At 63.6% G+C, this 113836-nt stretch carries 111 protein-coding genes (1 of these 111 cut by a window edge); 45 read left to right on the forward strand and 66 right to left on the reverse strand.

Annotated features, from left to right (window positions below):
• Positions 1–50 precede the first annotated feature (50 nt).
• Positions 51–620 carry an outer membrane protein assembly factor BamE gene (locus MSKU9_RS06740; RefSeq protein WP_141260548.1) on the forward strand — a complete coding sequence of 190 codons (570 nt, stop codon included), beginning with the start codon at positions 51–53 and terminating at the stop codon, positions 618–620.
• A 21-nt stretch (positions 621–641) separates the two neighbouring features.
• Here MSKU9_RS06740 and MSKU9_RS06745 read toward each other — a convergent pair whose 3' ends face one another.
• A complete protein-coding gene (locus tag MSKU9_RS06745) occupies positions 642–2036 on the reverse strand; it encodes a sensor histidine kinase (protein ID WP_141260549.1) in 1395 nt (464 codons plus the stop codon).
• Between the two features lie 91 nt (positions 2037–2127).
• On the reverse strand, positions 2128–2331 hold the full coding sequence (rpsU, locus tag MSKU9_RS06750; protein ID WP_010506446.1) for a 30S ribosomal protein S21: 204 nt from the start codon (positions 2329–2331) through the stop codon (positions 2128–2130).
• 238 nt (positions 2332–2569) lie between these two features.
• Here rpsU and def point away from each other — a divergent pair, with 238 nt between their 5' ends.
• From def to MSKU9_RS06770, 4 genes are read left to right on the forward strand one after another with little or no spacing between them, the layout of a single operon-like run.
• Positions 2570–3100: a peptide deformylase gene (gene def / locus MSKU9_RS06755; RefSeq protein ID WP_141260550.1), complete on the forward strand. Its 531-nt coding sequence runs from the start codon at positions 2570–2572 to the stop codon at positions 3098–3100.
• Entirely contained in the window at positions 3097–3720 is a 624-nt protein-coding gene (locus MSKU9_RS06760; protein ID WP_141260551.1) for a COQ9 family protein, read from the forward strand. The genes def and MSKU9_RS06760 overlap by 4 nt, the downstream gene beginning before the upstream one ends.
• Positions 3721–3734: 14 nt before the next feature.
• Positions 3735–4280 (forward strand): MarR family winged helix-turn-helix transcriptional regulator, encoded by a 546-nt coding sequence (locus MSKU9_RS06765; RefSeq protein WP_227002399.1) that lies wholly within the window; start codon positions 3735–3737, stop codon positions 4278–4280.
• Positions 4277–5014 carry a response regulator gene (locus MSKU9_RS06770; RefSeq protein ID WP_141260552.1) on the forward strand — a complete coding sequence of 246 codons (738 nt, stop codon included), beginning with the start codon at positions 4277–4279 and terminating at the stop codon, positions 5012–5014. Before MSKU9_RS06765 ends, MSKU9_RS06770 begins: the two co-directional genes overlap by 4 nt.
• Positions 5015–5195: 181 nt before the next feature.
• Here the strand turns inward: MSKU9_RS06770 and leuB are convergent, their stop codons facing one another.
• From leuB to ispH, 18 genes are all read right to left on the reverse strand, one after another.
• On the reverse strand, positions 5196–6314 hold the full coding sequence (gene leuB, locus MSKU9_RS06775) for a 3-isopropylmalate dehydrogenase (RefSeq protein WP_141260553.1): 1119 nt from the start codon (positions 6312–6314) through the stop codon (positions 5196–5198).
• Between the two features lie 59 nt (positions 6315–6373).
• Positions 6374–6997 carry a 3-isopropylmalate dehydratase small subunit gene (leuD, locus tag MSKU9_RS06780; RefSeq protein WP_141260554.1) on the reverse strand — a complete coding sequence of 208 codons (624 nt, stop codon included), beginning with the start codon at positions 6995–6997 and terminating at the stop codon, positions 6374–6376.
• A gap of 2 nt (positions 6998–6999) precedes the next feature.
• A complete protein-coding gene (leuC, locus tag MSKU9_RS06785) occupies positions 7000–8403 on the reverse strand; it encodes a 3-isopropylmalate dehydratase large subunit (RefSeq protein WP_141260555.1) in 1404 nt (467 codons plus the stop codon).
• Positions 8404–8542: 139 nt separating this feature from the next.
• Positions 8543–8938 (reverse strand): 50S ribosomal protein L19, encoded by a 396-nt coding sequence (gene rplS / locus MSKU9_RS06790; RefSeq protein ID WP_048855707.1) that lies wholly within the window; start codon positions 8936–8938, stop codon positions 8543–8545.
• A gap of 31 nt (positions 8939–8969) precedes the next feature.
• Entirely contained in the window at positions 8970–9716 is a 747-nt protein-coding gene (gene trmD / locus MSKU9_RS06795) for a tRNA (guanosine(37)-N1)-methyltransferase TrmD (protein WP_141260556.1), read from the reverse strand.
• Positions 9713–10264: a ribosome maturation factor RimM gene (rimM, locus tag MSKU9_RS06800; protein ID WP_141260557.1), complete on the reverse strand. Its 552-nt coding sequence runs from the start codon at positions 10262–10264 to the stop codon at positions 9713–9715. The genes trmD and rimM overlap by 4 nt, the downstream gene beginning before the upstream one ends.
• Before the next feature lie 45 nt (positions 10265–10309).
• On the reverse strand, positions 10310–10654 hold the full coding sequence (rpsP, locus tag MSKU9_RS06805; RefSeq protein ID WP_010506467.1) for a 30S ribosomal protein S16: 345 nt from the start codon (positions 10652–10654) through the stop codon (positions 10310–10312).
• A gap of 58 nt (positions 10655–10712) precedes the next feature.
• A complete protein-coding gene (gene ffh / locus MSKU9_RS06810) occupies positions 10713–12107 on the reverse strand; it encodes a signal recognition particle protein (RefSeq protein WP_141260558.1) in 1395 nt (464 codons plus the stop codon).
• 189 nt (positions 12108–12296) lie between these two features.
• Entirely contained in the window at positions 12297–12812 is a 516-nt protein-coding gene (locus tag MSKU9_RS06815; protein ID WP_141260559.1) for a Spy/CpxP family protein refolding chaperone, read from the reverse strand.
• A 143-nt stretch (positions 12813–12955) separates the two neighbouring features.
• Positions 12956–13741: a phosphate ABC transporter ATP-binding protein PstB gene (pstB, locus tag MSKU9_RS06820; RefSeq protein WP_141260560.1), complete on the reverse strand. Its 786-nt coding sequence runs from the start codon at positions 13739–13741 to the stop codon at positions 12956–12958.
• Positions 13738–14655 (reverse strand): phosphate ABC transporter permease PstA, encoded by a 918-nt coding sequence (gene pstA, locus MSKU9_RS06825; protein WP_141260561.1) that lies wholly within the window; start codon positions 14653–14655, stop codon positions 13738–13740. The genes pstB and pstA overlap by 4 nt, the downstream gene beginning before the upstream one ends.
• A complete protein-coding gene (pstC, locus tag MSKU9_RS06830) occupies positions 14656–15618 on the reverse strand; it encodes a phosphate ABC transporter permease subunit PstC (RefSeq protein WP_141260562.1) in 963 nt (320 codons plus the stop codon).
• A gap of 179 nt (positions 15619–15797) precedes the next feature.
• Positions 15798–16697: a nucleoside hydrolase gene (locus MSKU9_RS06835; protein WP_141260563.1), complete on the reverse strand. Its 900-nt coding sequence runs from the start codon at positions 16695–16697 to the stop codon at positions 15798–15800.
• A gap of 59 nt (positions 16698–16756) precedes the next feature.
• A complete protein-coding gene (locus MSKU9_RS06840; protein WP_370685913.1) occupies positions 16757–17536 on the reverse strand; it encodes an ABC transporter permease in 780 nt (259 codons plus the stop codon).
• Positions 17533–18258 carry an ABC transporter ATP-binding protein gene (locus MSKU9_RS06845; protein WP_141260564.1) on the reverse strand — a complete coding sequence of 242 codons (726 nt, stop codon included), beginning with the start codon at positions 18256–18258 and terminating at the stop codon, positions 17533–17535. The genes MSKU9_RS06840 and MSKU9_RS06845 overlap by 4 nt, the downstream gene beginning before the upstream one ends.
• Entirely contained in the window at positions 18255–18755 is a 501-nt protein-coding gene (gene rnhA / locus MSKU9_RS06850) for a ribonuclease HI (protein WP_141260565.1), read from the reverse strand. The genes MSKU9_RS06845 and rnhA overlap by 4 nt, the downstream gene beginning before the upstream one ends.
• The gene (locus MSKU9_RS06855; protein ID WP_141260566.1) at positions 18755–19723 is read right to left on the reverse strand and encodes a homoserine kinase; all 969 of its coding nucleotides are present in this window, start codon (positions 19721–19723) and stop codon (positions 18755–18757) included. The genes rnhA and MSKU9_RS06855 overlap by 1 nt, the downstream gene beginning before the upstream one ends.
• A 13-nt stretch (positions 19724–19736) precedes the next feature.
• Positions 19737–20726: a 4-hydroxy-3-methylbut-2-enyl diphosphate reductase gene (gene ispH, locus MSKU9_RS06860; RefSeq protein WP_227000882.1), complete on the reverse strand. Its 990-nt coding sequence runs from the start codon at positions 20724–20726 to the stop codon at positions 19737–19739.
• Positions 20727–20989: 263 nt separating this feature from the next.
• Between ispH and MSKU9_RS06865 the strand changes: the two genes are divergently transcribed.
• From MSKU9_RS06865 to MSKU9_RS06880, 4 genes are all read left to right on the forward strand, one after another.
• Positions 20990–21568, forward strand: coding sequence for a hypothetical protein (locus tag MSKU9_RS06865; RefSeq protein ID WP_141260568.1), 579 nt, complete (start codon positions 20990–20992; stop codon positions 21566–21568).
• Between the two features lie 9 nt (positions 21569–21577).
• A complete protein-coding gene (locus tag MSKU9_RS06870; protein WP_141260569.1) occupies positions 21578–23515 on the forward strand; it encodes an OPT family oligopeptide transporter in 1938 nt (645 codons plus the stop codon).
• Positions 23516–23578: 63 nt separating this feature from the next.
• The gene (locus MSKU9_RS06875) at positions 23579–25252 is read left to right on the forward strand and encodes a M3 family oligoendopeptidase (protein WP_141260570.1); all 1674 of its coding nucleotides are present in this window, start codon (positions 23579–23581) and stop codon (positions 25250–25252) included.
• A gap of 37 nt (positions 25253–25289) precedes the next feature.
• Positions 25290–25592, forward strand: a complete 303-nt coding sequence (locus MSKU9_RS06880) for a hypothetical protein (protein WP_141260571.1) — start codon at positions 25290–25292, stop codon at positions 25590–25592.
• Here MSKU9_RS06880 and MSKU9_RS06885 read toward each other — a convergent pair.
• Entirely contained in the window at positions 25587–26537 is a 951-nt protein-coding gene (locus MSKU9_RS06885; protein WP_141260572.1) for an SAM-dependent methyltransferase, read from the reverse strand. The genes MSKU9_RS06880 and MSKU9_RS06885 overlap by 6 nt on opposite strands.
• Positions 26534–26911 (reverse strand): DUF423 domain-containing protein, encoded by a 378-nt coding sequence (locus tag MSKU9_RS06890; RefSeq protein ID WP_141260573.1) that lies wholly within the window; start codon positions 26909–26911, stop codon positions 26534–26536. The genes MSKU9_RS06885 and MSKU9_RS06890 overlap by 4 nt, the downstream gene beginning before the upstream one ends.
• A 560-nt stretch (positions 26912–27471) precedes the next feature.
• Here MSKU9_RS06890 and MSKU9_RS06895 point away from each other — a divergent pair.
• Together MSKU9_RS06895 and MSKU9_RS06900 are read left to right on the forward strand one after the other, a co-directional pair.
• On the forward strand, positions 27472–28038 hold the full coding sequence (locus tag MSKU9_RS06895) for a DUF4142 domain-containing protein (protein ID WP_141260574.1): 567 nt from the start codon (positions 27472–27474) through the stop codon (positions 28036–28038).
• Between the two features lie 46 nt (positions 28039–28084).
• Positions 28085–28657: a cob(I)yrinic acid a,c-diamide adenosyltransferase gene (locus tag MSKU9_RS06900; RefSeq protein ID WP_141260575.1), complete on the forward strand. Its 573-nt coding sequence runs from the start codon at positions 28085–28087 to the stop codon at positions 28655–28657.
• 18 nt (positions 28658–28675) lie between these two features.
• On the opposite strand, the gene MSKU9_RS06905 is transcribed toward MSKU9_RS06900, so the two are convergent.
• Positions 28676–29251, reverse strand: a complete 576-nt coding sequence (locus tag MSKU9_RS06905; RefSeq protein ID WP_141260576.1) for a gluconokinase — start codon at positions 29249–29251, stop codon at positions 28676–28678.
• Between the two features lie 416 nt (positions 29252–29667).
• On the opposite strand from MSKU9_RS06905, the gene MSKU9_RS06910 reads away from it, so the two are divergent.
• Together MSKU9_RS06910 and MSKU9_RS06915 are read left to right on the forward strand one after the other, a co-directional pair.
• Positions 29668–30327, forward strand: coding sequence for a hypothetical protein (locus MSKU9_RS06910; protein WP_141260577.1), 660 nt, complete (start codon positions 29668–29670; stop codon positions 30325–30327).
• Positions 30328–30345: 18 nt separating this feature from the next.
• Entirely contained in the window at positions 30346–30825 is a 480-nt protein-coding gene (locus MSKU9_RS06915; protein WP_141260578.1) for a hypothetical protein, read from the forward strand.
• 16 nt (positions 30826–30841) lie between these two features.
• On the opposite strand, the gene MSKU9_RS06920 is transcribed toward MSKU9_RS06915, so the two are convergent.
• The 3 genes from MSKU9_RS06920 to gluQRS form a co-directional block, all read right to left on the reverse strand.
• Positions 30842–32068, reverse strand: coding sequence for a pyridoxal phosphate-dependent aminotransferase (locus MSKU9_RS06920; RefSeq protein WP_141260763.1), 1227 nt, complete (start codon positions 32066–32068; stop codon positions 30842–30844).
• A 5-nt stretch (positions 32069–32073) separates the two neighbouring features.
• Positions 32074–33276, reverse strand: a complete 1203-nt coding sequence (locus tag MSKU9_RS06925; protein WP_162851927.1) for a pyridoxal phosphate-dependent aminotransferase — start codon at positions 33274–33276, stop codon at positions 32074–32076.
• Positions 33277–33343: 67 nt separating this feature from the next.
• Positions 33344–34222, reverse strand: a complete 879-nt coding sequence (gluQRS, locus tag MSKU9_RS06930) for a tRNA glutamyl-Q(34) synthetase GluQRS (RefSeq protein ID WP_141260580.1) — start codon at positions 34220–34222, stop codon at positions 33344–33346.
• Positions 34223–34443: 221 nt separating this feature from the next.
• Between gluQRS and MSKU9_RS06935 the strand changes: the two genes are divergently transcribed.
• Positions 34444–35004, forward strand: coding sequence for an HNH endonuclease (locus MSKU9_RS06935; protein WP_141260581.1), 561 nt, complete (start codon positions 34444–34446; stop codon positions 35002–35004).
• Between the two features lie 27 nt (positions 35005–35031).
• On the opposite strand, the gene MSKU9_RS06940 is transcribed toward MSKU9_RS06935, so the two are convergent.
• Positions 35032–35346 carry a hypothetical protein gene (locus MSKU9_RS06940; protein ID WP_141260582.1) on the reverse strand — a complete coding sequence of 105 codons (315 nt, stop codon included), beginning with the start codon at positions 35344–35346 and terminating at the stop codon, positions 35032–35034.
• A 386-nt stretch (positions 35347–35732) separates the two neighbouring features.
• On the opposite strand from MSKU9_RS06940, the gene hpnR reads away from it, so the two are divergent.
• The 3 genes from hpnR (at position 35733) to MSKU9_RS06955 (ending at position 38163) form a co-directional block, all read left to right on the forward strand.
• Positions 35733–37277, forward strand: a complete 1545-nt coding sequence (hpnR, locus tag MSKU9_RS06945) for a hopanoid C-3 methylase HpnR (protein WP_141260583.1) — start codon at positions 35733–35735, stop codon at positions 37275–37277.
• Positions 37278–37490: 213 nt separating this feature from the next.
• Positions 37491–37850: a hypothetical protein gene (locus MSKU9_RS06950; RefSeq protein ID WP_141260584.1), complete on the forward strand. Its 360-nt coding sequence runs from the start codon at positions 37491–37493 to the stop codon at positions 37848–37850.
• A 103-nt stretch (positions 37851–37953) separates the two neighbouring features.
• Positions 37954–38163, forward strand: coding sequence for a heavy-metal-associated domain-containing protein (locus tag MSKU9_RS06955; protein ID WP_141260585.1), 210 nt, complete (start codon positions 37954–37956; stop codon positions 38161–38163).
• Positions 38164–38310: 147 nt separating this feature from the next.
• Here MSKU9_RS06955 and MSKU9_RS06960 read toward each other — a convergent pair whose 3' ends face one another.
• The 11 genes from MSKU9_RS06960 to MSKU9_RS07010 all read right to left on the reverse strand — a co-directional run bounded on the left by MSKU9_RS06960 (position 38311) and on the right by MSKU9_RS07010 (position 52130).
• Positions 38311–38754 (reverse strand): SufE family protein, encoded by a 444-nt coding sequence (locus MSKU9_RS06960; protein ID WP_193557650.1) that lies wholly within the window; start codon positions 38752–38754, stop codon positions 38311–38313.
• 104 nt (positions 38755–38858) lie between these two features.
• Positions 38859–40172 carry an ATP-dependent protease ATPase subunit HslU gene (gene hslU, locus MSKU9_RS06965; RefSeq protein ID WP_141260587.1) on the reverse strand — a complete coding sequence of 438 codons (1314 nt, stop codon included), beginning with the start codon at positions 40170–40172 and terminating at the stop codon, positions 38859–38861.
• Positions 40172–40765: an ATP-dependent protease subunit HslV gene (gene hslV, locus MSKU9_RS06970; RefSeq protein WP_141260588.1), complete on the reverse strand. Its 594-nt coding sequence runs from the start codon at positions 40763–40765 to the stop codon at positions 40172–40174. Before hslV ends, hslU begins: the two co-directional genes overlap by 1 nt.
• A gap of 66 nt (positions 40766–40831) precedes the next feature.
• Positions 40832–42799, reverse strand: a complete 1968-nt coding sequence (locus MSKU9_RS06975) for a response regulator (protein WP_141260589.1) — start codon at positions 42797–42799, stop codon at positions 40832–40834.
• Positions 42800–42834: 35 nt separating this feature from the next.
• Positions 42835–44700 (reverse strand): response regulator, encoded by a 1866-nt coding sequence (locus tag MSKU9_RS06980; protein ID WP_141260764.1) that lies wholly within the window; start codon positions 44698–44700, stop codon positions 42835–42837.
• Positions 44701–44710: 10 nt separating this feature from the next.
• Positions 44711–45802: a chemotaxis-specific protein-glutamate methyltransferase CheB gene (cheB, locus tag MSKU9_RS06985; RefSeq protein WP_141260590.1), complete on the reverse strand. Its 1092-nt coding sequence runs from the start codon at positions 45800–45802 to the stop codon at positions 44711–44713.
• Complete coding sequence (locus tag MSKU9_RS06990; protein ID WP_141260591.1) at positions 45799–47925, reverse strand: hybrid sensor histidine kinase/response regulator; 2127 nt, start codon at positions 47923–47925, stop codon at positions 45799–45801. Before MSKU9_RS06990 ends, cheB begins: the two co-directional genes overlap by 4 nt.
• Positions 47926–47935: 10 nt before the next feature.
• Complete coding sequence (locus MSKU9_RS06995) at positions 47936–49618, reverse strand: methyl-accepting chemotaxis protein (protein WP_141260592.1); 1683 nt, start codon at positions 49616–49618, stop codon at positions 47936–47938.
• A gap of 6 nt (positions 49619–49624) precedes the next feature.
• A complete protein-coding gene (locus tag MSKU9_RS07000) occupies positions 49625–50161 on the reverse strand; it encodes a chemotaxis protein CheW (RefSeq protein WP_141260765.1) in 537 nt (178 codons plus the stop codon).
• The gene (locus MSKU9_RS07005; protein ID WP_141260593.1) at positions 50161–51528 is read right to left on the reverse strand and encodes a CheR family methyltransferase; all 1368 of its coding nucleotides are present in this window, start codon (positions 51526–51528) and stop codon (positions 50161–50163) included. The genes MSKU9_RS07000 and MSKU9_RS07005 overlap by 1 nt, the downstream gene beginning before the upstream one ends.
• Entirely contained in the window at positions 51525–52130 is a 606-nt protein-coding gene (locus MSKU9_RS07010; protein WP_227002400.1) for a chemotaxis protein CheW, read from the reverse strand. The genes MSKU9_RS07005 and MSKU9_RS07010 overlap by 4 nt, the downstream gene beginning before the upstream one ends.
• Before the next feature lie 148 nt (positions 52131–52278).
• On the opposite strand from MSKU9_RS07010, the gene MSKU9_RS07015 reads away from it, so the two are divergent.
• From MSKU9_RS07015 to MSKU9_RS07035, 5 genes are all read left to right on the forward strand, one after another.
• Complete coding sequence (locus MSKU9_RS07015; RefSeq protein WP_141260594.1) at positions 52279–52686, forward strand: hypothetical protein; 408 nt, start codon at positions 52279–52281, stop codon at positions 52684–52686.
• Positions 52687–52706: 20 nt separating this feature from the next.
• Positions 52707–53378, forward strand: a complete 672-nt coding sequence (locus MSKU9_RS07020; RefSeq protein ID WP_141260767.1) for a cell division ATP-binding protein FtsE — start codon at positions 52707–52709, stop codon at positions 53376–53378.
• The gene (locus MSKU9_RS07025) at positions 53378–54304 is read left to right on the forward strand and encodes a cell division protein FtsX (protein ID WP_141260595.1); all 927 of its coding nucleotides are present in this window, start codon (positions 53378–53380) and stop codon (positions 54302–54304) included. Before MSKU9_RS07020 ends, MSKU9_RS07025 begins: the two co-directional genes overlap by 1 nt.
• A complete protein-coding gene (locus tag MSKU9_RS07030; protein ID WP_141260596.1) occupies positions 54283–54972 on the forward strand; it encodes a YdcF family protein in 690 nt (229 codons plus the stop codon). Before MSKU9_RS07025 ends, MSKU9_RS07030 begins: the two co-directional genes overlap by 22 nt.
• A gap of 77 nt (positions 54973–55049) precedes the next feature.
• Positions 55050–55790 (forward strand): lysophospholipid acyltransferase family protein, encoded by a 741-nt coding sequence (locus MSKU9_RS07035; protein WP_370685917.1) that lies wholly within the window; start codon positions 55050–55052, stop codon positions 55788–55790.
• A gap of 178 nt (positions 55791–55968) precedes the next feature.
• Here the strand turns inward: MSKU9_RS07035 and phaR are convergent, their stop codons facing one another.
• Positions 55969–56592, reverse strand: a complete 624-nt coding sequence (gene phaR, locus MSKU9_RS07040; protein ID WP_141260598.1) for a polyhydroxyalkanoate synthesis repressor PhaR — start codon at positions 56590–56592, stop codon at positions 55969–55971.
• 367 nt (positions 56593–56959) lie between these two features.
• Positions 56960–57691, reverse strand: a complete 732-nt coding sequence (gene gloB, locus MSKU9_RS07050; protein ID WP_141260599.1) for a hydroxyacylglutathione hydrolase — start codon at positions 57689–57691, stop codon at positions 56960–56962.
• Positions 57692–57778: 87 nt separating this feature from the next.
• On the opposite strand from gloB, the gene MSKU9_RS07055 reads away from it, so the two are divergent.
• Genes MSKU9_RS07055 through MSKU9_RS07065 form a run of 3 tightly spaced genes read left to right on the forward strand, consistent with a single transcriptional unit; the run spans position 57779 to position 60127 of the window.
• On the forward strand, positions 57779–58543 hold the full coding sequence (locus tag MSKU9_RS07055; protein WP_227000852.1) for a methyltransferase domain-containing protein: 765 nt from the start codon (positions 57779–57781) through the stop codon (positions 58541–58543).
• A 33-nt stretch (positions 58544–58576) separates the two neighbouring features.
• Positions 58577–59254: a phosphatidylserine decarboxylase gene (locus tag MSKU9_RS07060; protein WP_141260600.1), complete on the forward strand. Its 678-nt coding sequence runs from the start codon at positions 58577–58579 to the stop codon at positions 59252–59254.
• Positions 59255–59260: 6 nt separating this feature from the next.
• Positions 59261–60127, forward strand: a complete 867-nt coding sequence (locus tag MSKU9_RS07065; protein WP_193557651.1) for a CDP-alcohol phosphatidyltransferase family protein — start codon at positions 59261–59263, stop codon at positions 60125–60127.
• Positions 60128–60192: 65 nt separating this feature from the next.
• Here the strand turns inward: MSKU9_RS07065 and MSKU9_RS07070 are convergent, their stop codons facing one another.
• The 9 genes from MSKU9_RS07070 to MSKU9_RS07110 all read right to left on the reverse strand — a co-directional run bounded on the left by MSKU9_RS07070 (position 60193) and on the right by MSKU9_RS07110 (position 69409).
• The gene (locus tag MSKU9_RS07070) at positions 60193–60648 is read right to left on the reverse strand and encodes an NADH-quinone oxidoreductase subunit B family protein (RefSeq protein ID WP_141260601.1); all 456 of its coding nucleotides are present in this window, start codon (positions 60646–60648) and stop codon (positions 60193–60195) included.
• Positions 60649–60654: 6 nt separating this feature from the next.
• Entirely contained in the window at positions 60655–62139 is a 1485-nt protein-coding gene (locus MSKU9_RS07075; RefSeq protein WP_227002401.1) for an NADH-quinone oxidoreductase subunit D-related protein, read from the reverse strand.
• On the reverse strand, positions 62133–63212 hold the full coding sequence (locus MSKU9_RS07080; RefSeq protein ID WP_141260602.1) for a hypothetical protein: 1080 nt from the start codon (positions 63210–63212) through the stop codon (positions 62133–62135). Before MSKU9_RS07080 ends, MSKU9_RS07075 begins: the two co-directional genes overlap by 7 nt.
• Entirely contained in the window at positions 63209–63754 is a 546-nt protein-coding gene (locus tag MSKU9_RS07085) for a hypothetical protein (protein WP_141260603.1), read from the reverse strand. The genes MSKU9_RS07080 and MSKU9_RS07085 overlap by 4 nt, the downstream gene beginning before the upstream one ends.
• A gap of 2 nt (positions 63755–63756) precedes the next feature.
• Positions 63757–64725: a hypothetical protein gene (locus MSKU9_RS07090; RefSeq protein WP_141260604.1), complete on the reverse strand. Its 969-nt coding sequence runs from the start codon at positions 64723–64725 to the stop codon at positions 63757–63759.
• A gap of 6 nt (positions 64726–64731) precedes the next feature.
• Positions 64732–66384 (reverse strand): hypothetical protein, encoded by a 1653-nt coding sequence (locus MSKU9_RS07095; RefSeq protein WP_227002402.1) that lies wholly within the window; start codon positions 66382–66384, stop codon positions 64732–64734.
• A gap of 167 nt (positions 66385–66551) precedes the next feature.
• Entirely contained in the window at positions 66552–67403 is an 852-nt protein-coding gene (locus tag MSKU9_RS07100) for an aldo/keto reductase (protein ID WP_141260605.1), read from the reverse strand.
• 50 nt (positions 67404–67453) lie between these two features.
• Positions 67454–67900 carry a DNA polymerase III subunit chi gene (locus MSKU9_RS07105; protein WP_141260606.1) on the reverse strand — a complete coding sequence of 149 codons (447 nt, stop codon included), beginning with the start codon at positions 67898–67900 and terminating at the stop codon, positions 67454–67456.
• Positions 67901–67942: 42 nt separating this feature from the next.
• Entirely contained in the window at positions 67943–69409 is a 1467-nt protein-coding gene (locus MSKU9_RS07110) for a leucyl aminopeptidase (RefSeq protein ID WP_193557657.1), read from the reverse strand.
• Positions 69410–69561: 152 nt separating this feature from the next.
• Between MSKU9_RS07110 and cysQ the strand changes: the two genes are divergently transcribed.
• From cysQ to rsmA, 9 genes are all read left to right on the forward strand, one after another.
• A complete protein-coding gene (gene cysQ / locus MSKU9_RS07115; protein ID WP_141260608.1) occupies positions 69562–70347 on the forward strand; it encodes a 3'(2'),5'-bisphosphate nucleotidase CysQ in 786 nt (261 codons plus the stop codon).
• Positions 70348–70356: 9 nt separating this feature from the next.
• Positions 70357–71331 carry an L-threonylcarbamoyladenylate synthase gene (locus tag MSKU9_RS07120; RefSeq protein ID WP_141260609.1) on the forward strand — a complete coding sequence of 325 codons (975 nt, stop codon included), beginning with the start codon at positions 70357–70359 and terminating at the stop codon, positions 71329–71331.
• 38 nt (positions 71332–71369) lie between these two features.
• Positions 71370–71993, forward strand: coding sequence for a hypothetical protein (locus MSKU9_RS07125; RefSeq protein ID WP_141260610.1), 624 nt, complete (start codon positions 71370–71372; stop codon positions 71991–71993).
• Positions 71990–73447 carry an FAD-binding oxidoreductase gene (locus MSKU9_RS07130; RefSeq protein ID WP_141260611.1) on the forward strand — a complete coding sequence of 486 codons (1458 nt, stop codon included), beginning with the start codon at positions 71990–71992 and terminating at the stop codon, positions 73445–73447. Before MSKU9_RS07125 ends, MSKU9_RS07130 begins: the two co-directional genes overlap by 4 nt.
• A 100-nt stretch (positions 73448–73547) precedes the next feature.
• Positions 73548–74714 carry an LPS export ABC transporter permease LptF gene (gene lptF / locus MSKU9_RS07135; RefSeq protein ID WP_141260612.1) on the forward strand — a complete coding sequence of 389 codons (1167 nt, stop codon included), beginning with the start codon at positions 73548–73550 and terminating at the stop codon, positions 74712–74714.
• Positions 74711–75826 (forward strand): LPS export ABC transporter permease LptG, encoded by a 1116-nt coding sequence (gene lptG, locus MSKU9_RS07140; protein WP_141260613.1) that lies wholly within the window; start codon positions 74711–74713, stop codon positions 75824–75826. The genes lptF and lptG overlap by 4 nt, the downstream gene beginning before the upstream one ends.
• Entirely contained in the window at positions 75826–78225 is a 2400-nt protein-coding gene (locus MSKU9_RS07145) for an LPS-assembly protein LptD (RefSeq protein WP_141260614.1), read from the forward strand. The genes lptG and MSKU9_RS07145 overlap by 1 nt, the downstream gene beginning before the upstream one ends.
• Positions 78218–79627: a peptidylprolyl isomerase gene (locus tag MSKU9_RS07150; protein ID WP_141260615.1), complete on the forward strand. Its 1410-nt coding sequence runs from the start codon at positions 78218–78220 to the stop codon at positions 79625–79627. The genes MSKU9_RS07145 and MSKU9_RS07150 overlap by 8 nt, the downstream gene beginning before the upstream one ends.
• A gap of 7 nt (positions 79628–79634) precedes the next feature.
• Positions 79635–80486 (forward strand): 16S rRNA (adenine(1518)-N(6)/adenine(1519)-N(6))-dimethyltransferase RsmA, encoded by an 852-nt coding sequence (gene rsmA, locus MSKU9_RS07155; protein ID WP_141260616.1) that lies wholly within the window; start codon positions 79635–79637, stop codon positions 80484–80486.
• Here rsmA and MSKU9_RS07160 read toward each other — a convergent pair.
• The 9 genes from MSKU9_RS07160 to MSKU9_RS07200 all read right to left on the reverse strand — a co-directional run bounded on the left by MSKU9_RS07160 (position 80456) and on the right by MSKU9_RS07200 (position 89092).
• Positions 80456–81703, reverse strand: coding sequence for an SAM-dependent methyltransferase (locus MSKU9_RS07160; protein ID WP_141260617.1), 1248 nt, complete (start codon positions 81701–81703; stop codon positions 80456–80458). The genes rsmA and MSKU9_RS07160 overlap by 31 nt on opposite strands.
• Positions 81704–81844: 141 nt before the next feature.
• On the reverse strand, positions 81845–82435 hold the full coding sequence (gene rplI, locus MSKU9_RS07165; RefSeq protein WP_141260618.1) for a 50S ribosomal protein L9: 591 nt from the start codon (positions 82433–82435) through the stop codon (positions 81845–81847).
• 13 nt (positions 82436–82448) lie between these two features.
• The gene (rpsR, locus tag MSKU9_RS07170) at positions 82449–82724 is read right to left on the reverse strand and encodes a 30S ribosomal protein S18 (protein ID WP_007399693.1); all 276 of its coding nucleotides are present in this window, start codon (positions 82722–82724) and stop codon (positions 82449–82451) included.
• Between the two features lie 6 nt (positions 82725–82730).
• Positions 82731–83216, reverse strand: a complete 486-nt coding sequence (gene rpsF / locus MSKU9_RS07175) for a 30S ribosomal protein S6 (protein WP_141260619.1) — start codon at positions 83214–83216, stop codon at positions 82731–82733.
• 153 nt (positions 83217–83369) lie between these two features.
• Entirely contained in the window at positions 83370–83924 is a 555-nt protein-coding gene (locus MSKU9_RS07180; RefSeq protein ID WP_141260620.1) for a hypothetical protein, read from the reverse strand.
• A 99-nt stretch (positions 83925–84023) separates the two neighbouring features.
• Positions 84024–84626 carry a GNAT family N-acetyltransferase gene (locus tag MSKU9_RS07185; protein ID WP_141260621.1) on the reverse strand — a complete coding sequence of 201 codons (603 nt, stop codon included), beginning with the start codon at positions 84624–84626 and terminating at the stop codon, positions 84024–84026.
• Positions 84616–86595 (reverse strand): RNA polymerase sigma factor RpoD, encoded by a 1980-nt coding sequence (rpoD, locus tag MSKU9_RS07190; protein ID WP_141260622.1) that lies wholly within the window; start codon positions 86593–86595, stop codon positions 84616–84618. The genes MSKU9_RS07185 and rpoD overlap by 11 nt, the downstream gene beginning before the upstream one ends.
• Before the next feature lie 218 nt (positions 86596–86813).
• Entirely contained in the window at positions 86814–88613 is a 1800-nt protein-coding gene (gene dnaG / locus MSKU9_RS07195; RefSeq protein WP_141260623.1) for a DNA primase, read from the reverse strand.
• Between the two features lie 20 nt (positions 88614–88633).
• Positions 88634–89092 carry a GatB/YqeY domain-containing protein gene (locus MSKU9_RS07200; protein WP_141260624.1) on the reverse strand — a complete coding sequence of 153 codons (459 nt, stop codon included), beginning with the start codon at positions 89090–89092 and terminating at the stop codon, positions 88634–88636.
• A 153-nt stretch (positions 89093–89245) separates the two neighbouring features.
• Here MSKU9_RS07200 and carA point away from each other — a divergent pair, with 153 nt between their 5' ends.
• From carA to MSKU9_RS07220, 4 genes are all read left to right on the forward strand, one after another.
• The gene (carA, locus tag MSKU9_RS07205; protein ID WP_141260625.1) at positions 89246–90643 is read left to right on the forward strand and encodes a glutamine-hydrolyzing carbamoyl-phosphate synthase small subunit; all 1398 of its coding nucleotides are present in this window, start codon (positions 89246–89248) and stop codon (positions 90641–90643) included.
• Positions 90644–90653: 10 nt separating this feature from the next.
• Positions 90654–93908, forward strand: coding sequence for a carbamoyl-phosphate synthase large subunit (gene carB / locus MSKU9_RS07210; protein ID WP_141260626.1), 3255 nt, complete (start codon positions 90654–90656; stop codon positions 93906–93908).
• A gap of 131 nt (positions 93909–94039) precedes the next feature.
• The gene (gene greA, locus MSKU9_RS07215) at positions 94040–94513 is read left to right on the forward strand and encodes a transcription elongation factor GreA (protein WP_019084525.1); all 474 of its coding nucleotides are present in this window, start codon (positions 94040–94042) and stop codon (positions 94511–94513) included.
• An 11-nt stretch (positions 94514–94524) separates the two neighbouring features.
• The gene (locus tag MSKU9_RS07220; RefSeq protein WP_141260627.1) at positions 94525–95721 is read left to right on the forward strand and encodes a threonine ammonia-lyase; all 1197 of its coding nucleotides are present in this window, start codon (positions 94525–94527) and stop codon (positions 95719–95721) included.
• A gap of 163 nt (positions 95722–95884) precedes the next feature.
• Here MSKU9_RS07220 and upp read toward each other — a convergent pair whose 3' ends face one another.
• Entirely contained in the window at positions 95885–96544 is a 660-nt protein-coding gene (gene upp, locus MSKU9_RS07225; protein ID WP_141260628.1) for a uracil phosphoribosyltransferase, read from the reverse strand.
• Between the two features lie 23 nt (positions 96545–96567).
• Positions 96568–96969, reverse strand: coding sequence for a peptide-methionine (R)-S-oxide reductase MsrB (msrB, locus tag MSKU9_RS07230; protein WP_141260629.1), 402 nt, complete (start codon positions 96967–96969; stop codon positions 96568–96570).
• 90 nt (positions 96970–97059) lie between these two features.
• Here msrB and gpmI point away from each other — a divergent pair, with 90 nt between their 5' ends.
• From gpmI to MSKU9_RS07250, 4 genes are all read left to right on the forward strand, one after another.
• Positions 97060–98613, forward strand: coding sequence for a 2,3-bisphosphoglycerate-independent phosphoglycerate mutase (gene gpmI, locus MSKU9_RS07235; RefSeq protein ID WP_141260630.1), 1554 nt, complete (start codon positions 97060–97062; stop codon positions 98611–98613).
• A gap of 38 nt (positions 98614–98651) precedes the next feature.
• On the forward strand, positions 98652–99965 hold the full coding sequence (locus MSKU9_RS07240) for a murein hydrolase activator EnvC family protein (protein ID WP_141260631.1): 1314 nt from the start codon (positions 98652–98654) through the stop codon (positions 99963–99965).
• A 148-nt stretch (positions 99966–100113) separates the two neighbouring features.
• Positions 100114–101709, forward strand: a complete 1596-nt coding sequence (locus MSKU9_RS07245) for a S41 family peptidase (RefSeq protein ID WP_141260632.1) — start codon at positions 100114–100116, stop codon at positions 101707–101709.
• Positions 101710–101729: 20 nt separating this feature from the next.
• A complete protein-coding gene (locus MSKU9_RS07250; RefSeq protein WP_141260633.1) occupies positions 101730–102224 on the forward strand; it encodes an RNA pyrophosphohydrolase in 495 nt (164 codons plus the stop codon).
• On the opposite strand, the gene MSKU9_RS07255 is transcribed toward MSKU9_RS07250, so the two are convergent.
• The 6 genes from MSKU9_RS07255 to MSKU9_RS07280 form a co-directional block, all read right to left on the reverse strand.
• Positions 102206–102625 (reverse strand): NUDIX hydrolase, encoded by a 420-nt coding sequence (locus tag MSKU9_RS07255; RefSeq protein WP_141260634.1) that lies wholly within the window; start codon positions 102623–102625, stop codon positions 102206–102208. The genes MSKU9_RS07250 and MSKU9_RS07255 overlap by 19 nt on opposite strands.
• A gap of 116 nt (positions 102626–102741) precedes the next feature.
• Positions 102742–104316: a DHA2 family efflux MFS transporter permease subunit gene (locus MSKU9_RS07260; RefSeq protein ID WP_141260635.1), complete on the reverse strand. Its 1575-nt coding sequence runs from the start codon at positions 104314–104316 to the stop codon at positions 102742–102744.
• Positions 104313–105440, reverse strand: coding sequence for an HlyD family secretion protein (locus MSKU9_RS07265; RefSeq protein ID WP_141260636.1), 1128 nt, complete (start codon positions 105438–105440; stop codon positions 104313–104315). The genes MSKU9_RS07260 and MSKU9_RS07265 overlap by 4 nt, the downstream gene beginning before the upstream one ends.
• A 139-nt stretch (positions 105441–105579) precedes the next feature.
• On the reverse strand, positions 105580–107343 hold the full coding sequence (locus MSKU9_RS07270) for an ABC transporter ATP-binding protein (RefSeq protein ID WP_141260772.1): 1764 nt from the start codon (positions 107341–107343) through the stop codon (positions 105580–105582).
• Between the two features lie 80 nt (positions 107344–107423).
• The gene (locus MSKU9_RS07275) at positions 107424–108650 is read right to left on the reverse strand and encodes a CCA tRNA nucleotidyltransferase (protein ID WP_141260637.1); all 1227 of its coding nucleotides are present in this window, start codon (positions 108648–108650) and stop codon (positions 107424–107426) included.
• A 2-nt stretch (positions 108651–108652) separates the two neighbouring features.
• Positions 108653–109222 carry a DUF1285 domain-containing protein gene (locus MSKU9_RS07280; RefSeq protein WP_141260638.1) on the reverse strand — a complete coding sequence of 190 codons (570 nt, stop codon included), beginning with the start codon at positions 109220–109222 and terminating at the stop codon, positions 108653–108655.
• Positions 109223–109316: 94 nt separating this feature from the next.
• Between MSKU9_RS07280 and MSKU9_RS07285 the strand changes: the two genes are divergently transcribed.
• The 3 genes in view from MSKU9_RS07285 to MSKU9_RS07295 are tightly spaced (at most 2 nt apart) and all read left to right on the forward strand, a layout consistent with a single transcriptional unit that may run on beyond the window.
• Positions 109317–110369, forward strand: a complete 1053-nt coding sequence (locus MSKU9_RS07285) for an AAA family ATPase (protein ID WP_141260639.1) — start codon at positions 109317–109319, stop codon at positions 110367–110369.
• A 2-nt stretch (positions 110370–110371) separates the two neighbouring features.
• Positions 110372–111379: a DUF58 domain-containing protein gene (locus MSKU9_RS07290; RefSeq protein WP_141260640.1), complete on the forward strand. Its 1008-nt coding sequence runs from the start codon at positions 110372–110374 to the stop codon at positions 111377–111379.
• On the forward strand, positions 111376–113836 hold the 5' portion of the coding sequence (locus MSKU9_RS07295; RefSeq protein WP_141260641.1) for a DUF4159 domain-containing protein. It continues 278 nt past the right edge of the window; the window shows 2461 of its 2739 coding nt (coding positions 1–2461); it begins with the start codon at positions 111376–111378; its stop codon lies off the right edge, out of view. The genes MSKU9_RS07290 and MSKU9_RS07295 overlap by 4 nt, the downstream gene beginning before the upstream one ends.

Genomic DNA, 113836 nt, shown 5'->3' on the forward strand with positions numbered 1-113836 from the left:
ACGAACCGCGTTTTCGCGCCATGCCCTTATTTCAGGATATTTTCCGGACCATGAGGTCACCACAGGACACCCCGCCCCGTTCCCGTTCATTACGCCTGTTTTCATGCGCTGTCATCGGGGCAGGGATCGCGCTGTCGGGATGTTCGGTGTTCAAGCCCAGCACCATCCAGCGTGGTTCCCTGGTCGAAGAGGATGATTACAAGAAACTGAAGATCGGCGAGACTACGCGCTCGGACGTGATGGACGCGCTGGGCTCCCCCACGGGGCGCGCTACGTTCGATGACAATACATGGCTGTACATGTCCATGAAGCAGGTCATCGTTCCCATAAGCTTCCCCCGCGTGCGCAAGCAGGACATGGTGGTGCTGACATTTGACCAGGACGGCATCCTGCGCAACATGCGCACGCTGCACAAGGACGACGCGCGCTACGTCTCCATGGCACCCGGCAAGACCCCCACGCCAGGCACCAAGATAAACATCATGCAGCAGATCCTGGGCAATGTGGGCCGCTACAACCCGCTCAGCCAGATGAGCAGCACCTACGGCGGCAGCACCGGCCCGATGAACAGCATGAACGGCGGTCCCGGCCATGGCGGGTCGGGCAACTCCCTGCCCTGATGTCCTGACCTGCCGGACCTGTCATTTCGGCAGTACGATCCTGACCCGCGCACCACCCAGCGGCCCGGCTTCCAGTCCGATATGGCCGCCATGGGCGTGAATGATGTCACGCGCGATCGCAAGGCCCAGGCCGGTTCCGCCCTCCTTGCCACTTTCGAACGGGCGGAACACGCTTTCACGCCGCGCTTCATCCACACCGCACCCATTATCATCAATATACAGGATGACTTCCCTGCGCCCGCGTTCGGCTGACAGTTCGATGCGGGTGGCATGCCTGCGGGCATTTTCCACCACATTATTCAGGACGCGACGCAGGGCATTGCCCCGCCCGGTCACGCTCAGCCCTGCGGGCGTAATGGAACCGATACTGGCCTGCGCGCCCATGCGACGCAGAGCGACGACGATTTCCTCGAACAGGTCTTCCACGCGGATGACAACGGGTTTTTCCGCCCCCTCGCCCCGCGCAAACGACAGGTAGCCTTCGATCATATGCTCCATTTCCACGATATCGCCGATCATGTCGGCAATATCGGGCTGCAGTTCCGCTGCGTTGACCGTGCCCGTACGCGGAAGCATGGCCAGCGACAGCCGCAGCCGCGTCAATGGCGTGCGCAGGTCATGCGATACACCGGCCAGGACGGTCGTGCGCTGCTCCACAAAGCGGTTGATGCGGTCACGCATGCGGTTGAAGGCAATGGCCGCCTTGCGGATCTCCTGCGCGCCCTCGGGCATGATGGGCACGGTGTCACGCCCCAGCCCGAACAGTTGCGCCGCGCGCGCCAGCCTGCGTATGGCGCGGACCTGGTTGCGCATGAACAGTGCCGCGATCAGGAACAGCACCAGCGCGCTGCCCGACGCCCATGCCACGAACAGCCATACCGGCGCCACGTCCAGCCGTTTGCGCAGGGTCACGACCTGCAGCACCCCGCTGGGCGTCTGCACACGGATCACCACACGATGATGCGCCTGTTTCCAGTCCACGAAGCTGGGCCAGCGCACATTCGCCCGCAGGTCGCGAACCAGATCGTCGTCAATCGGGCCAAGCACATGGTTGGAACCGCGCCGGTCCAGGCTTTCCCCTTCATGCAATGTCATGGCCAGGCCGGCGCGCCGCCCGGCATCATCCAGTATCCACTGCCTGTCGGCGGGTGATGGATAGCGTTCCAGAAGGTCCAGCGTCATGGCGATGGTGGTAGCCATGTCGCCTGACAGGCGGCGGGAGACGATCTGCAGGTAATTTCCGTAAAACAGTTCCAGCGAGATGGCCTGCGTGGCCAGCAGCGGAATGAACCCAATCAGCAGCATACGCCCCAGCAGCGACCGTGGCAGGACCCGCCGGATCAGGCGTTCACGCACCCTGCGCCAGCCCTGTACGGGGGGCATGCGTTCGGTGCCGGGATGCGACTCCATATCCATGGCTTTACCTTGACTGCGGACACAAAAAAACCGGCTCCCTTCTGGGGCCGGTTTTTTTGTGGGTCAGACCCATATTCCGATAACGGTCGGCTTAGAAGCCTTCACGCTCCAGACGCTTGCGCTCCATCTTGCGGGCGCGGCGCACGGCTTCGGCAGCCTCGCGTGCCTTGCGCTCGGACGGCTTTTCATAATGACGACGCAGCTTCATTTCACGGAAGATGCCTTCGCGCTGCATTTTCTTCTTGAGGGCCTTGAGGGCCTGATCAACATTGTTGTCACGAACGAGAACCTGCACTGGGTCGTCAACTCCTGATCTGCCATCCGGTATGGATGATCCATGAAACTGAAACTTGGGGAACGTCCGCCCGAGGCCATTCCCTTCGTGCGATTCCCAAACGGGCCGCACCTATATCACACTCGCGCACGGCAACACAAATCATTCCCGCATCCAGGACAGATGATTTTCGTGCTCCGCTTTGCGCGCCAACGCTGTCATATACATGTTCCCCGAAACAGGAAGGGTCTTTGTGTCCATGACGCTGCTCAAGATCGCCCGCATGGGCCATCCGGTGCTGCTGCAGCCAGCGCAACCGGTCACCGACCCGCAGGCCCCCGCAATCCGCACGCTGGTGGCCGACATGATCGAAACCATGCTGGATGCGGGCGGCGTGGGACTGGCCGCACCCCAGATACACCAGGGCCTGCGGCTGTTCGTCTATCGCGTGCCCGAAACCCGCAGCACGGGCGAGGACGATCCCCCCCGCCTGCCCGCCGCCCTGATAAACCCGGTGCTGGAACCGGTTGATGACGACATGGTGGACCGGATGGAGGGCTGCCTGTCCATTCCCGGCCTGCGGGGCTGGGTGCCGCGTTACCGCCGCATCGCCTGGCGTGGCCTGAATGCGGACGGGCAGGAAACCCACGGCATTGCATCAGGCTTTTTAGCCAATGTATTCCAGCATGAATACGATCACCTGAACGGAATCCTCTATCCCATGCGCATGACCGACCTTGGCCGGATGGGATTTGATACCGAAATGGCACGTTACGGAGAGCGCCCATGACCCCTTCCGCCCTGGCTGCCGCCGCGACATCCGCACTGGAACCGCCCGCGCTCCAGAATTCACCGCAAAGTGACGCGCTGCTGCGCCGTTTCCTGGCCGACCCGCGCGCGGGCAGCCAGCCGTGGACGACGGCCCTGCTGCGACAATGCGTGGGAGAGGACGCGGATCTGCTGTTCCCTGACGGCATGGCGCAGGTGGCCGAGTCGTGTTTCGACCTCATGGACCGCGACATGCTGGCCGCCACCAACAGCTTCCGCAGCCGCAAGATCAGCCGCCGTATCCGCGCTGCCGTTCTGTTCAGGCTGGATCATGCCGCCCCGCACCGTGCCGCCATCCGGCAGGCGCTGGCCGTGCTGATGGTACCGACCCATGCCCGCGCCCTTGCCCGCGCGCTGGGGCGTAGCGTGAACGCGATATGGCAGGCGGCAGGGGATACCTCCACCGGCTTCACCTATGTGACCAAGCGCATCACGCTCAGTGGTGTCTATGTCTCCACCCTTCTGTTCTGGCTGACACGTGGGGGCAACCCCGCCTCGGTGGAGGAATTCCTTGATCGCCGCCTGTCGGAAGTCGGCCGCATCACCCGCCTGCGCAACCGCCTGACCGGCCGCATCGCCTGACCGGTTTCCTGGACGTGACAGCCCCTGCCCGCCCGCCATCCACCCGCCATGCACCCGCTGGCGCGGGGGTGGAACTGCTTTTCCTGCGCGATGAGGACATGCGACAGGCGCAGGACCTGCTCATGCTCGCCTGCCGGTCGTTTACGGCCATCATAGACGACGCCCTGCATGCCTACGGTCTGGGCCATGCCCATTACCGCATCATGCAGGCTGTGGCCCTGCAGCCCGGCATGGCGGTGGGTGCCCTGCTGGACACGCTGGGCATTACCAAGCAGAGCATGAGCCGTGCGCTGGGCGAACTGCTGTCCATGGACCTTGTGCGGCAGGAAACGGCGGCAGAAGACAGACGGCGGCGGGAACTGCACCTGACCACACGTGGGAGCGAGATTGAAAACCATCTGTTTTCCCTGCAACGTGAGGTCCTGCTGCGTGTGTACCGCAACGCGGGCGGCAAGGCAGTTGATGGCTTTCGCCGCGTCATGCACGGGCTGATAGACGAATCGGATGCGTCCGGCGTATCCACCGGTGCCCCCCACCCTCCCGACCGGAGTTCCCCATGATCCAGACGGCCTGCGACTCCTCCCTGCCCCGCGACAGCATGATCGTGGATGCACATGTGGTCGTGGTGGATGATGACCCCCGCCTGCGCCGCCTGCTGCAACGCTACCTGAGCGAGCAGGGATTCCGTGTCAGTGCCGCGTCATCCGCGCATGAAGCCCGTCAGGTGCTGGGCTTCATGCAGCCGGACGCACTGGTACTGGACATCACCATGCCGGGGGAAAACGGGCTGGAACTGACACGCGAACTGCGGCGGGAAAAGCTGGATTTCCCCATTTTGCTGCTGACCGCGCGTGGTGAGCCGGAAGACCGGATCATCGGGCTGGAAGCCGGGGCCGATGACTATCTGGCCAAACCGTTTGAACCGCGCGAGCTTCTGCTGCGGCTCAAGGCGCACCTGCGCCGCTTTGTTCCCCCCGCACCCAGCAGCAACCTGCGGATCGTACGGCTGGGGGATCTGGAATTCGACCCCGTGCGCGGCCTGCTGTCCAATACACAGGGAATCGTGCACCTGACGGGCGGCGAATCGGCGTTGCTATCGGTTCTTGCACGCCATCCCAACGAAATCCTGTCGCGCACAGACATCGCCACCACGCTGGATATGGAAGAAATCGGGGAACGCGCGGTGGATGTGCAGGTTACGCGCCTGCGCCGCCGGATCGAACCCGACCCGCGTGAGCCACGCTTCCTGCAGACAGTGCGCGGCAAGGGCTATGTGCTGAAGCCGGGTCTGTAAAAAATAAAGTTTTTTGGGTGCTGCCTTTTCCAAAGAAACTTTCTGAAAATTCACCAAAAAATTTCTTATGATCCGCAGCGTATTGCGGAAGGGACTTTTACAACGCTCCCCAGAACAAAAAACGGGCCAGCATGGATATCATGCCGGCCCGTTTCACATTGAAGCCATAAACCCGGACGGGTCAGGATGTCCTGTTCAGCCGATCCAGTTCGGCCACCACGGCCTCACCCATTCCTGCAGTGTTCACTTCCGTCCTGCCCGCACTCATGATGTCCGGCGTGCGCAGGCCACGGTCCAGCACGTTGGAAACCGCCTGTTCAATCATCGCGGCGTCTTCCTTCATATCGAAGGAATACCGCAGCAGCATGGCAAACGAAAGGATCTGCGCCAGCGGGTTCGCCTTGCCCTGCCCTGCAATGTCGGGCGCGCTGCCATGGATCGGTTCATACAGCGCAGGCATGCGACCATCTTCGCCCTTTGCCCCCAGGGTTGCCGAAGGCAGCATGCCAAGGCTGCCGGTCAGCATGGAAGCAAGGTCGGACAGCAGGTCACCAAACAGGTTACCCGTCACGATCACATCAAACTGACGCGGGTTACGCACCATCTGCATGGCACAGTTATCAGCCAGCATGTGGCTCAGTTCCACATCCCTGTATTCGCGGTCATGCAGTGCGGTCACGACCTCTTTCCACAGCAGGCCACTTTCCATCACGTTGCACTTTTCGACCGAGCACACGCGGTTGTCGCGCTTGCGCGCCAGATCGAAGGCGACACGGGCCACGCGCTCGATTTCCGCCGTGGTGTAAACCTCGGTGTTGATGCCACGACGCGACCCGTCGGGCAGGGTCTCGATCCCGCGTGGGGTGCCGAAATAGATGCCGCCCACCGTTTCACGCACGATCATGATATCCAGGCCGCGGATGACATCAGGCTTGAGCGTGCTGGCGTCCACCAGCGAATCGAACACCTTGGCCGGGCGCAGGTTGGCAAACAGCCCCAGTTCCTGACGCAGCTTGAGGATCGCGATTTCAGGCCGACGCTCAAACCCCGCCGATGCCCATTTCGGGTCCCCCACAGAACCAAACAGCACCGCATCCGCCGCCCGCGCCGCGTCGATCACCTGCTGCGTGATCGGCTGGCCATGCACTGCAAGCGACGCGCCACCCACCAGATCCTCGCTGATATCAAAACGGATGCCGCGCGCCTGCGCCATCCAGTCCATGATGCGCTGTGCTTCCCGCATGATTTCGGGACCGATGCCATCGCCAGGCAGGATCAGAAGCTTCTTGGGTGCGGACATGACGTCTCCCATCCGGATAATCTGTTTATGAATGATTGGCTGGTGTACGGCGCACGCCCTCAGTCAAGGACGATGTGCGGAATCCACGGCTGTGCCTGTGCGCGACGCTGCTCGAATGTCGTGATCGCCTTTTCATGCTGCAGCGTCTGGCCAATATCATCCAGCCCTTCCAGCAGCAGCTGCTTGCGCAGCGGATCAACATCAAACGGCACTTCCTGACCATCCGGGCGGATAATCACCTGCCGCGCCAGATCAACCGTAAGGCGGGAATTCGCACCCTGACGGGCATCATCCATCAGTTGGGTGCACACTTCACGCGGCAGCGCGATGGGCAGGATGCCGTTCTTGAAGCAGTTATTATTGAAAATATCGGCAAATGACGGCGCGATCACACAGCGGATGCCAAAATCCAGCAGTGCCCACGGCGCATGTTCACGCGACGAACCGCAGCCAAGGTTGTCATACGTAATCAGGATTTCGGCCTTGCGGTACGGTTCCTGATTCAGCACGAAATCAGGGTTTTCCGTGCCATCGGGCCGGTAGCGCATGCTGTCGAACGCATGCACGCCAAGGCCGGACCGCTTGGTGGTCTTGAGGAACCGCGCCGGAATGATCTTGTCGGTATCAATGTTTTCTTCCGGCAGGGGGGCGGCGACGGCCGTGAGAACGGTGAATTTATCCATTGTCAGATCAGCTCCCGCACATCAGTCAGGGTTCCGGTCACGGCGGCGGCGGCAGCCATGGCGGGGGACAGCAGGTGCGTACGGCCACCCGGCCCCTGCCTGCCCTCGAAATTACGGTTGGAGGTGGAGGCACAGCGCTGGCCCGGCGTCAGCCGGTCAGGGTTCATGCCCAGACACATGGAACACCCGGCCTCACGCCACTCGAACCCGGCTTCCAGGAAGACCTTGTCCAGTCCTTCCTCTTCCGCCTGCGCCTTTACGATGCCTGACCCGGGTACGATCATCGCCCGCACGCCGGGGGCAACTTTCCGCCCTGCCGCAATGCTGGCTGCCGCCCGCAGATCCTCGATCCGGCTGTTGGTGCAAGAGCCTATGAACACGACATCAACCGGCGTACCCGCGATCTTCTGTCCTGCTTCCAGTCCCATGTAGTCCAGCATGCGCTGCATCTGCCTGCGCCGCGCCGGATCGGCCTCGGCTGCCGGGTCGGGCACGTTGCCGGTCACGGGAATGACGGTTTCGGGGCTGGTGCCCCATGTCAGCACGGGCGTGATGTCTTCCGCACGCAGTTCCACCACGCGGTCGTAATGCGCACCCTCGTCGGACGCCAGCGTCTTCCAGTAGGCGACAGCTTCGTCAAACGCCTCCCCTTTTGGGGCGAAGGGGCGACCGCGCACGTATTCGAATGTGGTCTCGTCCGGGGCCACCAGACCCGCGCGGGCGCCCGCTTCGATCGACATGTTACACAGCGTCATGCGGCCCGCCATGTCGAGTTCACGGATGGCGGAACCCGCGAATTCGATCACATGCCCCGTGCCACCCGCCGTGCCGATATGCCCGATGATCGCCAGCATGATGTCCTTGGCGGTCACACCGGGGCCAACCTGCCCCTCGACCACGACCTTCATGTTCTTCGCGGGCTTCTGCAGGATGGTCTGGGTCGCCATCACATGCTCGACTTCGGACGTGCCGATACCGAATGCCAGCGCACCCATCGCACCGTGGGTGGAGGTATGGCTGTCACCGCACACGATGGTCATGCCCGGCAGGGAAATCCCCTGCTCCGGTCCCACCACATGCACGATGCCCTGTCGCGCGGACAGCAGCGGGAAATACGGCACGCCGAATTCCTTCACGTTGCGTTCCAGCGTCTCGATCTGGTTGCGACTGTCCGCTTCCTCGATCGGCAGGGTGCGATCGGATGTGGGCACGTTATGGTCCACCACCGCGATCGTCGCATCGGGGTGGCGCAGACGGCGGCCGCTCAGGCGCAGCCCCTCGAACGCCTGCGGGCTTGTGACCTCGTGCACGAGGTGACGGTCGATATAGAGGATGGCCGTACTGTCCGGGAGGGTTTCGACCACATGGCTGTCCCATATCTTGTCGAACAATGTGCGCGGGGCCATCTTGCTATTCCTCTCCCGGACGGAAACAGGCCGCCATCACGCGCAGGATACGCACGCAACAGGCAGCCACAAAATCTTGCATAAAAACGGTTCGCCCGTTTCCACCTGTCACGGTGGAAAACGGGCGAAGGGTCGCATGTTACTCGGCTGCGGCAGTAGCTGCGGGTGCCGCAACTTCACGCTTGCGCTCGGCAATACGGGCGGACTTGCCGCGACGGCCACGCAGGTAATACAGCTTCGCGCGACGGACCACACCGCGACGGACAACGGTGATGTCCGCAATGGTGGGGGAATACAGCGGGAACACACGTTCCACGCCTTCACCGTTGGAAATCTTGCGCACGGTGAAGTTGCTGTTCAGGCCCTTGTTGGAGCGGGCGATCACAACGCCTTCGTAGTTCTGCACGCGCTTGCGGGTGCCTTCGACCACTTCCACGCCAACGCGCACGGTGTCACCCGGTGCAAATTCCGGCACGGCGCGGATGGCGGTCAGGCGGGCGATCTCTTCCGCCTCGTACTTCTGGATGATGTTCATGATCCGGTCCTCGTTCGATAGGATTTCATGTTCAGTTCAGCCGGTCCGCGTCGGCACGGGTGCCTGCGGTCCGGGAAATGTCTTGACCTGCATCCGCCCGGTAGGCGGCCCACAGGTCCGGCCGACGCGCCTGCGTCACCGTCTCGGATGCCGCGCGCCGCCATTTGGCGATTGCGGCATGATGACCGGACAGCAGGACTTCAGGCACGTCACGCCCGTCCCATTGTGCCGGCTTGGTATAAAGCGGATATTCAAGCAGACCGTCGGAAAAGCTTTCCTCGACCGCACTTTCGCCCGATCCCATTACGCCCGGCAGCAGCCGCACGCAGGCATCCAGCAGCACCGTCGCCGCCACTTCCCCGCCCGACAGGATATAATCCCCTATCGAGACCTGTTCAGCACCCGAGGCTTCGAGCACGCGCTCATCCACCCCTTCGTACCGCCCACACAGCACCACGACACCCGGACCCGCCGCATACCGGCGGATATCCGCCTGCATCAGCCGCCGTCCGCGCGGCGTGGGATAGACCAGCGGTCGTCCCGCCAGGTCAATATCGGCAATGGCGCTCGCTACGACATCGGGACGCATGACCATGCCTGCCCCGCCGCCAAACGGCGTATCATCCACCACACGGTGCCGCCCCAGCCCGTATTCACGCATGTCGCGCGCATCCACTGACCAGATGCCGCGTTCCAGCGCACGCCCGGCCAGCGAATGCCCCAGCGTGCCGGGAAACATGTCGGGAAACAGCGTCAACACCGTTGCCTGCCACGTCATGGTGCGTCCCTCTGCCCCGCCGTGCCGGGAAAGCATTCGACGGGGACCTCGATCTCATCGGGCTGGCAGATGGCAATCCATCCCGCGCCGACATTCACCACCGGCACGCAGGCTTCGGTGAATGGCAGCAGGATGTTGCCACCCGCGCCGTCAATTTCAAGGCTGGTGCCTGCACCATAGTCATGGACTGCCGCCACACGCCCAATCACACGCTCCGTGCCGTGTTCGCGCGCTTCCAGCCCGACCAGATCGGCGAAATAGAATTCGTCCGCATCGGGTTCGGGCAGGCTGCCGCGGGGCACGTACAGCTTGCGGTTGACCATCTGCTGAGCGGCCTCACGGCTGTCAATCGCATTGCCTGCCGCGTCATGCAGCCGGGCCACACCATTGCCATGCCATGACAGCCGCCATGGACGACCAAGGTCATCGACCAGTCCGGCATAGGTGGCCAGGTCTTCCGCCACGGCGGTGTAGCTGTGCACGTGCACAAGCCCCCGCACGCCATGCGGACGACCCACCACACCCATCAGGACATGATCGCGGTTCATGGGATGACTGCCTGCCTTTCCTGCCTGTCTATCGCGTCAGCAGACTTACGCTGCCGCGGCTTCAGCTGCGGCAGCGGCACGTTCCTGCGCACGCTTCTTGGGTGCGGACTTCTTCGGCTGCTCGTTCCAGGTCGGCTTCGGCGCCAGGCCGGCGTTGCCAAGGAAACGGGCTACGCGGTCGGTCGGCAGCGCGCCGTTGGACAGCCAGTGAGTGATGCGTTCGGCAACCAGACGCACGCGGTCGGCGTGGTCGGACGGCAGCATCGGGTTATAGGAACCAACGCGCTCGATGAAGCGGCCATCACGCGGGGAGCGGCTGTCAGCCACGACGATGTGGTAGTAAGGACGCTTCTTCGCACCAGCGCGGGCGAGACGGATCTTGAGGCTCATTTAAGACTTCTCCAGACAGAAAAAAGACAAAAGAGAAAACGGAAACGACGTTATGGGATCAGCCGAAAGGCGGACGCCCGCCGCCACCGGGGGGGCGCCCCCCATTGGGCATGAGGGCGGACAGGCCCTGACGCATCAGGCCCTTCACCCCCAATTTGCTGAACCGTTTCATCATGGAGGCCATCGCGTCGTACTGCTTGAGCAGACGGTTGATCTCCTGCACGGTCGTGCCGGACCCCGCGGCGATGCGCTTCTTGCGCGACGCCTTGATGATGGAGGGCGTGCGCCGCTCCTTGCGGGTCATGGATGAAATGATAGCCTGATGGCGCTTGAGGACGGAGGTATCAAGCTCCTTGTCCCCCAGCGCATCCTTCAGCTTGCCCATGCCGGGCAGCATGCCAAGGATGCCGGAAATGGAACCCATCTTGTTGATCTGGCGGATCTGCGCCGCGTAATCATCAAGATCGAACTTGCCCTGCATCATCTTGAGGGCAAGCTTCTCGCTTTCCTCATGATCCAGGGTATCGGCGGCCTTTTCCACAAGCCCTGCGATATCGCCCAGGCCAAGGATACGACCCGCGACACGCTCGGGGTGGAATTCCTCCAGCGCGTCCAGCTTTTCGCCCGAGCCGGTCAGCTTGATCGGCGCACCTGTAATGGCACGCATGGACAGGGCGGCGCCGCCACGGGCGTCACCATCCATACGGGTCATGACGACGCCGGTCACACCTACGGCCTCGTTGAACGCCTTGGCGGTATTGACCGCGTCCTGCCCGGTCATGGCATCGACCACCAGCAGGGTTTCCGCCGGATCGGTTTCGGCCCGGATGGCCCGGACCTCCTCCATCAGCGCCTCGTCGATCGACAGGCGGCCGGCGGTATCGAGGATGACGATGTCATACCCCTCACGCCGTCCCGTATCCATCGCACGCTGCGCGATCTGGACCGGGGTCTGCCCAGCGATGATCGGAAGGGACGCGACACCCGCGCGTTCAGCCAGCTGCGCCAGCTGCAGCTGTGCGGCCGGGCGCTGGGTATCAAGGCTGGCAAGCAGCACCTTCTTGCGCTCACGCTGCGCCAGGCGGCGCGCGATCTTGCCCGATGTGGTGGTCTTGCCCGACCCCTGCAGGCCGACCATCAGGATCGGCACGGGCGGGGCCGCGTTCAGATTGAGGGGAACCGCGCCCGCGCCACCCAGCGCGTCGATCAGCGCGTCATTGACGATCTTGGCGACGGCCTGACCGGGCGAGATGCTGTCCAGCACCTCATGCCCTACGGCGCGTTCACGGACCTTGTTGACGAAATCCTTGACGACAGGCAGCGCCACGTCGGCGTCCAGCATGGCCAGACGCACTTCGCGCATGGCTTCCGTAACATCGGCTTCCGACAATGCCCCGCGCTTGGCGAGACCATCGAACACACCGGAAAGCTTGCCTGACAGCGTCTCGAACAACGTATTTCCCCAAAAGAGGACGCGCCACTGCGCGAACCCTCGCGAAGTGACGTGCCTGATTGTTGGCCGGATTTATCCCCTGCCCCCTGCAATGTCAAGCATTACGGGGCCGTACACAAAAAAACGGCTGCCCGACCATGCCGGGCAGCCGCCTTGACCTTCAGCCTGCAACAGGGCAGGCGGACGATCTTACTTCTTCGCATCTTCCGGTGCCGGGGGCGCCGTCAGCGCGCGCAGCTGCTCGTGCAGGCTGGCGACCTTGTCCTGCGTTTCACGGATCTGGTTCAGCTGGTCCGTGGTCAGGATGTCATGGATGCGGATGGCGGTCTGCAGGCGGGCTGCTTCATGCTGCTGGTGCATCGCGGTGATCTGCTGCTGCAGGCCAACGATCTGGGATTCGTCAACCTTGCCCGGCGTGGCCAGCAGGTCCTGGATCTGCTTGTGGAGCTGGTGCTCCTTGTCCATGTCCGCACGGAAATCGGGATGGCTGTCCTGCAGGATGGCCTTCAGCTTCTTGTGCTGCGCGGATGTCAGCTGCACGTTACCAAGGAACGGCATGCCAAACCCGCCAGGGCCACCGGGACCACCCATCATGCCACAGCCGCCCGGCGGCGGAGCCTGATGGTGCGCAGCAACCGCCTGCCCGGAGAAACCTGCAGCCATACCGCCAACGATCGTGGCGGCCAGAATCATTTTCTTCATCATGGGAACCAAGTCTACTCCTGTTATAACCTGTTTTCTACCCTGCATGCCGCAGGCTGGTCATGCAAGGCCTGTAAACGTAACGCTACAACACCCCGGATGTTCAATGTGGGCAAACCTTGCTACAAAATGTAAGGCATGCCGACCTAACCGAAACGGCCCGTGATATAGTCCTGCGTACGGTTTTCACGCGGCGCGGTGAACATGCGGTCGGCGCTGTCCACCTCCACCACCTCCCCCATATAGAAAAAGGCCACCTGATCAGCGCAGCGCGCGGCCTGCTGCAGGTTGTGGGTCACGATGGCGATGGTGAAATCCGCCTTCAGTTCATCCAGCAGTTCCTCGATCCGGGCGGTGGATACGGGATCAAGCGCGCTGGTCGGTTCATCCAGCAGCACCACTTCGGGCCGGGTGGCGATGGTACGTGCAATGCACAGCCGCTGCTGCTGCCCACCCGACAGTGCCGACGCCGAATCGTGCAGCCTGTCGCGCACTTCCGACCACAGGGCGACGCGCTTGAGCACATCCTCCACCCGGGCTTCAATCGCGGCGCGGTCAAGGCGTTCATGCAGGCGCACGCCAAAGGCGATGTTGTCATAGATCGACATGGGGAACGGCGTGGGCTTCTGGAACACCATGCCCACGCGTGCGCGCAGCACGTTCAGGTTCACCCTGGGACCAAGGATGTTGCAGCCATCGAAAATGACCTCCCCTGTCGCGCGCTGCCCGGGATAGAGGTCATACATGCGGTTGAGCACGCGCAGCAGCGTGGACTTGCCACACCCTGACGGGCCGATCATGCCCGTCACCTGCCCCTGCGGGAAATCGATGGAGATATTCTTCAGTGCGTGATTCGCACCGTAATAGAAATCAAGGTTCCGCACCGAAATCGCGGCTGGCACCGGCTGTTTTTCCGCCACTGTCATGTTCATTTCCTGTTACGTCCCAGCCCCAGCCGCACGGTTATGTTGATCATAAGGATCCCTGCCGTAATCAGCAGCGCGCCGGTCCACGCCAGCGCGGTCCAGTCCTCGTACGCCGCACCGGCGTACTGGTAGATGGTGACCGGCAGGCTGGCCATGGGGGCCGCGGGGGAAACCGACCAGTTCATGTTGCCAAGCGAAGTGAACAGCAGGGGCGCCGTCTCGCCCGACACACGGGCCAGGGCAAGCAGGATACCCGTCGCCACTCCGTCACGCGCGGCCCGCAGGCAGACAAACAGGATGACCCGCCAGCGTGGCGCGCCCAGCGCGATCGCGGCTTCGCGCATGGACAGCGGCACAAGACGCAGCATGTCTTCCGTAGTCCGCACCACGACCGGCACCACCAGCATGGACAGCGCCAGCGCCCCAGCCATGCCGGAGAAATGCCCCGTCGGCACCACAACGATCATGTAGATGAACAGCCCCACCAGAATGGACGGCGCGGACAGCAGCAGGTCGGATATGAACCGGACCAGATTGATGAACCGCCCGTCGGTGGCAGTGAATTCCGCAAGATAAATGCCCACCAGCAGTCCCACCGGCGCACCGATCAGCACGGCCAGTCCGGTCTGGATCAGGCTGCCCATTATGGCGTTGGCAAGACCGCCCCCCTGCCCCGGCGGCAGGGTGACATGCACGAAGGTGATCCAGCGCAGTCCCCCCACCCCGTTGCGCACCAGCACGAACAGGATGGAAAACAGCATAAGCAGCACAAGGACCGTGGCAGCCCAGCACAGGCCCGTCGCCACCCGGTCCACCATGCGCCTGCGCATGTCGGACAGGCTGTTGCCCTGCCACCGCCCTGATGTGCATGGCGTGGCGGACATGGCCACTGCCTGCGTCACGTTTTGCCTGTCCGCCATTTATCGACCCGCCGACCGGGTGCGCAGCAGCAGCCGCGAACAGACCAGCGTTCCAAGTGAAATCAGCATAAGCAGGAAACCCGCAGCCATGAGGGATGAAAATTTCAGGCTTCCCATAGCACTTTCGGGAAATTCCAGCGCAATCAGCGATGCGATGGTGTTACCGGGGGAAAACAGCGACCAGCCGATATGGTTGGCATTGCCGATAACAAATGTGATCGCCATCGTCTCCCCCAGTGCGCGGCCCAGCCCCAGCATGATCCCGCCCACTACGGATGTGCGCGACCACGGCAGGATGATGCGGCGCACCACCTCCCACCGCGTCATGCCCAGCCCATAGGCGCTTTCCTTCAGCACTGCGGGCATGGACAGGAACACGTCGCGCATGACGGCTGAAATGAATGGCGTGATCATGACCGCAAGGATCATGCCCCCCGTCAGGAAGCCGGTGCCATAGGGCGCGCCACGGAACAGCGGGCCGATGCCTGGCATGCGTCCCAGCGTGTGACTGGCGAAGGGTTCCACGTAATGCGCCATGAACGGCACCAGTACCGCAAAGCCCCACATGCCGAAGATGATGGACGGCACCGCTGCCAGAAGCTGGATGAGTGTGCCGATGACCCCTGCAATGCGTGCCGAAGCGATTTCAGTCAGCCAGACCGCGATGCCAAAGGCCAGCGGCACCGCCAGCGCTATGGCCAGCAGGGCCGTGACCAGCGTGCCGAACACGGGAGCGGCGGCGCCAAAATGCTGGGTGACGGGGTTCCAGGCCCTGTCGATGATAAAGGCGGGGCCAAATGCCGCAAACGCACCGCGCGCGCCCCACGCCATGACGGCTACCATGCCCCCAAGCCCCAGCAGGATCAGGGCGGCGGCGCAACGCACGATGGCGGCGAATACGGCATCACCGTTTCCCCTTGCCACCCCCATCAGGGCTGAAGGGGATGTTGCAGACCGATCCATACAGAAGACCTCCGCGCCGCCACACGCTTCACTGTTCTCAACATTCGCGCCCGCGGACGCACCGGAATGCGGGGACCAATACTGGACGGAACGGCGGTTCTGCAACCGTCATGATCGCCTGTGGCCCAAGTTTGCACCAGATCGTTGTATTTTTGTGCAATTCCGACCGTCCGGACCGCTTATTTGCGCACGCTCAGCAGCAGGTCACGCAACACGCCGCGCACGGCCTCGACCGACATGCGCTCCAGCACCAGCGCGTTGGGCTGCACGTCGGGCGGCCCCATGCGCCGCGCCACGGTCATGCCACGGGTAAATTCTCCCCGACGTTCCACATCGACATGTGCCAGATGGCCACTGAACAGACCGGGGCCGAGCAACGCCAGCAGCGGAACCACGGGCCGCAGCGTGATATCCACGCCACTGCCCCGCGCGCCCCCATTACGCGCCGCCACCAGTTCGGCATGCACCCGCCCCGCGACGGAGGCAGGCTTACGTCCCATCGGTTCAAGCTGTTCCATCCACACCGCGTCCGCCTTCAGGCGCGCCGTGCAGTCCAGCGGCACAAGGGTCACCGGCACGCCCGCCGCCAGCACCAAAGCTGCGGCTTCCGGGTCGGCCGCGATATTATGTTCGGCAACACCCGTGGCGTCCCCATGAACGTAAAACGCGCCGCCGTTCACAATCACCCCATGCATGTGCGTAGCAATATCGGGGGCCTGCACCAGCGCAAGCGCAAGCGTGGTCAGCGGGCCGGAACAGCATATGCTCACGCTGTCCGCCGGGCACGCACGTACCGCCTGCACCAGATTCAGCGCGCCCAGACCATCCTGCCCTGCAGGCACGTCATGACCCGTGCCCCCGGTCAGCGACCCCGGACATCCCGCATGCACACCCACATCATCCAGCCCGTACTGGTGCAGCAGGTCGCGTGCATGGGTCAGCGCCACAGCAACCTCGGCAGGCTGGCCGCTGAACAGCACCAGCACCGGGCGCACATGGTCGGGCACCTGCAGGGCCGCCAGCAGGGTCGCCATACCCTGCGCGCCGGGTGTCAGGTCAAGAATGATGGGGCGAGTCATGGGCATCCGTCCTGCATTGGGTTGCGCGGTTATCGGTGGTGGTGGCGTGTTACAACAGTTCAGTCAACATCCACATGCCTGGGCTGCCAGTACAATGCCCGCGCCAGCAGCCTGTCCACGCCCCACCATAACAGCACGGTCATGGCCGCCAGCACCGCGAGTGCGGCGAACATAAGGTCCGTCTGGAAACGGGTATTGGCCGTCTGCATGAGGAATCCGAGGCCGGAGGACGCGCCCACCCATTCCCCCACAACCGCCCCGATCGGGGCGATGGCCGTGGCCATGCGCACGCCCGACGCAAAGGATGGCATGGCAGCGGGCAGGCGTACATGCACCAGCACCCGCCAGCGCGTGGCCCCCATCGTGCGGGCAAGGTCCATCCAGCCCGGTTCGGTCTGGCGCAGGCCATCGCCCAGTGCCGACGTGACAGGAAAGAAAATGACCAGTACCGCCATGACAACCTTGGACGCCATGCCGAATCCGAACCACAGCACCAGCAGGGGAGCCAGCGCGAACACCGGCACCGCCTGACTGAGCAGCACCATCGGCATGACCCACCGCCGCAGCGGCGCCCAGACCGCCATGCCGATGGCAAGCGCGCTGCCCGCCCCGATCCCCAGCGCAAGGCCCAGCAGCGTTTCCTCCAGCGTGGTCAGGGCGGCTGGCGCCAGCTGCGCGCGCTGCGTCCAGACCGCCCGCGCCACCGCGTCAGGGCCGGGCAGCATATAGGGCGGCACATGCCCCCAGCGCGCCAGTGCGGCCCACACGGCCACCAGGCCGGCCAGCGTGACAAGCGGGCGCAGCAGCCGCATGGCCGACGAACCTGTCATGACGGTCATTGCAGCATCCGCCGCAGAAGCATGGACTGCGCTGCCAGAACGCCCGGGTCATCCACCGCGCGCGGCACGGCGCCCGCCGGGACATCCATGGCGTCCAGCCGTGCGGGATGGCCGGACATGAGCAGCATACGGTCCGCCAGCCGGCAGGCTTCCAGCGGGTCATGGGTAATCAGCACCACGGTCCGGCCTGCCAGCATCCGCCCGGCCAGATCCTGCATGCGTGCCCGGGTCACACTGTCCAGCGCGGAAAAGGGTTCATCCATCAGCACAACGGGACGGTCTTCATACAGCACGCGCGCCAGCGCCACACGCTGCCGCATGCCACCCGACAGCGTGGCCGGAAGGTCCGCCACATGCGACGACAGACCCACGCAGTCCAGCAGATGCCCCGCCCTGCCCCGGTCCACCCGGTCACCGCGCAGGCGCGCGCCCAGCATGACATTGTCCATGACAGTGGCCCAGGGCAGCAGCAGGTCCTGCTGTCCCATCCACGCGACCCGCCCGGCAAGCGACTGCCCGTCTGCCGCCGCGACACGCCCGTAATCAGGTGCAACCAGCCCACCCAGCATGCGCAGTAGCGATGTCTTGCCAACGCCACTGGCACCCAGCAGCACGGTCATGATCCCGGCCCCGATGCACAGGTCCAGATTACGGAAAAGCGGTGCGGCCCCAAAATCCAGCCCCACCCCTTCCAGCTGGATGGCAGGGGGCGCAGGCATCATTTTCCACGCTTGGGATAGGGAATGCCAAGCGCGTCACGCGCGGCGGTGGCCATCTGGTCCACGCGTTCATTGTTTACGTCGCCGGAATGGCCACGGACCCATTTCCACTCGATTTCATGCTTCGCGCTGACATCCAGCAGCCGCCGCCACAGATCCATGTTCGCCACCGGGTCGCCCGATGCATTGCGCCATTTGCGCCGCACCCAGCCCGTGCTCCACCGTGTAATGCCATTGCGCACATATTCGCTGTCGGTATGCAGCACGACACGACAGGGACGCTTCAGCGCCTCCAGCGCCTCGGCGGCGGCGGTCAGCTCCATGCGGTTATTGGTGGTTTCCGCCTCGCCCCCCGACAGTTCACGCTCCTGCCCGCGACAGCACAGCAATGCCCCCCAGCCACCGGGGCCGGGATTGGGCTTGCACCCGCCATCTGTCCAGATTTCCACAAGATCAGTGGTGGGGGCCACGTTTTCGACAGGGGCCACGTCCTCGTTCATCACAGGAAACCTTCATCCATGCGGGACGCGAAGAATTCCATACGCGCCAGATAGTCCAGCGGGTCCTTGCGCGTCACCAGCGCATCCGCGGGCGTATTGATCCAGTCATACAGACGGGTGAGCGCGAAACGGATGGCGGCACCCGTGGCAAGGGTGGCAAGGGCCGCCTCCTCCGCATCCTCCAGCGGGCGGACATGGCGATAGGCTTCCACCATGGCGCGCGCACGGGTTGGCACGAAACGGCCAGCGTCATCAAAGCACCACGCATTGATGGTAATGGCCAGATCGTACGCATACCAGTCGGTACAGGCGAAATAGAAATCGATGATGCCCGACAGCTTTCCATCACGGAAAAAGACATTGTCGGGGAAAAGATCGGCATGGATCTGCCCGCGCGGCAGGGACGGGTTGTTGCCCGTGCCGGGCCATGCGGGCAGCACGCGCGCCAGCGTATCCGCGATCGCACGCATCAGCCCGGGCCGGACTTCGTCCCCCCGTGCCCGGCAGGCCCGCAGCAGATCCGTCCATGCCTGCGGTCCCATGGAATTGGGGCGTTCGGCCACGTAGCCTTCACCCAGCAGGTGCAGCCGCGCCATGGCCGCACCCACCTGTGCGCACATGTCCACATCGACCTCCCGCGCTCCACGGCCGGGCAGGAAGGTGGTGATGGCGGCGGGACGGCCGGACAGCGTGCGCAGCGTGCGCCCCTGCCGGTCAGCCACCGGCAGGGGGCACGACAGCCCGTGCTGCGCCAGATACTGCATGAGCCCAAGGAACCATGGCAGTTCATCGGGGTTCACCCGACGCTCGTATAACGTCAGGATGAAGGTGGCCTGTGTGGTCTTCAGCAGGAAGTTGCTGTTTTCCACACCTTCCGCAATGCCGTGGCAGGCGACGGGCCTGCCGATGTCATAGCCTTCCAGAAACGCAGCCAGCGCATCTTCCGGCACTTCGGTATAGACTGCCATGTGGGAATACGGTTCAGCCCAGTGGCGCCGGCAGGCGGAAGGCCACGTTTTCTTCCTTGACGGTGATTTCCTCGATCTCAAGCGTGAAACGCTTGGCCAGGGCCGCCACCATTTCCTGCACCAGCGATTCCGGCGCGGATGCACCGGCCGTGATCCCCAGTGTCGCAACCCCGTCCAGCGCCGACCAGTCCAGCGCGTTCAGGCGCGGCACCAGCAGCGCGCGCGGTGCGCCCGAACGCTCGGCCACTTCGCGAAGGCGCTGCGAGTTGGACGAATTGGGCGAACCGATCACGATCACCAGGTCACAGCCCGGGGCGATCGCCTTGACCGCTTCCTGCCGGTTGGTGGTGGCGTAGCAGATGTCCTCACGCCGCGGCCCTTCGATCAGGGGAAAGCGGTCGCGCAGGATGTCCACGATTTCCGCAGTGTCATCAACCGAAAGGGTGGTCTGGGTAATGAAGGCCAGACGCGAGGGATCGGCCGGCTGGACGGTCCGGGCTTCCTCGGCGTCATTGATCAGGGTGACGGCGCCGGGCGGCAGCTGGCCCATCGTGCCAACCACTTCGGGGTGGCCCGCATGGCCGATCATCAGGATATGGCGGCTTTCGGGACCGCCATCGGCAAAGTGCCGTTCGGCTTCACGATGAACCTTGGACACCAGCGGGCACGTCGCATCCAGATACAGCAGGTTGCGGCGCATGGCCTCGGCCGGCACGGTCTTGGGCACGCCGTGGGCGGAAAACACCACCTGTCCATCGGCGGGAACTTCGTCCAGTTCCTCGACAAAGATCGCGCCCTGGGCTTCCAGCGCCTCGACCACGGTACGGTTATGGACGATCTCGTGGCGGACATAGACCGGCGCGCCATAGCGGCGGATGGCTTCTTCCACCACGCGGATGGCGCGATCGACGCCGGCGCAGAAACCGCGCGGGCCTGCCAGCAGTACTTTCAGGACACGGGGCGGTGCCTCGGTGGGGGCAGTATTATCGGGCGTATGAATCATCTGGTCGGGCATGGTGTTCCCCAAACATCCGGCGGGCGGTATAGGATACGGGCCGCGATCTGCTACAGTTCCGGCGCCGGTCTCCCGTGCGATGGTCCCGGCCCTACGCAAACCGCGGCAATGGCGCAAGCCATTTTCCCGTTGATCCTAACGTACTGTGCCATGTCTGTCCTCCCCCGTCGCCCTGCCGGCATTGCGCTGCACCCCGGCCGTCCCCCGCGGGGCGGGCCTCCGTCCACACCTGACCTACCCGGAATACCCGCATGATTCCTGCCCTTGTGCCATCACGCCTGTCACGAAATGCCCTGACAATCTGCATGCTGGGGGTCGTGTCCCTGCTGGCCGGCTGTTCCAGCGAATCCGATTCGATCGATTTCGCCCCGGCCTGTCCCGTGGTGGAAATCCCCGGCGAGGCCGCCGATTACTACCAGTACTCCGGCAACGACCATGACGTGACCCACCTTGTCGCACGCGCCAGCCTGACCCGCGTGGTCGGATCGTGCGAGGCGGGACAGAAGCGTACCGTCATGACCAACATGAAAATCGGGCTGCATGTGGAACGCGGCCCGGCGTCGAACGTGAATTTCGTCAACATCCCGTATTTTGTTGCCGTGGTGTTCAATGGCGAGATCAAGAGCAAAAAGGAATTCGTCGCCCATGTATCGTTTGATGACGGGCGCATGCAGGACCTGACCCATACGCGCAACATTCCCATAACCCTGCCGGTGTCGCGCCATATTCACAGCGACCAGTATCATATCGAAATCGGCTTCCAGCTGACCAAGGCGCAGCTTGACTTCAACCGCGCGCATCTTGTCATGCCGACCTTCCACAAGATGTAAGGGGCCGCCTTGGCCAACCATTCCCAGCCATCCGAACTGACATGGCGCGGCATCGTGATCGGTGCGCTGATCACCATCGTTTTTACCGCGTCCAATGTCTATCTGGGGCTGCGGGTCGGGCTGACCGTCGCGACCTCCATCCCCGCCGCCGTCATTTCCATGGCGGTGCTGCGGCTTCTGGGCGGGGGCACGATCCTTGAAAACAATCTGGTCCAGACGCAGGCTTCCGCCGCCGGCACGCTGTCCTGCGTGTTCGCCAGCCTGCCTGCCCTGATCATGGCCGGGGTATGGCAGCATTTTCCCTTTATGCTGACGGCACTGCTGACGGCGGCGGGCGGCATGACCGGGGTACTGTTCACCATCCCGCTGCGCCGCGTCATGCTGGTGGACCCGGTCCTGCCCTTTCCCGAAGGAGTAGCGGCAGCCGAGATCCTGCGCGCCGGTGCGGCACGCGAGGACCGGGGCGGCATCCGCGCCCTGATGCACGGCAGCGTGCTGGCAGCGATCCTGACATTCGCCACCGCCGGCCTGCGCGTGCTGGGTGATGGCATGACGGCGACCGCCGTATGGGGTGTCTCGGCCTTCCGGCTGTCGCTGGGGTTTTCACCGGCACTGCTGGGGGCGGGCTACCTGGTCGGGCTGGAAGGGGGCATCGCGATGCTGATGGGGGCGATGCTGACATGGGACATCATCGTGCCCGTCATGGCGCATGTACAGCCCAACCCTGCGGGCCTGCCCGCCAGCACGTTCGCCACTGGCCTGTGGAAGGACAAGGCACGCTTCATCGGCGTGGGGCTGATCGGGATCGCCGCGATATGGACGGTACTGCGCATGGGCCGCCCGCTTCTGGCCAGCGTGCGCGCCCTGCTGGAACGCACGCAGGGTGCCCCCTGCGCCAGCCGCACCGAAACCGACCTGTCGCCACACACCATGCGCACCGTTGCCGGTATCGTGCTGGTGGTGATCGGAGGGCTGTTTTTCATATTCGCCCGTACTTATGTGGCCACCCTGCCAGCACTGGCGGCAACCCTTGCGGGGCTTGCGTGCTGCGTGGGTGTCGGACTGTTCGTGGCGGCGGCGTGCGGGTACATGGCAGGGCTGGTGGGATCTTCATCATCCCCCATTTCCGGCGTCATCATCCTTGCCGCGATGTGTCTGTCCTGCGTATTCGTGCTGCTGCGCGCGCTGGGGCTGTTCGCAGGCATGGAAGGGCAGCATTTCGCAATTGGCTTCTGCCTGTATGCCCTGACCGCCATCACCGCATCGGCCGCAATCGCCAACGATAACCTGCAGGACCTGAAAACCGGCAGAATGGTGGGGGCGACGCCATGGAAGCAGGAAGCCGTCCTGCTGGTCGGCTGCATTACCGGCGCGATCATCATACCGCCGGTGCTGAACGTGCTGTACCAGACCTATGGTTTCGTGGGCGCGATGCCACGCGCGGGCATGGATGCAGGCCACGCACTGGCTGCCCCGCAACCCGCCCTGCTGCTGCTGATTACATCCGGCATTTTCCTGCACCAGCTTGACTGGAACATGCTGCTGCTGGGCGTGGGGACGGGCTGCGTGCTGATCGGGATTGACGCAGCCCTTCGCCGTAAGGGACGGGGCGCGCTGCCCCCGCTGGCGGTAGGCGTTGGCATCTACCTGCCCATGAGCGTTTCCGTCACCCTGGCCATTGGTGCGATCCTGGGTCATGTCATCACCCGCCTGAACGCGGGTACGGGCAGCCATCAGGGCACCATGATCGCATCGGGCCTGATTGTAGGGGAAAGCCTGACGGGGGTGGTGCTGGCCAGCCTGTCCGCGCTGAGCGGGCGCGACAGCCCGCTTTCGCTGCTGCCCCCCGGCCTGTATACAACAGTCACCAGCCTGACGGGACTTGGTGCGTTCTGCGGACTGTGCGCGTGGTTCTGCATGAGGCAACGGCGACAGGACCATCGGTAAGCACGTCAGATAATCCCGCATGGGCATGGACGCAGGCCAGGTTTCCATGGCACCCTGCCCCGCATGTTGCGCCATTTTGACAGCCTTGATTTCCCACGCCCCACACGCGACGCGCTCGGGCTGCGTTTTGGCCAGGTCTCGACCCTGCTGGACCAGGGCAACGTGGCGGACGCCGCCCGCCTGTTTGATACGATCCGTCGCGATTATGAAAGCTGGTCCGCGCTGGTCGACCTGCGCTTCGCACAGGACACCACCAGCCCCGAAGCCCGTGCCGACCGTGATTATGCCGACGCCCTGACGCCACATGTCACCGCGCATGAAGTCGCGCTGAAGCGCAGGCTGCTGGAATATCCCGACCCCGCGGCGGTGGCCCACGTGGTCACCCCCCATACGCTGGAACTGTGGCGGACCGACATTACCACCTTCGACCCCCGCATTGCCGATGCGCTGGAGGAGGAAGCCCGGCTGAGCGGCGAATACACCGCCCTTCTGGCCAGTGCGCGCGTGGAAATTGACGGCACCCATGTCAACCTGTCCGGCCTTGCCCCCTATGCCGAAAGCACGGACCGCGCCATGCGCCGCGAAGCGGAACGGGCCAGGTGGGCGTTTTTTGAACGGAACGCCACGCGGCTCGATACCCTGTTTGACCAGATGGTCCACCTGCGCCACGGCATGGCTGAAACGTTGGGATATGACAGCTACATTCCGCTGGCGTACCGCCGCATGCGCCGGGTGGATTACGGACCTGCGGATGTCGCGCGCTTTCGCGATGATGTGCATGAACATGTCGTACCACTGGTCCATGACATCCTGCGCCAGCGGTGCGAAACCATGGGATGGGACGTCCTGTATTCATGGGACGAACCGCTGATCGACCCGAAGGGCAATCCCCGCCCGGCAGGCGACCATGATGTGCTGCTGACCCGCGCGCAGACCATGTTCAACCGCATGGGCGGTGACCTGGGGCCGTTTTTCGGACAGATGCGCGATGGTGGCTATCTGGACCTGATCAACCGGCCGGGCAAGGCCGGGGGCGGGTTCTGCACGTCCTTCCCCACGGTGGGCATGCCGTTCATATTCGCCAATTTCAACGGCACGCAGCACGACATCAACGTGTTTACCCATGAAATGGGCCATGCCTACCAGAACTGGAAAAGCCGCAGCCTGCCCGCCGTTGACCTGCTGTGGCCGACCATGGACGGGGCCGAAATCAATTCCATGGCGCTGGAATTCCTGACATGGCCGCATATCGACCTGATGGTGGAGGCAGGACAGGGCGATCGCTTCCGGCGGATGCACCTGATTTCCTCCCTGTCGTTCCTGCCTTATGGGGTATGTGTCGATCACTTCCAGACCGAGATCTATGCCAGCCCGGACATGACGCCAGCACAACGTCACGCCACATGGAAGCGGCTGGAACAGCACTACCTGCCATGGCGCAACTATGGCGGGCTGTCGCACCCGGCCATGGGGGGACGGTGGCAGGCGCAGGGGCATATCTACCGCTCGCCTTTCTATTACATTGATTACGCGCTGGCGCTGTGCTGCGCGATGCAGTTCTGGATCCGCAGCCGCACGGACATGGATGGCGCGTTGCAGGCCTATGTCGCGCTATGCGCGCAGGGTGGGGCGCAACCCTTTACCCGGCTGGTCCGTTCAGCAGGACTGAAGTCACCCTTCCAGCCGGGCACGCTGGCCGATGCAGTCCGCACGGCGCGTGATATCCTGAACGCCTGACGCACCCCATACCGTCTGACATCACCAAGGGGAAACCATGTCTCCCAACCCTCCCCCCATGCCCACCATTACCCGGACCGTGTGCAAGACACTGGCGGTACTTGTGCTGACGGGACTGTTCATGCTCAGCCTGCGTTTCAGCGCCACCGTGGCGGGCATGGTCGACCGCGTGGCCGGGACCGGCATGTGGCTGGCCCTGTACCGTCTGGCCGGGGCAAATGATGCGACCGAGCAGGAACGGCTGATCGTAATGGCTGTCGCCCTGATATGCTGCCTGCTGGCGATCGGGGTGGTGGAAGTGGCGGACAGGCTGATCAGCCGCCGCCGCGCGTCATCATGACGGGTCGCGCTGCCAGAAAAAGGTCAGTTCATGCTTGTTATGCCACAGGTGCAGCACGCGGCCACCGGGAATGGCGGCAAAGGCATCCGCCGTGTCATGATCGGTTTCACCCTGAAACTTGATGGTCATGACGATGCGTGCGGCCCTGCCCGACGCAATCCACCGCCGCGCCAGCGCCAGCAGGCGGGTGGGATAGGCGATTATATCGGAAAACAGCCAGTCCACGGGATCACAGCTTTCAGGGTCCAGCCCGAATGCGCTTTCATACCGGCACGTCACGTTGGGCAGCCCCGCCACGTTTTCGGCAAGGGGTGAACGGTCAATCGCAGTGACATGCGCCCCGCAACTGGCCGCAACCCATGTCCACCCGCCGGGACAGGCCCCAAGGTCAATACAGCTTTCCCCCGCCACTGGCCACTGCCCCAGACGCAGCAACGCTTCCCACAACTTGAGATAGGCACGCGAGGGCGGGTCGGTGCGGTTTTCGACAAACGGGACCTCACCATTCACGAAAGGCGAGGACTTGGTGCGCGACAGCAGCAGCCGGTCAGCCGAAAGCAGCGTCCATGCCCCCAGATGCGCATCCGGCCCGACTGCGGGAAAGGTAAACGGTTTTGGCCGCAGCGGCGGCAGCGCGTCAGTCACCAGCGCACTGCGCCGGTGCAGGGTCGGCACATATCCGGCCCAGTTGCGCTGGATCGCCCGCATGATCCGCGCTGCCCCCTTGATGGACGGGACCGCATGTTCTTCCGGCGCATCCCATATATCCAGCGCCCACAGGCAGACCACCCGCGGCCTGGCGGACAGTGCCAGACGCCCGTGCCAGCACAGGTCACCGGCCCCCCGGCGGGCCAGTTCCTGCTCCATGATGGATTCAAACCCTGGTGGCGCCAGATAGGCGCTGCGCACTGTCCACGACGGCTGCGTGATATCCGTTGCGGTCATGAGCGCATGACCCCGACGGCCAGAAGCAGCCATGCCAGCATGAGCATGCTGCCCCCCGTGGGCGCGACCGGGCCGGGATGAATGCCCCAGAACGCCGTCAGCGCAACCCCCACGCTGAACAGTACGGTTCCCACCGCCATCATGCAGCCGGAAACGGAAACCAGCACCCTGCATCCCTGCTGGATCATCAGGACCGAAATGCCGATAATGGCCAGCGCGTGCCACATCTGCATCTGTATGGCCTGACGGGCCATGTCCCGCCCCCCTTCGGCAAAGAAACGGTCAGGCAGATGAGCGGTCAGTGCGCCCCCCATGACACTGGAAAACGCGGCCAGCGCCGCAAAACACAAGAGGAACCTGACAACAGTAGGCATTCGGTCTATCCGCAAAACAGGGTGACAACCCGCATCGGGCGCGGGCGGGCACACCCTACTCCGCGCATGGGTCAATCGTATAGGTCACGCCGACGGGAAGCTGTCGTGCCAGATGTCGGTATCATGAAATTCCATTCATGCATGCGACGGGTCCCTACCGGTAAAGTCAGTTACCAACATTAAGACGAACCTGAATCCGTTACCGCAGAAAACGAAAATACTTCATATCAGGCTTAACATACCTATAAAATTTCCGAAAATTCATAAATGAGTATGAAAGTATATCCATATATCAGATATACAATACATATAATTTACAATATTTTTTATTATTATGAATTAATAATCATAATTTATTGTTCATCATTATGGATTTTCTTAAATTTTATTGCCACAACCACAAACGCACAGCCCTGTTTATTACCCACACCCTGCCCGGAGCCAACGATACAATACCCTTCCCATACCGCATGGCCGCTTTGTATGGCCCACCAAAGCTGATAAAACAGGGTGACATTCAGTAAAGCCGCCTGGATTTCACACGTTAGGAAGATGACAATATGAAACGTTACGCAGTCTGGTTCCTTTTTGCGTCCGTCAGCCTTCTTCCTGCCGTTGTCATGGCCCGCCCTGCGCCAGCGCCCGCCCCAGCGGCGGCAGGTGCGGCGGAACCGACGCTGCCGCCGCTGACGGAATCAGATTCCACCTTTGCCGAAAACGTTTCCGCGCTGAATACATTTGAAATGACCATTTCAAAAATGGCCACGACACAGGCCAAACGCCCGAAGGTGCAGGAATTCGCCGAAAAATCACTAAAAATGCACACAGCGAACCAGAAGACCCTGTCCACCATGACGCTGAAGCACGGACTGGAACTGCACCAGGACATGAGTTCGGACGAAACAGAGGTCGCGGATGACCTGAAGACCCAGAACGGAACCAAATTCGACCGCACCTATCTTGACCTGCAGGCCCAGGCGGCAAGCGATGCGCTGGCCATGTTCCAGAACGAAGCGGAATCAGCCAGTGACCCGGACCTGAAAGCCTACGCTTCCGCCACGGCTGATACGCTGCAGGCCCACCTGAACGAAGCCATGAAGCTGGGAGCCAGCAAACCCTCCCGGTAACAATGACCACCAGATCAGGATACCGGATTTACAGGCGGGAGCATTCATGACCATTCGCATCGACCGGATCGTGACGCGCGGCGGGGACAGGGGGCAGACCTCGCTGGGCAATGGGGAACGGGTCCCCAAGAATTCGGCACGGATCGAGGCCCTTGGTGCGCTGGATGAAGCCAATGCCATCATCGGCCTGCTGCGCGGCACCCTGCCCGCTGGTCGCAACGCAACCTTCATTGCATGGATACAGGGGCTGCTGTTCGATATCGGCGGCGCGGTCTGCATGCCGGTCAGCCCGCCCCGCCCGCTTCCCCATGCGGCTGCCGCCCTTCAGGCCATGGAAAACGAGGTCGAACGCCTGCGCGCCGACATTGCGCCGCTACGCAGCTTCATCCTGCCCGGTGGCACGTCAGCCGCCGCCCACGCCCATCTGGCACGCACCGTGGTGCGCAGGGCGGAACGGCGGCTGGCAACACTGGCGCAACAGGATGATATCGGCACCGATATCCCCGCCTGCATGAACCGCCTGTCGGATTATCTGTTCGTGCTGGGGCGCCACCTTAATGACAATGGGATGACCGACCTGACATGGGTGCCAGCCTCCCCGCCCCCCGACCCGACCTGAACGGCCGGGCTGCCTGCATTACGCTGGCAGGCCGGACAGATGCGCACAGGCCTGTTCCGCCAGATGGTCCTGTGCCGCATTGACATCCAGCGCCATGACGACCTCATCATCCATGTCAGGTTCCTCCAGCGTGGCAAACTGGCTGTCCAGCATTGCGGCCGGCATGAAATGCCCCATCCGCTGCCCCAGACGCGGGGCTATATCGTCCCTGCTGCCCTTGAGGTAGACGAAACAGACATCTTGACTGCCACCGCCAATATGCTCGCGGTATTTCCGCTTCAGCGAGGAACAGGTCACGATCCCGCACTGGCCCGCAGCCCCCCATTCACGGACCTGCTGCGCGATGCGCTCCAGCCATGGGGCACGGTCCTCGTCCGTCAGGGGGATACCACTGCTCATCTTGGCGATATTATGCGCGGTATGCAGGTCATCGCCCTCGATCACGGGCCAGCCCAGACGTTCGGCCATAAGATGGGCCACGGTACTCTTGCCGCAGCCCGAGACCCCCATGACGATCAGCACGCGTGGCCGCTTGCCCTGCCGGAGCCTGCGTGAGAGGGAAACCGAAACCGTCTGCTGGTCGATGTTACACATTCCGCGTCCTGTCGGATATTATCAGGAAAACCCATACCAGACCTTATCTGGACCAACCGGCCACCCGAACGCAAGCGAGCAGGCTGTGAAGGGCCACATACTGGCAGAATATAAGGTGTTATTTTTATACATAATTTAAATGACTTCTAAAAATATATGCGGAATTATATTTATCCATCATTATTTATTATACTGAGCGAATAGTATTTTACTTCAAAAACAGTCATAAATAATAAATAATATGTTATCGTGTTATATTGTTCCTTATGCCCTTGCACAAGTTGGCGGAAAAGAATTATATACTCAATCAATCACCTAAAAACAGGCACCATTGGTATACTGGTTGTAGGAATAGATTCCTAAATATCATTTCAGCCACACCGTTCATGGTGCATTGAATTATCGAGAGTTCCGCTGTGTCATCATACAATGATTTTCTTTCCTTCCCGAAAGAAGAAGACCAGAACACCCATCGGGAAGAAGTAAATGAATCCGCATTCCGGCAGGCGCTTGAACGACTGGGCAAGGGCAAGCCCGCGCCCCGTGGCGCAGGTGCCGCAAAGACACCAGCACCCAAGGCCCGTCCGGCCCGTCAGGCCGACCCCACGCAGCGCCGACGTAAATTCGTGCAGGATGGCGATGTCCGGGTCGAACATCATTCGCTCGCCACGGGCCGCGCCACCCCGCGCGCCATTCATGCACAGCAGGAAGACCGTGGCGAAATCGAACAGCTGCGCCACAAGGTACAGTTCGAACAGAAACTGCGCGAACAGGCCGAACTGCGCCTGTCGGAAGCACAGGCACAGATCCGTTCCCTGACCACACGCATTGGCCATGCCGATGTCATTGCGGCAGAACACAAGGGCAAACTGGCGGCGCGGGATACGGAATTACTGGCCGTGCGTGCGGACCTGTTCAATGCCCGCGAAGAAAACAGCCAGTTGCGTGAAGAACTGACGCGCCTGAAATCAAGGCAGCGCACAGTAGAATCCCGTCCCACACCAACACGGGCCACCGACCCGCAGGACGAAACCCCGGCGGATGAACCCGAACCCGTCAAGTGGTGGCTGCGCTAGGCACTGGCGGCGCACTACATGACCCCGGAAGCCCCGCGTCATAATCCGGCGGCGCGACAACGTCAGGTTGGACTTGTCATTGTCGCGACATGTACTTCCGCCAGTCTGGCCATACTGGTCCTGCTGCCGCTGGTCAGCGGGCTGGTCAACCTGCTGCGCGATATCCTGGGCGTGCTGATCCTGCCCTTTTCGTTCATGTTCGGGCTGGGGGGCGAAGGGGGACAGTCCCCCGCCCTGTTGCGCCTGCTGTCGGATATGGGCATGCAGACACAGGCCCACCCGCTGCGGCTGGGTGGGGCCGCCATACTGGAACTGGTCGCTGTTTTCCTGTTTGTCATTGCCGAACGGCTGGGTGGCCGCACGGGTTACATGGGGGCCTGTGTTGCATCGGCCGGGGCGATTGGCCTGTCGGGGCTGCCACTGGCCATGCCGCTGCTGCCCGCCATCGTGACGGAGGGGGTTTTCATGCTCTGCCCCCCCTCACCCGATCCGGACTGATCCCGGACGACGGGCGTCAGTTCAGCCCGTCCACAAACCGCGCGATCCGCGCACAGCTTTCCTTCAGGATATCGTCACTGGTGGCATATGACAGGCGCAGGTAAGGCCCCTGCCCGAAGGCCGATCCGTGCACTACCGCCACGTGCTGTTCCGTCAGCAGGGCGATGGCGAAATCCTGATCCGTTTCCAGCCTGTGGCCACCAGCCGAAACACGCCCCATGCACCCCGCAATGCCGGGATAGGCATAGAAGGCCCCATGCGGCATGGCGCAGGTCAGCCCCGGTATGGCGCGCAATGTGGACACCACCATTTCCCGCCTGCCTGCATAAACCGCGCACATCTGCGCGATAATATCTGCCGGGCCATCAAGTGCCGCCACTGCTGCCGCCTGGCTTATGGAACAGATGCCCGATGTGGCGCTGCCCTGTATGGCCGTCATGGCGCGGATCAGGGGTATGGGACCACCTACGTACCCCACGCGCCAGCCGGTCATGGCATAGGCCTTGGACACGCCATTCAACGTCAGGATACGGTCCTTGAGGTCAGGTGCCACGGCAGCGAGGGAATGATGCCGCAGCCCGTCATACAGCAGGTGTTCATAAATCTCGTCCGACAGGACATGGACGTGGGGATGACGGCGCAGGACTTCGGCCACGGCCTCCAGATCAGCCTGTCCCATCGTCCCGCCGGTCGGGTTGTTGGGGAAGTTGAGGACAAGCCATTTGGTGCGTGAGGTAATGGCCGCTTCCAGCGCCCGTGCGGTCAGGCGGAAACCATCGGCCTCGTGACAGTCGGCATAGACCGGCGTGCCACCGAACATCTGCACGATCAGCGGGTAACTGACCCAGTACGGTCGGGGAATGACCACTTCATCCCCCGGCTGTACCGTCGCCATGAATGCATTGAAAATGACCTGCTTGCCGCCATTGGACACCATGATTTCGGCCGGCGCGTAGTCCAGCCCGTTTTCACGCGCGAATTTGCGTGCAATGGCTGCCTTCAGCGCGGGCGTGCCATCCACGGGCGGATATTTTGTCTGCCCGTCCAGTGCTGCGCGGTGTGCGGCCTCGATCACGGCAGCGGGGGTGGCGAAATCAGGTTCCCCCAATGCAAGGGACAGCACCTTCTCCCCCTTCGCACGCAGGTTGCGTGCACGCTGGGCCATGGCGATGGTGGCTGGTACCGTCAGGCGATCCATCCGCTGTGCAAACAGCGGATGGGTCCGGTCCGCATCCATGTCCATCACCCTTAACGCAGTCCGGCGCAGAAACGCTGGATGCGCAGGCAGGCTTCCTTCAGGCTGTCGGTATCGGTGGCGTAGGAAATGCGGAAATGCCCGGCGAACATGAACGCGCTGCCATGCACGGCGGCTACACCCTCCTCATCCAGCAATGCGGTGACAAAGGCCTCATCCGTGTCAATCAGCGTGCCCCCCGCGCTGGTCTTGCCAAGACAGCCGACCAGTGACGGAAAGACATAGAACGCCCCTTCCGGCACCGGGCAGTGCAGGCCGCGGGTCTCGTTCAGCATGCCCACCACAAGGTCACGCCGCGCCTGATAGGTGCTGACCATGGTGCCGATGAAATCCTGCGGCCCGGTCAGGGCTTCCACCGCCGCCGCCTGACTGATCGAACAGGGGCCGGATGTGGACTGGCTCTGCAGCTTGTTCATTGCGCGCGTCATCTGCACGGGGGCTGCGGAATAGCCGATGCGCCAGCCGGTCATGGCATAGGCTTTCGACACGCCGTTCATGGTCACCGTACGGTCACGAAGCCGGGGTTCCACCTCCACCACCGTCGGCGCGTGGAAGCCATCATACACCAGCTTGTTGTAGATGTCGTCCGTCAGTATCCACACATCGGGATGACGCAGCAGCACGTCACACAGGCCACGCATTTCCGCGGCGGAATAGGCGGCCCCCGTCGGGTTGTTGGGAGAGTTGAGCAGCAGCCAGCGCGTGCGCGGGGTGATCGCGGCTTCCAGATCGGCAGGCTGCAGCTTGAAGCCGTTTTCCGCACTGCACGGCACGATGACCGGCGTGCCTTCGGCCAGCGAGACGATATCGGGATACGACACCCAGCACGGCGCGGGAATGATCGCCTCATCCCCCGGATTTATGGTCGCCACCATGGCGTTATAGATGATCTGCTTGCCGCCGTTGGAGACGATCACCTCATCCCACGTATAGTCCAGACCGCTATCGGCGCGGAACCGCTCGGCAATGGCCCGGCGCAGGGCGGGCGTGCCCGCGACATCGGTATATTTGGTCTCACCCGCCGCGATGGCCTGCATGGCCGCCTTCTTGATCGTGTCCGGGGTATCGAAATCCGGCTCACCGGCGGAAAGGCTGATAATGTCCTTTCCCGCCGCCTTGAGCGCACGCGCCTTGGTTGAGATGGCGATCGTCTGGCTGGGGCTGATCCGGTCCAGCCGGGCGGCGGTAAGATCCATGATATCAAGATCCATCAACAGTGAATTAAAGACAGGCCGGCACGCTGCCGGGCAACGGGCGCGTAGCCTAGTGCGAACACGCAGCGGTGGAAACAGCAGATATGTGATCGGGCTGCACTGCTGCGGCGCATACCTGTTGTGGCGTCATGCCCGCCGCGCGCATGGCCCGGATGGACACCGCGCCGTCGCGCTTGGCCAGCCGCCTGCCCGTGTCATCACATAACAGCCTGTGGTGGCTGTAACACGGCGCGGGCCAGCCCATGACATGCTGCAGCAGGCGGTGCAGCGCGGTGGCGGCCATAAGGTCTTCCCCCCGCGTCACAAGGGTCACGCCCTGCAATGCATCATCATGCGTGACACACAGGTGGTAGGACGCGGGCACGTCCTTGCGCGCCAGCACTACATCACCAAAACGCTGCGGCTGGCACGGGTAATCCCCGTGACCCAGTTCATGCCATGTCAGGTCCCGCGCACCGGACAGCTGCATGGCCGCCGCCATATCCAGCCGCAGCGCATGGGGCACCCCCGCAGCAAGCCAGTCCGCCCGCTGCACGGGATCCATGTGGCGGCACGTGCCGGGATAGACCTGGGTACCATCGGGGGCGTGGTGGGGGGCGCCTGCGGCCTCGGCAATGTCACGCCGGGTGCAGAAGCACGGATACAGCAGGCCACGTGCGCCCAAGGCGTCCAGAACGCGGCGGTAGTCCGGCATATGCTGCGACTGCCTGCGCACCGGCTGTGGCCATGACAGCCCAAGCCAGCCGAGGTCCTCGTACAGATCAGTGATGAATTCGGGACGACAGCGGACAGTGTCGATGTCTTCCACCCGCAGAAGGAAGGTGCCACCCGACTCCACAGCCCTGCGCCAGCCATGCAGGGCCGACGCGACATGACCAAGGTGCAGGTGCCCCGTAGGGCTGGGGGCAAAACGGGTCGTGACTGCCATTATCGAACCAAAACAGCAAGATAGCGGAAAAATCCGCAACTTTCCTGCTTTCCTCTATGCATGAAGGGCACCCAACGGCCCCACGCGCGCGACTTGCCACGCCATGCGGGGTCTGCAATAGATTCCTATAGTTATCTGACGACGACGCACAACCACAGGCGTTCGCTTCGCTACAGAATACGCCTGAGCATTGTGCGCGGCATTCGGAAAGGAATGCGTCCGTGCCCTGTGACAGTCAATACCTGCCTGCCCTGGTCCTGAATGCAGATTTCAGGCCGCTTTCCTACTTCCCGCTTTCCCTGTGGTCATGGCAGGACGCCATCCGCGCCGTCTGGCTGGACCGCGTATCGGTGCTGAGCGAATATGACACCGTCGTACGCTCCCCCACCCACAGCCTGCGCCTGCCCAGCGTCATCGCGCTGAAGGACTATATCCCTTCCGCCCGCAAGCCCGCCTTCACCCGCTTCAATGTCTTTTTGCGGGATAATTTTTCCTGCCAGTACTGCAACACCCGCTTCCCGACACAGGAACTGACGTTCGACCACGTCATCCCACGCAGCAAGGGCGGACGGACAAGCTGGGAAAATGTTGTGACCGCATGCAGCCCGTGCAACCTGATAAAGGGATCATACATGCCGCACCAGATCCGCATGTATCCCGACCGCACGCCCGCACGCCCCACCAGCCGCAGGCTGCAGGAAAACGGCCGCGCCTTTCCACCCAACTACCTGCATGAAAGCTGGCGCGACTATCTGTACTGGGATACCGAACTGGAAAACTGAGCGGACCGGGGCACAGGCCCCGACACGTTATTTTGTATAGCTGTAACCATATTCGTCCGCCATCTTCTGCAGGTCAGGTGCGCCACGCAGCTTCAGCGGCAGCGGCTCGGCGTGCTTGTGATTCCTGCTGAAGACGAAGTTATGGTCGCTCATCCGCTGGCAGGTATTCGCCGCGATGGGAAAACTGAGCTGCATGGTGGTGCCCATCTGTTCGCGCAGGCACTTCACATCGCTTTCGAAGGGCTTGCGTCCGATTTCAGCGGTACAGCCGCCTACCATAACCAGCCCGCATGCCAGAAGCCCTAGGCGGGCGGACATTTTTTCCACGATTTTCAGCTTCATTTCGACCCCGTCGCTTAAGCGGAGCCGACACTGCCACGAAAGTGCCCCCTGCGATAGGGGACATGAAGGCCACCGGCGCGCTGCTGCGTTCGCAGCGCATAGGTCCCCTACCCCTGAAGCCGAGCATGAAAGAAAAACATACCAGCCCATGAAATACAGCAAAGGGTACGCAGGCATTAACTGCATGCATAGGTGATATTACCGTGAATTGGATGACAGATCACACTTATATTGCCACCCTCTGTCATTATTCTTATTTTTTCTAAATCGTGTCTGATATATAAAAAATACAAATACAGCGTTGGTCCGGCTGTAAATTTGTTACCGGATTGCGTATGCACTGCCGTGCTGTGACACCGTCCCCATCGATGCCCTGAGGTAAAAGAATGAGATTACTGGCCGTTCATCCAAGCTCGCTCATGTACACGAAGGTCTTCCTGCGTCTTGAACCGCTGGGGCTTGAACTGGTTGCCGGTGCTGCGCGCAACAAGGGACATGATGTGGAAATCATCGACCTGCAGGTCGAGAAGCATCCCGATTACTGGGAACGCATCGAGCGATTCCGCCCCCACGCCATCTGCTTTTCCGGCAACTACCTGGCCAATGTCCCCGAGATCATTGACCTGTGCAAGGAAACGCGCAAGCGCCTGCCCAACGTGTTCCTGTTCATTGGCGGGCACTCGATCTCGTTCATCGCGCGTGACGTGCTGGCACTGTCTGACGGGGCCATCAACTGCGTGCTGAAGGGGGAGGGCGACGCAACCGTCGGCCTGCTGCTGGAAGCCTGGGAACAGGGCAAGGACCTGCTGACCGTGCCAGGTGTCGTCACCATGGAAGGCGACGGCCCGCCGCCGATCTTCATCGAATCCCTTGATGAAGTCCGCCCCGCACGTGACCTGCTGCGCCACCGCCGCAAGTACTTCATCGGCACGCTGGACCCGGCAGCGTCGATCGAATTCGCCCGTGGCTGTCCGTGGGACTGCACGTTCTGTAGTGCATGGACCTTCTATGGCCGGTCCTACCGCACCGCCAGCGCCAAGGTGATTGGCGAGGAACTGCAGGAAATCAAGGAACCCGGCATTTTCATCGTCGATGACGTGGCCTTCGTCCATGCCGAACATGGCCTTGCCATCGCCGATGAGATCAAGCGCCGCAACATCAAGAAGGAATACTACCTCGAGACCCGCGCCGACGTGCTTATGCGCAACAAGGAAGTGTTCGCGGTCTGGAAGGAAATCGGCCTGAGCTACATCTTCCTGGGGCTGGAAGCGGTCGATGCGGAAGGACTGAAGCGATTCCGCAAGCGCGTATCGATGGACCGCAACTTCGAAGCACTGGACTATGCCCGTTCGCTGGACCTGATCGTCGCCATCAACCTGATCGCCGACCCGTCATGGGACCGCGAGCGTTTCGAGGTAATTCGCCAGTGGTGCCTGGAAATACCGGACATCGTGAACATTTCCGTCACCACCCCCTACCCTGGCACGGAAATCTGGGAAAGCGAGTCACGCAAGCTGACCACGCGTGACTATCGCCTGTTTGACATCCAGCACGCGGTCATGCCCACCACGCTGCCGCTGCGTGAGTTCTATGAAGAACTGGTCAAGACCCAGCAGATCCTGAACAACAAGCATCTGGGCTGGAGCGCAATCAAGGATACGCTGGGCATTGCCCTGCGCCTTGCGTTGCGTGGACAGACCAACTTCCTGACCATGATCTGGAAGTTCAACTCCGTCTTCAATCCCGACCTGCAGATGGCTGACCACGCGCAGAAGCCGGAATATGAAATGCCGCTGAAGCCGGAAGGCACCGACCAGAAAGTGGACCGCAAGACGCTGTATGTTCATGGTCCTGCCGGGCGCAAGTCGCGCAAGCTGGATGATGATACGGAAAAGTTTGTGGATGAAACCCGCATGAGCACGGTTGACTGAACAGCCACGCCTCACCGCATCCATAACCCGAAAGGCCGGTTGCTTCATGCACCGGCCTTTTTTGTGCCCTGACACCACATGATCCTACACACGCGGCCAGCCCCTGCCAGAACGCAGGGACCGCCGCAGCAGGCCGATGGCGGACCGGTTGGGAACATATAGATACCGCCGCCAATGGGACAGCATGAGCCTTTCCGCAGCCCCCGGAAAGCCATGAAACGATTTGCGGCGCACATGGATCATGCGCCGTTTGCCTCAAAAACCATCCACATCAATTTTATTACAGATGATAATATCTTACATCATCAATATGCGCCAAACCGATACGGTTCCAGCCCTGTCCATCCAGGCCATGCGACAGCATTGATCGTGCCCATGATGCGCCTGTGGTTCTGCCTTCATGGAATACAGGGACTGTTTGAAAAGTCAGCCTGGGAAACATCCTGCAATCAGAAGGACGTTTGGGGGGCTTTTTTCAAAAAACTTCAGAAAACGCCGCTTTTTGAAAAAAGGCGATCCCCCCCAAATTTTACTGTTTTTTGTCAATTGGTTATTTTTAGACAGCCTTATTAAATTGAGGTGATGGCGTTAAATGCTCTTATCTGGTGTAATTGCGCCGGTTCTCAACCACAGGCACCCATACAGGCTGCCAGCAGGTGCTAAAGGCGATCAGATCATGGAAACAATAACACTGAACATAAGCGGCATGACCTGTGATGGATGTGCATCCAAAGTCGTGCGCGCACTGGAAGCCGTGGACGGCGTGTCGATGGTGGAAGTCTCGCTCGAACAGGGCAAGGCCTTCATTACCTATGACGGACGCACCACCAACCCCGAGGACCTGTTTGCTGCCGTTGACGATGCAGGCTTTGACGCAGGCTACTGACCTGCATGGGCAGGCCTGATCGGCCGCCCCTTCAGGCGCTAAAGATAAGAAGTTTCTGGTGAAGCTTTTTTTCAGAAAGTTTCAGGGAACGCCGCCTTTTTGAAAAAGGCGGCATCCAAAAACTTTTATTCTTTTTTGCCAACAGATTCAGGCAGGCATGGCTGCGGCAGCCTTGCGTATGGCCTGCGCCATGGCTTCCACCCCGTTGCCCCGGTTGGTGGACAGGGCCTGCACCAGGCCAAGGTCACGCAGAAATTGGGGATCCGTATTCAGGATCTCGTCCCGGCTGCGCCCCGAATAAACCCGCAGCAGCAGCGCCACCAGTCCCGACACGATGGCCGCATCCGATGCACCGGCCAGGTACAGCAGGCCATCATGCGGCTGCACTTCCATCCAGACCTGGCTCTGACAGCCCGGCACGCGGTGGGCATCGTCCTGCCATTCAGTGGGGAATGGTGGCAGCTTGCGCCCCAGTTCGATGATATACTGGTAACGCTGCATCCAGTCATCAAACAGGGCCAGTTCCTCACCAATTTCCGCGATGGCATCAGCGGCGGTATCGTCCTCGGGCTTTACGAAGGGGTCGGTCATCATCTTTCCTGTTACGCAGGGCCTCAATACTGGGCCGGAAAACGGGATGGAACGCAAAGGGCCGCACCCTTCTGGCGCGGCCCCGCGCATCGGCAGGTACTGCCCTACAGGATAAAGCGGCTCAGATCACCCTTGCGGGCTAGCGGGGCCACCCGGTTCTGGACGTCCTCGGCTGTGATCACCACGTCTTCCCCGCTCCGGTCGGCGGCGGTGAAGGATACGTCCTCCAGCAGGCGTTCCAGCACGGTGGCCAGACGCCGCGCACCGATATTCTCGACCCGTTCATTGATGTCGGCCGCCAGTTCCGCCAGCGCGTCAATCGCCCCATCAGTAAAGGACAGCGTGACCTTTTCCGTGCCCAGCAGGGCGACATACTGCTGCAGCAGCGAATGTTCCGGCTCGGTCAGTATCCGGCGTAGGTCCTCACGCGTCAGCGAAGCCAGTTCCACGCGGATGGGCAGACGCCCCTGCAGTTCGGGCAGCAGGTCGGACGGCTTGGCGATATGGAACGCACCGGATGCGATGAACAGGATATGGTCCGTGCGCACGGGACCATATTTGGTGGAAACGGTTGTCCCTTCGATCAGGGGCAGCAGGTCGCGCTGCACCCCTTCGCGCGAGACATCACCGCCACGCGATCCCCCTTCGGACGCACGCGCACAGACCTTGTCGATTTCATCAAGAAAGACGATGCCATGATCCTGCGCATGGGCCACGGCTTCACGCGTCAGGGTTTCGGTATCCAGCATCTTGTCCGCTTCCTGGCGGATCAGGGCGGCGCGGGCTGCTGCAACCGTCATGCGCTTCTGCTGCGGCATGCGGTTCATGAAGCCCTTCATCATGTCAGAGAAGTTGATGACCGCACCGGGCGTCATGTTTGGCATGTCGGACGGTGACGGGCTGCCCCCTTCAGCAATCGAGATCTCGACTTCCTTGTTTTCCAGCTCACCCCCGCGCAGCATCCGGCGGAACTTGTTGCGCGTCTCGGACGACGCCCCCTCGCCCACCAGCGCATCGAGCAGGATATCCTCGGCCGCCTGTTCGGCGTTCTTTTCAACATCCTTGCGGCGCAGGTCGCGCAGCATGTTGATCGAGGACTCGACCAGATCACGCACTATGCTTTCCACATCGCGGCCGACATAGCCGACTTCGGTAAACTTCGTGGCCTCGACCTTCAGGAACGGCGCCTGCGCCAGTTTGGCCAGACGGCGCGCGATTTCGGTCTTTCCGCATCCCGTCGGCCCGATCATCAGGATGTTCTTGGGCACGACCTCGTCACGCATCGCATCCGTCAGCTGCGCGCGCCGCCAGCGGTTGCGCAGCGCAATGGCCACGGCGCGTTTCGCATCGGCCTGGCCGATGATGTAGCGATCCAGCTCGGCCACGATCTCACGCGGGGAATGATTGGGGATTTCCATTACGCCGCTCCGTCCTGCGCATCCGCGCCCAGTGTCTCCACAATGACGGAATGGTTGGTGTAAACACAGATGTCACCGGCGATCTTCATCGACCGCCGTGCGATATCGACCGCCGGTAGCCCTTCGATCCCCAGCAGCGCGCGCGCAGCCGACAGCGCGTAATTCCCGCCCGAACCGATGGCGATGATGCCGTCCTCGGGTTCCAGCACGTCGCCATTGCCGGTCAGGGTGAAGGAACGTTCAGCATCCGCCACGGCCATCATCGCCTCCAACCGGCGCAGGTAGCGGTCCGTGCGCCAGTCCTTCGCCAGTTCGACGCAGGCGCGTTCAAGCTGGTTGGGATAGCGTTCCAGCTTGTTTTCCAGCCGTTCCAGCAGGGTGAAGGCATCCGCAGTTGCCCCCGCGAAACCGGCAAGGATCTGCCCGGTGGGGCCGATGCGACGCACCTTGCGGGCATTCCCCTTGATCACGGTGGCGCCCAGCGTCACCTGCCCGTCGCCCGCCATGGCAACCTGGCCATCACGCCGGACACATAAGATGGTTGTTCCATGCCACCCGACAGGGTCATGGGGTGATGAATGATATTCTTGCATATCAATAGAAATAAAACGTTCTCACGCCAGCACAAGGGGCAAGGCCGCACACATGACCCTGTTCCGCTATGCCTCCTGCGGGGCGCGGTTCATGATCCGTTCGATATGGGCGGCCAGATCGGCGCGGGTAAAGGGCTTGTGCATGACATCGGCACTGCCGACGGGCAGCGCGCCGGCAGTGGCGTATCCCGTCAGGTACAGCACCCGCAGCCCCGGACGCAGCGCCTGCAGGTGGTGGGCCGTCTCCAGCCCGCCCATGCCCGGCATCATCACATCCATGATGACAAGATCGATCGGCCCCAGCCCTTTCTCCATGGCCTGCACGGCGGCGGTGCCGCTGGCGTATTCCAGCACCTCATGCCCCCGTGCGCGCAGAAAGCCCGCCGTCACCGCACGCACGCCCGGTTCATCATCCACCACCATGACATGCAGCGCACGCAGGCCCGTGCCCGCCGCCGGGGTCGTGGCCATGGTCGGTTCCCGGGTGTCCGTGGCATTGCCACCGCCCTGCACCGGCAGGCACAGGTCAACGCGCGTGCCCTCGCCCGGCCTGCTGCGCACCTGTACCTCCCCGCCCACGTGACGGATGAAGCCATAGATCATGGACAGGCCCAGCCCGGTGCCGCGTCCGACGTCCTTGGTCGTAAAAAAGGGTTCAAACACGCGGGCCAGCGTCTCGGGCGACATGCCGACACCCTGATCGGTTACCGAAACCATAACGTATTCACCCGGCACCAGATTCGTGCCCGCCACGATTTCCTTTACCCGCTTCAGCGCCGTGGACACCTTTATCAGACCACCTTCGGGCATGGCGTCGACAGCGTTGATGCACAGATTGAGCACCGCAAGCTCCAGCTGCCCCGCATCAGTGCAGACCGGAGGCAGCATGCCGTCCGACGCCGCCGTATCCACCACGATTGCGCATGGCGCACCGCCACTTTTCCCCTGCCGCGACACCACCGTCTGCGCCAGCAGGTCATTCATGCCATGCAGCAGGGCGTTCACGTCCACCGGCTCAAGACTGAGGTCGCGCGGGCGGCTGAAATTGAGCAGCCTGCGCGTCAATGACGCCCCGCGCTGGGCTGCGGCGGATGCGTTGTCCAGCAGGCGGGCCACCGGACCCGTTTCCGGCCCCATGTCGCGCACCAGTTCAAGGGAGCCGAGGACGGCGGTCAGCAGGTTGTTGAAATCATGCGCGATGCCACCGGCCAGCGTACCCAGCGCCTGCATCTTTTCCGCCTGACGCAGGCGGGCCGCCATTTCCTGCTGGCGGGTGATGTCACGGTTGATGACAACGGAACACGCCGACCCGTCCCCCAGCGCCCCCAGCACGACGCGCGTGATCTCGCGCCATCGCCCCTGCACACCGCCACGGATATGTGCGGGCAGTTCAACAACTTCCTCGTCGCGTCCTTCATTATGCAGCCGTGCATGCGCAGCACGGATCAGGGGCAGCAGATCCGCATCACATAGTTCCTCCTCCGTATGGCCAAGACAGCCTGCGATGTCGCGGCCATAGAAATCGGCGGCCTGCTGGTTGATGCGGATGAAGCGGCCCTGCGCATCCATGAACCCCAGCCCCGAACGCAGGTTGTCCAGCAGGCCATGCAGCAGCATGCGCTCAGTACGCAGCTCGCGTTCCAGACGGTGGTAATCCGCCGCCTGCACGATCATGGCGCGCAGGGCATCCGGATCCCATGGCTTGTGCGAATAGAATGAAATCCGCCCCTGGTTCAGCGCCGCCGCCACGGCCCCGATATCGGCATATCCCGTCAGCAGGATGGCCTGCGCGTCGCTATATTCACGCGCGCGCGCCAGCATGACGTCGCCGCCCATTTCGGGCATGCGCTGGTCGGATACGATCACGTCCACATCGTTGCGGGCGGCAAGGATATCCAGCGCCTCGGTCGGGGATGTGGTGGACAGGACGGTAAAGGTATCTTCCAGCAGGTCCGTAAGCGCCACAAGGATCTCGGCTTCGTCATCCACCAGCAGGACAACAGGGCGTGGCTGCGTCGCGGGGTCGGTATTCATTGGTCTGCAACTCCCTGCACGAAGGTCAGGCTATCTCAACGCGCGTGATCGGATAAAGGCCGGGACGTGGTCGACTGGTCTTCGGTCGCCGGGCCGGGGTTCCATGGCACGGAAATGGTGAAGCGCGCGCCCCCCTGCGGCGCGCTGCCAACCGACAGGCTACCCTGGTGGGCCTGCACCACGCTGTAGGCGATCGCAAGGCCCAGCCCGGTTCCCGCACCCACCGGCTTGGTAGTGAAAAACGGCTCGAAAATGCGTTCCTGCACATCAGGCGCAATGCCGGGGCCGCTATCGGTAATGACAAAGACATAACTGTCCCGCCCCTCCCCGTTATGGGTCAGGAACGTATGGATCTCGATTTCCCCCTCCGCTATCCCGCCACGGACAGACATATCATCAGGCTGGGCGGCAAGAATTGCATCGGCCGCATTGCTGATAATATTCATGATGACCTGATTGAGCAGCGCCGCCTGACAGTACAGCCGGTCCGGGGCCTCATACCGGTGCCTGACCACAATGCCGCTGCCCAGTTTCTGTGTCAGCAGCGCCATGACGGTTTCCAGCGCCTCGGGCACGTCGATCAACTGGAACAGTCCTTCATCCAGTCGCGAGAATTTGCGCAGGTTCAGCACAAGGTTCTGGATGCGCCGCAATCCCATGTTCATGGACCCCACCCGGTCGCGGCATTTGTTCAGGATCGCAGCCCTGTTGTCATGATCGGGGTCGGTGCAGGCGGCTTCCATGCTGATCACGCGCTCCAGCCCACGCGCCACCGTATCCTTGTGCGCAAGGATGAAGGCCAGCGGATTGTTGATTTCATGCGCGATGCCAGCCACCAGTTCACCCAGCGACGCCATCTTGGCCGTCTGCACCAGCTTGCCCTGTGTTTCAATCAGCTTGCGGTTGGCATCGGCCAGTTCACGGTTGGCCTGTTCCAGCGCCTCGGCCAGCGACGCCTTCGACGCAATGGCCGCGGCTTCCGCGCGTGCGCTCTTGACCGCGATCTCACGCGCCTGGCGTTCCACCTCGATCCGGCGCACGTCATCCTGCAAAAGCTTGCGGCGCACCAGTACGCGGATGCGCAGCGCCAGCGCCGCAGGCCCCACGTCGCGCGATACAAGGTCGTCTGTCCCCGCTTCGAACACCCGGGCCGAGAACTCCTTCGCATCGGGCCGTGACGCGTCATCCACCCCAAGGATGCGCGGCGGCACGTTACCCGACAGCAGGTCCTCCTGCCGCCATTCGTCCAGTCTGCGGCAGACCGCCAGCCCGTCGAATTCCCGGCATGCAAGATCGATCACCACGCAGTCGGGCACATGATCAGGGTCATGCAGCAGGGAGGGTTCAAGCCGGGACGGGTCAGGGCACAGGGTTACGATATGCCCGTCACGCCGCAACTGGTCGATCAGTTCGGGCACCGCGCGCCGGTGGGCCGGTTCGGGGGCGATGACCATGATGCGCGCACGGCGGAACACGCGCTGCGGCAGGAGGGATGGCGCGTGCACCGCATGTTCACGCAGCAGCGCGCGGATACGGAAGACGATCAGCGCAGGATCGGATGATTTGGGGATATAGGCATCCGCCCCGCTTTCCAGCCCCTCGCGTTCCAGCCCCGGCTCGATCCCCTCCGTCAGAATCAGGACGGGGATCGTGCGCGTGACCGCGTTCATGCGCAGCTGGCGGGCAAGCTGTCCGCCATTCATGCCCGGCAGGTGATAATCGGCGATCACCAGCCCCGGCAGGCGTTCGTCCAGGGTATCAAGCGCGGCCTCCCCACTGGCCACGCGGTGGACGTGAAAGCCGTGGCCTTCCAGCATGCGGCGGATACGCAGGGCCTGCGTGTCCGAATCCTCCACCAGCAGCAGGGTATCGACGTGGTCCTGTTGGTCGGTCAGTGGCATCGGGGCGTCATCATCCTGCCAGGGGGTCATCGGAAGGGATCTGGCCACCCGCCATGATCCGGAGAATATGCGGGGTGATTTCATGCACAGGCAGGCTTATGCACGCAGCCCCCGCGCGTTCGGCAGCACCGGGCATGCCGTGGATGACAGCGGTGCTGCGGTCCTCCACGATGGTATAGCCACCGGCATTGCGGATGCGGCCCAGTCCCTCCACGCCATCTTCGCCCATGCCGGTCAGCAGCACGCCCAGGCTGTCCGCGCCAAATACCTTTGCCACGGAAGAAAACAGCACATCGGCCGATGGCCGCTGCCCCTGCACCAGCGCGTCATCATGCAACAGGACATCGCCGCGCGGTCCAACCGTCATGTGCCGGTTGCCCGGTGCGACCAGCACCCGGCCGCGTTCCAGTTGCATGCCATGCTGCGCCAGCATGACCGGCAGGGCCACATGCTGGTCCAGCCAGGCTGCGAACCCTTCCATGAAGGGCTGGCCCATATGCTGCACCAGCACCACGGGCAGCGCGAAATCGGCTGGCAGGTCCCCCAGCACCCGGGCGAAGGCCGTAGGCCCCCCGGTGGAGGCCGCAAGGGCAAGAACGCGCGGGCGGATATCCAGCGGCCGCGTCCACATGCCCCTGTGCCGGAAGGGTTCGGCCTGCATCAGGCGGCGGCGGATCACGGGCACCTGGCTCATGATATACAGTTGTGTCGCGATCCCCTGCGCCACGGCGGCGCCTGCGGCACCCGACAGCCCCTGCGGCTTCTCGATCACCGACAGCGCTCCCGATCGCAGCGCGTTCATGGAAACCTGCGTCGCCTGCGCGCCAACGGTGTCACTGACGATCACGATGGGGGTGGGAAAATGCGCCATGATCTGCCGGGTGGCTTCCAGTCCGTCCATGCCGGGCAGGCAGATATCCATGGAAATCACATCGGGACGCAGGCGCGGGACAAGGCGCAGCGCTTCCTCCGCCGTTTCCACGGCTTCCACCAGTTCCAGACGCGGATCGCCCGTCACCACGCGCATGAGCAGGTGACGCAGGACCGCCGAATCCTCCACGATCAGCACCCGGCGCGGGACGGGGGGCGTCATGTCGTTCACAACAGTCCCCTTATCGTGTCGATCAGTTCACCCTGATCGAATTTCTGTTTGGTCAGGTAGGCGCGCGCCCCGCCTTCCATGCCACGGCGTACGTCATCCCCCTCGTCACGCGATGTCATCAGGACAACGGGTATGCCCGACAGGTGAGGGTCGGCATGCATGGCCGCCAGCAGGGCAAAGCCATCCATGCGTGGCATTTCAACATCTGTCACCACTACATCCACATGCCGCGAGGACTGCTGGAGCAGCGTCAGCGCTTCCTCCCCATCCACCGCGAGGCAGACATCGTAACCATGGGACTGGAGGATGGTTTTCTGCAGTGTCCGGGTCGTGATCGAATCATCCACCACCATGACCAGCGGCGCATGGCGCACGGGCACGACGGGGGCGGCTTCATCCACGTCACTGAAGCACACACCGTCGTCATTACCCCGCAGCCGCCAGCGCGCGAACAGCCGGTCGGGGCTGAGGATGAAGACTGGCTGGTCCTCTCGCTGCCAGGCGATGCCGGGCACCAGTTCACTATCCAGCCCCACTGCAGTCGCATCCGACACCAGCAGCGTGCGCACATCCACCATGCGTTCCACCGCAAAGCCACAGCATGCGCCATCCACTTCCATCACCACGACGCTGACCGCGCCATCGCGCACGGGCAATGGCGCGTTTTCATCCCCCACAAAGGCCCGCAGCGGCACCAGCGGCACCAGATCCTCGGCCTGCTTCCCGGCCGGGCTGGCGGGGGACGACGTGCCATCGCCGGGATGTGGCACCACGGCAAAGGGCGCACCATTGAGCAGGCGGATCTCATCACGCCGCACCCGCAGCAGGTGACGGATCACGCGCCCGGGCAGGCCGAGGGACTGCCCCGCATTTTCCACCAGCAGCACGGTACGCTGGCGCTGTGACACCGGCACGGTCAGGGTGACGGTCGTGCCCGCAGGCTGGCGCTGTTCCATGCGCACGGTGCCATGCAGGGCGCGTGCGGCTTCGGCCACCACCGACAGGCCAACCCCGCGCCCGGCCAGCGTATCCGCCTGACCACGCGTGGAAAAACCCGGTTCGAACACACGCGCCAGCAGCTGCCGCGCATCCAGCGGCGCATCGGCATGGACCAGCCCCTGCCCCGCCGCCCGTGCGGCAATTGCCTGCAGGTCGGGGCCACGCCCGTCATCACTGACCGCGACCTGCAGCCGCACGCCGGTCAGGGTGACGGCAATGGTGATGTTCAGGCATTCGGACTTGCCTTCCTTCAGCCGCTGGGCACGGGTTTCATGCCCGTGCACGATGGCGTTGCGCACAAGATGGACCACCGGGTCGCGCAGGGCCTGCATCACGCGGCGTTCGGTCTGGACATCCATGCCATACATGTGCACGTCCACGCCCGCATCCGGCCCGCCATGTTCACGCGCGATGCGCCGGGCCATGGCGGCGAGGGAGCCGAATACGCTTTCGGCCGGCACGAGGGTCACGGCATGGACTTCCTCACCCAGCCGCAGCAGCGCGCGGTCGATCTGACCGGACATGAGTTCCCGTTCACGACCCACCGTCATGAGCCTGCGCGTCATGCGCGCGAATTCGGCCACGGGATCGGCGCGCATGCGTTCGGGCGCGTGCATGACCGCGCGGGATTCATCCAGCAGGTCCATCACCTGCGCCCATAGCCTTTCATGCCGTTCCGCCACGGACATGAGGTCATGCACCGCCGAGGCCAGTGCATCAAGCCGTGCCACAGGCACCTGCACATAGGACGGGTTTTCCCCCGTCGCGGTCACGCCGGGCGCATCTTCATCCCCCCCATTGACATCCCCGCCCGATGGCGCGGATGTCATGAGCAGGTCCACCTCATCAAGTGTGTCGGTAATCGCCTTCAGGTCCGCCGCATCCGGCAGGGCGCGGGCCGCCTGCAGGGATGACAGACGGTTTTCCAGTGCGTGGGCCACCCCTTCGACCACCGGCAGTTCCACCGCGCGCGCCGCACCCTTGAGCGAGTGGACGCGCCGGAAGATTTCCGCCAGCCCCCGCGCATCGGGGCAGCCTGCGGCCACGATGCCCCGGATCGCACGCAGGTGATCACGGTATTCCGCGTCGAATACCGCCAGAAGTTCATCGCGAAGGGTGTCCACGGCCCGGTCGTCAGGTCTGGTAACGGGCGGAGATGGTCAGCAGCTGTTTTGACAGCTTGCCAAGATTGCTGGCCGAAACCTCTAGGTTACGGGTGCCCGCCGATGTCTGCTGGCTGGCCTGGCGGATGCTCTGCAGTGCGGTCATGACCTGTTCGATGCCGATCTGCTGCTGGTTGGTCGATGCCACGATCTGCTGGAAGGCATGCACGCCTTCCTCGATCCCGCCAGTCATGCGTTCGATGGTGCGGTAGGCGATGTCAGTCCGTTCCTTGCCCGCCGAGACCCGCTTGACCGCTTCTTCCGTCAGCATGACGGACGTGTTGATGCCGCGCTGGATGTCACCAAGGATGGCGCGCACGTTCTGGGTCGCATCCCGCGACTGATCGGCCAGTATCTTCATTTCCGCCGCCACCACGGCGAACGACCGCCCGTGCTCACCCGCCGCCGCGGCCTCGATCGCGGCGTTCAGCGCCAGCAGGTGGGAGCGTTCGGACAGATCATTGACGGAGGCGATGATTTCGCTGATCGCCTCGGTCCGTTCGGACAGGGCGACGATGTTCGACGCCACGGCTTCGGCCCCGTCATGGGTATGCGCCATGGCGCGGGCCGTTTCCTCCACCGCTTCCAGCCCGCTTGCGGAACTGTGGACGATTACCTCGGCCGAGGAAATGACTTCACGCGCGCGCTTGCTGATCTGGGCACCCGAATGGGTTATTTCGTCCACGGTGGCCGCCGTTTCCTGCACAGCGGCAAACTGTTCTTCCACACTTGCGGCCTGCTGCTGGGTGGAGGCGCGGATTTCGGCCACGGCGGCGTCAAGGTTCTGCGTCACCTCCCCGCTCTGCCGCGCGATTTCACGCAGGCCGTCGATCATGCGGTTCAGCCCGGCGGCAAGGCGGGCGACCTCGTCACGGTCTTCGCCCATGCCGCCCACCTTGGCGCGGGTGGCAAGGTCGCCCTGTCCCACGCGTTCCATCACATGCATGATGGACGAAATCGGTTCCATGATCGACCGCCGCGTCCAGAAGGTCACGATCAGGGCCACGACAACCGCGCCCGCCATGCCTATGGCCAGCGAACGGCGGCTGTAGTCATACGATGCCGCCCCCTGTGTTTCAGCCACCTGCACCCCATGGTCCAGCAGGGATGCGGCCCGCCCCACCAGCAGTTCTATCGACTGTTCGCGGCTGTCGATACGCGACGCCTGTTCACGCACGCCCGCGTCATTGCCCGCGCGCATGGCCTGGAACAGCATGGCGGCGCCACGCGTATCCATCTGGAACTGCGCGGAAATTTCACGTAACTGACTGGCGACGGTATTGAACATCTCACGCTGGTCATCGCTGCGGGCCAGCCTGCCGCCTTCTTCCGCGCGCGACAGCACGCCCGCCAGCAGCCTGTCTGCGTCACGCGCCTTTTCATCCCATCCGGCAATCGCGTCTTCCAGCATGGTGGGGGCCGTTTCAAAATCATGCGCGTAATAATGCGCAAGGATCGCGAGCCTGCGGGCGACCAGATCATTTTCATTGGCGCGGATATGCGTCAGTTCACGGTAGACTGACAGGTCGCGGGTGACGATGATCGTCATTTCATCACGCACCTCCCGGATCTGTCCCAGCGCGTAGATACCCAGCGATACCATCAGCAGGACACCGACCATGAAGCCGAACAGCAGGCGATTGGCGATTGTCACGGTACTTCACACTCCGACATAACGGGAAGAAAACAGGCGGGCGGGATCAATGACGGTCAGGCTGCGCCCATCGGGCAGGCTGGCCTGTGGAAAACCCGAAGGGGTCAGCGGCGTGGGCGTGCCCGTGATTTCCACGGTGCCCGCCGCCCCACTGGCCAGAAGGGCTATGCGCCCCAGCGGAATGCTGGAAACCGAGCGCAGCAGCAGCATCACGCCCGGATCTTTCAGCGGGACACCACCCAGCAGCACCGAAAGGTCGAATACGGTGTACAGGTCGGCCTGATATCCATGCACACCGCGTACGCCGGGCGGACAGTCGGGCCTGCGGGGCATATCACTCCAGACCGGGTCGGTCACCCGCAGCACCGCATGCAGGTCCACCCCGCAGGCCTGTCCCGCAAGGTCCAGCATGACCAGCGGCCGCCCTGCGGCACCTGCCGCGTACTCCTGCCCGCGCGCGGCCATGATACGCGCACGTTCATGCAGTACCCGCCGGGCGAAGGCGTCCCGGCCCGAAGGCGACGTGGTGTCCCCTTCCGTCATCACGATGTCACCTGCGCATGGCGGATGGCCGGTGCCTCACTGGCCTGACGGGCCAGGCGCAGCAGGCCCCCCGCCGTCATGCCATCCCCATCCGGCAGCACGGTATCAGGCGGACAGCGGCGCACCAGTTCCATCATCTGCTGACGGATACGGCCTGCCTCCACCCCTCCACCCGCATCTTCCAGCAGGCGTGCAAGGTAGCAGCGCGCCATGACATGGTCGCGGCACAGGTAAATGACCCGGCGGAACGATTCCTCGGCCTGAAGCAGGCTGCCTTCCCCCCATGCCAGCACGGCGAACAGGAAATGGATGCGGGTGTCCATGGGATGGCGAAGCAGGTGATCACGGCACATGCGCATGGCCAGCGGAACCCGGCCCGTATCCGCCACCTGCCGGATTTCGGCGGCGACAGGCGCGCTGTCCACTTCAGGCATGGCCACCAGCGCATGTGCGGGCCTGCGCCGGGGTGCGGGGGATGCGACGGACACATCCTGCCCGCCCCTGCCCTGCAATGGCGGGCGAAACGCCAGCGTACCCGGCAGGCGAACGGTTTCAAGGCAGGGCGCGAAACAGGATACGGGTTCAGAATGCCCCAGCAGTATCCAGCCTTCGGGCACAAGCCGCTTCGCCATGGCCTGGACCAGCGCCTGCGCCTGTACCTGCGCGAAATAGATCAGCACGTTGCGGCACAGGATCAGGTCGAATGGCCCCGGCGGCCCACCGTCAGGGCGCAGCAGGTCAAGGACATTGCTGTAACGGAACCGGACCATGCGGCGATAGCATTCATGCAGCCGCCATATCCGGGGACTGACCGGGGTAAACCACGCGGCACATTGCGCGGGGGCGATATCACGCAGGGTCCATGCGCTGAATTCGGCCTGGCGCGCCTGTTCCAGGGCACGGGTGCTGATATCGGTGCCAAGGATTTCGATATGCCAGTCAGCGGGGTTCATGCCCGCTTCATCCAGCAGGCGCGTCAGCAGGATGGCGATGGAATAGGGTTCAGCCCCGTTGGAACAGCCGACACTCCATATCCGCAGGCGGCGCGTGGCGGCAGCCCTGCGGATCAGTTGCGGCAGGATGGTATGTTCGAGGGCCGCAAACTGTTCGGCATACCGGAAGAAAAACGTCTCCCCTATCGTAATGGCGGATTCCAGTTCCCTCCATTCCCGGTCACCCCGCGCCCCGTCATCAAGCAGGGCAAGATAATCATGGCAGGTACGGCAGCCATGCAGCGCCATGCGCGCGCCCACCACCTGTTCCAGCAGGTCGGCCTTGTCCACGTAATAATGCAGCCCCGTGCGGTGGGTCACCGCATTGAGCAGGCGCCGGAAGCCCGCGGGGGGAAAGGCGGCCGATCCCGTCATGAATGGCTGTCCCCATGCGCGTCACGGGGCATGTCGGGTTGGGAATCGTCAATCGCGGCCCACAGTGTGGCGCGCGCACGGGTACGTTCCATCAGGGTATCCAGCCGCATGCGTTCATCATCATTGATGATGTCGGTCATGCGCAACATGAATGCAATGCCACCATCCCCAAGTTCCAGTTCCCGGCCTGCACCCTCGCCTCCCGCCATGTCGCCGTCAACCGTGACTGATGCGACCGACGTGGGCTGTGGTCGTCGCGTGACCTCGCATACCGCATCCACCAGCAGGGCCACGCTGCCCCCGCCGGGCAGGTTGCACAGCAGCAGCGGGCAGTACAGCAGGTCCACCGGCTGGCGCACCGCCTGCGTGCGTTCCCCCAGCAGCACACCAAGGTCAATCACCACCACCATGGCCGTCCCCAGCCGGAACCACCCCGATATATGCGGCAACGCCACGGCCACCGGCATCAGTTCGGGCACGGGCATGCATTCCCTGACCACAAGCCCCGCGGGCAGGCCATACTGCCGCGAACCCACGCGGAAGATCATGACGGGCGACGACGGCAGCCGACCCGATCCGTATCCGTTATCGTGCTGTGGCATGGCATGATCCATTAGCAACGGCGCAACCTGCTGTTTCCCATATGCACAAGGCAGAAGTTTGCATTTAATACAAGCGATCGCTACCTCGGTCTGGAATGCGTTTCCAACAATCCCGGGAAGCGGTACCCATGACCGGAGTCTTGTTTTAATGGACAGTCACTTTTCCAACCAGCAGCAGGACCGCACGCTGCCCCCCACCACCAGTACCATGGGCGGAGTGAACGTGCCGCGCATCGTGCGGGTGGCGGTATGGTCGGTTTTCTACTTCCTGTTCTACCTGGTGCAGCAGGTATCGGAACTGGTGGCCCCGCTGGTGCTGATCCTTGGTATCGGATGGAGCGCACTGCCCCATATCATAGGGATCGTGAATGGTGCCGCAGGCAACGACCCGCAGACGCGCGACATGATCGCACATGTCGCGCATTCCATCCCCGACCACCTGGAGGTGGGGTCGCACCTGCTGACCCCGTCCTCGCTGGTCTTTGACGGGCTGCTGCTCATGGCGGCGGCGGCGCTGTGCGCGACGCTGTCCACCATTGCCGCGCGCACCATGTAAAGACCGGCAGGCCCGCCCGCATGTTCCGCCTGCATGATGTCAGCTACGCCTATGGCGGCAACCGCGCCGGGGTGGCTGCGCTGTCCCATATCAGCCTTGATGTGGCGCAGGGTGAATTCCGCTGGCTGCTTGGCCCCTCGGGGGCTGGCAAGTCATCGCTGCTGTCCATCCTGTCGCTGGAAGTGCAGGCCAGTGCGGGCATGGTGGAAATACTGGGCGTGCCGGTCATGCAGGCGCGGCGCAGCAACCTTGCGCGCCTGCGCAGGCGCATCGGGACGGTGTGGCAGGATTTCCGGCTGCTGCCCGACCTGAGCGTGTTTGACAATGTCGCCCTCCCGCTGCGGCTGCAGCACCGCGCGGAAGACGAGATCGCCCATGAGGTCCACGCCATCATGAAATGGGTCGGGCTGGAAAACCGCCTTGACGCGCGTCCACTGCAGCTTTCGGGGGGCGAACAGCAGCGGGTCGCGATCGCGCGCGCGGTGATCTACCGCCCCGCCCTGCTTCTGGCCGATGAGCCGACCAATGCACTGGATGAACGGCAGGCGGGGCGCCTCATGGCCATGTTCCACCGGCTGGCCGAACTGGGCACGACCATTGTGGTGGCCACCCACAATGACGCGATCGTGGAAAAATATCCCGCCCCCGCCATTGAACTGGCGCATGGCCACATGGTGCGGGATTACCGCTGATGGCACGCAGGCGTTACCATGACGGGCTGGCCCTGCATCAGGCATTGCCGGGACAGTTCCTGCCTTTCCTTGTGGCGGCCATGTCCTTCCTTGCGGCACTGGCGCTGGCGGGGGGAATTGCGGCGCACAATCTGTCACAGCGCTGGACCCATGGCGCGGGAGCGGTCACGACCGTGCAGGTCCCCGGCCCTGATGACCCGGCGGCCGGTTCGGGCACGCGCATTGCCGCCGTGCAGGACATTCTGACCCATGCCCCCGGCATCGTTGCGGCGCACCGGCTGAGTGATGCGGAACTGCGCAACCTGCTGGCCCCATGGATCGAACAGACCGGGGATGCATCCCTGCCCCTGCCGGCCGTGATCGAGGTGCATACGGCAGCCGGACAGGACCCGATGTCCCCCCTGCTGTCCCGGCTGGAAGCCATTGCCCCGGGCGTGATGGTTGAACATGACAGCATATGGAGCAACCGGCTGGCAGCCCTTGCGGGCAGCCTGCAGGCCTGTGCACTGCTGGCCGTTCTGATCGTGATGACGGTAGCGGTGTGCGTGGTCATGGCCGCGACACGCGCGGGACTGCAGACCCGGCGGCAGGCCATTGTGCTGATCCATTCACTGGGCGCGATGGACAGCTATATTTCCGGGCGGTTCGCATCCCGCGTGGGGCTGCTGGCGCTGGTGGGGGGGCTGGGGGGTAGTCTTGCGGCACTGCCCATGCTGCTGGCCATGTCGCATCTGGCCGCCCCCTTTTCCGCCATGACCGACGCGCCCGTCCTGGCCCCCGTGGACTGGCGTGATCCGCGCGCATGGGCGGACATCGTGCCGCACGCGCTGTTATGGATGCTGCTGGCGCTGCCACCCGCGGCAGGGATCACGGGGTGGATCACCACGCAACTGACCGTGCGGGCATGGCTGCGCCGCCTGCCATGACACACCCGCCACATGGGAATGACCGCCCCCCCGCCCGCCGCCGCAGGCTGCTGGCCACGGGCGTGCTGGCCACCATACTTGCATGGATGGCGGGGCTGGCATGGTTTACCCGTGACGCCATGCGCGCCCCCATACGGCTCCCGCATGCGGACGGGATCGTGGCCCTGACGGGTGGGCAGGGCCGGATTGACGAATCCCTGCGCCTGCTGGCGCAGGGCGATGCGGACCGGCTGCTGATTTCAGGCGTGGCCCCGCATGCGACGCTGGGTGATTTCCTGCGCCACCTGCCCCAGCCCGTTCCCCTGACATTATGGACACGGACGACACTGGGCCACAGCGCCACGTCCACGCTGGGTAATGCGGATGAGACGGCCGCATGGGTCCAAGCCTACCATATCCGCAGTCTGGTCGTGGTGACGGCAGGTTACCACATCCGCCGCGCCATGCTGGAAATCTCGCGCACGGTGCCCGATGTGCGTCTGTATGGTTACCCGATCCGTTCTCCCGCGCTGCGGCACCTGCTGCATCCCGCCACCATGCGGCTTATGGTTACGGAATATGACAAATGGCTGCTGGCCTGCCTGAATGTCGCCCGCCTGACACGGCCCCTGCACGGCCTGATAAACCATACCGATACCCGACCCGACGCGCCCCCGGTCATGGGCTGAATACCAGCCCGCCGCTTGTCCTGACGCCGGTTTTCTGGTGTTAGGAAAACCCATTCATACTGATGGACCCGTTCGTGATGACAGTACTGCGCGCGCTTGCCTTCAACCTGTATTTCCTGCTGCTGACCATCGTGATGGGCATTCTGGCCTTTCCCATCCGGCTGTTCGCACCGGGACGGGCACTGGCCTATGCCAAGGTATGGACGGGGCTGACCCTGCGGGGATTACAGCGTATCTGCAGGATCGACATACAGGTCAGCGGTATGGAGCACATACCTGCCGGGCCATGCCTGCTGGCGTGCCAGCACCAGTCCGAATTCGACACACTGGTCTGGATGAACCTTGTACCCCGCCCGACCTATGTCATGAAACGCGAACTTGAGCGCATACCGCTGGTTGGTCCCATGCTGCGGCTGAGCGGCATGATCCCGGTGGACCGCGATGGCAAGGCAAAGGCGCTGCGCGCCCTGCTGGCCGCCACCGACGCAGCAGTGGCCGATAACCGGCAGATCATCATTTTCCCCGAAGGCACGCGCACGGCCCCGGGAGCCCCCATCAGCCTGCAGCCGGGCATTGCGGCCCTTGCTACCCATACCGGACTGCCGGTCATTCCCGTGGCAACCGATGCGGGGCTGTACTGGAAACCCGGCAGTTTGCTGAAACGCCCGGGTACGATCCATATCGTTGTGGGCGCGCCACTGCCCGCAGGGCTGCGGCGGGCGCAACTGCTGCCCACGATTGGTCAGGCCTGGCGGCAGTTGTGTACCAGCCATGGACTGCCGGTGCCTGCACAGGCATCGCCTGCCGATCCCGCCTGAAGATTATTTGAAAATAAAGGTTCCTGGGTATCGCTTTTTTCAAAAAGGCGATGTTCTTCGAAGTTTTTTGAAAATAGCTTCAAAAAACTTTTATTGTCAGCGCCCTGAACCGCCTGACGGTTATCACCATCGGTGGACTGGCGGAAGGACAACCAACTGTTCCGCCCGCAGGGCATGGTCAGGAATTGCCCTTTTCATCGGGCGCATCCCCGTTCTGTAGCGCCGCCACCTGCTGGCGCAGATCCATGATTTCCTGCAGCAGGTTTTCCACCGTCCGGTCCCCGCCCCGTTCCACGGCGTAAAGGGAGGTAAACAGGGACATGGCCTGCCGCACCACGGCAGCGTTTTCCTGCCCCAGCATCTCCAGCCCATCCGGTGTCGCGGATGGCGGCTGACGGTCCATGAATTCGGTCATCATGCGTTCCAGGTAATCGGATACCTCGCCCTGCCTGCTGTCCCCATAACAGCGGATAAGCTGGCGCAGGAAGGCAACCGGCAGCATGGCCCGGCCACGGGTTTCCTCTTCCAGCATGACCTGCGCCAGCACGCCACGGGTTATGTCATCGCCCGTACGGGCATCCAGAATGACAAAGGCGCGGTCCTGCTTGACCATGTCCATAAGGTTTTCAAGGGTGATATAGGCCGAAAGCTCGGTATCGTACAGCCGCCGATTGGCGTATTTCTTGATGATTACCGGGACAGAAGATACCGACAAATGCCTTCCTTTCGCATGGATCGGGCACGGAGCACCCGGATGGGCCATAACACCGCCCACCACATGGCGGCCAACCCGGCCAGACATTGCGCCGGTGGGCCGGTGACATAGATTTCCCGACCAGATTTGCCCACCCTTCGAACGCATCCGGCCTTACTCCGTGGACCGAAGGGCGAGGCACCTCGGAATGTGCCGGTCCCTGACATCCATACCGCCAGACAACCCGTATTATGTCATAATATCAGGGTCCGGCCACGAGCCGGATCATTAATTGTGATTCCGGATGGGAAAACAATACCGTCAGCCGGTTTCCGTTTCTCATCCGCATGTTACGGCCATAACGGAATGGCGGGTATTTGCGCCTTTCATCCCGCCATAACCTTCGTTTTCCTGCATGTAAAACGCGGGGCCACCACCTGCGTTTCCCTGTCCATGCAAAACGTGACATAGTATGTCAGAAGCTGTCCTTTTCCCTGCGCAACCGTGCAAGGGTCGCGACATCGTGCGCACGCAGGAAGGGATTGGTCTGGCGTTCCACCAGCAGGGGAACCGGTAGCGTGGGCGCCCCCCTGCCCCGCAGGTCCGCCACCTGCGCCGCGCGTGCCTTCAGCGCGGTGTTATCCGGATCGACATGCAGGGCAAAACGGGCATTGGACTGGGTATATTCATGCCCGCAGCATATCAGCGTGTCATCCGGCAGGGCCTTGATACGCTGCAGGCTGGCGAACATATCGGCGGGTGTGCCCTCGAACAGTCGTCCACACCCCATGCTGAACAGCGTATCACCACAGAACAGCGCCGGGCCATCGGGGAAATAATAGGATACCTCGCCCGCTGTATGCCCCGGCGTTGCAATGACCTGTGCCCGGGACTGCCCCAGCTCCACGACATCCCCGTCACGTACCGCAATATCAAGACGGGGCAGACGGGCGGCCTCCGCCACAGGCCCCACGATCTTCGCGCCATAACGCTGCCGCAGGGCGTCGGCCGCCGCGACATGGTCGGCATGATGGTGGGTCAGGAAAATCAGATCCAGCCTGTCTCCCGCCGCATCAATGGCGGCGATCAGGGGGGCTTCCTGCGCCGGATCAACCATGCCGGCGGCCCCGGTTACGCCATCATGCACAAACCAGGCGTAATTGTCCGACAGGATAGGAATCGCCTTTACGGCAAGTTTCTGTGTCATGACTGTATCTCCTGCACTTTCGTTGCATGACCTGAATGCCCGGCATGACGTGATGGCCCGGGCAGCGGGGTATGCTAATGTGCACCAATGCCAGCGAACATACACACCGCCGCAAGTTTCTATGCCACCCGCCGGGGGCAGGTGGCCGCGCGCCTGCTGTGCCAGCGCATGGCCGCCTTCTGGCCCGAAAGCACGCAGGGACACACGCTTGGCCTGGGGTACGCGCTGCCCTTCCTGCCATTATGGGACCGGCCCGACAGGCCGTGCATGTCGGCGCGGCTGGACACGCATGTCACGCGCGATGCGCTGCCATGGCACGGGCGGGACTGTATCGTAAACGGCACGCACCTGCCATTTGATGACCTGAAGTTCGACCGCATCGTGATGATCCATGCGCTGGAGGTCAGTGAGGACAAGAACAGCCTGCTGCGGCAGGTCTGGAAGATTCTGAAGGATGACGGGCAGCTGCTGCTTGTCGTGCCCAACCGGGCGGGGCTATGGGCCCATACTGACAACTCCCCCTTCGGGCAGGGCACGCCATTTTCGCGGCGGCAGATCACGCGCTGGCTGGCCGATGCCTGTTTTCAGGCGCAACGCCATGAAGACGCACTGTATGTCCCACCGGTCGGCCCATGCCCGGCGGGGCCGGTCCGCATGGTGGAATGGACGGGCCGCAACCTGTTCCCCCGGCTGGGCGGCGTCTGCATGATAGAAGCGGTCAAGGACATATACGCAACCATACCCGCACGCCCCGCGACACTGGTGCCGGCCGGGCTGCGCCTGCGTCAGGCAGGGGTTTTCTCACGAAATACCACACCCCGGCGGCAACCACGTGACATGCAGGATACTTGACCAATTTTACTGAAATCTTCATGAACATTATCCATGTCGCTGATTCAATCACTCAAGCTTGTCATCGCCCCGCCACACCCGGCCGCGCGCCCGTTTCTCCTCGCGTCGGGGGCCGGGGCCATTCTCGGTCGGCTGCTGCCGTTCCGGGTGACCAGATGGCTTGGCACAGGCAGTGGCCTGTTCTTTGGTTTCTGCCTGTATTTCTTCCGTGACCCCGAGCGTGTCACGCCAGCCGAACCAAATCTGGCGGTGGCGCCCGCGGACGGACACATCGTGTCGATCGAGAAAGTGCCCCCCCCGCCTGAACTGGACATGGGTGACGCCCCGGTCTGGCGTGTGGCAACCTTCCTGTCAGTGCTGGATGTGCATGTAAACCGCATGCCGGTCGCGGGCACCGTGACACGGATCGCCTACCATGCCGGGCAGTTCCTGAACGCCAGTCTGGACAAGGCGTCCGAACTGAACGAACGCAACGCACTGCGCGTGACGCTGAAGGACGGGCGGCAGGTCGCCGTGGTCCAGATCGCGGGCCTGATCGCACGTCGCATCCTGTGTGATGCCGAAGAAGGCATGCAGTACGAAACCGGCGAGCGTTTCGGCCTGATCCGCTTTGGCTCGCGCACCGACCTGTACCTGCCACCCGATGTCACGCCGCTGGTTGAAGTCGGGCAGACCATGATTGGTGGCGAAACCGTGATGGCGCGGCTTTAACCCGGTATGGCCACCTCCCCCACCACACCGGCACGCCGTACCCGGCGCCTGAAAAAACGCCAGCGCCCCCGCGTCCGGGGGCTTTCGTTCAACCGGATGGTTCCCAATCTCATGACCATGCTGGGCCTGTGCGCGGGCCTGACGGGCATGCGATTCGGGCTGGAGGGACGATTTGGCAGCGCCGCGACCGCCCTGCTCATCGCCGCCTGCATCGACGGGCTGGATGGACGGATCGCGCGCCTGCTGCGCGGCACCAGCCGTTTCGGGGCGGAATTCGACAGCCTGTCGGATTTCCTGTGCTTTGGCGTAGCCCCGGCTTTCGTGCTGTATCTGTGGGCGCTGCATGAAGGGGGCCGTTTTGGCTACATTCCGTGCATCATGTTCACGGTCTGTATGGCATTGCGCCTGGCGCGCTTCAACGCCAGCCTGGATGACGACGCCAACCAGCCGAAATACGCCAGCAACTTCTTTACCGGTGTTCCGGCCCCTGCAGGTGCCGGGCTTGCACTGTTTCCGCTTTTCCTCGGGCTGGAAGCGCAGCACCTGCATTGTGACTGGCTGTATGAGCTGACGCGCGACCCGTTGCTGCCCGCACTGACACTTAGCGGCACGGCCTTCCTGCTTGTCTCGACCCTGCCGGTCTGGTCATTCAAGAACTTCAAGGTTCCTTCCCCCATGGTCCTGCCCACCATGCTGGGTACGGGGGCCTATGCCGCCGTTCTGGTGGCCGAACCATGGGGCGCGCTTGCCGCTGCCGGGATCATCTACATCCTGCTGCTGCCCATAAGCAGGCGGAGCTTTCACCGCCTGCGCCGGGAAGCCGAGGCCCTGCAGGAAAGTGACGATCAGCCTGTGGCTTCCCCTGCAGGCTGATAAACGTTTATGGGTGCCGCCTTTTTGAAAAAGGCGTTACCCATAAAACTTTCATCCTTTTTATATTACGCAGATAGCCCGCCTTCGCCCTGCATGCGCCAGCGGATCAGGGCGTCGAGTATTTCCGCAGGCGACGGCGGGCATCCCGGCAGCAGCAGGCTGACACGCGCACGACTGCCCACACCACCCAGCACCGCATAACCAGGCGTAAACACGCCCCCATCCAGCGCGCAGTCCCCTACTGCGGCCAGCAGGCGCGTACCGGGCATGGCCTGCCATGCCAGTTCCACGACCGGAGCCATTTCCACCGTCAGGCTGCCGGTCAGCAGCAACAGGCTGGCCTGTCGTGGCGTGGAGACGAAACGGATATCGGAATATCCTTCCACCAGTGCACGCGACAGGCTGCGCAGTTCAAGCGCGCAGCCGGTGCAGCCCCCGGTTTCCATATGAAAGATATCCAGCGGCAGCATGCGGGGCAGGACCGCGCCTTCGGGCCAGAACAGGTCAAGATATGCCATCATCCCTTCCTACAGGTCGGCCGCCGCAGCCGACAGGCCGAGGGAGGCAAGGATCAGCGGCACATCCTCATACACCGCGCCGGATAATACCTGCGGCAGTGCCTGAAACAGCAGCAGGGACGGATCACCGCACCACCATGCTGCCACCCGGCCCTTTTCAACCCGCAGCCAGTGCCAGACCGGCCCTGTCGGTCCTTCAACACAACCGATCCCCTCGCCCGACCCATAGTCATCGCCCGGCACAGGTGCTGTCAGGCACCGCGCCGTGTCCAGCGTGGACAGCATTTCCACCGCCGTTTCGACTTCATGCAGACGCAGGCCAAGCCGTGCGGCCACATCGCCCGCCATTGCGTGATACCCATCCGGCCATCCATGACGTACACGCGAAATATAGGGGCGCAGGTCGGATTCAACGCCGCCTGCCCGTCCCACGCATCCGGCAATGCCCCAGTAATCGGCGATATCCGCCGACAGGATACCCCGCCCCCGCGCCTGCATGGCCATGCCACGCGGCCGCCAGAACAGACGCTGCAAGGCCCTGCAGCCATCGCGCAGTTCCACCAGCAGTTCTGCAGGAATAGACAGTGTCCGTTCCACTCCGCCCACAGGCGGCAGTACGTCAAACAGCAGGCGACTGCCATACACATCCCGACAGGCCTGCCGCAACCGTTCCACAAGGATTGCGGCAGGCATGGCAAAACGCCTATCCGCCAGCAGTTCAGCTGCGACCGTCAACGTATCCAGATGGGTCACGATACGTCCAAGTTCCCCCACGAACAGGTCCGCGTCGCCCATTTCCCCCGCAGCATTCCCCCCTATCGCAGCCAGCGCGCCAGCAAATGCCTGCTGGTGGGCCACCGTAGCCGTGGCGTCAATCCGGGCCACCATCTGTGTGGCCTGCGCCACGGTTGCGCCACGCATGCGCGCGCACAGACCACGATGGGCATAGCCCATGCGGGAGCGCACCTGCATGATCCGTTCCCCCGGCAGACCCAGACGCAGGTGAAAAGGCGCGTTGAAATCCCCCTCCGCCGGGCCATAGCCCAACACGGTTCCACCTGCCCGCACCATGGTTGCGTCATCGGTGAATTCCACACCCTCAGGCGCGGCAGGTGCTGGCGGGGACCGGTCACGCAGGGGCCATGTCACCGGCCATTGCCCCTGATCCAGCCATGGGGCGCAGCCTGTAGCCCCCATGGCCTCGATCCCCCACATATCCTGAATGATGCGTTCAGACGCACTGGCCCCGGCCCGCGCGGGGGACAGGGCAAGGTAGCGCCCATCCGTTACCGCAACACTGGCCAGCAGGGGGCGCGTTTGCTCCATGAACAGGGCATGCACCTGCATCCCGTCCGACCACAGGCCAAGAAGTGGCAGGGTGGAATGGGACAGGGCCGCCACCATGTCACGCCATTCCCCCTCATCCAGAACGAACCGTCCGTTACAGTTCGCCGGCATCCCCCTGCGGATCAGGTCCGCCACCTGCGTCACCACGATCCTCCCCCCATCTGGTAATACGCAGCACTGGCGAGCACCATGCATCCGATGGCCATCAACAACGCCGCCTGCGCCCATGATGCCACGCCATGCCCTGCCCCCGTGCGTTCCGCCATCACCGGCCACAGGCTGGCACCAGCCAGCAGCGCCACAGGGGGCATTTCACCCATTTCCCCCACGAGTACCAGCACGGCCGCCATGCCGGGCAGGGAGGGCGGCCATAGCATGGATCCCGACAGCCGCCCGCCCGACGGTGTCACACAGGCCATGACCAGCAGGCAGGCTGCAAGCGGCAGCCCCCCCATGACACCATCCGGCAGGCCCGCGGCCAGCACGGCCCACCCAGTCCAGTAGTCCCCCGGGAACGATCGTCCCAGCCGCGACAGAACAGCCCATGACAGGCACACGCACCCCATGAAGGTCAGGACCGGCAGCAGCACCGGCCAGACATCTGCCGCCCGCGCGACAACCGGCAGCACGGCCAGTATTTCCATGTTCCATCCGGGCGCAACAACCGGTCCCGGACGGCCAGGAACGCCACAGGCCAGCAGCAGCCCGCCCACCAGCAGGATCGCCGCGGCCTGGTCCTGCATGTGTCCCCAGCCCGCCTGCAGTACGAACAGGCCACCCTGCGCCACAAGCAGGCCACCCAGTCCCATGCGCAGCACCTGCCATCCGTCCCGGTCCAGCCCACGCGGCCCGATCGCCAGCCCAAGCCGGGCCACAAGACCACAGCCAAGGAACACCCCAAGCAGGTCACACCGCCCGAACGCAATGGCCAGGGCCGCGATGCCCGACAGGAAAAAGGGCAGCACGCCAGCCCCACGCGGGGCGGTTGCCTGCGCAGGACGCTGCATGAAAACCCACACGCATAATGCCAGCGCAGGACCACATCCCGTCATGATCCGCGCCATATCGGGGAAATGCGCGCTTCCCGCGCCACACAGGATCAGCAGCAGCACCGCCAGCAACCCACGCAGCGCCAGCGTCCCGCCCGTTACCAGCAGGGCGGTCAGGACCAGCACCATCCAGCCCCCCAGCAGGCTGGCATAAAGCGGCAGCATCATCATGCCTTACCCCCATGCGACCGGGGACATGCAGCCAGCAGGATATTCAGGCCAATCGCCACGACAATCACCTCCGCCATGACCAGCCTGTCATCCACCCGTGCCGCCAGCAGCATGACGCCATCCAGCCCACAGGCAAGCCCCGCGCACAGCGCGACAGGCCCACGGGCGATACATGCCCCCCACACGCCACACAGGGTGGCGGCCAGCCCCGTCATGCCCATAAGGCGCGCCGTCATGCCCACCTGCGGTCCCTGCATGATGACCTGCGCCAGCACCGCGATACAGGCCAGCCCACCAGCAAGGCGCAGGCCACTGCGCTCACGCTCCCCTGCGGGGATATGCAGCATCTGCACGCCCAGCAACCCAAGCAGTCCCGCCAGCCCCACCGCCATCACGCAGGCCAGCCCGACCTGTTCGTGCCCCCAGCGCGACAGGCATACGCATGCGGCCATGCACGCCCCATGCCAGACCGGGCCACCACCCCGTCCCCCCGAAGTCGAAAGCGAAAGAATGACCAGAACACCGAACAGCAACACAAGCATGGTCAGCTTATCCCCCGACCGGCAAACAGCAGCACCCCGGCCATGACGGCGCATAACAGCGCCAGTCCCGCCCGCCAGCCCGCATGCCGCTGTCCCGACACCACGAAAACCCGTATCGCCGCGACACAGCCGCAGGCCAGCAGCATATGCGCCACCCACAACGCGACCGCCACCAGCATGGGCACCAGCACCCATGAACGCGACAGGATGTCAGGTTCCACAATCCCTTCAGGCCAGATCAGGTCACGCGCCAGCATCATCCACACCACCGCCAGCAGGTCACGCGCATACTGGGCCACGGCGCGGTCAGGACCGGCAAGGTCCTCCAGCATGGCTGCGGACAGCCGTGACGTCGTACCGTCACCTTCCCCCACCCCCGCCACGACCAGTGCACCGGCAAGCAGCGCCAGCGGCGCGCGCACAAGGTTCATGTCCGCCACATGCGCCTGCCGCACCAGTCCCGCCAGCGTGCCATCGGGCAGGCACATGCCCAGCACGCCGCATGCCAGCAGCATGACCGGCTGGATCATGATGCCACCCGCCACGACCCGCAGTCCCGTATGGCCCGGCCGCGCAAGACCCGGCGCAAGGGCGGCCACCACCAGCGCAAGGAAGGCCATTTCCAGCAACCCGCCGATAACCAGTACATCCGACAGGTCGCCACCGGGCATGCCGGTGGCAAAGGACGGCACCAGCAACGCCGCCATCATGCCCGCCGCCAGCGCCAGCCAGGGTGCGACCGCCGTGACCTGCGCGCCAGCCGCCGAACGCACACCCACCTGCCGCCATGCATGCAGCAGGGTGCGCCAGTGCGCGGTGGGGTCCGGCAGGCGGCGTTCGCCTTCCATCATGGCGGCCATCCAGCGCAAGAGGCCAATCCATACCGGCACCGTCACCATGACCAGCGCCATGTGACAGCCTGCAAGCAGCAGGGCCTGCATCCGCGCGGCAAGGACAGGTGATGTCATCATGCAGCCTTACCCATGCCACGCGATGAATATCAGCGCCGCCATGCACGCCATGGCCACCACCACCGGCGCGGACACCATGACGCTACCCCGCAGCACATCACCAGCATACCGCGCCAGCGCGGGCCATGGCTGCCCCATCCGCCGTCGCAGGCGCACGTAATCACGCAGCAACCGCCTGCGTGCTGCAGGCATCACCACCATATCCAGCAGCATGCGCGCGGGATTACCCGGCCCCACCTGCGTCAGCGGATCGCCAAACACCATCCACGGCGGCACGGGGGGCGCGCCCTGCTGCCAGCCCGCGACCTGACGGGCAGGCGTGGGGCAGGCCATGCGCCGCAGCAACACAACCATGCCCCCCACCACCGCCACCAGCAGGCAAAGCCGCGCGGGATGCAGAACCGCCGCCCCATCGGGCGACGCCAGTACGATCGTATCCATCATCGGCCACGTAACCCCGCCCGGACCATGTCCTGCCACCAGCCCGAGCCAGTATCCCGGCCAGATGGAGGCACACAGCACCGGCAGCACAGCCAGCAGCAGGGTGACCATTTCCCGCCCCGGCGGATCGGACGCCCCGGCCCCACGTGGCGTGCGTGGCCTGCCACACAGCATGACCGCGACAATCCGCACGAGTGCAAGCATGCGTATCGCCCACCCTGCCCCCAGCGCCATAAGTGCAAGCAGCAGCGGGAGGTCCGCCCCCAGTCCACCGCCGCGCGGCATGGCCGCCAGCAGGTGCAGCAGCATCCAGATAAGGGAAAAACCCAGCAGCGGCGGCAGCCCGCTTTCCGCCAGCAGGCCGATGGAAAACAGGGCCGACAGGCGCGGCATCAGCACACCCAGCCCCCCCAGGCGGCATAGTACGAGAGCACCGGCCTCACGCTCCATCACATCAATGGCGCGGGCCATGAACACCCATGTCAGCAGCGTGCCCACGACCAGCATGGACGTGCGGCCCGCGCATGTGGCCATGGCTGGCAGGTCATCAGCGCGGGCCAGCAGGCCCAGCCCCGCCAGCACGATCACCAGCGCGCCCGTACCCCCCAGCAGGCCCGTCATGACCCTGCGCCCGTCACCCGCGCACAGCGCCCGCCATGATGCCGTCATGTATAACAGACAGCCTGCCACGATCAGCATGCCACCCCAGCGCATGTCCGCCACCATGCCGCCAGCAGGCAGGTGCCCCCACAACGCCATGGCGGCGACCATCGCGGCGATATCGGTCATGTGGAAAGGGTGCAGGCCACGCGGTGCCACACGCGGGGAAAAGGAAAGCCCCAGCAGCCCGCGCGTGGCCAGCCAGCACAGGCCGGGCAGCAGCCAGCCCGCATGGGCCGGGAACACCAGCACCGCCGCCATAAGCAGCAGCGCAATCAGATCAGGCGCCTGTCGCACGTCCATGCGCAGAATATCGTTATGTGGGCCATGCGCACGCGCGACCAGTATCCATCCCGCCCCCATAGAGGACAGGACCGGCCCACCAGTCACCGCAAGCGCTGCCCCGCCACAGGCCGCGAGGTCACGCCCGCCGGATGCGGCAAACCCCACAATGCCCAGCGGCACCAGCAGGGCGACATCGCGCGCATTACCAGAAAAACCGGCCCATGCCACGATCCCGCCTGGCAGCACGACCCCAAGGCAGGACAGGACGGCCATGACGCATATGGCCAGCCATCCGCAGCGCAAGGCGGGCACCATTCCCGCAGCCGACCGTGACCAGCAGGCCGGCAGGGCACATGCCATCCCCACCAGCATTACGGTTACGACAAGGATGACAGGAATGATGACAGCCCTCCCGCATGCCGCCCGGAAGGCCGGGCGGGTCAGATCATGGCCAGCGGCTCCTTGCGGCGCGGCGGCGCTATGGCTTCATCAATCTGCGCCAGATCATCGCGCGTCAAGGTGATCTCGGTCGCGGCAAGGTTTTCGTGCTGGTGACGCGGGCTGCCCGCCTTGGGAATGGCCAGCACATTTTCCTGCCGCAGCACCCATGCCAGCGCGATCTGCGCCGTTGTGGCAGGCCCAAGGGATGTCGTGTGCCGCTGCGCGATATGCCTGAGCACAGGCGCACGCAGCAGGTCACCGCCCTGCCCCAGCGGGGAATAGGCCATGGTCACGATGCCCGCATCGCGGTCGCGTTGCAGCAGGTCGAATTCCACCCCGCGGTAATCCAGGCTGTACAGCACCTGATTGGCGGCACACGGCGTACTGGCCGGTATGCTTTCGACCTCACGCATGCCATCGGCATCGAAGTTGGAGACACCCCAGCTACGGATCATGCCCGCGTCAACCAGGTCATCGAATCCGGCCAGCGTTTCCTCCAGCGGCACGCTGCCGGGCCAGTGCAGCAGGTACAGGTCAAGATAATCGGTACCCAGCCGCTTCAGTGACGCGGCGCATGCCCTGCGCACGCCATTGCGCGATGCGTTGGAAGGGACAATCTTGCTGACAAGGAACACATCATCGCGTCGCCCCCTGATCGCCTCGCCCACCAGTTTTTCGGAACGGCCGGAGCCATACATTTCCGCCGTGTCCACAACACGGATACCCGCGTCGAGGCCTGCGTGGATGCTCTTTATCTCATCCGCGCGGCGGCTGTCGCTGTCCCCCATGTTCCATGTGCCCATGCCCAGCGCGGGCACCGTGGTGCCATTGGGGAAAGTAACCGTCTTCATTGCGCAACCTGCCTTTCGTCCATCCCGTCACCGCCGTGGCACGGTGGTGACTATTTGCGACGCGCCCAGCCTTTGGGCTGCTGTTGCCAGTAGCTCAGTTCATGGCCACCATCACGCCATGCCACCCAGCGTTTGCGCGCGGCAGTGACGGCGGTTTCATCATGGCCGTCAAACAGGTCAAACACCCGTTCGAAAGGGGAAAGGTCGGGCGCTTCCACCCCGTCAAGCAGGAAGGCGAAGGTCGCACCATTGGGTACATCCGCGCCTTCCGTCAGCCAGATCGGCTGCCAGGGCCCATGCCCCATGGCCTGCGTGCCATGGGGAAGCCATAGCGGATCGGTCGCCCGCCACAGCCCTTCATCAAGCTCCTGCACCCGTTCCGCTGTGGCACAGCGGACCACCGCCCTCTTTCCCGCCGCCAGCGTACGGCCCAGCAGCGCAGGCAGGACTGCCAGCGCCGGTGAACGCGTCAGGTGATAGAAGCCGATCTGCGCCATGGAGTTCCCCGTTCCGATCCGGCCTGCCGCGCGGGGCAGGCATTACCCCTCGTAATACGTGCCGACCATGCGATCGAGCAGGCGCACACCAAAGCCGGTCGCCCCCTTGGGCGCATGCGATGTCGCCTTGGATGTAAATGCCGTGCCCGCGATGTCCAGATGCGCCCACGGCACGTCGTTCACGAAGCATTCAAGGAACTTGGCCGCCGTGATCGAGCCGCCGGGACGACCGCCGATGTTCTTGAGGTCCGCGATATCCGAACGCAGCAGTTCAAGGTAGGCGGCGTCCATGGGCATGCGCCACAGCTTCTCGCCGGTCTTTTCACCCGTGGCCGACAGGTGGCCCGCCAGTTCGTCACTGTTGGAAAACAGGCCCGCGCGTTCGATACCCAGGCTGACCACGATCGCCCCGGTCAGGGTGGCGAGATTGACCATGAAACGCGGCTTGAAACGATCCTGCGTGTACCACAGCACATCTGCCAGCACGAGGCGGCCTTCGGCATCGGTATTCAGCACTTCCACCGTCTGGCCCGCCGCCGTGCGCACGATATCGCCCGGACGCTGCGCGTTGCCTGACAGCATGTTTTCCACCAGTCCCACGACACCGATGGCGTTCACCTTCGCCTTGCGCCCCGCCAGCGCCGCCATGGTGCCGACCACGGCGGCGGCACCGGCCATATCGGTCTTCATTTCGTCCATGCCAGCGGCGGGCTTGATCGAGATGCCGCCCGAATCAAAGGTCACGCCCTTGCCGACGAAGGCCACCGGAGCGTCCCCCTCCGCACCGCCATTCCAGCGCATGATGACCGTACGCGGCGGCGCATCGCTGCCCTGCGCCACCCCCAGCAGCGCGCCGAAGCCCAGCCTGTGCATGGCGTCGCGATCCAGCACCTCGACTTCGATGCCCAGGTCACGCAGGGCAAGGATGCGCTGTTCGAATTCGGGCGGACGCAGCATGTTCGCGGGTTCGGATACAAGATCACGGCACAGGCACACGCCCCGCGCCACTGCCGCAAGCGGCTGCCATGCCGTGCTGGCGTGCGCCGGGTCTGCACAGGCCACGGTCACGTTTACCAGCGGCCCCGCCTCGCCCTTGCGCGGCTGGGTGCGGTACGAATCGAAACGGTAGCTGCCCAGCACGATGCCCAGCGCCACGTGGGCCGCAAGGTCGGGGGCAACCGTATCCGCCACGACCACGCCGGCGGCTCCCGCATCGGACAGGGCGCGCGCGGCTGCGACGCCCGCCCGTTCGGCCACGGTGGCGTCAAGTGCGGCCACATTGCCCAGCCCCACCATGATCACGCGATCATATCCCGCGCCGGGTGCGAGCACGACGCAGGTTTTTGCCGCATCGAAGCCGAACCTTGCGGCCTTCGCCGCACGGGTCAGCGCGCCACCCACCGCCGCGTCCAGCGCAGCGAAGGCCCCCGCGGGTGCGCCGGGGGCGGCAAGGATGGCAATGGTGCCACTGGTGGGCAGGCTTGCATCGGAAAAGGCGATATCGGGCATATGGGTCACGGTGCTCCGCTACGAAGGTGTTGGGCAGGCAGGATAAATTCCCGTGCCAGCACGCCGCGCCCCGGACCGGTACACCCCTGTCCGGGGCCATCGGCACCGATAAGGGCATGACGGCGCGCCGTGAGTAAGCTAATGCGAACAGCATGAATACGCCATCCATGCCAGCATATGAGGACGGATTCCTTCTGGATCTGGCCCTGCGCCTTGCCGATGAGGCCGCCGAACTGATCCGCGCCATCCGCGCACGCGGGTTCGCGACCAGTGTCAAGACCGACAGTTCCCCCGTGACCGAAGCCGACCACGCAGCGGAAAAACATATCCTTGCGGGGCTGCGCGCCCACGCCCCCGCCATTCCCGTCGTGGCGGAAGAAGAAGTCGCGGCTGGCATCATGACCGATACCGGATCGGAGTTCTGGCTGGTGGACCCGCTGGATGGCACGCGGGAATTCGCCGCCGGGCGCGACGATTTCACCGTCAATATCGGTCTGGTGCGCGACGGCCGCCCGGTGCTGGGGGCCGTGGCCCTTCCGGCCTATCACCAGCTTTATGGCGCGGGTGCCGGACGCGGGGCGTTTCGCATCGATGCCCACGGCACGCAGGCCATTCATGTCCGCACGCCCCCTGCGGAAGGGCTGACCGTGCTGGCGTCGCGCCATTATGCCGATGATCCGCGCCTGAAGGAATTCCTGGGCGGGCATACGATTGCCCATCTGGGCAATATCGGGTCTGCGGCCAAGTTCATCCGCGTGGCCGAAGGGGTGGCCGACCTTTATCCCCGCCTTGGCACCACCATGGAATGGGACACCGCCGCCCCGCAGGCCGTTGTCGAAGCCGCGGGCGGGTCCATCACCACGCCAGATGGCAAGGTGCTGGGCTATGGCAAGCCCGGCTTCCGTAACCCGCATTTCCTGTGTCGCGGCGCGGCCTGACGCGCGCCCATGCACACACGCCTGCTGCATAACGACCCGCAGGGGATCGCCACCGCCGCCACCATCCTGCGCGCGGGCGGCCTGGTCGCCTTCGGGACGGAAACGGTTTACGGCCTTGGGGCGGATGCGGGCAATGATGATGCCGTCGCCGCCATCTATACGGCCAAGGGACGGCCGGGCATCAACCCGCTGATCAGCCATTTTGCAAATGGGGAGGCGGCTTTCGCGCAGGTGCAGGCCAGCACGCTTGCACGCAGGCTGGCTGAACGGTTCTGGCCCGGGCCGCTGACCATGGTGCTGCCACGTGCCGCGCATTGCGGCATTTCCCCCATAGCGACCGCGGGCCTGCCCACCGCTGCCGTGCGGGTCCCGGCGGGGACCACCACGCAGGCCCTGCTGGCGGCATGCGGGTTTCCGGTCGTGGCCCCTTCGGCCAACCCGTCTGGCCGGGTCAGCCCGTCCGACGCGCAGCATGTGCTGGCGGGGCTGGATGGCCGCATTGACGCGGTCCTTGACTGCGGGCCATGCAGCATTGGCGTGGAGAGCACGATCATCGACCTTGGCGGTGACATCCCTGTCCTGCTGCGCCCCGGCGGCATCACGCTGGAAGCGCTGGAAGACGCATGCGGTATGCCACTGGCCCTGCCCACGGGCCGCAACGATGTCCGCCCCGCTGCCCCCGGCCAGCTTTCATCGCATTACGCGCCCGGCCTGCCGGTACGGCTGGAGGCAACGGCCGTGGCCCCCGATGAGGCCCTGCTGGCATTCGGTCCCCCGCTGCCCGGCAGCGCGCTGGTGTGGAACCTGAGTGAAGCGGGTGATTTGCACGAAGCGGCAGCGCGCCTCTTCGCGGGGCTGCGGTTTCTTGATATGGAGGGTCACCGCCGGGGACTGGTCAGGATTGCGGTGCAGCATGTGCCCGGTCATGGGCTGGGCCGTGCGATCCGTGACCGCCTGATCCGTGCGGCCAGCCCGCGAGCATAATAGTTTCAACCGCATGATCCGACCCCGGTGCCCCTGAAATGAGCGACACAATCGACCCCAAGGAACTGAAAATCCTTTCGGATATCCTTGCACTCGTACTGGAAGACCATGCAGGCCAGTCGGAAAACGCGCTGGCCGCCATCCGCTCCCGGGCCAGGAAAAACCAGGTGACGGGTGGCGCGCTGAAAAACCTGTTTGCCGCCATTGCCCCCAATCCCCCGAAAAAGGCACCGGCAAAGCCACGCGCCCCCCGCGCCACGAAAGCCAGTGCGGCGGCCGCGAAAGAGATTCAGGAGTCGCACCAGCGCATTTCCCAGCTGACGGAAAGCATCCGCAGGCTGGACACGGAAATACGCGACCTGAAGGTGAATAACGAAGCGCTGCGTTCGGAACTGAACCTGACGCGGCAGGCCCGTGCCGAAACACAGGCCGCCCTGTCGTCGGCCGTGCAGTCCCACCGCCCCCCCCCACGCCGTTCGGGCCTGCTTGTGGCGGCGGCGGTGGGTGCCCTGACCGGCTTCGCCCTGACCGAAACGTGGCACCTGTTCATGTCCGGCAGCCCGGCGCAGGCCAGCGCCACCTATCCGCCGGTCCATCATCACGGGCAGGCGTGGCTCATGCCGCCCTCCCACCCCCTTCTTGCAGGAAATATGCCGTCATGACCGTCTCCCCCCCCACCGCACCGGCACGGCAGGACCTGATTGCCAGTTTTACCGACATGCTGGGGCCGGTGGGCGTGATTACGGGTGAAACCGATACCGCATCCTACTGCACCGACTGGCGCAACCTGTATCATGGCCGCGCGCTGGCGGTACTGCGTCCCGCCAGCACGGAAGAACTGTCACGACTTGTGCAGTTCTGTAACGAACATGACGTGCCCATGGTGCCGCAGGGGGGCAACACCAGCATGGTGGGGGGTGCCACGCCGGATGGCAGCGGGCGTGAAGTTGTCATCTGCCTGTCGCGCATGAACCGTATCCGCAACATCGATCCCCATGACCTGACCATGGAAATCGAGGCCGGCGTCACGCTGAAGGCGGCACAGGACGCGGCAAAGGAGGCCGGGTTCATGCTGCCGCTGTCCATCTCGTCCGAAGGGTCGGCGCAGATTGGCGGCGTGCTGGCGACAAACGCAGGCGGCAACAACACCCTGCGCTACGGCAATGCACGTGAACTGGTGCTGGGGCTGGAAGCGGTCATGCCCGATGGCGGGGTGTTCCATGGCCTGCGCCGCCTGCGCAAGGACAATACGGGTTATGCCCTGCGCCAGCTTCTGATCGGGTCCGAAGGCACACTGGGGTTCATCACCACGGCCATCATGCAGCTGCACCCGCAGCCGCGCGCGATCGAAGCCGCCCTGTGCGCGGTGGACGACGCCGAAGCCGCGCTGAAGCTGCTGGGCCTTCTGCGCGCGCGCGACCCGGCGCTGCTGCAGGCGTTCGAGTTCATGTCCGGCACGGGCATGGACATGGTGATCGACCTGATCCCCGGCACGACCCTGCCGCTGGGGGAACGGGCACCCGCCTACGTGCTGCTGGAACTGGCGACCCCACGCCCCGATGCCGACCTGCGCGAATATGCCGAGGACGTGCTGGGGGACGCGCTGGAGGAAGGCATCATCACCGACGCCGTCATAGCCGAAAGCGAGGGCCAGCGCACGGGCCTGTGGAAACTGCGTGAAGAACATGCCGAAGCCCAGCGCCGTGCGGGTGCGAGCGTCAAGAACGACGTGTCGGTGCCCGTGACCCACGTGCCCGAACTGATCGAGCGCGCCAGCGCCGCATGCGAAAAGCTGATCCCCGGCATCCGCCCTGCCCCGTTCGGCCACATGGGTGACGGCAACATCCACTTCAATCTGGTCCAGCCCGAAGGCATGGCGCCAGACGCCTTCCTGGCCCGCAGCCATGACATCATGGATACGGTGGCGGCGATCGTGAAGGAGCTTGATGGTTCGTTCTCGGCCGAGCACGGGGTGGGTCAGCTCAAGCCCTACATGATGCCGTCATGGCGTGGTGGTGCGGAACTGGCGGCCATGCGCCACATCAAGGCCGCCCTTGACCCGAAAAACCTCATGAACCCCGGCAAGGTCCTGCCGCCCGTCGCACCGGGGACATGAGGCCGCCGCCATCCGCGCGGCGGACTGAAGGCCGGGGCCAACCCCAATGCATGAAGGGATCACCCCTTTTGCACCGGCGGGAACAGGGGTAGACAGGGGCATGCCCGCCGTCCGTCCCGTCCCTGACCGCCTTGCGCCGCGCCTGTCGATTCTGGACAGCTACATGCTGCGCCAGCTTCTGCTGGCGCTGGTCGCGACCACGGGCGCGCTGGTGACGCTGATCTGGCTGACCCAGTCCCTGCACTTCGTATCACTGGTGGTGGGCCGTGGGCTGTCGCTACGCGTGTTTCTGGAACTGACCAGCCTGCTGATCCCCTCCTTCATCGCGGTCATCCTGCCCATCACCACGTTTGTGGTGGTGCAGTTCATCTACCAGCGCCTTGGCACCGACCGGGAACTGACGGTCATGCAGGCAGCCGGGCTGTCGCCCGCCATGATGGCGCGACCGGGACTGGCCTGCGCCGCCATCGCAACGGCGGCATGCCTGGTGCTGAATGTATGGATCGTGCCGGTTTCATACCATGCCTTCCGCCAGTACGAATTCCAGATCCGCAACCGCATGGCCGCCTTCCTGGTGCAGGACGGGGTGTTCACGCAGGTATCGGACAACATGACCGTGTATATCCGCGCAAGAGACAAGGATGGCACGCTGCACGGCATCATGGTGGAAGACGACCGCACTCCCGGCGCGGAAGCCACCATACTGGCGGAAGAAGGCAATCTGGTCATCATGAATGACCAGCCGCGTGTGGTGCTGTTCAACGGGTCACGGCAGGAAATCGACAGCCATACCGGGCGGCTGAACGTGCTGACCTTCACCCGCAACACGATCGACCTGTCCAGCCCGCACTCCGCGCATACACGCCTGCCCGATGCCAATGAACTGCCAATCTCGCAACTGCTTCACCCTGACATGCGACTGTATTCGCGCCGGGATGAAAGCAAGATGTTCATCGAGGCGTGGCGCAGGCTCAGCACCCCCTTCTGCGCCTTTTCCTTTGCCATGATCGGGCTGGTGGGGGCGATGGGCGGCAGTTATTCCCGGCAGGCCAGCATACTGCGTCCGGTGCTGGCCATACTGACCGTGGTCGCGGTGCAGGCGCTGACGCTGCTGGTGCAGAACCTCGCGTCGCGCAACCTGCAGCTCATGCCGCTCATGTGGGTCTGCACGATCGGGCCGGGCGTGATCTGCGCGGTCATCCTGTTCTGGCCCGAACTGCGCGCCGACCGTGAAGCCCGGGCAGTCGCGGGCGGCACGCGCCCATGAAGCTTGCCTTCACGCTGTCGCTGTACATCGCCCGGCAATTCACCTATGCCACGCTGTCGGTGATCGCCTTCCTGACCGGGCTGATCACCATGTTCGACTTTATCGACCTGTTGCGCCGGGTTTCCACGCGTCCCAGCGTGCCGACCTCGCTGGTCAGTCAGATCGCCTTCCTGCACATCCCCTTCGCCTGTCTTGAAATCCTGCCCTTCGGCATCCTGCTGGGCGGGATCATATGTTTCTGGCGGCTGGCGCGTTCATCGGAACTGGTGGTGGCGCGGGCGGCGGGCATTTCGGCGTGGCAGTTCCTGGCGGGGCCGGTCACGTGCGCCGTGCTGATCGGGACGGTGGCCACCACCTGCATCTCCCCCCTTTCATCGGTCATGTACCGGCGGGCGGAAATGCTGGACCGCCAGTACCTGCGCGACAACAACGGCAAGTCACTCAACCTGAGCGGGGGCACACTGTGGTTGCGGCAGGGGGATAACGGGCTGGTGGACCATGGGGTGGACATCATCCACGCGCGCCATGTCAAGCTGACGGGCAGCGTGCTGCATATCCGTGACATCACCATTTTCCGGCTTGGCCCCGATGATAACCTGCTGACCCGCATCGAAGCCCGGAGCGGATATCTGGGCAAGGAGCGCTGGGTCCTTGATTCCGCCCGCCAGCTACGCCCCGATGAACTGCCCGTCGATATGGGCGAAATGACACTTCATGCCGACCTGACGCTGGCGGGGGTGGAGGAAAGTTTTGCCTCCCCCGACACATTGTCGGTCTGGGCGCTGCCAGGTTTCATCCGGCAGCTGAAACGCTCGGGCTTTTCCACCATCCGCCACCGGCTGCATTTCCAGACCCTGCTTACGCTGCCGGTCCTGTCAGGCACCATGGCCCTGGTGGCGGCGGGATTTTCCATGCGGCCCGCACGACGTGGCGGGGTCATACGCATGATAAGCTTCGGGGTTGCAGCCGGTTTTGCCCTGTTTGCGCTGTCGAAAATCGCCGCCCAGTTTGGTGAAACGGGCACATTGCCGCCCCTTCTTGCTGCATGGGCCCCCACCGGGGCCGGGCTTTGTCTTGCAGTCACGCTGCTTCTTCATCTAGAGGACGGTTAATGGACCGTCCCACCCCCTTCACGCGCGCGCCGTCACCGCCACGGCTTTCTGCCGTTCTGCGGCAGTTTCCGCGTGGGTTTCTGCTTTCGGCCACCATGCTGGGGGGGATGATGTGCGCGCAGGTGTCCGGCACGGCCCATGCGGACACGCCGCCCGACGGTCCCAGGCGCAGCAGGCCCATCCATGCCCCTAAGAGCCAGCCACAGGCGCCCGTCAGCTTTTCCGGCACGGTTTCCAATACAGACCCGATGACGTTCCAGGCCGACCATGTCGCCTATGACAGCCGCAACGGCATCGCGACATGGACCGGCAATGTCCAGCTATGGCAGAATGACCAGATCATGCGCGCCGACAAGGTTGTGTATGACCGCAATACGGGCATAGCCTCGGCCCGTGGCAACGTGGCCATGGTGGAGCCCGACGGCACGGTGCTGTTTACCGAATATGCCGAACTGAGCAACGGCATGCGCGACGGCATCATGACCCGCCTGTATGTCCGCATGCAGGACAATGCGCGCATGGCCGCAAACGGCATGCGCCGCACCGGCGCCAAGGTCAACGACCTGACGCGCGTGGTCTATACAGCGTGTGAAATATGCGCCCGCCACCCTGAACGCGCGCCATTCTGGCAGCTGCGCGCCTATGACGCCACGCATGACATGCAGCACAAGCGGCTGGAATTCCGTGACGCGTTCGTGGACTTTTTCGGGGTGCCGGTTTTCTACCTGCCCGCGTTCTCGATGACCGACCCGTCAGTCCGGCGGCAGAGCGGCTTCCTGACCCCCGGCTTCACCCCGCATGACCGTTACCTGGGCACGTATGTCACCATTCCCTATTACTGGGTCATTGACCGCCAGTCGGATGTCACGCTGCAGGGGCTGTTCTCCACCCGGACGGGGCCTGAGCTTACGGCGAACTACCGCCGCTATTTCAGCAATGCGCGCCTGAACCTGACCGGCGGCATCGCGTACGATACCCATCGTGACACCGATTACGTCAACACCTTCGGGCAGGAGGTGGACAGTTCGAACAACCACGGCATACAGGGCTATATCTTCGCCAACGGCCAGATCTCGATCAACAAGACGTGGCGGGCGGGTGCGAACATACGCTGGGCCAGTTCACCCAACTTCATGCGTGACTACCGCGTCAGCGGGTATGGACAGGATACGCTCAATTCCAACGTCTACCTGGAAGGGTTCGGCACGGGATCGTATTCACGCCTTGATGCCGAAGGCTACCAGGGCATGAACCAGGGCGTCATCCACAACCAGGACCTGCCGTGGGTGCTGCCGCGCTACACCTACAGCTATTTTGGCCAGCCGGATTCACTGGGCGGGCGGTTCAGCCTCGATACGACGGATTTCTACGTCTATCGTGAAAACGGGACATCGGACCAGCGCGGTCAGCTTTCGCTCAACTGGGACCGGCCGTTCCACAACTCGCTGGGACAGATATGGAACCTGACCCTGCATGTTGAATCGGCCATCCATCGCGCGACCGAACTGAACCAGCAGCCCAATTACGCCCGGACCACCCGCGCACAGGTGGAGGGACAGGTGCTGCCCACCGTGGGCCTGAAGATGAACTGGCCCTTCCTGCGCAGCTTCAACCACAATACCGGCACCCAGATCCTTGAACCCATCGTGCAGTTCCTGGCCGCCCCCAATACGGGTAACAGCACGTCGCGCAACATTCCCAACGAAGACAGCCTGTCGTATGAATTCACGGATTCCACGCTGTTCTCGCTCAACCGCTATGCCGGCACGGACCGGCTGGATGGCGGCCTGCGCGCCAATGTCGGGCTGCATAACAACTGGACATGGAACGGCCACCAGATCGATGTGCTGATCGGTGAAAGCTTCCAGGAACATATCGACCACAACCGCATCCCCTATTCCGGTCTGAACCATCATCTGTCGGATGTGGTGATGGGCACGCATATCATACCCAACCAGTTCTTTGATTTTGATGGCAAGATGCGGCTTGACCCCTATGGCGGCAAGGTCGATTTCGCTGATGCGCTGGGCAGTGCGGGTTTCAGCCATTTCCGTGTTACGGGCGGCTATCTGTTCGAACCGGTCACGCCCTATTATTATTATGCCCAGCGTCCTTACGCCCAGGCGGCGCCTAACGTTTATTACAAACCCGTCAGCGAACTGACGGTGGGGGCTGCGTCCAACTGGGACAACTGGCACATTGCCGCCTACCTGCGCCGCAGCCTGTCGCGCAAGGAAAGCGTCGCGGTGGGTGGTGACGCAGGTTACCAGAATGACTGTTTCGGGCTGGATGTCATGTATCTCAAGCAATACACCACGATTGGTGGCCAACAGAGCAATTCAACCGTAATGTTCTCCCTTACGTTCAAAACCATCGGTACATTTGGTATCAATGGCTGACCTGATGCGCGAAAGACCGAGCTGGATGTCCTTCTTCCCCACCGCCCGTGGCGCTGTTTTCTCCCCCGCATCGCAGCGGGGCCGTATGGGCCGCACCCTTGCGGCAACCCTGCTGGCATGTGTGGCGCTGGTGGGCCACGAACAGGCGGCCGGTGCCCGCACGGCCCGCGCCATTGCCCAGCAGGCACAGGCGGCGGAAGATCAGGACGCCATCATCGCCACAGTGAATGGTGCGGTACTGACCAAGCGCGATGTCGATACGCGCGGGCGGCTGTTCGCCCTGTCATCGGGGCTGGATGTCAGCGACGACGTGATGCAGCGGCTGCGCCCCCAGATCGTACGGCAGCTGATTGATGAAAAACTGCGTATGCAGGAAATGCTCGACCGCCACATCAACGTGCCGATCCAGCAGATCGGGGACGCCATAGCCGGCATCGAACAGCGTAACGGCATGCCCCAGAACGCCCTGCGCAACAAGCTGGCGGAAGATGGCGTATCGCTGACCACGCTGATTGACCAGATCCGTGTGCAGATCGGCTGGTCGCAGGTGCTGCGTCAGGAAACGGCCGAGCATGGCCGCATCACCGCATCCGAGATCGAGCAGCGCATGGCCGCGCTGAAGCGCGAGGATGGCAAGCCGGAATACATGATCAGCGAGATTTTCGTGCCGGTGGACGATCCCCGCCATACGGAAAACGAACTGAAATTCACCGAGACCATCATTCAGGAACTGCGTGAGGGCGCGCCCTTCCCCATTGTCGCCGCCCAGTTCTCGCAGGGGCAGAGCGCACTGGACGGCGGCATGATGGGCTGGACGCAGGAAGACGGGCTGGACCCGCAGGTGGTGGATGTGGCGCGCAAGATGCCTGACGGCGCTATTTCCAACCCCATCCGTGTCGCAGGTGGCTACGTCATCGCCACCATTGCCGAACGGCGGACGGTGGGTCACCAGATGACCACTATCCTGACCATCCGGCAGGTTTTCTTCCCCTTTGACACGCCCCTGGACCCGGAAAACCCGACCGACCAGCAGAAATCGACACTGGACACCGCCACGGCTTTTGCCAACGAAGCCAAAAACTGTGACCAGATGGAAGCCGAGAACAAGAAACTGGGGGAAAAGCACCCCAGTGATCCCGGCGAACTCATGCTGAACCACCTCAACCCCCAGATGCGCGAAATACTTGAGCCACTTGGTCCGGGCAAGACCAGCAAGCCCCTGGTTTCGGGCGAAGGGATCCTGGTGCTGATGGTCTGCACCCGTGAAGAGCGCAACATCGCCATCCAGACCCCCAGCCAGATTGCCGACCACCTGATGAACGAACGCGTGGAACAGACATCACGGCAGCTGAACCGTGACCTGCAGCGCCGCGCGATCATCGACATGCGTTCCAAGACCTGATCGGGCCATGAGCATGACTGAACGCCCCCGGGGGCTGGAACCCCTGCGCGAGACCATCGCGCGGCACGGGCTGGACGCACGCAAGGCGCTGGGACAGCACTTCCTGCTGGACCCGGCGATTACGGCGCGTATCGCGGCGCTGGCGGGGGATCTGGCGGGCCAGCATGTGGTGGAAGTCGGCCCCGGCCCCGGCGGCCTGACCCGCGCGCTGCTGGATACCAGTGCCGCCAGCATTGTCGCGGTGGAAGTGGACACGCGGGCGGTTGCCGTCATTACGGAACTGGCCGCCCTGGCACCCGGCCGCCTGCACATAATCGAAGCCGACGCCATGCGGCGCGACCTGACCACACTGTGCCCCGCCCCACGACAGATCATCGCCAACCTGCCCTATAATGTCGGCACGCCGCTGCTGGTGGGGTGGTTGCGGCAGGCTGCTGCGTGGTCACGGCTGACGCTGATGTTCCAGCAGGAAGTGGCCGAACGTATCTGCGCAGCCCCCGGTTCTGCGCATTACGGCAGGCTGGGCGTGCTGGCGCAGTGGACGTGTCGCTGCGGTGTGCAGATGCATATTCCCCCCGGCGCATTTTCCCCACCGCCCAAGGTCCATTCGGCCGTGGTCGGGCTGATTCCCCATGCGCAGCAGCCCGAAGCGGCCGTTTTCCGCGCCATGGAACAGGTTACGGCAGCGGCATTTGGCCAGCGGCGCAAGATGCTGCGCGGGGCGCTGAAATCCATCGGGGGAGAAGCCCTGCTGGCTGAAGCCGGCATCGACGGCAGCCGCCGGGCCGAGACGCTGGACATTGCCGAATTTGACCGACTGGCCCGCCTTCATGCCCGCAGGGCCGCGACACTGTCCTGATCCTGCCCATCCACTGGCTGTGGGGCATACATGTAATCACGCGACAGGGGCACGGCATCAATCTCGCGTACCAGCTGCAACTGGAAATTCAGGTGTCCCTGCACGCGAAAGGCCAGTTCGGACACCACAAGGTAGAATTCGAACATGCGGCAGAAACGTTCGTCATACAGCCGCGCGACCTGCTGGCGCCGTGCCGCGAAACGGCTGCGCCAGTGGGCGATGGTACGCGCGTAATGCAGACGCCAGATCTCGCAATCCGTCAGCCATAGCCCGGCGCGTTCCACCGCGCTGACGGCTTCACTGACCGCCGGGGAATAGCCGCCGGGGAAGATATAGCGATCAATCCATGGATTGGTGACGCCCGGCCCCTCCCTGCGGCCAATGGAATGCAGGACCATTACGCCATGGGGCTGCAGGGCCGCGCGCATGGTGGCGAAAAACGCCGGATAATGGGCCACGCCCACATGTTCGAACATGCCGATGGAAACGATCCGGTCATAGCGCCTGCTGACGGCGCGGTAATCCAGCAGTTCAAAGCGTACGCGTCCATCCAGCCCAGCCGCCCGCGCACGCTGGCGGGCAATATGCAGCTGTTCCACTGACAGGGTAATGCCCGTCACCTGCGCGCCGTAATCGCGCGCCAGCGTCAGGGCCATGCCACCCCAGCCACAGCCGACATCCAGAACGCTCATACCGGGATGTGAAAGGTGCAGCTTGGCCGCCAGATGGTGTTTCTTGGCCACCTGCGCCTGTGCCAGCGTTTCATGGCCCGTGGGGAAATAACCGCACGAATACTGCATGTCCTCATCAAGGAAGTGACGGTACAGCCTGCTGTCCAGATCATAATGATGCGCCACGTTCCGCCGCGCGCGCCGCAGGGTGTTATGTTGCAGCCAGGTCCGCGCGATATAGCGCAGGGAGCCAAAGATCCGCTCCCCCGCGGGGCTGCGGCGCATCACATTGAGCATGAGCACATGCAGCAGGTCATACAGCGTGCACCCCACCGGACGCAGCGTGCCCGCCATGTAGGCTTCCCCCACCTTCAGCGCGGGATCAAGCAGCAGGGCGCGCACCGTTTCCCCATCCGCGATCCACATGCCCGCCTGTGGTCCGGGACCGCCCACATACACGCGCCTGTCACCGCCGGGATAATGGACATCCAGCCGTCCCAGGGTAATGAAATGCATAAAGGCCCGGTCCAGCAATACAGGTGCCATTGGCCTGCTTCCTTCACGCATATGCGCCTGGCAACAAGCCCCATGCGCCCGCCCCGGAAACGGCAAAAGCCCGGAAGAGTTTCCTCTTCCGGGCTTTTGTAACCGGTCAGACGCCCCGAACGGGACGACAGATCAGGTCAATCAGACAGCCGGGGTTTCCTCGACGGCGGTTTCTTCCGAAACTTCGCCTTCGGTTACCGCGCTTTCTTCGGCCAGGACCTGTTCGTCGTCCTGATCGACGCCGATTTCCTCACCACGCGCCTGACGTTCCGCTTCTTCTTCAGAACGGGCAACGTTGACGGTGACCTGCATGGTCACTTCCGGGTGCAGGGCGACGCTGACTTCATACAGGCCAAGCTGCTTGATCGGCTCGGGCAGGATGACCTGGTTGCGGCCGATGGTCAGGCCGGCCTTGGTCGCTGCTTCCGCGATATCACGGGTCGTGACGGAACCATACAGGCTGCCGCTGTCACCAGCCTGACGGATCAGGATGACGGACAGGCCGTGCATCCGCTCGGACAGGCGCTCGGCCTCCTCGCGGTTCTTGAGGTTCTGGGCCTCAAGCTGTGCACGTTCACGTTCGAAACGTTCGCGGTTATGTGCATTTGCGCGGATCGCCTTGCCCTGGGGCAGCAGGAAGTTACGGGCATAGCCCGGCTTCACCGTGACGATCTCGCCCATCTGGCCCAGCTTCTCGACGCGCTGGAGCAGGATGAGTTCTACTGCGGACATGGTTCTGCCTCCCTCAGCTTACAATGTAGGGCAGCAGGGCCAGGAAACGCGCGCGCTTGATGGCCTGGGCCAGTTCACGCTGCTTCTTGGCGGACACTGCCGTGATGCGGCTGGGAACGATCTTGCCACGTTCGGACAGGAAGCGGCTCAGCAGGCGCACGTCCTTGTAGTCGATCTTCGGCGCGTTGGGGCCGGAGAACGGGCAGGACTTGCGACGACGGTAGAACGGGCGGCGCGCGCCAACCGCAACGCGGCGGGCGGCGGGATTGATCTCGGTTGATTCGGACATCAGCTCTTACTCCGCTTCGGCGCTGGCAGTGGCGTTGGCGCGCTGCTGTTCTTCACGCTCGTTACGGGCGCGGAACTCCTCGCGGTCATCGAAATTACGGCGCGTGCCGCGACCGCTTTCAAAACGGCCAGTGGGCTTGGGCCCACGGAAGCCACGCTCACGCTCGTCACCCTTGCGCGACAGGATGACCGACGGTGCTTCGTCAATCTCATCCACACGCAGGGTCAGCACGCGCAGAACGTCTTCGTTCAGGCTGAGCTGACGCTCGATTTCCTTGATCGCGGCGGAAGAACCATCCAGGCCCAGAAGCATGTAATGCCCCTTGCGGTTCTTCTTGATACGGTAAGCCAGCGTGCGCAGGCCCCAGTATTCACGCTTCTTGACGGAACCGGATTCCGCTTCAAGCTGTGCGGCGATGCCATCGGCGATGGCTTCGACCTGCTGCTGCGACACGTCATTACGTGCGATCAGCACGGTTTCATACAACGGCATTGGAACTCCCTTCGGATCGCTTCAACCCCCGCATGGACGGACACGGTCCGCCATGTTGCCACCAGGGCACGGGTATAGCCGGGGGCGATGCCACGCACCCGGCAGGGAAGAGGCGGTTTGAAACACAAACCAGACCGACAGACAAGAGAAAAGTCAGGCAAAAGACCTTTTAATCGGCTCCAGCCACGTAAAGACCGGCGTGGGCCTGACATCCTGCGGACGGTCATGGCGGAAACCGGTCACGGCCTTGACCAGTTCCAGCGGCACATCAAGCATGCTGCCCGGACCACGCGGGTCCGCCAGTCCCCGTTCCACCGCGGCAAAGGCCTTTTTATGCAGTTCGGGCAACGCGTCCGGCGCGTCCCCTTCTATATCCAGATCCAGATAGTCATTGTTGCGACCGTCATGCTGGACGGTCCAGATTTCTTCGCCATCTGCATAGCCTGCGGCCTGACTGACCGGATCAACCATAGCAACATCGCACGTGATCAGCCTGCCCGCACGGCACAGGGTCCTGCGGTCGTAATTGGAAATCAGGCCACTGTCGTTATTGGTGCGAATGACAAACCAGCCATTGGGAAGGTCAGCAATTGCGTAGGGCGATTCATCATTCGGGTCCGGCTTCCCGCTATCACGCAGGCCAAGGGCTTCCAGCAGCGCCGCGCGGTCAACACCATGAAATTTATAGTACGATGTATCGAAATCCATACGCCCCTCTCCTTACGAATACGAAAGGAGAAATGGTTGCGGCACCTCGTTATAACAAGTGCCGGGATCACGTTTTCTTGTACCTGAACTGCCTTTTATTCAATCCAGACGCAGACGCTCCGGCACCTTCAGCCCCAACATATTGGGAATGTTCCAGATTTCATGAATTGTCCGCACCTTGCGAAAACCAGCCCGCTGGTAGTTGGGGAGCGCACGCGGATGGTCTGCCGAACATGTGTTGACCCGCAGCACCGCCGGATTCATGGCCCATGCCCGCGCCACCATCTGGTGCAGGAAAACCTGCCCGACCCCACGGCCGATCCATGCGGGTAACAGCCCGAAATAGGCGATATTGATATCGGGGGCATACCGGCTGTCGAGTTCGCAGAATCCCGCGGGCACATCGCCATCATACAGCACATGCACGCCAATGCCCGAACTGGACAGCAGGCCCGCAAGCTCACTGTCGGGCATGACCCGACGCAGCCACCAGCAGTAATCCGCACCCACGGCGTCATACAGGCCACGATACCAGGCAACACCGGGACGGAAGGTCTGCCGGATACTGTAGCCGTGCGGCAGGGCTGGCGGAGCGCCGGGGGGCGCGCGGTCCATGCACAGGAACGTCACGTCCACCCCGACCCGTGTTCCATCACCGCCCGGTTCGTCACGGGCAGCGGGGCATGGAACCTCAGTTATCATCAAGGAAGGAACGCAGCTTACGGCTCCGGCTGGGGTGCTTGAGCTTACGCAGGGCCTTGGCCTCGATCTGGCGGATACGCTCACGCGTCACGTTGAACTGCTGGCCTACTTCCTCCAGCGTGTGATCGGTGTTCATGCCGATGCCAAAGCGCATGCGCAGCACACGTTCCTCACGCGGGGTCAGCGAAGACAGCACCCGGGTCGTGGCTTCACGCAGGTTGGTCTGGATCGCGGCATCAAGCGGGATGACGGCGGCCTTGTCCTCGATAAAGTCGCCAAGGTGGCTGTCCTCCTCATCCCCGATCGGGGTTTCGAGGGAGATCGGCTCCTTGGCGATCTTGAGCACCTTGCGCACCTTTTCCAGCGGCATGCCCAGCTTTTCGGCCAGCTCCTCCGGTGCGGGCTCGCGCCCGATTTCGTGCAGCATCTGGCGCGATGTGCGGACCAGCTTGTTGATCGTCTCGATCATGTGGACCGGGATACGGATGGTCCGCGCCTGATCGGCGATGGAACGCGTGATGGCCTGGCGGATCCACCACGTGGCATAGGTGGAAAACTTGTAGCCACGGCGGTATTCGAATTTGTCCACCGCCTTCATCAGGCCAATATTGCCTTCCTGAATCAGGTCAAGGAACTGCAGGCCACGATTGGTATATTTCTTGGCGATCGAGATCACGAGACGCAGGTTGGCCTCGATCATCTCCTTCTTGGCGCGCGCCGAATCCCGCTCACCACGCGACACGGTGGCATAGACGCGGCGGAATTCACCCACCGGCAGGCCGGTTTCCTGCGTCAGGTCGGCCACCTGGTTACGCAGGCGGATCACCGTCTCGCCATGCTTGGCAAGGAAGTTCTTCCACGACTTGGCCGGCAGGGTTGCGACCATGTCTATCCAGCCGGGATCCAGTTCACGGCCACGATATTTGATCAGGAAGTCATCACGCGACACGCGGGTGCTTTCCGCCAGCCGCAGCATGCGCCCTTCCAGTCCGTTCAGGCGCTGGAAGATTTCCTTCAGGTGTTCGACCAGTACCTCGATACGCGCATTGTGCAGGTGGACCTGCTGGACCTTGCCCACCAGTTCCATGCGCAGCTGTTCGTAACGGCTTTCGTCCTCGGCGGAGATTTCCTCACCCGCCGTGAATTTTTCCAGCCGTTCGGCCTGCACCTTGTGCAGGGCTGCGTACAGCGCCTCGACTTCCTCGAACTGTTCAAGGATTTCCGGCTTCAGCTTTTCCTCAAGCGCGGACAGCGACAGGCCGGCACCTTCGCCTTCGCCCTCACCTTCGCCCTCTGTTTCCTCGGCTTCCTCGCTTTCGCCGCCTTCGTTCTCGCCAAAGGCTTCCTCGCCTTCAGCCGCCTCGACGGGATCGTTGCCGCCGGACTGCATGGCCTCGAGATCAACGATGTCGCGCAGCAGCATTTCACCGGCCTTGAGCCGTTCATGCCACGAAATAATGGCGCGGAAGGTCAGCGGGCTTTCGCACAGCCCGCCGATCATCTCGTCCCGGCCAGCCTCGATCCGCTTGGCGATCGCAATTTCGCCTTCACGCGACAGCAGTTCGACCGAACCCATTTCGCGCAGATACATACGCACCGGGTCATCGGTGCGGCCCAGGCTTTCGGTATCGACGTTACCGGCGGCGGGTTCCTCGCTCTCGCTTTCTTCCTCGGCGGTATCGTCGCTCTTGGTTTCAGCGGGGGTCTGGGTTTCCGTTTCGTCGTTGTCCTCGTTTTCGACAACCTGCATGCCCATTTCCGACAGGGCCGCCATCACGTCCTCGATCTGTTCAGAGGACATCTGGTCCTGCGGCAGGACGGCATTGAGTTCGTCGAAAGTGATGTAACCGCGTTCCTTGCCGCGGGCGATCAGTTTCTTGACGGCGCCGGACCGGGTGTCCAGCAGGGTCGTATCGTTGTCCTGATCCCCTGAAGCCGTGTCCGTACCCGTGGCTGTCTTTGTCGCCATGCCCGATCAATCCCTACCCAGCAAATCCGTTTACGCAAGCGCGCACACCCTGCCCGCGCATAGTGGCCGTTCCCCTTTCCGCCCGCCGGTATGTAGCGGGACAGGATACGGCCAATCATACCGTTTTCATCTGCTTTTGTCTGGTGCAGGTGGTCGATAACATGGCCGAAGTCAAGGGTTGGCGCGGTTCATTTCATGCATTCTGTCAATTTTCCGCCTTATTCATCAAGGTCGGTCCCTCCCCGGCGCAGGGTGTCAAGCGCCAGCAGGCGCGTGCGCAGGCTGGCCCATGCGGCCTCATCCAGATCGCCCGTGCACATCCGTTCGGTATCGGCACGAATTTCGGCAGCAAAACGTTCAACATTCAACAAAGCGTAAAAATGCCACCACTCATGCCGGGGGTCGGTCCCGAACAGGTCGTCATCCCCGTGCCCGCGCGCGCGCCGCCCGCGTACGGCCCGCACGCGCTGGCATACCTCACCCAGTCCCGCGGTGGACAGGCAGGCCGCCAGTTCATCGGGCGGTGGCAGTTCGCCCCGGACGTCATACAGATCCAGCAGTTCTTCGCGCAGGGCGGCAAGGTCGGCAGGCAGTTCAAGGCGGCAATAGGCGTCCTGCACTTCATCCAGCACGCCGGGCTGTTCAAGGATGATGGCGCTGAGGATGCACTGGCGCTGCAGGTCCGCATCCATGGGGGCGACGGGGGACGTGGCGACACTGGCTTTTTTGACACCGCCGCGCGCACCATTGCGGCGGAAGGTCTGAAAAAAACTGTCCAGCAGGGTGGATCGGTATTCGGACGCCAGCGCCTTGTCGGGAATCAGGCCCGCGACCTCCACCAGCCTGCGGCGCAGGGCCGCGCGCTGTTCGGGGCCGGGGTCGCGCACGCCCTCGCTCAGCAGACCGAACAGGACTTCGCCCATCGGGCGGGCACCCGCAATCAGGGCGGCCATGCCAGCAGCGCCATCGCGCCGCACCAGACTGTCGGGATCATCATTTTCGGGCAGGACGCAAAAGCGCAGGCTGCGGTCCACGTTCAGCAGTGGCAGCGCGGTTTCCGCCGCCTTCACCGCCGCGCGCTGGCCCGCCGCATCCCCATCGAAACACAGCACCGGGGCCGGAGCGACCTGCCACAGGGCTTCAAGCTGTTCGGATGTCAGCGCTGTGCCCAGCGGGGCCACGGCACCACGAAAACCGGCCTGATGCAGGGCGATCACATCCATGTAGCCTTCCACCACCAGCAGGTCGGACGCCACCCCCGTGCCGCGCACGGCCTCACGCGCGCGGTCCAGGCCGAACAGCACCCGACGCTTGGAAAAAATGGCGGTTTCCGGCCCATTGAGGTATTTGGGCTGGCCATCGCCCAGTATGCGCCCGCCAAAGGACACCAGCCGCCCGCGCCGGTCACGGATGGGAAATGTCACACGGTTGAAAAACAGTTCACGCGACGGCGTGCCGTCCTCATCCGCGCGCATCACGCCCGCGTCGCGCAGCATGGCGGGGGTGATGTCCAGCGCCGCCATCTCGCCAACCAGGCCGCCGCGCCCTTCCCCCGACCAGCCGAGACCGAAGGCCGCGATGGTTTCATCCGTCAGGCCACGGCCCCGCAGGTAGGCCAGCCCTTCGCGCCCCTCCGGCTGGTACAGCCTGCGCTGCCATGATGCCTGCACCGCGTCCAGCACCTCGCCCAGCGTGCGGGCACGCGCTGCCTGCTCGCGCTGGTTGCGGTCGGGTTTCGGCATTTCCATGCCAGCGGCAGTGGCCAGCTCCTCCACCGCTTCGGGGAAGGAACGGCCCTCGCTCTGCATCACGAACGTGATGACATCGCCATGCGCCTGACAGCCGAAGCAGTGGTAATGGTCGTCATAAACGTAGAAGGATGGCGTCTTTTCCCCGTGGAAGGGGCAGCACGCCTTCCAGTTCTTTCCTGAACGCACCAGCTTCGTCCGCCGCCCGATGATGGGGGCGATAGGCGTACGGGCACGCAGTTCATCAAGAAATGCGGGGTCAAGCGCCATCGTGTCGTGTGCCCCCTGCCTCAGGCGGCAAGGCGTGCGCGCACTACGGCGGAGGCGCGTGCGGGGTCAAGGGCCGCGCCAAACTGTTCCTTCAGCGCCGCCATGACCTTGCCCATATCCTTCATGGAGGTGGCGTCGGTGCGTTCGATGGCTTCGCGCACGGCAGCCTCGATGGTGGCGTCATCCAGATCTGGCGGCAGGTAGTCACGGATGATCGCGATTTCAGCGTTTTCCTTTTCCGCCAGTTCGGGGCGACCACCCTTTTCATACATCGCGGCCGATTCCGTACGGGACTTGATCATGCCACGCAGCATGGAAATCACGGCTTCGTCGCTTACCTGATCCTCGCCTTTGGCGCGACCGGCGATATCGACATCCTTCAGCTTTGCGGTGATCATGCGGATGGTGCCGACCTTTTCACTCTGGCCTGCCTTCATGGCGGCTTTCAGGTCATCCATGAAACGTGCGCGCAAGGACATGACTGTCAACTCCTCTGCCCGGCGGGCGGGGCGGGATGCCCCGTTCGTGCCGGGAATAATTTTCCCATCATCTCATTTCACAGGTATGTGGGAATTTTCTTCCCAATCACCAGAGACGCTGTTAGGCAATACTCCCGGAAGGGACATCATCCAATGCCGATGACGATAGAAAACATTATCGAACGCCTTGGCGGCGCCGAACAGGCCGCCCGGCTGACGGGCGTCAGCACCGAGGCCATTCGCAAATGGCGGCAGGCCCGCGCCATTCCGCCCAAGCACTGGACCACCGTGCTGCGGGCCACCGGCCTGTCACTGTCCGACCTGCAACCCGACACAGAATCCGACCGACCGGAGCCCATGATGAGCACGTCAAACCCGATCGCACCGGCCGACAGGCCAAAAGCCGCGACAGCCGCCCTGATCCTGGCGGATGGCACCATTATGTGGGGCCGCGGATTCGGCGCACACAGCACGGAGCGCGCGCTGGGCGAGATCTGTTTTTCTACCGGCATGACCGGATATCAGGAAACGCTGACCGACCCGTCCTTCGCGGGGCAGATCATCACCTTCACTTTCCCCCATATCGGCAATACCGGCACCACGCCGGAAGATGATGAGGCCGTCCGCGTGCATGCCCGCGCGCTGGTGGTCAAGGAAGACCTGACGGCGCCAGCCAACTGGCGTTCGACCGAATCGCTGGATGCATGGCTGAAGGCGCAGGGCATTCCGGGCATCTGCGGCATCGACACCCGCGCCATCACACGCCGCATCCGCGAAGGCGGCCCGCAGACGGCCATCGTGGCCTACCCCGCCGACGGCAGGTTCGACATTCCTGCCCTGCAGGCACAGGCACGTGCATGGCCGGGGCTGGAGGGCATGGACCTTGCGGGGGAAGTCACCTGCGCCAGCTCCTACACATGGGCCGAAGGTGTATGGCAGTGGCCGCACGGCACAGCTCCCCTGCCCGCGAAGCGCCGTAAGGTGGTTGCGGTCGATTACGGGGCCAAGCGCAACATCCTGCGCTGCCTTGCCACCGCAGGCTGCGACGTGACCGTTGTGCCCGCGACCGCAACGGCTGAGGACATCCTCGCCCTGGACCCCGCGGGCGTGTTCCTGTCCAACGGTCCGGGCGACCCGGCGGCGACGGCAAAATATGCGGTCCCGGCCATTCAGGGCGTGCTTGCAGCGGGCAAGCCGGTATTCGGCATCTGCCTGGGCCACCAGCTTCTGGCACTGGCGCTGGGGGCAAAGACCTACAAGCTGGCGCGGGGCCACCGCGGGGCGAACCAGCCGGTCAAGGACCTGGCGACGGGCAAGGTGGAAATCACCAGCCAGAACCACGGCTTCGCAGTGGATGACACATCCCTGCCCAACGACGTGCGCGCCACCCATACCAGCCTGTTTGACGGGTCGAACGAAGGCATCGCCACCAGTCGTTATCCGGCATTTTCGGTGCAGTACCACCCCGAAGCCAGCCCCGGCCCGTCCGACAGCCATTACCTGTTCCGCCGTTTTGTCGATCTGATCGACACCACAACCAAGACCGCGTGAAAGCCGACCCATGCCAAAACGGACAGACATCAGCTCCATCCTGATTATCGGCGCCGGCCCGATCGTTATCGGCCAGGCGTGCGAATTCGACTATTCCGGCGCGCAGGCCTGCAAGGCCCTGAAGGAAGAAGGCTACCGCGTCATTCTGGTCAACTCCAACCCCGCCACGATCATGACCGATCCGGGGCTGGCGGATGCGACCTATATCGAACCGATCACCCCGGAATTCGTCGAACGCATCATACTGCGTGAAAAGCCCGACGCCGTGCTGCCCACCATGGGCGGCCAGACCGCGCTGAACACCGCCATGGCGCTGGACAAGTCGGGCTTTTTGAAAAAGCACAATGTCGAACTGATCGGCGCGAACGCCGAAGTGATCGACCGTGCCGAGGACCGGCAGAAATTTCGCGAGGCGATGGACGAGATCGGCATCGAAAGCCCGCGCAGCCTGATCGCCCACACGCTGGAGGAAGCCCGCAGCGCGCTGACCACGGTCGGCCTGCCCGCGGTCATCCGCCCGTCGTTCACCATGGGCGGCTCGGGCGGTGGCATCGCTTACAACAGGGAGGAGTTCGACCGCATCGTCTCCTCTGGGCTGGACGCCTCCCCCACCACGGAAGTCCTGATCGAGGAATCCGTGCTGGGCTGGAAGGAATATGAGATGGAGGTCGTGCGCGACACGGCTGACAACTGCATCATCATCTGCTCCATCGAAAACATCGACCCGATGGGCGTGCATACCGGTGATTCCATTACGGTTGCCCCGGCGCTGACGCTGACGGACAAGGAATACCAGCGCCTGCGTGACATGTCGCTGGCATGCCTGCGCAAGATCGGGGTGGAAACCGGCGGGTCGAACGTGCAGTTCGGCATCAATCCCGTCGATGGCCGCGTCGTGGTGATCGAGATGAACCCGCGCGTGTCGCGTTCCTCCGCCCTTGCATCCAAGGCCACGGGCTTCCCGATCGCGAAGGTCGCAGCCAAGCTTGCGGTGGGCTATACGCTGGATGAGCTGACCAACGACATCACCGGCAGCACGCCGGCATCGTTCGAACCGACGATTGATTACGTCGTGGTCAAGATCCCCCGCTTCACGTTCGAGAAATTCCCCGGCACTCCCGCCCTGCTGTCCACCAGCATGAAGTCGGTTGGCGAGGCGATGGCCATTGGCCGTTCCTTCCCCGAAGCACTGCAGAAGGGCCTGCGGTCCATGGAAATCGGGCTGGCTGGCCTTGATCCGGTGGAAGCACCGGGCGATGGCGGGCCTGACGCCTTCCGCGCCGCCCTGTCGCAGCCCCGCCCGGAGCGTATCCTGATGGCGGCACAGGCCCTGCGCACGGGGCTGAGTGTGGAGGACATTCACGACGCCTGCCGGTTCGAGCCCTGGTTCCTGCGCGAACTGGCCAAGATTGTCGCAGCCGAACACACGGTGGTGCGTGATGGCCTGCCGGAGGACGCCGACAGCCTGCGCATGCTCAAGGCCATGGGCTTTTCCGACATCCAGCTGGCGCGTCTGTCGGGCACCAATGCGGATGAAATCGCGGAACTGCGCGAAAGCCGTGGCGTGCTGCCGGTCTACAAGCGCATCGATACCTGCGCCGGTGAGTTCGCGTCCCCCACGCCATACATGTATTCGTCCTATGAAGGCGGGTACGGCGTGCCGGAATGCGAAAGCAGGCCAACGGACCGCAAGAAGATCGTCATTCTTGGCGGCGGGCCAAACCGTATCGGCCAGGGGATCGAGTTCGACTACTGCTGCGTCCATGCCGCCTACGCATTGCGTGAGGCCGGTTTCGAGACGATCATGGTCAACTGCAACCCCGAAACCGTCTCGACCGATTACGATACGTCGGACCGCCTGTATTTCGAACCGCTGACAGCGGAAGACGTGATCGCCCTGATCCGTCGTGAACAGGAAAACGGCACCGTGCTGGGCTGCATTGTCCAGTATGGCGGCCAGACGCCGCTTAAGCTGTCGCGCGCGCTGGAAGCCGCGGGCATCCCGCTGCTGGGCACGCCCGCCGATGCGATCGACCGCGCGGAGGACCGTGAGCGCTTCCAGGCCATGCTGCACAAGCTGGGCCTGCGCCAGCCCGCGAACGGCATCGCCCGCAGCCCGGCGGAAGCCGAAGCGGTGGCCGAGAAAATCGGCTACCCTGTCGTGGTCCGTCCGTCTTACGTACTGGGCGGGCGCGCGATGGAAATCGTGCATGACCGCGCCAGCCTGCAGCGTTACATGCGCGTGGCCCTGCAGCTTGCCGGCGCCGAAGTCGCCAACGGTCCCGTGCTGATCGACCATTACCTGAACGATGCGATCGAGGCGGATGTGGACTGCATCGCCGATGGCGGCGAGGTGTATGTCGCGGGCGTGATGGAACATATCGAGGAAGCGGGCATCCATTCCGGTGACAGCGCGTGTTCGCTGCCGCCCTACACCCTGTCGCCCGCCATCGTGACCGAACTGAAAAGCCAGACCGAAGCCATGGCCCGCGAACTGGGCATTGTGGGCCTGATGAACGTGCAGTACGCGATCAAGGGGCAGGAGATTTTCGTGCTGGAGGTCAACCCGCGTGCCTCGCGCACCGTGCCGTTCGTGGCCAAGGCCACCGGGGTTCCGGTCGCCAAGATCGGCGCGCGCGTCATGGCGGGTGCGAAGCTGGGTGAATTCCGCCTTGATGACCGCGCGGTGGCCCCGCATGTCGCGGTGAAGGAAGCGGTATTCCCCTTCAACCGCTTCCCCGACGTGGACACGATCCTTGGCCCCGAAATGCGCTCCACGGGTGAGGTGATGGGCCTTGACGCCTCGTTCGAACGGGCATTCGCCAAGTCACAGCTTGCCGCTGGCGTGAAGCTGCCCCTGTCGGGAACGGTGTTCCTGTCGGTGCGCGACAGCGACAAGCCCGCGGTAAAATCCATCGGCCGCCTGCTGTCGGACATGGGCTTCCACATCGTGGCGACGCGCGGCACGGCAAAATGCCTGCGTGAAGCGGGCGTGAATGTGGACGTAGTCAACAAGGTGCTGGAAGGCCGCCCCAACTGTGTCGACGCCATCCGGTCGGGCGATGTCCAGATGGTCATCAATACCGCACAGGGGGCGCAGGCGGTCAGCGACAGTTTCGACATCCGCCGTTCGGCGCTGACGCATGGCATTCCCCACTACACCACCATCGCGGGCGCACGCGCCGCGACGCATGCCATTTCGGCCATGCGCGAGGGGGTTCTTGAAGTCGCGCCCCTTCAATCCTATTTTAAGGGATCATTCTGAGCGTATCGCATCAAAACGGGTGGCCTGCCGGTCCAAAACCGGCGGCCACCCGCGTTGCATTAATGCGATGGGCCCAGACACGGCAACCAACAGTCAGTTGTGGAAACTGACCTTCACCTCGGGGACAAACCTTGCAGAAATTTCCGATGACAGGCCCCGGCCTGGAACGGCTTGAAGACGAACTGCGCAAGCTCAAGAGTGAAGAACGCCCCGCGATCATTCGCGCGATCGCCGAAGCGCGGAGCCACGGCGATCTTTCGGAAAACGCGGAATACCACGCAGCCCGTGAACGTCAGTCCTTTACCGAAGGGCGGATTCAGGAACTGGAAGAAATCGTCTCCTCAGCCGAGGTCATCGACCCCGCCTCCCTGTCGGGCGACCAGGTGAAATTCGGCGCACGCGTCAAGCTGGTTGATGAAGAAACCGACAAGGAAGCGACCTACCAGATCGTTGGCGTGTACGAAGCCGACATCAAGCAGGGGCTTCTGTCCATTTCCTCGCCGCTTGCCAAATCGCTGATCGGCAAGAGCATTGGTGACAGCGTGTCCGTCCCCGCCCCTGGTGGTGACCGGACGTATGAAATCCTGGAAGTCACCTACGGCTAGGCGCATCAACCGTGATCACGCTTGAAGACATCACCGCCGCCGCACAGCGGATAAAGGGGCGCGTACTGCACACGCCCACCGTGCCCTGCCAGACACTGTCGCGCGCGACGGGCGCGGATATCGTGCTCAAGCTCGATAACCTGCAGGCTGTCGGTTCGTTCAAGGAACGCGGGGCGGCCAACAAGCTGGCCCTGCTGACCCCGCGCGAACGCGAACGCGGCGTCATTACCGTTTCAGCCGGCAACCATGCACAGGGCGTTGCCCGACATGCCTCCCTGCTGGGCATTGACGCGGTGATTGTCATGCCGCGCTTCACTCCTGCCGCCAAGGTTACGCGCACCGCCGCGTGGGGGGCGACGGTGGTGCTGGAAGGTGACAGCTTCGCCGAAGCAACCGCGCATGCCAACATGCTGTGCCAGCGCGAGGGTCGGGTATTCGTCCACCCCTATGACGACCCAGAAGTCATGGCCGGTCAGGGCACCTTTGCTCTTGAACTGTTCGAGGATGCGGGACCGCTGGACACCTTCGTCTGCCCCATCGGCGGTGGCGGCCTGCTGTCAGGTTGTGCGGTGGCCGGACAGGCCCTGCAGCCGGACATGGACATCATTGGCGTGCAGGTGGAAAATTTCTCATCCCTCGCAGGCTTCCCCGGTGATGAGGTTCTACCGCCAGGCGGTCCCACCATTGCCGAAGGCATCGCGGTGCTGCAGATCGGCCGCCAGCCGCTGGAGGTGATCCGTGAACTGGTGTCGCGCGTTCTGGTCGTGCCCGAAAGCGCGATCGAGACCGCGATCACCATGCTGGCGGAAGGCGCCAAGCAGGTCAGCGAGGGCGCGGGCGCAACCGCCCTTGCCGCCGTGCTGACCTACCCCGAACTGTTCCGGGGCAAGCGGGTGGCGCTGCCGGTAACCGGCGGCAATATCGACAGCCGCATCCTGGCCAACACGCTGCTACGTTCGCTGCTGCGTGACGGACGGCTTCTGTGCCTGAAGATGGAAATACCCGACCGCCCCGGCGTGCTGGCCGACATTTCACGCAAGATCAGCGATGAGGGCGGCAACATCATCGAGGTTTCGCACCAGCGCCTGTTCACCACGCCCAGCGTGCAGGCCGCCGAACTGGAAATCATGGTCGAAGCCCGCGACCCCGACCACGCCCGCGCACTGGAAGCGGAACTGGCCAAGACCTATATCGTGCGCCGCGCCTGAACCCACGGGTTCACGCAATATCACGAAATAAAAACCTGCGAGGTATATTGCCCCGCAGGTTTTTTTAAATTTGATAAATGACCAGAAATCTTTTGAATGCCGCCCTTTCAAAAAGGCGGCGTTCTTCGACGCCTTGTGAAGAGCGCTTTACCAAAAACTTCTGCTATTTGGTGCCGAACAGACGATCACCCGCATCCCCAAGGCCGGGACGGATATAGCCATGTTCATCCAGGCCCCGGTCAATGGCACAGGTGACAATGCGTACATCCGGATGGGTCTTGCGCAGGCAGGCGATCCCTTCGGGAGAGGCCAGCAGGCAGACAAAGACCATCCGCCCACACCCTGCCTGCTTCAGCCGGTCAATGCCGGCAACGGCGCTGTGTCCCGTCGCCAGCATGGGATCGACCACCAGGCAGATGCGGTTGCCGACATCATCAGGCAGCTTCAGGTAGTATTCGACCGGTTCCAGCGTTTCGGGATCACGGTACAGCCCGACATGGCCAACCCGCGCCGAGGGCACGAGGTCCAGCAATCCGTCCAGAATCCCGTTCCCCGCCCGCAGGATGGAAATCAGGCACAGCTTCTTGCCCGCCAGCCGCCATGCCTGCATGCGTTCCATGGGGGTATCGATTTCCACCGGTTCCAGTGGCAGGTCCCGCATGGCCTCGTAACCGAGCAGCAGGCTGAGTTCACGCGCAAGACGGCGGAACTCACCCGTTGACGTGTGACGTTCACGCATGAGTGTCAGCTTGTGCTGCACCAGCGGGTGGCTGACGACAACAACGCCTTCATCATGCGTGGCGGCAGGCTGGGTCATATCCATTCCTTTGATCGGGTTCGTTCAGATCAGCTAGCGCCATCACGCGGGACGAAAGTCAATGCCAGTCCGTTCATGCAGTAGCGCAGGCCGGTCGGCGGCGGCCCGTCGGGAAAGACGTGGCCCAGATGGCCATTGCAGTGGGCACAGTGCACTTCCGTGCGGGTCATGCCATGGCTGGTGTCGGTCGTGGTGCCGATTGCGCCCGGAATCGCATCGAAAAACGATGGCCAGCCACTCCCGCTTTCATATTTCGTGCCAGAGCGGAACAGTGGCGTCCCGCAGCCCGCGCAACGATATTCGCCAGCACGCTTTTCATTGTTCAGCGGGCTGGAACCGGGGCGTTCCGTCCCATGTTCGCGCAGGATGCGCAGCTGTTCAGGGGTCAGGCAGCCACACTGTGCCCCACTGGTATTGGCGGTATCGGTCATGACGATTTCCTTCCTCCTGCACACGGGCATTTCGCGCCCGCTTCTTTTAGGGCATCATGCCACCCAAAATAAAACAGGGAGACAATACCCATGAACGACCAGGCAGATACACACAAGGCACCCCGTCCCGTCATGCTGGCCATCCTTGATGGTTTTGGCTGGCGCGAAGACCCGGCGGACAACGCCGTGCGCTCCGCCCGCACCCCGGCATTCGACAGGCTGTGGCAGGCGGGACCGCATGCCTTCCTCAAGACGTGTGGGGAGGATGTCGGCCTGCCGCAAGGGCAGATGGGCAATTCGGAGGTTGGCCACCTGAATATCGGCGCGGGCCGGGTGGTGATGCAGGAACTGCCGCGCATTTCCACGGAGCTGGCCGACGGGTCGGTGGCGCGCGGCGCGGTCATGCGCGATTTCATCGCCGCGCTGAAAAAAAGCGGTGGCACCTGCCATCTCATGGGCCTTGTCTCCCCCGGTGGAGTCCACGCCCATCAGGACCACGCCATAGCGCTTGCCCGCATCGTGCGTGACGCGGGCGTGCCAGTGACCTTCCATATCTTTACCGACGGACGTGACACCGCCCCGCAGTCCGGCCATGGCTATGTCAGCCAGCTTCTGTCCGCGCTGCCCGATGGCGTACGCGTCGGCACCGTATCGGGCCGGTATTACGCCATGGATCGCGACCGTCGCTGGGACCGGGTGGAAAAGGCCTACAATGCCATTGTCGCGGGCGATGGTCCCCACGCGGGCGATCCGCTGGAGGTACTGGACCGCGCGTATGAAGCAGGCACCACGGATGAATTCGTGCCCCCCACCGTTATCGGGGAATATGGCGGCATGCGTGATGGCGACGGCGTGCTGAGCTTCAATTTCCGCGCCGACCGCATCCGGCAGCTGCTCGCTGCCCTGCTGGAACCGAATTTCGATGGCTTCAAACGCGAGAAGCTGGTCAACCCTGCCGCAGTGACCGGCATGACGCGCTACAGTGACCGGCTGGCTGAACTGATTACCGTGCTGTTCCCGCCGCAGGAACTGCATGACCTGCTGGGCGACGTCGTGTCGGCGGCGGGGCTGAAGCAGATCCGCATGGCCGAGACTGAAAAATATCCCCACGTCACCTATTTCCTCAATGGCGGGCGCGAAAGCGAACTGCCGGGCGAGGACCGGGTAATGGTCCCTTCCCCCAAGGTCGCGACCTATGACCTGCAGCCCGAAATGTCCGCCCCGGAACTGACGGATCGCGCGGTGGAAGCCATCAGAAGCGGTAAATACGACCTGATCGTACTGAACTTCGCCAATGCCGACATGGTGGGTCATACCGGCGTGCTGTCGGCCGCGATCAAGGCAGTCGAAGCCGTGGACCAGGGGTTGGGTCGCATTGCCGACGCCATCCACCATGCCGGTGGCGCGCTGCTGGTCACCGCCGACCATGGCAATGCCGAAACCATGTTCGACCCCGAAACCAATGGCCCGCATACGGCGCATACGCTCAATGTGGTTCCTGTTGTCCTGAGCGGATTACAGGGGGCGGCCCTGCATGACGGGCGTCTGGCCGACCTCGCGCCCACGCTGCTGCAGCTTATGGGCCTGCCCCAGCCTGCGGCGATGACCGGCCATTCCCTGCTGGACGGGGCCACGCCATCCTGACACCCGGCCTGACCCTGACTGCCCGCTGGCATGGCTGTATGGCCAGCGGGATCGTCCTTGCCTGCTGCATGGCGGTATCGGCATGGGGCGCGCCCGCATCCCATCATGCCCCGACCGGGACCGGTTCCCATAACGCCCCCCATGCGTCCACCGAGCGCGAGCAGCACATTCGCCAGCAGCTTGAAGCCGCGCGGAGCGCGCGTGAAAGCCTTGTCGCGCGCCAGCAGCAGCAGGCGCATGACCTGGAAGAACGCCGTAAGGTGGAACTCGAAGCCCGCGAACAGGCCCGTCAGGACGCGCAGAAGGCCGCCAGCCTGTCTGCCGCCACGGTCGATGCCACCGCCCGCCTGCAGCATACCGAACAGCAGGCCGCCGACCTGGACAGCCGCATTACCGACCTGCATACCGAACAGGCCGCCCTGCGCCAGCAGCTTGCCCGTGAAGTCGCGCGCCTGTCCCCCCTGCTGCCACTGGCGGAGCGGCTGTCGCTTTACCCGGCGGATACGCTTCTGGCCGTGCCCCTGCCTGCCGACCGCGCGGTCACCGGCCTGCTGGTGGTGCATGGCATGATGGGCGATATCGCCAACCAGGCCCGCGCCATCCATGACCGCCGCACCCGGCTTGCCCAACTGGACGGTGAACTGGCCCAGCAGCAGCAGCAGATGCGCCTGGTGGTCAACGAGCGCGAAACCCGGCGTGATGCGGTCAACCGTGCGGCCCATGCGGCGCTGGAGGCCCAGCAGCGATCCAACGCCGCCGCCGCCTCCGCCACGCAGGCGGTGGAAGAGGCCGCCCGCCGCGCATCCAGCGTGCAGGACGCCATAGCCCGGATCGAGGCGACGGAAGAACAGGCGGAAAAGAACCTGGAAGAAGCCGCCCGCGCCGCCGAACGCGCCCATAACATGCAGGCCGCCGCCGCCGCCCGCAGGCAGGCGCATGACATGGCCACGGGTGCCGGCCCCGGCATTGCCCCCGCCACCAGCGCCAGCGCGGGCGCGCCCGTGGCGGGCACGGTGCTGACCGCATGGGGCCACCCGACCGAAAGCGGCCCGGCCACCGGCATCACCTATGCCCCGCCGTCACGCGCGACCGTGCGCGCGCCATGCACGGGGCGTATTGATTTCGCGGGCGCGTTCCGCACCTATGGGCAGATGATGATCCTTGACTGTGGCAAGCATTACCGCTTCGTGCTGGCGGGACTGGGTGAAATCGCGGTGGCGGCAGGCCAGCAGGTCAGTCACGGCGCGGCAGTAGGACAGATGCCACAATGGAATGGCGGCGGCAGCAGGCCCACCCTGTTCGTGCAGTTGCGCCATGGAGGCAGTACCGTCAATCCGGCCCCCTATCTGTAATATGGGCACGAGACGGTTTTATCCGCATGCAGGTTCGGTATATGCTGCCCACCCGTGACGGATGGGCAAGACCACGTTACAACGCAACGCGAAGATTACATGCAGGCCAGCCAGATCATGTTGGCGGGCATCCAGGAGACAACGACGCATGAAGTTCCGTAATGGCTTGCTGATCGGTTGCGCCTTTCTTGCAGGGATCGCGGCGGCCCCGCAGATTGCACGTTATTCAGCCGGCAGGTGGGGCGATATCGCCCCCATGGCCCATGCGGCGGACACTGTCTCCAAGGATGACAATTCCCCCCACGAAATCGAACAGCTCATGTTCCTGTTCGGTTACGTGCTGGAAAAGGTGAAGGCCAATTATGTCGAGCCGGTCTCGACACGCGACCTGATCACCAATTCCCTGAACGGAATGCTCAGCGGCCTTGACCCGCACAGCTCCTACATGACGGAAAAGCAGTTTTCCGACCTGCAGGTCCAGACCAAGGGATCGTTTGGCGGCCTTGGGCTGGAAGTCCAGGGCGAGGATGGGCATGTGCGCGTCGTCTCCCCCATCGACGACACGCCTGCTGCCCGCGCGGGCATCAAGCCTGGTGACTTCATTGTCGCGATCGATGGCAAGAACATCGATGGCCAGCCGCTGGATCAGGTCGTGACCCAGATGCGCGGCAAGCCCGATACCCGCATCACGCTGACGCTGATCCGGGAAAAGGCGCCCAAACCCATCATCGTCACCCTGACCCGCGCCATCATCCCGCTGCAGGTCATCAAGTCCGCGCTGTATGATAACATCGGCTACATCCGAATCGCGCAGTTCAACGAGGAAACGCAGTCCGGCCTGCTGGCCGCGTACAAGAAACTGCAGGCCCAGACCCATAACAGGATGGCGGGCCTGATCATCGACCTGCGATCCGATCCGGGCGGATTGCTGACACAGGCAATCGACGTGGGGTCCGATTTCATCCGCAGCGGTGAAATCGTCTCAACCCGCGCCCGCCATCCACAGGACAGCCAGCGCTGGGACGCCCATAACACCGACATTACCGGCGGCCTGCCGATTGTCGTGCTGATCAATGGTGGCTCGGCTTCAGCCAGTGAAATCGTGGCCGGTGCGCTGCAGGACCACCAGCGCGCCGTGCTGCTGGGTGAAAAGACATTCGGCAAGGGATCGGTGCAGACCATCCTGCCCATCCCCGGTGAAGGCGCGATCCGCCTGACCACGGCGCGGTACTACACCCCGTCGGGCCGTTCCATACAGGGGCTGGGCATCATGCCCGACATTCCCGTGCGCGAAGCGCATGACGACGCGGGCTACAGCATCCACGAAGCGGATCTGGCGCATATCATCAAGAACCGGGGCGGCAATACCGCGCAGCCCCCATCACGCACCGACCTGCCCGCCATAGCCAAGTCCATTCCGGCGCAGCCGCCCGCCAACTGGCCCACATTCGACCCGACAAAGCCCACGACCGACTTCCAGCTGCAGGAAGGGCTGAGGGTCGTGCGCTCCATGGCAGGACTGCCGGTTGCGGCTGAACCGCCGATTCATGACGACAGGACGCAGGCGACCCCGGTGCCGTCCGCATCCGTCCCCCCCAAGGCCGCAGCGCCCGCGTCCCCCACGACCACGCCTGCGACACCGACCTCGCCCGCAGCACCTGCCGCCCCGGCGGAAAAGGAAGGCCCCACGACACCGCCGCCTGCCCCTCCGGCAACGGCACCTGCCGCGCCTGCCCATCCCTGATCCAGCTGGAAGCCACTGCCATGACCGACCTGCCCTATCGCCCCAATGTGGGGGCGCTGCTGTTCAACCGACAGGGCATGGTGCTTGTCGCGCGCCGCACCGACATGGAAGGCGCGGGCGGCCCGCCGGATCAGGGCGTATGGCAGTGCCCGCAGGGCGGCATTGACGAAGGGGAAGATCCGCAGGCCGCCGTCATGCGCGAACTGCATGAGGAAATCGGCACCTGTGCCGCCGAAATCATCGGCACTTATCCCGAATGGCTCAGCTACGACCTGCCAGCGCACCTGATTGGCAGGGCGCTGGGGGGACGTTACCGGGGGCAGACACAGAAATGGTTTGCCCTGCGCTTCACAGGACAGGATTCCGACATCAGGCTGGATACGCACCTGCCTGTGGAATTCGATATGTGGAAATGGGTCAGGCTGGACCAGCTGCCGCATCTGAATGTCGGCATCAAGAAAGATATCTACACGAAGCTTGCGGTGTATTTCGCCCGCTACGCCATGGCTGCCTGAGGCATAAGCCCCGTCTGGACAAGGACGGCCATCGTCCTGCCCCGCAACAGGGGCGCAAGATCCAGATCCGCCATATCCCCTGCCCCGATCCAGCGCAGTTCCGCAATTTCGGCACCAGCATCCGGTGTGCCATGCAACTGCCCGGTCCAGATGCGCGCCTGCACGATAAAGCCGGGTTCATTGGCGGCGACATCGGTAAAATCACCCGCCAGTTCCATGCCCGGCGTCAGGTCACAGCCCAGTTCCTCGCGGATTTCACGCATCAGTGCCTGTTCGGGCCGTTCCCCCGCATCGGGCTTGCCGCCGGGCAGCATGAAGGCGGTCGTGCCGCGCTTGCGCACGACCAGCAGGCGCTCACGCACGATGACCGCCGCACAGACAACCCTGATGACACCCGGCATGTATCCAATTCCCTGCTGTCTTGAGAAAACTGCAAAAGTTTTCGGTGAAGATTTTTTCAAAAAGCTGCAGAAGAATGCCGCCTTTTTGAAAAAAGACGGCACCTCGGAAATTTCTGTTACTTGTCCCCACCCTTAAGCGGCGACATGAGAAAACAGAACGGTACGACAAGCATGCAGCCTATGCCAAGGATCATGAAGACCTCGTTATAGGCAAGGATGGCCACCTGCCGCTGGAATTCCTTGTACAGGTGTCCCATGGCCACATTATTCACCACCCCCTGCGCATAGCCACGCGCAACCGCGACCGCACGGCTCTGGGCCAGGTATTCATTGAACGGCTGGTGATACGGCGTCATCCAGTGGACCATCTGGTTCTGGTGCGCCTGACGCAGTTCGGTCACCAGTGCAGTCGCCCCCGAAATACTCAGCGACCCCAGAACGTTACGCGCCATGCTGAACAGGGCGGACCCATCGGCGTTCAGCCGGCGCGGCAGGGTGGCGTAGGTTATGGTGGAAATCGGCACGAACAGGAAAGCCATCGTGCCCGTCTGGCTCATGCGGAACAGGACCAGATGACGAAAATCCAGATCAGGCACCAACTGCGCCGACCACAGCATGGACAGCCCCATCAGGAAGAAACCAAACGCAATGATGTAGCGGAGCTGGATGTACTTCATCCCGATGCCCACCAGCGGGATCAGCACGATCACCACCATGCCACCGGGCGACAGGATCAGGCCGGACAGGGTCGCGGTATAACCCATGATCTGCTGTGAAAACTGCGGCACGATAATGGCCGAGGAATAGAGCAGCGCCCCCACCGCGCCCATAAGTCCCGTGCCCACCGCGAAATTGCGGTCCTTGAACACGCGCAAATCCACCGCCGGGTTCTTGGCGCGCAACAGCCAGATGACCGCCCCGCCAATACCAAGGACGGCAAGGATCGCCATGATGACAATCATGCGCGAACCGAACCAGTCCTCGTCCTCGCCCCGGTCAACCGCCACTTCAAGGCAGCCGAAGCCGATGGTGATCAGCCCGATGCCCACGAAGTCCAGAGGCGCCTTCTGCTTGCGCGCCCATGGCGGGTCCTCGACCATGATCGACACCGCGATTGTGGCCAGTATGCCCACCGGCACGTTGATGAAGAATACCCACCGCCATGAATAATTGTCGGTAATCCACCCGCCCAGTGACGGGCCAAGCACCGGCGCCACGACGGTGGCGATGGCGGTCAGGCCGAAGGCGGCCGCCCGTTTGTCGGGCGGGAAGGTGTCAAGGATGATGGATTGCTGGTTGGGCTGCAGGCCACCGCCAAAAAAACCCTGCATCAGCCGGAATACGATCAGTTCGGGCAGGCTGGTGGAAATGCCACACAGAAAGGACGACAGCGAAAACATGGAAATACAGATCAGGAAGTAATGCCTGCGCCCGAACAGCTTGCCCAGCCAGCCCGAGATCGTCAGTACGATCCCGTTCGCCACAAGGTAGGACGTCAGTGTCCATGTCGCGTCATCATATGTGGATGACAGGTTACCCGCGATATGCGGCAGCGCCACGTTGACGATGGTGGTATCCAGGATTTCCATGAAGGCGGCCACCGTCACGACCACGGCGATCAGCCACGGATTGTGTTTCGGTTTCCAGTTCGTGCCATCCGCCGCTCCGGTGGACGCTGCCTGCGCGCTCATTCCGTGTGGACCGTCGGTTCAACCGACAGGCCGATCGACAGAGGCAGGTCCTGTCGCAGCCCTTCGTCAATCAGAATCTTGACCGGCACGCGCTGTACGATCTTCACATAGTTGCCGGTGGCGTTTTCCGGCGGGAAGGCGCTGAAGGTCGCACCTGTGCCCAACTGCAGCGAATCAACATGCCCCTTCAGCTTCAGGAACGGATAGGCGTCGATCGCAATGTCCACCTTCTGGCCCGGACGCATGTGGGTCAGCTGCGTTTCCTTGTAGTTGGCCACCACCCATATTTCGGGTTCGACAACGGACACGACGGTCTGGCCCGCCGTGACATAGGTGCCGCGTTCGATGTTACGCTGGGAAATCCAGCCATCATGCGGAGCGCGGATCTGGGTCCATTCCACGTTCAGTTCGGCCTCGCGCAGCTTGGCTTCCGCCTGCGCCAACTGGGCCTGCTGCTCGGTCACGCGGGCTTCGGTGCTGGAGATATTGGGAATGACCGGCAGGGCGGTTTCAAGGTTACCCTGTGCCTCAAGCACCTGCGCCTTGGCGGCATTCAGTGCTGCGGTGGCATAATCGATGTTCTGCTGCGATGTCGCCTCGCGCGTTACGCCATGCTGGCGGCGGTAGTCGGTTTCCGCCTTGAATTCCTGTGCCTGCGCCTGTGCCAACTGGCCCTGCGCCACCATCAGGTGACCGGGAAAGTTCTTTTTCGCGACTTCGGACAGCAGGCTGTAATTGCGGACCTGCGCACGCGCGATATCCACGGCCGCCGCAGCCTGGTCGCGCTGGGCGCGCCAGTTACGATCATCAATGCGGGCAATGACATCACCCTGATGAACGAACTGGTTATCGTTCACCAGCAGTTCAGTCACGTAGCCGGACACATGGGGGGCAACCGCTACCGCGCGACCGGCGGTAAAGGCGTCATCCGTCTCGACTTCATTACGGTGCAGGAACCAGTAAAGGCCACCCAGTATAAGCAGCACCACAAGGCCACCGATCAGGATCAGCTTCCGCCGGGGGGATGCTTCCTTCTCCTCCTTCTTCCCGTTCCCTGTATCCTGTGCCCCTGTATCCTGTGCGGTCTGTCCGTCTTCAGGTGCCTTACCTTCGTCCGCGGCCATCTGCTTCCCTCATCATCACTTTGATTGCAGCCCCTGATCCTGTCATCCACGCATTGACCGAACGGGTCGGTCAATGCATTGCACGAAGCTTGCAACACTTCAACCGCCATCACCGGCCCGGACTCACTTTCAGCGCAGTTTACAGCGTAAAGGCCTGATTACGTACCATGCGGGCATACAGCCCGTTTTCATCCATCAGCGCATCATGCGTGCCACATTCGACCGCACGGCCCTGCGCCATGACCACCACAAGATCGGCTGAACGCACGGTGGACAGGCGGTGCGCCACCACGATGGTCGTGCGTCCGTGACGCAGGTGCGTCAGGGCATTATGGACAATGGCCTCGCTTTCGCTATCCAGCGCGCTTGTCGCCTCATCCAGCAAAAGCACGCGCGGGTTGCGCAGCAGGGCGCGCGCCAGCGCCACGCGCTGCCGCTGCCCACCCGACAGGCGCTGCCCGCCGGGACCGACCATCGTATCATAGCCCCGTGGCAGGGCCTGGATGAAGTCATCCGCCGCCGCTGCCCGTGCGGCCGCCCTGACCTGCTCATCATCCGCCTGCGGGTTGCCCATGCGGATATTGTCCATGACCGGCAGGTCAAACAGCAGCGTATCCTGACTGACATAGGCAATGGCATCGCGCAGTTGCGACAGGACCAGACGGCGCAGGTCAACGCCATCAATCGTGATACGGCCACCCGATACGTCATGCAGGCGCGGGATCAGCGAAAGTGCTGTGGACTTGCCCGCCCCCGACGGGCCGACCAGGGCTACGGTCAGGCCGGGACTGGCCACGAAATCCAGTCCCTCCAGCCCCATGCGCCCATCGGGGTAGCGGAACGTCACCTGTTCAAATCGCAGGTCCCCCCCACCGGGCGGCAGGTCGATCGCATCGGGGGCCTGGGCTACGGCCACGGGTTCATCAATTACGTCAAACACGCGCTGCAGGCCGCCAAGCCCCTCCTGCAGGGCGATATTAAGGGTGCCCAGCGCGCGCAACGGACGCGCCGCCAGCAGCAGGGCCGCGACAAACCCCGAAAAATCACCCAACGTGGCCCCGCCCTGCGTCGCGCGCCACCCGGCAAAACCCAGCACGGCCGCGACCGCGGCCCCGCCCAGCACTTCCAGCATCGGGTCCACGCGTGCGCGTCCCCGCGCAATGCGCAACAGCCCCGCATGCAGTCCGTCCAGCACATGCGCCGCCCGGCGTTCTTCCGATCCTTCCAGCCGATAGACACGGATGGTACGCGACTGGCTGAAACTTTCGGTCAGCATGGCGCTTGTCTCGCCCACCTGCTCATGCACGCCACCGGACTCGCGGCGCAGGCGCTTGCCCAGCCTGCGCACCGGCATGGCCGCGATGGGATACAGCACGGCAGCGATCAGGCTGAGTTCCCAGTCCATGTACAGCATGGAGGCAATCAGCCCCACCACCGTCACGGCATCCCCCAGTGCGTTGGTGGCGCGGATCATTGCCTCACGAATCGCCATGGCGTCGGTGGTAAAACGTGCGGCGATCTGGGCCGGGGCCTCGGTTTCGATGCGGGATATGTCGGCATGGACCAGATGGTGAAACATGCGCTGCTGGAGGCCGCGTATGACCAGCAGCACCAGCGACTGCACCGCGATAGACTGCCCGTACTGCGATATGGCCTTCGCCACCGTAATCACCACCACCAGCAGCGGCACCTGATACAGGATACGCGGGTCGTGGTCGGCAAACATGTCCAGCGCGCGCTGGATCACCAGCGGATACAGCGCACTGAATATGGCCATGAGCGCCGTCAGCACCATGACACCCAGTATGCGCAGCTTGTGACAGGCCAGTTCATCATGCCACAGCCGGCGCATCAGGCTGCGTGACGACACCGTTTGCGTGGGTGTGTCCTGCCTGTCGGGCATGGGCGTTTGAATCGCGTTCATTAACCGGCCTATAACCGCATGGCCGCCCAAAACAAAGGGCCGCGACACATGGTTACAAATTATGTCCCGCGGGTGGGGCTGTCACGCAATACCGCATCCATGCGCGCCGCACAGGCCGCATGGCCTGCCGTGCAGCCGTTTTCCAGCCACCATTGCCGCACCTGCGCCAGCACCTGCCCCACCATGGCGCCCGATGCCAGCCCGGTGGCCATGACATCACGACCTGCCAGCGGAAAGACCGGCTTTTCCATCCCTTCCAGCACGGCGCGCAGGTCATCCCACGTATCCGATCGCTGTCCGGCAAGGTCAGCCTGACGCAGCCATGTGCGCCACGACAGGTCACGCAACGCATGATCGGCCAGCATGGGCGCAAGCACGCCCGTCCCCATGCCGGGCAGCGGCACGGGTTCGCCGCGTGTCTGCGCCAGCGCCGTGGTATCGGCGCGCGACAGCTTCAGCCGCCGCGCCACCTCACGCACATCTCCCGACACCAGGGCCGCAAGGCGCAGCACCGCATCCGCGGGCGCGCCACAGGCCAGCAGACGGCCAAGGCGGTCGATGTCGTAGCCTTCGGGCAGGACATGGCCCAGCACGTGGCACGCGTGCATCTGGGCCAGCGTGCGCACCACATGCGGCCCGACAAGGATACGACGCAGTTCCGACCACACCCGTTCGACCGAAAGCCGGTCGATCATGCCCGACAGGACAGTGATGGCGGCCATCGCTTCCGGTTCGGGCGCGTCCCCGCCGTAACGGGCCTGAAAGCGGAAAAACCGCAGGATGCGCAGCCCATCTTCCGTAATACGCAGGCGGGCATCCCCCACGAAGCGGATCCGCCCCGCCGCCAGGTCTGCCTGCCCGTTGAAATAATCATGCACCACGCCCGCGCTGTCACACGACATGGCGTTTATGGTGAAATCCCGCCGCGCCGCGTCCTCGCGCCAGTCGTGGGTCCAGGTTACGGTAGCGTGGCGGCCATCGGTTTCCTCATCACGGCGCAGGGTCGTGATCTCGAACGGATGGCCATCCAGCACGGCCGTCACCGTGCCATGCGACAGCCCCGTGGGCACCACGCGTATTCCCGCCTGTTTCAGCCGCGCCATGACCACATCGGGCGCATGCGGGCTGGCAAGGTCGATATCCGCCACCCCGCGCCCGCACAGCAGGTCGCGCACAGCCCCGCCCACCAGCCGCGCATCGGGCACGATACCCCATATCCGCGCAAGGTGCCGCGCCACATCGGGCATGTCCCGATGCAGAGCATCAAGCAGATTGCCCGCCTTCATCGTCAGGTTTCGTCCGGCAGGGTGGATAGCGGGAAAAACACATGCCGGCTCCATACCCCCAGGCAGGGTACGCCACGGCAGATACCCTCCACCGCCAGCGCCGCCAGTTCGTAATAGACGGGGCGTGCGATCCGTGCCTCGATCGGCAATGCGCCGTCCCCGTCACGCACATGCAGGTAGGGCACCGGTCCCGTGCCGCAGCCTTCGCATGGCACGTCCCACGCGCAGCGAATCGGGTGATCCGGCCCGGCACAGATCACCTGGTCCACATTGGTGCGGAACGACAGCACCTGCCCCCGCCCGCAGCCATGCCATTCCAGGTGGTTTGCGACGAAGGGCGCGTCTTCCACTTCAATCGTACCCTGCTCGACCGGGGTCTGCAGGCGGTAGCCGCCCTGCGCGTCACGCCGCAGGGTGGAAGCAAACAGGCAGACCATCGGCTTGCGACGGATGGGGGAGCCACGGTACAGCCATGTCCCGTCACGCCTGATCAGGAACGGCAGCGCGCCGCATGTGCCCGCCCGCCCCGTGGAAAGGGAGGGCATGGTCTCACCTGTCTCGAAATCGTCCATCAATTGCGTTAACCCGACACTATGGAAGCTGCTGGACTTGATATAGGGATCAACACCGGGTTGATGAAACCCCCGGACCTGTCAGACTGTTGGAATGATGACCATGGATGATACCCCTCCCCTCCATGCGGCGCCGCAGGCGGGCATGACATCCCCCCCATCCCCCACGGGCGAACAGATCGCAGCCCGGGCCGAAAGCATGGGCGTGCGCCTGCGGGATGCGCGCGCGGAAATCGGCCGCGTCATACTGGGGCAGGACCGGGTGATCGACCTTGTGCTGACCTCCATCATATCGGGCGGACATGCACTTCTGGTGGGGGCGCCGGGACTGGGCAAGACCCTGCTGGTCACAACGCTGGGTCACGTGATGGGCATGGATGCGCGACGCGTGCAGTTCACGCCCGATCTCATGCCATCCGACATTCTGGGCAGCGAGATACTGGACGAGGACGAAAGAGGCCGCCGCAGCTTCCGCTTCGTGGCGGGGCCGGTATTCTGCCAGTTGCTGATGGCCGATGAAATCAACCGCGCCAGCCCCCGCACCCAGTCCGCACTGCTGCAGGCCATGCAGGAGCATGAGGTCGCCATCGCGGGCACCAACCACCTGCTGCCCCGCCCCTTCCATGTTCTGGCCACCCAGAACCCGATCGAGCAGGAAGGCACCTATCCCCTGCCCGAAGCGCAGCTTGACCGCTTCCTCATGCAGGTGACGCTCGACTTTCCCGACGCCAGTGCCGAACGCGCCATGCTGCTGGCCACGACGGGCACCACCACGGCCACGGCCCGGCCCGTTCTGGCGGCAACCGACGTGCTGGCCGCACAGGAACTGGTGCGCGCGCTGCCGGTGGGCGAACAGGTGGTGGATGCGATCTTACGCCTTGTCCGCGCGGCCCGGCCCGAGACGACCGATGACCCGACCATACGCGAAGCCGTGGCATGGGGCCCCGGCCCGCGCGCGGCGCAGGCGCTGATGCTGGCCACCCGCGCGCGGGCGCTGCTGGAAGGCCGTCTGTCCCCCACCATCGAGGACGTGGCGGCACTGGCCCACCCCATCCTGGCCCACCGCATGGCGCTGTCCTTTACCGCGCGGGCGGAAAATGTCCGCCTGGGCACGCTGATCGATACACTGGTCGGACGGATCGGCTGACATTGCGCGCAGCCCTGTCCTTTCTCACGCGTCTGTCCGGGCGCCCCCCACGGGGCCCGGCCCGGGCGTCGTCCACCCCATCGGGCCATGATGGGGATGCGACCGCCTTCCTGCCCCGGCATCCGGTTGCGGCCATTGCCCTGGCGGACTCACTGGCCAGCAGGCTGCCGGGCCTGATCGTGACGGCACGCCGGATCGCATGGAATGCGGGCGCTGGCCCCCATCCCCGGCGCAAGGCGGGCGTGGGCGAGGAATTCTGGCAGTACCGTCCCGCCATGGCTGGCGAGGCCGCGACCCATATCGACTGGCGGCAGTCGGCACGCGGGGACCGGGCTTTCGTGCGCGAACATGAAGCCCAGACCCCACATACCATATGTATCTGGTGTGATAACAGTGCATCCATGCGCTGGCGGTCCGATGAGCACCTGCCGCTGAAGGCCGAACGTGCCTTCCTGCTGGCCCTGGCCTGCGCCGCCATGCTGCTGCGACGGGGGGAGGATATTCGCCTGCTGGGTGCTGCCGGCGGTCCGCCGCTGCGCCTGCGCGGGCGGCAGGCGCTGGAACAGATGGCTCACGCCCTGATCGCGGCCCTGCGCAACACGGCAGACGAACCCGACCTGCCACAGGCTGCCGCCATTCCCGCACGCAGCCGGGTACTGCTGTTTGGTGACGGGCTTTATCCCGCAGCACAGCTGGCGGACTTCCTGCGCGCGGCGACCGCGCGTCAGGCGACCTGCACGCTGATCGAGGTGATTGACCCGGCGGAAACCGCTTTTCCATATGAAGGGCACACCCGCTTTACCGGGCTGGAGGATGACACGACCGTGCTGCTCAATGGTAGTGCCGCACTCCGCCATGACTACCGCACGATATGGACCCGCCATCAGGACCGGCTGGCCACCCTGTGCCAGGCGGCGGGCAGCCCGCCGGTGCCGCACCTGACGGACCAGCCACCGGAAAAGGCCCTGCTGGCGCTACACGCGCTGCCGGGAATGGGAAACGGGCCATGATGCTGTTGGCGCCATGGATGCTGCCGGGACTGCTGGCGCTGCCCGTCGTGTGGTGGCTGCTGCATGCCCTGCCGCCCGCCCCACGCGTGCAGTCCTTTCCACCCATGGCCCTGCTGCGCACGCTCAACGCGCCGCCGCCGGATGCGACATCCGCCCCCCTGTGGCGGCTGCTGCTGCGCTGTGCCGCCGTGGGGCTGCTGGTGCTGGGACTGGCGCAGCCGATCTTTCCCCGCGGGCAGGCAGGTGTTGCGGATGCTGACTGCCTGATCGTGGTGGATAATGGCTGGGCCGCTGCAAGCACATGGCCCCAGCGCATCCACGCGCTGGACGGGCTGCTGGATCATCTGTCGCGCACCGGGCATGGCGCGCGCCTGCTTCTGACGGCACGCAGTGACGCGCTGGATCCCATGACGATCCAGCCCACGCAGCAGGCACAGGTGCTGCGCGGCATGATCGACCCGCTCCTGCCCCGTGCGTGGCCAGTGGACCGGGTGGCTGCCACACACGCGCTGGGGCAACTGGCGCAGCAGAACTGGCGCGGACCGGTCATTTACCTTGCGGACGGACTGGCCACACCCGCAGATGCCGCGTTTGGCGCTGCACTGGCCAAAATCGGGCCGGTGCATGAAATGTACCTGCCCGGTTCGGACATCACCCTGCTTACGGCGCCGGGCAGTGGCGAAAACGGGCTGGCCACCCGCCTGCGCGCCGTGCCGCGCCCCCAGCCGCGCACATGGCTGCTACGGCTTGAAACCGCCACCGGGGGCACACTGGCCCTTGTACCCGTGACCCTGCCCGCAGGTGGCGACCATGTGGACATCACACCCGATCTGCCAGCAGAGCTGCGTAACAAGGTCGATCATCTGTCGCTGGATGGCGTGAACGGGCCGGGCGGCGTGCGCCTGCTGGATGAACGTGAGCGCCAGCGCCCCGTGGGTCTTATTTCCAGCACATCATCCGACACGCCACTGATGGGCAGCCTGTTCTACCTGCGCCGCGCATTACAGCCCACCGCCGAACTGCGCGAAGGGGATCTGGACACACTGCTGGCCCGTCCGCTTTCGGTCATCATCGCACCCGACGGCACACTGGGCAGCCCCGACAGCCGCAGGAAAGTGGAAGCATGGGTACGCGGCGGGGGCACCCTGATCCGTTTTGCCGGCCCCCTGCTGGTCCAGAGCGACAGCAGCGACAGCAGCGCCAGCCCGGACCCGAAGCCAGCGGATACGCTGCTGCCTGTCCCCCTGATGGGGGGCGAGCGGGTGCTGGGCGGCACCATGTCATGGAGCAGGCCCGAGCACCTTGCCCCCTTCCCTGCGACCTCTCCATTCCATGACCTTGATATCCCTGCCGATGTCACGGTGTCGCGACAGGTTCTGGCGCAACCGTCCACCGATCTGGACAGCCATAGCTGGGCACGGCTGACTGACGGCACGCCACTTGTCACGCATGCCGCCCTTGGGGCGGGTCAGGTCGTGCTGTTCCATGTCACCAGCACGGCGGAATGGTCCAACCTGCCGCTGTCGGGGCTGTTTGTAGGCATGCTGCAGCACCTGATCGATGAGGCATCGGGGATCGAAACACCGGCGGGGGCGACATTGCTTGCCCCCTACATGACACTGGATGGTGATGGCGCGCTGGTGACGCCGCCCGCGGGCGCGCAGGCGCTGCGGGCCGACGCCTTTGGCCGCACCGCGCCAACACCGGAACATCCGCCGGGACTGTATGGCCCGCGCAACAGCCGTCGCGCGCTCAACCCCGGTGATGGCCCGGCCCGGCTGGTGGCGCAGGACACCATCGGCACGACATCGGACCTGCGTGGACAGGTGCCCGATCTTGCCATCGGGCCGATGCTTATGGTCCTGGCCACCCTGCTGCTGATCGTGGATGGCGCGATCAGCGTGCTGCAGCGCGGCCGCAGATGGGGGCGACGGGCGACGGGCGCCATGCTGGCGCTGGCCTGCATGGCGCACGGCCCCGCCCACGGGGCGGACATTCCCCCTGACGTGCCTCAGGCCGCACTGGAAACCCGGCTGGCCTATATCGTTACCGGACATGCAGATATCGATGATGTCTCGAAGGAAGGGCTGCAGGGCCTGTCGGATTATGTCAATGCCCGGACCTCCGCCGTGCTGGGCCATCCTGATGGCGTAGTGCCGGAACACGATGACCTGTCGTATTACCCGCTCATTTACTGGCCTGTAACGGCGGACGCCAGCACCACACCTGCGCGCACGGCGGCGCTGAATACTTATATGCGCCATGGCGGCATCCTGATGATCGACACGCAGGGACAGGACCCGGCCACCGCCCCCGACAATGCCAGCGGCTATACCGGATCGGCGCCCGGCACGGCGGCGGCCCTGCGGCGCATGACGGGGGGGCTGGACATCCCGCCCCTTGCAAAACTGGATAACCACCATGTGCTGTCGCACACGTTTTACCTGCTGCATGACT

It is taken from the genome of Komagataeibacter diospyri (genome assembly GCF_006538165.1).
In the GTDB taxonomy this organism is placed as follows: Bacteria; Pseudomonadota; Alphaproteobacteria; order Acetobacterales; family Acetobacteraceae; genus Komagataeibacter; species Komagataeibacter diospyri.

Excerpts from the sequence above, each read along its gene's own strand:
- leuC (WP_141260555.1), bottom strand. The coding sequence starts at position 8,403 with ATGGCCCCGCGCACATTGTTCGACAAGATATGGGACAGCCATGTGGTC.
- MSKU9_RS06855 (WP_141260566.1), bottom strand. The coding sequence starts at position 19,723 with ATGGCAGTCTATACCGAAGTGCCGGAAGATGCGCTGGCTGCGTTTCTG.
- MSKU9_RS07150 (WP_141260615.1), top strand. The coding sequence starts at position 78,218 with ATGGCTGACCTGATGCGCGAAAGACCGAGCTGGATGTCCTTCTTCCCC.
- hpnR (WP_141260583.1), top strand. The coding sequence starts at position 35,733 with ATGAGATTACTGGCCGTTCATCCAAGCTCGCTCATGTACACGAAGGTC.
- pstC (WP_141260562.1), bottom strand. The coding sequence starts at position 15,618 with ATGGATCGGTCTGCAACATCCCCTTCAGCCCTGATGGGGGTGGCAAGG.
- MSKU9_RS06835 (WP_141260563.1), bottom strand. The coding sequence starts at position 16,697 with ATGACTCGCCCCATCATTCTTGACCTGACACCCGGCGCGCAGGGTATG.
- carA (WP_141260625.1), top strand. The coding sequence starts at position 89,246 with ATGCCGATGACGATAGAAAACATTATCGAACGCCTTGGCGGCGCCGAA.
- MSKU9_RS07265 (WP_141260636.1), bottom strand. The coding sequence starts at position 105,440 with ATGGCCGCGGACGAAGGTAAGGCACCTGAAGACGGACAGACCGCACAG.
- MSKU9_RS07090 (WP_141260604.1), bottom strand. The coding sequence starts at position 64,725 with ATGATGACATCACCTGTCCTTGCCGCGCGGATGCAGGCCCTGCTGCTT.
- msrB (WP_141260629.1), bottom strand. The coding sequence starts at position 96,969 with ATGACCGATACCGCCAATACCAGTGGGGCACAGTGTGGCTGCCTGACC.
- rpsR (WP_007399693.1), bottom strand. The coding sequence starts at position 82,724 with ATGTCCGAATCAACCGAGATCAATCCCGCCGCCCGCCGCGTTGCGGTT.
- pstA (WP_141260561.1), bottom strand. The coding sequence starts at position 14,655 with ATGGCGGACAGGCAAAACGTGACGCAGGCAGTGGCCATGTCCGCCACG.
- MSKU9_RS07105 (WP_141260606.1), bottom strand. The coding sequence starts at position 67,900 with ATGGCGCAGATCGGCTTCTATCACCTGACGCGTTCACCGGCGCTGGCA.
- rimM (WP_141260557.1), bottom strand. The coding sequence starts at position 10,264 with ATGAACCGCGATCATGTCCTGATGGGTGTGGTGGGTCGTCCGCATGGC.
- def (WP_141260550.1), top strand. The coding sequence starts at position 2,570 with ATGACGCTGCTCAAGATCGCCCGCATGGGCCATCCGGTGCTGCTGCAG.
- MSKU9_RS06925 (WP_162851927.1), bottom strand. The coding sequence starts at position 33,276 with ATGGATCTTACCGCCGCCCGGCTGGACCGGATCAGCCCCAGCCAGACG.
- rpsP (WP_010506467.1), bottom strand. The coding sequence starts at position 10,654 with ATGAGCCTCAAGATCCGTCTCGCCCGCGCTGGTGCGAAGAAGCGTCCT.
- trmD (WP_141260556.1), bottom strand. The coding sequence starts at position 9,716 with ATGACGTGGCAGGCAACGGTGTTGACGCTGTTTCCCGACATGTTTCCC.
- MSKU9_RS06905 (WP_141260576.1), bottom strand. The coding sequence starts at position 29,251 with ATGTGTAACATCGACCAGCAGACGGTTTCGGTTTCCCTCTCACGCAGG.
- leuB (WP_141260553.1), bottom strand. The coding sequence starts at position 6,314 with ATGTCCGCACCCAAGAAGCTTCTGATCCTGCCTGGCGATGGCATCGGT.
- MSKU9_RS07280 (WP_141260638.1), bottom strand. The coding sequence starts at position 109,222 with ATGGACGATTTCGAGACAGGTGAGACCATGCCCTCCCTTTCCACGGGG.
- MSKU9_RS06950 (WP_141260584.1), top strand. The coding sequence starts at position 37,491 with ATGAAACGATTTGCGGCGCACATGGATCATGCGCCGTTTGCCTCAAAA.
- MSKU9_RS07185 (WP_141260621.1), bottom strand. The coding sequence starts at position 84,626 with ATGATAACTGAGGTTCCATGCCCCGCTGCCCGTGACGAACCGGGCGGT.
- MSKU9_RS06875 (WP_141260570.1), top strand. The coding sequence starts at position 23,579 with ATGTTGCGCCATTTTGACAGCCTTGATTTCCCACGCCCCACACGCGAC.
- MSKU9_RS06915 (WP_141260578.1), top strand. The coding sequence starts at position 30,346 with ATGACCCCGGAAGCCCCGCGTCATAATCCGGCGGCGCGACAACGTCAG.
- MSKU9_RS07100 (WP_141260605.1), bottom strand. The coding sequence starts at position 67,403 with ATGAAGACGGTTACTTTCCCCAATGGCACCACGGTGCCCGCGCTGGGC.
- MSKU9_RS07160 (WP_141260617.1), bottom strand. The coding sequence starts at position 81,703 with ATGGCACCTGTATTGCTGGACCGGGCCTTTATGCATTTCATTACCCTG.
- MSKU9_RS07085 (WP_141260603.1), bottom strand. The coding sequence starts at position 63,754 with ATGCTTGTGTTGCTGTTCGGTGTTCTGGTCATTCTTTCGCTTTCGACT.
- MSKU9_RS06745 (WP_141260549.1), bottom strand. The coding sequence starts at position 2,036 with ATGGATATGGAGTCGCATCCCGGCACCGAACGCATGCCCCCCGTACAG.
- rplI (WP_141260618.1), bottom strand. The coding sequence starts at position 82,435 with ATGTCCGCAGTAGAACTCATCCTGCTCCAGCGCGTCGAGAAGCTGGGC.
- MSKU9_RS07025 (WP_141260595.1), top strand. The coding sequence starts at position 53,378 with ATGGCACGCAGGCGTTACCATGACGGGCTGGCCCTGCATCAGGCATTG.
- MSKU9_RS07255 (WP_141260634.1), bottom strand. The coding sequence starts at position 102,625 with ATGCCGGGTGTCATCAGGGTTGTCTGTGCGGCGGTCATCGTGCGTGAG.
- lptF (WP_141260612.1), top strand. The coding sequence starts at position 73,548 with ATGCCCGCCGTCCGTCCCGTCCCTGACCGCCTTGCGCCGCGCCTGTCG.
- MSKU9_RS07145 (WP_141260614.1), top strand. The coding sequence starts at position 75,826 with ATGGACCGTCCCACCCCCTTCACGCGCGCGCCGTCACCGCCACGGCTT.
- MSKU9_RS06865 (WP_141260568.1), top strand. The coding sequence starts at position 20,990 with ATGATTCCTGCCCTTGTGCCATCACGCCTGTCACGAAATGCCCTGACA.
- MSKU9_RS06980 (WP_141260764.1), bottom strand. The coding sequence starts at position 44,700 with ATGCCACTGACCGACCAACAGGACCACGTCGATACCCTGCTGCTGGTG.
- MSKU9_RS07080 (WP_141260602.1), bottom strand. The coding sequence starts at position 63,212 with ATGATGATGCTGCCGCTTTATGCCAGCCTGCTGGGGGGCTGGATGGTG.
- MSKU9_RS07095 (WP_227002402.1), bottom strand. The coding sequence starts at position 66,384 with ATGGCCGTCCTGTCCTGCCTTGGGGTCGTGCTGCCAGGCGGGATCGTG.
- MSKU9_RS07180 (WP_141260620.1), bottom strand. The coding sequence starts at position 83,924 with ATGGATTTCGATACATCGTACTATAAATTTCATGGTGTTGACCGCGCG.
- MSKU9_RS07275 (WP_141260637.1), bottom strand. The coding sequence starts at position 108,650 with ATGAAGGCGGGCAATCTGCTTGATGCTCTGCATCGGGACATGCCCGAT.
- cysQ (WP_141260608.1), top strand. The coding sequence starts at position 69,562 with ATGAATACGCCATCCATGCCAGCATATGAGGACGGATTCCTTCTGGAT.
- pstB (WP_141260560.1), bottom strand. The coding sequence starts at position 13,741 with ATGAACATGACAGTGGCGGAAAAACAGCCGGTGCCAGCCGCGATTTCG.
- MSKU9_RS07130 (WP_141260611.1), top strand. The coding sequence starts at position 71,990 with ATGACCGTCTCCCCCCCCACCGCACCGGCACGGCAGGACCTGATTGCC.
- MSKU9_RS06975 (WP_141260589.1), bottom strand. The coding sequence starts at position 42,799 with ATGAATACCGACCCCGCGACGCAGCCACGCCCTGTTGTCCTGCTGGTG.
- gloB (WP_141260599.1), bottom strand. The coding sequence starts at position 57,691 with ATGACACAGAAACTTGCCGTAAAGGCGATTCCTATCCTGTCGGACAAT.
- lptG (WP_141260613.1), top strand. The coding sequence starts at position 74,711 with ATGAAGCTTGCCTTCACGCTGTCGCTGTACATCGCCCGGCAATTCACC.
- MSKU9_RS07120 (WP_141260609.1), top strand. The coding sequence starts at position 70,357 with ATGCACACACGCCTGCTGCATAACGACCCGCAGGGGATCGCCACCGCC.
- MSKU9_RS06900 (WP_141260575.1), top strand. The coding sequence starts at position 28,085 with ATGACCATTCGCATCGACCGGATCGTGACGCGCGGCGGGGACAGGGGG.
- upp (WP_141260628.1), bottom strand. The coding sequence starts at position 96,544 with ATGGATATGACCCAGCCTGCCGCCACGCATGATGAAGGCGTTGTTGTC.
- MSKU9_RS07000 (WP_141260765.1), bottom strand. The coding sequence starts at position 50,161 with ATGACGGAAGGGGACACCACGTCGCCTTCGGGCCGGGACGCCTTCGCC.
- MSKU9_RS06815 (WP_141260559.1), bottom strand. The coding sequence starts at position 12,812 with ATGATGAAGAAAATGATTCTGGCCGCCACGATCGTTGGCGGTATGGCT.
- gpmI (WP_141260630.1), top strand. The coding sequence starts at position 97,060 with ATGAACGACCAGGCAGATACACACAAGGCACCCCGTCCCGTCATGCTG.
- MSKU9_RS06890 (WP_141260573.1), bottom strand. The coding sequence starts at position 26,911 with ATGCCTACTGTTGTCAGGTTCCTCTTGTGTTTTGCGGCGCTGGCCGCG.
- gluQRS (WP_141260580.1), bottom strand. The coding sequence starts at position 34,222 with ATGGCAGTCACGACCCGTTTTGCCCCCAGCCCTACGGGGCACCTGCAC.
- MSKU9_RS06895 (WP_141260574.1), top strand. The coding sequence starts at position 27,472 with ATGAAACGTTACGCAGTCTGGTTCCTTTTTGCGTCCGTCAGCCTTCTT.
- MSKU9_RS07035 (WP_370685917.1), top strand. The coding sequence starts at position 55,050 with ATGACAGTACTGCGCGCGCTTGCCTTCAACCTGTATTTCCTGCTGCTG.
- rplS (WP_048855707.1), bottom strand. The coding sequence starts at position 8,938 with ATGAACATCATCCAGAAGTACGAGGCGGAAGAGATCGCCCGCCTGACC.
- MSKU9_RS06955 (WP_141260585.1), top strand. The coding sequence starts at position 37,954 with ATGGAAACAATAACACTGAACATAAGCGGCATGACCTGTGATGGATGT.
- dnaG (WP_141260623.1), bottom strand. The coding sequence starts at position 88,613 with ATGGCGCTTGACCCCGCATTTCTTGATGAACTGCGTGCCCGTACGCCT.
- MSKU9_RS06845 (WP_141260564.1), bottom strand. The coding sequence starts at position 18,258 with ATGATGCCTGCGCCCCCTGCCATCCAGCTGGAAGGGGTGGGGCTGGAT.
- MSKU9_RS06740 (WP_141260548.1), top strand. The coding sequence starts at position 51 with ATGAGGTCACCACAGGACACCCCGCCCCGTTCCCGTTCATTACGCCTG.
- MSKU9_RS07270 (WP_141260772.1), bottom strand. The coding sequence starts at position 107,343 with ATGCCCGACAGGCAGGACACACCCACGCAAACGGTGTCGTCACGCAGC.
- phaR (WP_141260598.1), bottom strand. The coding sequence starts at position 56,592 with ATGTCTGGCCGGGTTGGCCGCCATGTGGTGGGCGGTGTTATGGCCCAT.
- MSKU9_RS06885 (WP_141260572.1), bottom strand. The coding sequence starts at position 26,537 with ATGACCGCAACGGATATCACGCAGCCGTCGTGGACAGTGCGCAGCGCC.
- MSKU9_RS06940 (WP_141260582.1), bottom strand. The coding sequence starts at position 35,346 with ATGAAGCTGAAAATCGTGGAAAAAATGTCCGCCCGCCTAGGGCTTCTG.
- MSKU9_RS07015 (WP_141260594.1), top strand. The coding sequence starts at position 52,279 with ATGGACAGTCACTTTTCCAACCAGCAGCAGGACCGCACGCTGCCCCCC.
- MSKU9_RS07285 (WP_141260639.1), top strand. The coding sequence starts at position 109,317 with ATGATGACCATGGATGATACCCCTCCCCTCCATGCGGCGCCGCAGGCG.
- rnhA (WP_141260565.1), bottom strand. The coding sequence starts at position 18,755 with ATGAACGAGGACGTGGCCCCTGTCGAAAACGTGGCCCCCACCACTGAT.
- MSKU9_RS06880 (WP_141260571.1), top strand. The coding sequence starts at position 25,290 with ATGTCTCCCAACCCTCCCCCCATGCCCACCATTACCCGGACCGTGTGC.
- MSKU9_RS07065 (WP_193557651.1), top strand. The coding sequence starts at position 59,261 with ATGGCCACCTCCCCCACCACACCGGCACGCCGTACCCGGCGCCTGAAA.
- MSKU9_RS06840 (WP_370685913.1), bottom strand. The coding sequence starts at position 17,536 with ATGACCGTCATGACAGGTTCGTCGGCCATGCGGCTGCTGCGCCCGCTT.
- hslV (WP_141260588.1), bottom strand. The coding sequence starts at position 40,765 with ATGCAAGAATATCATTCATCACCCCATGACCCTGTCGGGTGGCATGGA.
- leuD (WP_141260554.1), bottom strand. The coding sequence starts at position 6,997 with ATGGATAAATTCACCGTTCTCACGGCCGTCGCCGCCCCCCTGCCGGAA.
- MSKU9_RS07030 (WP_141260596.1), top strand. The coding sequence starts at position 54,283 with ATGGCTGCGCCGCCTGCCATGACACACCCGCCACATGGGAATGACCGC.
- MSKU9_RS07010 (WP_227002400.1), bottom strand. The coding sequence starts at position 52,130 with ATGCCACAGCACGATAACGGATACGGATCGGGTCGGCTGCCGTCGTCG.
- MSKU9_RS07260 (WP_141260635.1), bottom strand. The coding sequence starts at position 104,316 with ATGAGCGCGCAGGCAGCGTCCACCGGAGCGGCGGATGGCACGAACTGG.
- MSKU9_RS06760 (WP_141260551.1), top strand. The coding sequence starts at position 3,097 with ATGACCCCTTCCGCCCTGGCTGCCGCCGCGACATCCGCACTGGAACCG.
- MSKU9_RS06960 (WP_193557650.1), bottom strand. The coding sequence starts at position 38,754 with ATGACCGACCCCTTCGTAAAGCCCGAGGACGATACCGCCGCTGATGCC.
- MSKU9_RS07250 (WP_141260633.1), top strand. The coding sequence starts at position 101,730 with ATGACCGACCTGCCCTATCGCCCCAATGTGGGGGCGCTGCTGTTCAAC.
- MSKU9_RS07005 (WP_141260593.1), bottom strand. The coding sequence starts at position 51,528 with ATGACGGGATCGGCCGCCTTTCCCCCCGCGGGCTTCCGGCGCCTGCTC.
- MSKU9_RS07110 (WP_193557657.1), bottom strand. The coding sequence starts at position 69,409 with ATGCCCGATATCGCCTTTTCCGATGCAAGCCTGCCCACCAGTGGCACC.
- ispH (WP_227000882.1), bottom strand. The coding sequence starts at position 20,726 with ATGATTCATACGCCCGATAATACTGCCCCCACCGAGGCACCGCCCCGT.
- MSKU9_RS07055 (WP_227000852.1), top strand. The coding sequence starts at position 57,779 with ATGCCAGCGAACATACACACCGCCGCAAGTTTCTATGCCACCCGCCGG.
- MSKU9_RS06770 (WP_141260552.1), top strand. The coding sequence starts at position 4,277 with ATGATCCAGACGGCCTGCGACTCCTCCCTGCCCCGCGACAGCATGATC.
- MSKU9_RS07200 (WP_141260624.1), bottom strand. The coding sequence starts at position 89,092 with ATGTCCTTGCGCGCACGTTTCATGGATGACCTGAAAGCCGCCATGAAG.
- MSKU9_RS06920 (WP_141260763.1), bottom strand. The coding sequence starts at position 32,068 with ATGGACATGGATGCGGACCGGACCCATCCGCTGTTTGCACAGCGGATG.
- rpsF (WP_141260619.1), bottom strand. The coding sequence starts at position 83,216 with ATGCCGTTGTATGAAACCGTGCTGATCGCACGTAATGACGTGTCGCAG.
- MSKU9_RS07060 (WP_141260600.1), top strand. The coding sequence starts at position 58,577 with ATGTCGCTGATTCAATCACTCAAGCTTGTCATCGCCCCGCCACACCCG.
- MSKU9_RS07020 (WP_141260767.1), top strand. The coding sequence starts at position 52,707 with ATGTTCCGCCTGCATGATGTCAGCTACGCCTATGGCGGCAACCGCGCC.
- carB (WP_141260626.1), top strand. The coding sequence starts at position 90,654 with ATGCCAAAACGGACAGACATCAGCTCCATCCTGATTATCGGCGCCGGC.
- MSKU9_RS07240 (WP_141260631.1), top strand. The coding sequence starts at position 98,652 with ATGGCCAGCGGGATCGTCCTTGCCTGCTGCATGGCGGTATCGGCATGG.
- rpoD (WP_141260622.1), bottom strand. The coding sequence starts at position 86,595 with ATGGCGACAAAGACAGCCACGGGTACGGACACGGCTTCAGGGGATCAG.
- MSKU9_RS07245 (WP_141260632.1), top strand. The coding sequence starts at position 100,114 with ATGAAGTTCCGTAATGGCTTGCTGATCGGTTGCGCCTTTCTTGCAGGG.
- MSKU9_RS07070 (WP_141260601.1), bottom strand. The coding sequence starts at position 60,648 with ATGATGGCATATCTTGACCTGTTCTGGCCCGAAGGCGCGGTCCTGCCC.
- rsmA (WP_141260616.1), top strand. The coding sequence starts at position 79,635 with ATGAGCATGACTGAACGCCCCCGGGGGCTGGAACCCCTGCGCGAGACC.
- MSKU9_RS07125 (WP_141260610.1), top strand. The coding sequence starts at position 71,370 with ATGAGCGACACAATCGACCCCAAGGAACTGAAAATCCTTTCGGATATC.
- hslU (WP_141260587.1), bottom strand. The coding sequence starts at position 40,172 with ATGGAAATCCCCAATCATTCCCCGCGTGAGATCGTGGCCGAGCTGGAT.